The sequence below is a fragment of the Sphaerisporangium sp. NPDC005289 genome, from assembly GCF_040607455.1.
In the GTDB taxonomy this organism is placed as follows: Bacteria; Actinomycetota; Actinomycetes; order Streptosporangiales; family Streptosporangiaceae; genus Sphaerisporangium; species Sphaerisporangium rhizosphaerae.
The window spans coordinates 286,397-400,307 of record NZ_JBEXGS010000002.1; the positions used below are offsets into that span (position 1 = coordinate 286,397).

Here is a 113,911-nt window from a genome sequence, read left to right on the forward strand (position 1 = left end):
CTGCGTCAGGGTCTGCACGGCGTACTCCGGTCCGTCGACGTACTCCTCGACGAGGACTCCGGCCTGCGTTCCCGGGCCGGGATCGGCCAGGATGCCGGCCGCCGCCTCACGCACCTCATCGGTGGTGACACATCGGCGCACGCCGAACGCGCCGGCCCCGTCTCGCGGTTTCACGACCACGGGCAGGCCGATGGTCTCCGCGACCTGCACCGCGTCCTCAGCGCCGGCGGCCAGGCCGAAGCCCGGTACGGGAAGGCCCGCCTCACGCAGGCGTTCGCGCGTCCGCAGCTTGTCCCGGCAGTTCCACGCCGCCTCGGCGCTGAGCCCGCGCCGCTCGGCGAGCAGCTGCTCGGTGAGGTGCGCCATCAAAGGGATGCGCGGCTCCACATGGGTCAGGACCGCCGCGGGCGCGGCGCCGCCGAGCCGGGCCTTGATGGTGTCGCGGACCTGGTCCCAGTCATCGACGTCCACGTCGACCGGCACGTCGGCCCAGAAGACGCACTGCATCGGCACCTGCCGGTCCAGGTACAGGATGCGGTAGCCGAGGTCGTGCACGATGGTGAACTCTCGTTCCGCACGGCCGCCGATGAGCACGACGGTGCCCGCCGGCGGATCGCCGCCTTGCGTCATCGGCGCTCCATTCCCTTCAAGCGAGTGGCGTGTCGGGGGCGAACAGGACCATCAGCAGCAGGTGTTGGCCTTCTTGGCCGGCGCCGAGGCGGCGACCGGGGCGGGACGCTGCACCGAGTCCAGCTTCAGAACCTCCACGATGCCGGCGACCTGCGCGATCTCCTCGTTGCCCAGGCCGAGCTGCTTGGCCGTCGCCAGGAAGGAGCGCACCGTCTCCTCCCGGCCCAGCAGCAGGGCGGCGGCCAGCGCCACGGCCGCTCGGGCCTTCGGCTCCAGAGCACCCCCGTCGAAGACGGTGTTGAAGAAGCTCTGGTATCCGGCGGAGAAGCTCTCGTGGCCGTCCTTGATGTGCGGGGCCAGCTGCATGAGCTGGACCGAGATGCTCGGTGCTGCGGCTGCCATGGTGACTCCTCAGGTTTCGATAGAAGTGATCAATGCTTCGGTGCGTTGGTCGGCTCCCCGGCGTCCCCCGCTTCGTCGAGCGCCAAGAGGGCGACCGTGACGAGCAGCAGCCGGCCCGCCATGCGCAGGGCGGCGGGGTCGACATGATCAGGAGAGTCCATCGGCGAGTGGTAGTGCGCCGCGCCGAGCCCGATGCCCGCGGCCGGCAGCCCGGCCGACGCGTATTGGCGGTTGTCGGAGGCGACGGGTCCGGCGGCGAGCGGGATGCCCAGCATGCGTCCCGCCTGGTCAAGGGCTTGACGTATCTCTCTGGAGCGCGGGCCCAGTTCGACCGCCACGGCGCCGTTGAACTTCGCCGCCATGTCGAGGTTGAGCACGTCGGGGCGGCTGCCGGTGGCCACCAGGCGCCGTGCGTGATGCTGAGAACCGAGGGCGCCGACCTCTTCGGCGTCGAGCGCGGCGAACACGACGGGCCGAGCTCCTTGGAAGCCCTCCGCGACGAGGGCGTGGGCGACGCCGAGCAACACCGCCGTTCCGCTCGCGTTGTCACCGGCGCAGGGGAAGTGCCGCCCGGGATCGGCGCCCACTCCGTCATAGTGCGCGGTGACGAGCACCGGCCGGTCGCGGCCGGCCGGGTCAGCGCCCGGCAGGGCGGCGGTCACGTTGGTGCCGGTGACGGCGTCCCGACGCAGGGGAAGGAGGGCACGCACCGTACCGCCCTCAAGCGCGGGCAGATGCTCCTCGCGGACGGCGATCACGGGCAGGTCCACGGGCGCGCCCCCGACGACCCGCTTTGTGAGGAAGCCGGAGGACGCGGGCCGCTGTGAGGTCAGCAGGCCGAGCCCGCCCGCCGCGCGCACGGCGGCGGCCAGGTCGGTGAAGGCCCGGCCCTGCGGCACCCGGTCGAGCAGGCACCAGGCGCCGGGACGAGGAGTGCCGTCCCACCGGGCGACCGGACCTTCGACGGCCGTCCCCATGGAGGCCGATCGGGGGTGTTCAGCATAGTCGCGCCGGTGTTCGAACGTCCGGGACGGCCGCGGTCCCCGCACGGTGAGCATGGGTGGCGAGGTCAGCCTGAAGACCTCCGGCACTGGAAAGGCATGGGTTTCCGGTCGCAGTCCTGAGGCGTGCAGGCGGTCGGTGACCAATGCCATGGCACGGTCACGGCCAGGGGTGCCGACGGCTCGTCCAGAAAGGGGCTCGGCGCAGAGCGCCTGCACGATCTCCATGGCCCGCGTCTCGTCGAAGGCGCCGGCCAGCGCCCTGAGCCGTTCCTCCACCCCAGGGTGGGCGGTCCTGGACATCCGATGACGAGCCTTTCTCGTTGTCTCGGGCCTTCGCCGATCATGGGGCGTCCGGCCTTCGCCTTACTCCCCGCAGCAGCCGCTGCTCGTCTCGCTCGGCTCACCACAGCAGCCACTGGCACTGTCCTCCGGGCCGAGGTCGACGAGCTCGATCTCGACCGGGCCCGAGGCGGGCTCGCCGCAGCATCCGGAGGCGCCGGCGTCCACGTCCAGCTCGGGATCGGTGATGAACCCGCCGACTACGCGGTCTTCGGTGTCCTGCTGACGGTTCATGGCTCACATCCCCTTCTGAGGTCCGACCTTGATTCGATAGTTATAAGATCATCGAATCATGGACGTGTCAATGGCCGTCCTGAGAAACTCGGTGCGGGGTCGCCGGAGACGCGGCTCCGGCGACCCACGACATCAGGCGATGAGCAGGTAGACGCCCGCCGCGACCGCGGCGCCCACCGGCGGGGTCAGAAGCCATGCGATCAGCAGGTCGCGCACGGTCTTCTTGTTGAGCCGGGACAGGTCATTGGCCGCGATGCCGGAGATGGCGCCGGCCGAGACCTGCGTGGTGGACATCGGCAGTCCGAGCGTCGCGCCGAGCCCGACGAGCGCGGCGGTGGTGAGGTTCGCGGTGAACCCCTCCACGTGCGGGATTTTGATAACGGAGTAGGCGAGACGGTCGGCGATGCGCGAGCCGCCCACCAGGCCACCGACCGCCATGGCCACCGTGACCAGCAGGAGCAGCGTCGTCGGGGTCATGCCTCCCACCAGTGCGAAGGAGCCGATCGCCACGATCTTCGGGGCGTCGTTCATCCCTCGCGCGAAGCTGGCCAGGCCGCTGGTCATCCAGTGGCCGACGCCGATCGCCTTCTGCGCCCTGGTCACCTCCTCCTGCACGTTGACCGTCGTGGCGAGCGCGCCGCCGTCCGGCGCCTGCTCGGCCGCCCGCGCCTTCCTGGCAGCCGAGGTGGCCACGACCTTGCGGGTGATCACGCCGAGCACGGCCGAGATCGCGTACGCCACCAGGATGCTGAGCAGCAGCGGCTGGACGACCTTGCCCAGCAGCCCGTTCCACTGCACGGCGTCGGCGGCGAACAGGCTGCCCGCTCCCAGAAGCGCTCCCACCAGGGCGTGGGTGGTGGAGACCGGCAGTTTGAGTATCGTGGCGAGGATGACCCAGAAGACCGTGCCGACCAGCACCGCCACGGCGAAGGCCGGCGTCGGGGCGGCGGACACGATGCCCTTGGAGAACAGGGCGGTCATCTTCGACGCCAGGGTCAGCGAGACCAGGCATCCGACGGCGGTCGCCACGGTGCCCCACAAGATCGCGGTGCGGATCCGGGTCACGCCCGCGCCGGCGAGCGTGGCGACGCCTTTCGGCACGTCGTTCGCGCCGTTGGCGGCGGCGAGAGCGAGGACGAGTATCAGGACGAGTACTTCCATTCGGCAACGGCCTCCTACGGTGTTGTGGCCTTGGCGGATGTCTCGGCGTGCCGCGTCGCGGCGGCGACGAAGGCTTCGATGAGCGGGTGGATCGAGCCGGGCGACGAGGAGAGCTCCGGCTGGAAGAGAGTGCCGATGAAGAAGGGATGGTCGGCGATCTCGATGGCCCGTGGCGCCTTCTCGGCGTCCCACCCGCTGATCACCAGAGAGCTCTGCTCGATGAGATCGACGTAGTCGGGGTTGAGACCGTACTTGCAGTGGAACGTCTCGACGGTCTCCTCGGCATGCGCGAACACCGACGCGAGCCTGCTGCCGTCGGAGAGGTAGAGGGGGGCCGTCTCCCCCACCAGCGAGCAGCACAGGGCGGTGATCAGCGGAGTCTCGGCCTGCGGATCGTATTGGACGTCGTCGGCCTGCGAGAGCCCCAGCACGTTGCGCGCGTACTCGATCAGAGCGTGCTGGAAGCCGCCGCAGGTCCCCAGATAGGGAATGCCCGTCTCCCGTGCGAGGCGGATGGCGAGCAGGACCCCGTCCTTCGAGGCGTACGGCGACCCGGGGATCACCCACAGCCCGGAGTAGCCGCCGAGGCTGTCCGGCCCCGTGACGGTCTCGCTGGGCACCCAGTCGACGTCGGCGTCGAGGGACGGGACGAACGCGTCCAGGCACGCGTGGGCAGGGGTCGTGGAACTGCGGTTGCCGATCAGAGCGATACGCGGGCGCTCGGTCATCAGAAGATCTCCTCATCATCCCCGGTGAATCGGCCGATCCACGTTCGTGCAGGTCGTTCGGTCACAGCAGCGGCCTGCCGGTCATCGCCGCCCCTGGCGGGTGTCCCAGAAGGGCCAGGATGGTCGGCGCGACGTCCGCGAGGGTGCCGCCGTCCCTCAGGCGGCCCGGGACCGGCGCCTCCGGCGCCGGCGCCAGGATCAACGGGACAGGGTTGGTGGTGTGGCCGCCGTACGGGCGCTCGCGACCCTCGGCATCGGGCCGTGTCATCTGCTCGGCGTTGCCGTGGTCCCCGACCAGGAGAACCCACCGCCCGGCCGCGCGTGCCGCCGAGATCAGCCGGCCCACGGCCGCGTCGGTGTGCTCGGCGGCCAGCACGGTGGCGTCGGCGTCTCCGGTATGGCCGACGACGTCGATGTTGGCGAGGTTCGCCACGACCAGCGCCACGTCGGTGCGGACGGCGGCCTCGCCCAGTGCGTAGACCACCGCGGAGAGGTTCATCTCCGGGCGGGACCGGTAGTCGGCCAGACCGTCACCGCTGATCCGGACGTGCTCCTCGATGGAACGGGCCCGGTCGTCGCGGCCGTTCAGGTAGTAGGTGACGTGCTCGAACTTCTCGCGCTCCGCGATGCGGACCGAGCGCAGCCCGTGCCGTTCCAGTTCGTCGGCCAGGCCGCCCGAAGCATCCGCGCGGTCCACCAGCGGCGGGATGGACGCCTGGGTGTCGTACCTGGCGAGGCTGAGCAGGGTGACATCCCATGCGGCCAGGTGGGCCGCCAGGTGGTCGGCGAGCTGCTGGATGCGGTCGCTGCGGAAGTTGGTGAACAGCACCGCGTCGCCGTCGGCGACGGCGCCGACGGGTGCGTCCTGCTCGTCGACCACGACGCTCGGGGCGACCCATTCGTCGCTCTTCTGGCCGGCGAGCGCGTCGTGGGGACGGGCGACCCGCACTCCGGTCCCGTCCATCACCGCCTGCGCGGCCGCGGTCGTCAGGGTCAGGTCGCCGCTCTTGTCGAGGGCGTAGCCTCGGCCGACCACGCTGGCGACGCGGCCGGTCCCCGCCTCGGCCGTGAACTTGCCGATCTCGTCCAGATAGGCCGCCGCCGTCCCGTCCCCCACGTCCCGGCCGTCCGTGATCGCGTGGATCCACACCTCGGGCACACCGTGGGCGGCCGCCACCCTCAGGAACTCCCGGAGATGGCCGATGTGCGCGTGGATCTGGCCGTCCGAGCACAGCCCCACGAGGTGGAGGGCACGCCCGGTGCGGGCGAGCCGCTCGCAGGCCGTGACGAGCAGCGGATTGGCCGCGAGGGCGCCGCTCTCGATCTGCTGCTGCACGAGAAGGCTGTCGTAGGGCAACGGCCGACCGGCACCGATCACCATGTGACCGATCTCGGAGTTGCCGACGGTGCCCGGCAGCAGGCCGACCGCCTCACCGGACGCCTCGACGAGAGTCGAGGGGTACTCCGCCATCAGCGCGTCGAGGTGGGGCGTCGCCGCGCGGCTGAGAGCGTTGGCCGGGCTTGGGGCGGCATGCCCCCATCCGTCCAGTACCAGGAGCATGCCCCGGGTCGTCGAGCTCACAGGGTCGACGCTCCGTCCGGGTGCAGGGTGTCCAGCGTCTCCCAGAACGTCGGATACGACTTGGCCACGCAGCCGGGATCCTTGATCACCACGCCTTCGGCGCGCAGGCCCGCGATGGCGAAGCACATGGCGATCCGGTGATCGTCATAGGTGTCGATGACGGCGCCGGCAGGGGTCCCGCCGGTGATGGTCATCGCGTCGGGGAACTCCTCCACCGTGACGCCCATCTTGCGGAGTTCGGTGGTCACCGCCGCGATACGGTCGCACTCCTTCACCCGCAGGCTGGCGATGTTGCTGATGTGGGTCCTGCCCTCGGCGAAGGCCGCGACCACCGCGAGCGTCGGCACCACGTCCGGCATGCTCTCCATGTCGATCTCGATGCCGTGCAGCTCTCCGCCTCGAAGGGTGATGCCACCGCCGTCGAAGGACGCCTCGCACCCCATGCGGGCCAGCGCGTCCACCAGGCCGACATCGCCCTGGTGGGAGTCCCGGCCGATGCCCGGAATGGTGACCCGTCCGCCCAGGATCGCGGCGGCGGCCAGGAAGTAGGACATGCCGGAGGCGTCCGGTTCGACGGTCACGGACCCGCCGCGGAACGCCTGTCCGGCGGGGACGGTGAACCGGGTGTGGCCGTCGCGCTTGATCTGCACGCCCATCTCGGCGAGCGCGGCGATCGTCATCTCGACGTAGGGCTTGGAGATGAGGTCGTCGACGATCGTGATCTCCACGTCGTTCTGGGCGAGAACCGAATTGATGAGCAGGCTCGAGGTGAACTGACTGCTCACGGCTCCGCTGATTCGCGTGGCGCCGCCCCGGAAATCACCTCCGGTCACCCTGATCGGAGGCGACCCATTCCCGCGCACGCTGACCGCCTCGACGCCCAGCGCCGGCAGGGCGGCGAGCAGGTCCCCCATGGGTCGTTCCTGCATTCGCTTGTTGCCGGTGATCGTCGTCACGCCCGAGGCGTGGCCCGCCATGGAAATCAGGAAGCGCAACGGGGTGCCGGCGCCGCCCATGAAGATTTCCTCCTCGGGAGCACGCATCGCCTGGCCGGTCGGCGTGACGTGAATCGTCTCCTTCTGCTCGTCGATGTCCACGCGGACATGACCGAACGCTTCGACGCCGCGCGAGAGGTACACCGTGTCGTCGGAGATCAGCGCGTTCTCCAGCGTGGTCTCCCGGCCGGACAACGAGGCGATGGCGAGGTACCGGTTGGTGTAACTCTTGGAGCCGAGGACCTTGACGTCGGCGTCCATCGTGCGCAACGGACGGACGGTGACTTCGGCTGCCTTGCGTCGCGGATCAGGGTTGGCTGAGGCCATTTCGTTTCTCCTTGAACCATCGGCGTCGGTCATGCGGGGTCGTGCGAAAAATCTGTTCCCTGACACTGATTCACGTGTCAGAAATCTGTCATTCACCGAGCATCCAGCCGCGCAATGACGGCGAGCTTCTCAAAGCTCTCTGACATATGCGTATAGCGGCCGCGTGCGCTTGCATCGCATTCGCGCTGCCATGAAAGAAGGTCAGCTCGACACGGTCGGGGGTCACGAAGGAATGCAGGTGCTCCAGATCATCCGCCGGGGTGGCTGCAGTCCACAGGATGTCGGTGACGAGCTGCGGTGCCAGCCCTCGGCGAACGGCGGCACCGGTGGCGGTCAGCGTCACCGTCGCCATGTACATGCCGTTTACGGGATGCCGTCACGCCGGCGCCGACCCTGCGACGACGGCCGCGCGCGCTCTTCGTCCAGGGATCATCGCTCTCTCGCTTCCGCCGCTCGACGTGACGTCACAAGCGGTCATCCGGCATTCCCGCAGCTCAACTCGGCACCCTCGCACGCCCCTACTTTCATGTTCGCCACCGATGCACGAAAGTGGTCAGACCAGGCAGCTAGCTGCCGGGCAACTTGGTGCCACCGCGCAGAGCGAGAACGGAAGGGGCTCCGCGCGACCCGCCACGACAGCCGCTCTCCGTAGCGGGCATACCTTTGACGGCTATACCTACCGGCCGCAAAGAGCTGATCTTAAAAACTGCCCACGCGAGCCGGAAAAGAGGAACGTCACACTCCGTCACGCACCGAGTTCGGGTCGCGCACGTGCGAGGGACGAGTTTTCTGGGAGGTCACCCTGCGGCAGCCCTGGTGAGTTACGCGTGCCGATGCCCGGCTCGACACGACTTGACATGGACAGCGTCATTCTCATGTTATTTAATGACCTCGCCGCGCACCGGTGTTATGGGGGCTGCCGTGCTTCAGCAATGGGGCTTAGACGTCCACGCCGATACCATCTACCGCCTCGTGTTGACTCGTAAAGAGTGGGGCATCGCACAGATCGCCGCCCACGTCGGCATCTCCGAGACCGAAGTCCGCGCCACCATCGACCGGCTGGTGGAGCTCTCGCTCCTGCGCCGCTCGTCCGGAGCGCTACGTGCGGGAAGCCCGAGCGTCGCCTTTCACGACCTGCTCCAGAGGCAGCGGGCCGACCTGTTGCGCCGTCAGGAGGAGTTCGTCGCCACGGAGCACGCGGTCGACCGGCTGATCCAGGAGTACAGCGAGTTGTGCGCGGCCGGCGCGCGCCATGAATGCGACTGTCTCGAGAGCGTCGAGGCGGTGCGCGCCCGCATCGAGACCCTCGCGCACGGAGCGACCTCCGAGTGCCTGTCGTTCATGCCGGGCGGCGCCCAGTCTCCCGAGAGTCTGGAAGCCAGCAGGCCGCTGGACCACGAGATGCTCGAGCGTGGCGTATCCGTCCGCACGGTGTACCAGGACAGCGCCTGCAACGACACGGCGACGCTCGGTTACGCGCGCTGGATGACCGACCTGGGAGGCGAGGTCCGCACCACGCCGACCTTGCCGATCCGCATAGTGATGTTCGACCGCGAGGTGGCGTTGCTGCCTCTCGACCCGACGGCGAGCAGAAAGGGAGCCGTCGAAGTCTGCGGCGAGGGGATCATCACCGCGCTTCTCGCCCTCTTCGAGGAGGTCTGGAACCACGCCGCGCCCTTCGGCTCCGGGCGGCAACGCTGCGACCAGAGCATCACCATGCAGGAGCGTGAGCTGCTCAGACTGCTGGCCCAAGGGCTCACCGACGAGGCGACCAGCAAGAAGCTGGGCATCGGGCTCCGCACGCACCGCCGGATGGTGGCCGACCTCATGGACCGGCTGGGGGCGCGCAGTCGCTTCGAAGCCGGCGTCAAGGCGGTGGAGAAGGGTTGGCTGGCACCCGCCAGCTGAGAGCGATATGCCAGGAACATCCACAAACATCAATTGCCCCTGGTCTAGAGAGCTGTCAAAATAGGCATATGTCGAAACAAGGGGGCGTTCCAGCGGAGATCTGCTGTCCGCCACTTGCCGCGGCGCCGGTGGACGCGGAGCAGGCGGCGGAGGTCGCGGCCGCGTTCAAGGCGCTGTCGGACCCCGTCCGCGTGCGGCTGCTGTCGCTGATCGCCTCACATCCGGGCGGTGAGGCCTACGTGAACACCCTGACCGCGGCTTTCGACCTGACCGGCCCCACGATCTCCCATCACCTCAGAGTCCTGCGCCAGGCGGGACTCCTCGGCTGCGAACGGCGGGGCACCTGGGTGTTCTACTGGGTGATCCCCGCCGCACTGGAGCGGCTGAGCGAGGTGCTGACCGTGCCCGCCGACGTCACGCCCCGACCGGCCGGCGCACCACTAACCGGGGACGCCTGCGAGGTCGGCCGCGGCTAGCAGGGCCGAGAGCTGGTGCAGCCGCTCGCGTATCGGCCGGTAGTACACCCACGTGCCGCGACGCTCGTGGTCGACGAGGCCGGCCTCGCGAAGGAGCTTCAGGTGATACGAGATGGTCGGTGCGGCGACGTCGAACAGGTCGGTCATGTCGCAGACACAGACCTCGCCATCAGGGTGCGCGGCGATCAACGAGAGCAGGCGCAGCCGGATCGGGTCGCCCAAAGCCTTGAACATCTTCGCCATGCCGACGGCGTGCGCGGCATCCAGCGGCACCGACTCCAGCGGAGCACAGCACCCCTTGGCAGGGGAGTCGGCTGCAGGCATGGGCACTCCCGTGTTCGACATACCTCTATTTTGACACCCGTCTAAGTTCGCTGCAACAGTCGGCGTCCAGGGCATGCCGCACACAGGGGTGTCGCCGCCCTCGCGGGGGTGCCCATCGAGGACCACGAGGGGGCGATGACTACAGCGCCTAATGGGCGGGACCGACCAGTTCGTAACCCGCCTCGTCCACCGCCGCTTCCAGGACCGGGCTCTCCACCGGCCGATCGCTCGTCACGGTGACGGTCGCGGCCTGCAGATCGACCTGGACGTCGGTGACTCCGGGGATCTTCGTGACCTCCGTCGTGACGGCGGAGACGCAGTGCCCACACGTCATGCCGTTCACGCGATAAGTAGCAGTCTTCATTGCCGGCTTCCCTTCAATGGTGGAGATCAGGTGCGATGACCGGACTCCGGCGGACGCCTGCCGGACAGTGACGTCGAGCTCCGACCAGCGGCTACGTGGAGCGCACGCCGACTTGACAGACGCTCTTCACTCCGATCATTGACATCCTGAGTACTTTGATGATCATATAATTAGCGAAACCTCTAATCAAGCTGCGGCGGGTGGCCCGACCACCTGGCGGCTGGCGCTACCGGACATCCGGCCACCTCCGACGGGGCGACGAAGGGATCACCGATGACGGCAGAGGCGTACGTCGACCTGCACGCGAAGATCTACGACGAGTTCTGGAGCTTCTACCCCAGCCGCATCGGCCGGGCGCTGCTGCGCCTGCATCAGACGACGATGCCCGACGCCCCGCGCCGCGTTCTCGACGTCGGCTGCGGCACCGGCATCGTCGCCGCGCGCTTCTACAAAGAGGGATACCAGGTCACCGGCCTGGACATCTCCAAGGCCATGCTGGAACGGGCCCGGCGACGCTTCCACGCGGCCGGTGACCGGGCCACGTTCATCCACGGGGACGCGACCGACTTCACCATCCCCGAACCCGTGCCGTTCGCCTTCTCGACCTACGACATCCCCAACCATTTGCGGACGCTGGATCAGGTCGCCTCGTATCTGCGTAGCGTCCACCGCGCCGTCGAGCCCGGAGGGATGTTCGCGTTCGACCTCACGACGGCCAGAGGGCTCGAAGCGATGAACCGGATCTGGATCAAGGATGAGAAGTCGGCGATGTTCCTGTTCAGAGGGGCGATGAACCAGGAGGAGGGCTTCGGCTTCTTCCGGATCTCGGGGGTGGTGCGCGCCGAGGACGGCCGCTACGACCGCTTTGAGTCCACCATCGTCAACACCGCGCACGCGGTGGCAGACGTGCGAGAACTGATGGACGAAGCCGGGTGGACCGACTGCCGCATCGGCACTCCCGACCATCCGCTCCTCCCTACGGAGCGGCCGGAGGACGAGGACCGGGTCCTGTTCGTCGCGCGCAAGCCCGGGTGACACGGGTCGGCCTCACTGATCCCCGCGCCGGGCAGGCTCTTCGCGGAGGTCGGCGAGCTGTGTCACCACCTCCGCGACGGTGTCGCGTGCGGTCCGGCCCGCCCCGATCAGCGTGGCCGACGCCGGGCCGGTCCAGTTTCCATATCCGAGGAGATGAAGCCGAGGCTCGTCTTCGGCCCGGGTGCCGACGGTCGCGATCACCCCGTCGTGGGTGCGCAGCCGCAGCGGCGTCAGATGCCGCAGCTCGGGCCGGAAGCCGGTGCACCACAGGATGGCGTCGCATGCCGACTCGGCGCCGTCCGCCCAGGCGATGCCGCCCGCGGTGATCCGGCTGAACATGGGCTGGGCCTTGAGCACTCCGCGCTCGCGCGCGTCGCGGACGGGCGGCACGGCCACGATGTCCCCCAAGCCACCCCCTCCCCCGGCGCCGGCCTCGCCCCGCACTCGGCGCGTCGCCATGTCGAACAGCGCCTTGCCGTCCACCTCGTCCGGCAGAAGACGAGGTGTCCGCCGGGCGACCCAGGTCGTCTCCGCGACGGTGGACACCTCGGCGAGGATCTGGGCCGCCGAGTTCCCTCCGCCGACGACGACCACTCGCCGCCCCGCGAACTCGTCGGGCCCGGTGTAGTCGGCGGCATGCAGCTGCCGCCCGGCGAAGTCGGCCGCCCCGGGGTAGAACGGCACGTACGGCCGCCACCAGGTGCCGGTGGCACTGATGACCACCTGCGCGCCCCACCGCCCGGCGTCGGTGTCGACGAGTAACCCGCGGTCGCCTCGCCGCACGGCCTCCACCGTCACGGGCCGCCGGACGGGAAGCCGGTAACGCTCCTCGTAATCGGCGAGATAACCGACCACATGCGCCGCGGTCGGGTAGCCGCCGTCGGAGGTCGACGGCATCATCCGGCCTGGCAGGGAGCTGTACTGCGCGGGCGAGAAGAGGCGCAACGACGGCCACGCGTGCCGCCAGGCGCCTCCCGGCCGCTCTTGAGCGTCAAGGATGACGAAGTCGGCTCCCGCCCGCCGCAGGTAGTACCCGGCCGCCAGCCCTGCCTGCCCTCCGCCCACCACGAGAACCTCGACCTCGGCAGGACTGTCGGATCGACGCTCACTGGCAGGCGGGGGCATGCATGACTCCTGATTAGAGGGATCTCTAACCTACAGCTCCTGCCAGAGCACCGGCCGCGAGCAGGCTCGCCGGAGGGCATCAGCCGCATGAGGTCCCCGTCAGCTGTACCAGCCGGGTTCGGGGATGCGCCCGTTGAGCGTGTGGTCGCCGACCTCACGGATCTTGTAGGCCACCGGATCGTGCAACGTGTGCGTGCGGACGTCCCGCCAGAAGCGGTCCAGGTTCCAGACCGCCGCGGTGGCGCGAGCACCCATGGCCTCGAAGATCCTGCTGCTCACCTCAAGAGAGACCCGGGTCGCCTGGACCTTCGCCGCGGCGATGAGGACGGCCAGCTCCCCTCTCCGCTGGTCGGTGAGACCGCCTGGGTCATCGTGGACCGTCTGCAGTTCCGCGACGGCGCGATCGACGAGCGCCTCGGTCGCCAACAGCCCCGTGCCCAGCTCACCATAGGCCGCGAGGATGTAGGGATCCTCGGTCGCACTGCTCACGCCGGCGGCGTTCAGCCATGGACGCGTATGGCTCCGGGTGTACGCCGCCGCGGCGGCCAGCGCGCCCTGAGCGATGCCGAGGTAGAGGTTGACGAAGACGAGCTGGTGGATGAGCGTCGTGATCCCCGCGTACGGCCGGACCTCCTGCACCTTGGCGGTGTAGCCCAGGGCGTCGGTCCACGGGACGCGGACGGCGTCTATGTCGACGCTGCCGCTTTCGGTGAGACGCATGCCCATGTTGTCCCAGTTGGCGTGGCACTTGAGTCCCGGCGCGTCGGTGGGAGTGACTCCGAACACCCGCCGGTCGGTCGGCTGCCCGGAGTCGTCCAGCAGGACCCCTTCGAGGATGAGGCGGTCGCTGACCCGCGCCCCGGTGGAGAAGGACTTGTGCCCTCGGAACACCAGGCCGTCGCCCGCGTCCTCGACGACCACGTCGTTGTCCCGCGGGTTGACCGCGGCACCCCACAGCCATCCGTTGCGGGCCGACTCGGTTTCCAGCCGCTTGTACTGCTCCTCGGTCCCCCACAGCCGGGGAAGCCAGACCCACAGATAGTGGTAGCCGAGGAGCTGGGCGACGGAGCCGTCCGCCTGAGCGACGCGCCGCACCACCTGGTAGGCGGTCGTCCAGCTCGCCGCGCCCCCGCCGGCGTCGCGCGGGCCCAGCAGCGTGACGAGTCCCGACTCCTTCAGCAGCAGGATCTCGTCGTCAGGGGAACCTCCCGCGCGTTCACGCTCGGCGGCGTTCGCGCCCAGGATCTCCGCCACCTCCGCGGCGCGTGAGAGCCATTGCGCCGGGGACGCGGGAGCGGGACTGTCCTTCCAGGAATGACGGGAGTCGCTCGTCATCGGCGATCACCTTTCGGAGAGTCTGCGGCGACCGGGCGGGAGGGCGCCCGCGTCTCACTGTTCGGCGGGGACGCCCGCGCGGGCGGTGGTGCGACTGCTGAGGGAGCTCACGGCGGCGAGGGGTTTCCTCGCCCCGTCGACGCCGCCGGTCATCGTCCAGACGACGATGGCGGCGACTCCAAGAGCCCAGAAGGCCACGATGAGGAGATAACTCGGCGTGGGGCCGATATCGGCCGCGAGGCTCGGCAGGTACAGGGTCCCGTAGGCCGCGCCCAACCGTCCGACCGCGACGCTGATACCGATGCCGGCGGCGCGCAGGTGGGTCGGGAAGAGTTCCGTGAAGGTCGGATAGGCGGCGGTCCAGGCGCCGGTGGCGAAGGCGTTCGCGACCATGAACGCGACGAGCACCCACACCTTGCTGCCTGTCGTCGTGGCCGCCGCGAGGCCGCCGACGCTCGCGCCGGCGAGCGTGTAGTAGATGCCCACGGTCCAGCGGCGGCCGATGCGGTCGAAGGCGAGGGTCATGGCGACGCCGCCGACCACCGCTCCCACGTTACCGAGGATGAAGAAGAACGGGATCTCCGCGTCGGTGTAGTTCACCTCGGGCAGCACGACGATCGACAGCAGGGCGAAGATGCCGTAGTAGCCGAACGCCTCGGAAAGATCCAGGATGCACCCGAGGGCGAGCCGCGCCCGATAGTGCCGCACGAGTTCCACCAGCGCCAGCCGGAAGGCGGGAGGGCGGGGCTCGTCGGCGTCGGCGCGCGCCGGTGCCTCGGAGTCGATGCCCGCCTTCTCTTCGAGCCTGCGCAGGACGGCGTCGGCTTCGTTCAGCCGGCCCTGGGAGGCGAGCCACCGCGGCGATTCCGGCAGGGTCCGGCGGAACACCAGCACGATCAGGGCGAGCAACCCGCCGAGGGCGAAGCCGTACCGCCACGAGATCGTGCTCGCCAGGGCGAAGGTGTTGAGCAGAAGGTAGGCGATGAGCCCGCTCGCGATGGCGCCGATCGGCCAGAAGTTCATCACCGCGGCGGTGGCCTCGCCCCGCACCCGGGCCGGCATGAACTCCATGATGGCGGCATTGATGATCGCGTACTCCGCTCCGACACCCAGAGCCGTGAGGAACCGCAGGATATAGAGCATGTCCAGCGAGATGCTCAGCGCGGTGATCATCGTGAATCCGGCGTACCAGAGCAGGGTCGCGACGAACAGGCGGCGCCTGCCGAACCGATCGGCGAGATGACCGCCCGCGATGGCTCCGAACAGGATGCCCAGCAGCCACACCCAGTAGATCCGGGAGGACTGCTCGGTCGTGGCGTTGAAATGCTCGCTCATCGGGCCGATGACGCTGCCCACCAAGTTGACTTCGAGCGAGTCGAACAGCCAGCCCGCACCGAGCGCGAGCAGGATGCCGAGGTGGGAACCGCTCCAGCGCAGCCGGTCCAGGCGGGCGCCGATCGCGCCGGGGGTCAGGGTTTCGGGGGTACTGGTCATGTGCTCCCCTTGCGCGGGCCGGCCGCCCGGCCGTTTCCGGCCGGGCGGCTGTGTACATGGAGTCCGTCCCGCTCAGACCGCGCAGTAGCGCGGCGGCGTGAGCAGGCCCTGCTTCTGCAACTCGTTCAGCAGACGCCGCACCGTGGCGATCCGCGCCTCTCGCATGAAGGCCCCGGTGTGCGGCAGCTCCGGCGGGTGCCGCAGCATCGGCTCCTCGTCCATCAGGCGCGGATGCCAGAACCAGCCGGCACGGGTCAGGGTCAGCTCGGGGACCACGCTTCCCGAGCCTCCGATCCGCCGCAGGGGCGGCGGTTCGACCACGGCCCGCACCTGCGCCAACTCGGCCTGCGCCGCCGCTTCCGCCAGTTCCGCGGTCTCGATCGGGGACGTCTGGTACCAGATGTGGTCCGGCAGCAGCGGCGACCCCCAAAGAGAGCGCACCGGAATCGACGGATCAGGATCCGGCCACGCGCCATCCGGGAGACCGAGCGCCTGGAGCAGCACCTGGACGCTCGAATCGTAGATGTGGAACCGTCCGCGTGCCCGTTCATGGTTGGGGAGCACCTCCAGGCAGGTGGTCCACCAGCCGGTCCGGCTCGTGCGGGCGAACGCCTCCGGCAACCCGGCCTTGTCCAGCTCGTCGGCATGCGTGCGCCAGTCGTAGTGCAGGCGGACGATCTGCGCGCTGACCTGCCCGTCCTCGAAGTCGAGCAACGCGTAGCGGACCCGCCGGTCACCGTCGTTCGCCGGCCTGCCGATCACGCCGACGTTGACGACCAGGCTGTCGCCGACCCTGCGCTGCCACGGCAGACCGGAGTGCGTGCACAGGATGACATCGGCGCCGCTCCCGTCCACCCGCCGGCGATGTTCCCCCTCCGGGAGCGACTCCCACCAGAAGTCGTTCAGCCCGACGGTGGACCCGTGGACGAAGTGGACGTCGCAGCCGCCGATCTGCTCCCGCCGTTCGGTGGGCAACGTCCCCATCCAGTCCGCGAACGGCCGGCTGGTGTTGCGCAAGGTGTAGTCGTACATCACCTGGGCGTATTCCTGGTCACGCGGGTCGGGGTAGCCGCAACCGCAGTCGTCGGCGCCGGAGGCGATGGCGACGTCGTAGTTGCCCGCGACGCAGATGACGTCGTTTTCGGTCAGCAACGGCCAGACGGGTTCGGGCGCCGCCCCGTACCCGCCCAGGTCACCCAGGCAGTACACACGGTCGGCATTGTTGCGGTGGGCGTCCTCGATGAACGCGCGCAGCGCCCAGGGATTGGAGTAGACGCCCCCGCAAACGGCGATCCTCATCCGTGGCGTCGTTCAGCCGGCGCAGCCGCTGGCCTGATCCGTGGCGGGGGCACCACAGCACGACTCACTCTGGGCGAGCGGATGGGCGGGATCCATCGGCCGCAGGTCGCATCCCATCTGCTTGTCGAACACGACGAGCGTCCCGAACGCGAACTCGATCGGCCGCCGCCAGCCCTTCCAGTCCTCCGGCGGGTACACCCAGTGCTTCGACTTCACCTGGGTGTGGCAGCAGTGCACCGGCGCGGTGGCCCCGCCCTGCGGAACCTCACGCCAGCCGAGCTCCGCCGCGCGGTCGGGCACCTTCTCGAACGCCTCGTAGGTGGCCGTGGCCTCGTCCCGCATGTCGATGCCGACGTGGTCCATGAACGGCTTGGGCAGCGTCACCGCGCCGGACACCTGGTCGTCCTTCGCGATCGGAATCGACGAGAAGATGAGGTTGATCGCCGCGTCGGTAGAGTATTTGATATAGCCCGGCTCCGCATTCTCGGCGCGATATCCGAGTTCTTTCAGCTGGGCATGAGGAAGCTGGTCGACGTCCTCGACCTTGATGTGCGCGTGCACCGAGTCGGTGTATTTCAGGGCGTCCGCGTAGGGGAACTCCGGAGTGAGAACGGAGAGTATCTCGCTCCGCTCGACCTCGCTGATCAAACCGAGCGAACCCGCCTCCACCAGCACCTCGTCGACAGACGCGCGATCGAACTGCATGACGATCTCCCTCCATGACCTGCGGTGACACTTCTTTTCCGCGAGCCGGCGACTAATCACGCCGTGCCGCCGGCCGCCGCTCTCAGAGAAGCGCATCAACGATCAGCGCTCTGCGGCAACACTCTTTACTCTCATCTTTTCCATGCCCACAGAAAAGAGGTCGTCTCAGGCAGCATCGTGCCGTGGCAACATGCTGCCAGCACACAAACTCAAAACACCGAATAGAGCACCCGATCCCGGCCGATCTCCACCGCCCTCACGCAGCACCGCGACCGCTCCCCCCAACTGGTCCGCCCGCCCCGACACCGAGGGAGACCGTCCCAAAACAGGGAGGCACAGCACCGATCCGACGACGGGATGCCCAGGCTCGGGCCCTCGCCGGGATCGCCCACCACGGTCCGCCGGCCGCCGCGGGCGATCGTGCGGGAGACGTGTCGAGGACGACTGTGAGGCGTACCCGGCGCGCGCTCGTAGTCCTCGAGGTGGATCCTCACGCGGTCCTGGCAGCATCACCGCGCCGCTGGTCACGCGGATCCGAGGGGTTAAGGCAACCCCGATGTCACACCGGCCGCGGGTTATCCGGCGGAAACTCTCGTCCCCTACGCGTCTTTCTCTTGTGGACGCGGGGCGTTCGAGTGCGGGGAAATCGCGTGGATGCCCGACCAGGAGATGGTCATCAGCGTGTTCCGGCTCGGGAACGAGGCGTGCTTCGAATGGGCCCTGCTGCCGACTTCGGATCTGCATTACGACTATTTCCGGTTCGACGTGCTGTACCGGCGAGACACGGGCGCGCGGTTCGCGGGGCACGGGCACGCGAACATGAAGGTCCACGATTCGAAGAAGGGGCGGCAGTGGTCGTTCCTGCCGGCGTGGGGGGAATACGCGTTCCAGGCCAAGGGGTGTGACAATCCCACAGTCGGCTCCGAGGAAAGCCGGCAGGGCTGGACCGGTCCCGTCCATCTGACCGTGGGCGCGGCGAGCATCCCTGATCCCGGCGATCCGGCGGTCCTGGGGATGATCGCCGACCGGTGGCAGCTTTTCGGTGGCGTCGAAGGGCCGCTAGGACGTCCGATCGATACGGAGTCGGACGGCGGGGACGGCGCTCGCATGCAGACCTTCGAGCACGGCGTCATCACGACCTTTCCCCTGATCGACTCGGAGATGGCGGTCGTCGCACACCAGACCGGCGGGGCCCTCGAAGTGCACTGGGGGCACATCCCGGGCGCCATTTCGATGGAGACGCGTTTCGAGGCGACGCCCGCGGACAGCGAGCACCCCGATCCAGAGTTCGGCTTCTGGGTCAGGCCGACGGATCTGGACGCCTTCCGCTGGGCCTTCGACGGCTACAGCTCGGGCTACTTCCGGTTCTCTCCCGGCCGGGACGGGGTCGACCCGCGCACCCCCGGGACACCGCGGCCCTATCGGATCCGGATCACCGATTTCGTCGGCCGGGTCTTCCAGGCGCAGGTCCCCTTCGTCTTTCACGCCTATGACGTGTGGCTCGATCCGCCCGCGGTCGACGAGACACCTCAGCACGCGTTCGCCGCGCACAGCGACCGTCTGGACGCGGTGGCCGACCACTTCCTCCGGACGCGTCCGGTCGACTGGAGGGCGGTGCCGGACGGCGAGGACGTCACCTTTCACCTGTTCGCACTGCTGCACTCAATGACGCGTGACCCGGCGCATCGGAGCCCCGGACGGCCGCGCAGCAGCATCCTGGTGGCGTTGTGCCTGCGCGCGATCGTCGTCAAGAAGATGGGCACCGACGGCGACTACGACATGACCCTGAAAGGCCTGATGACCGTCGTCGGGCGTTACTCGGCGCTCCTGTCGCCCGGCCAGCTCGCCTCCATCATCGACGACCTGGTCCCGGAGGGGCATTACGGCGGCCACAACATCACGACCGAGACCCACCTGGTGACAGGTTTCGGGTTCAGTTTCCTGGGCGCGGAGACCGAGAACCACCAACTGATGATCGAGTCGTGCCGGTTCCTGGTGAACCAGGCGCTGTTCGAGCGCACAGGGGAGCCGATCTACAACAGCCTCGAGAACGGGCTGAGGGACTGGCTGCTCATCTTCATGCACAATATCGCCAAGCATGACTTCATGGAGTTCAACTCGCGCAGCTACCAGCGGCTGTCGGTGCATGCGCTGCTGAACCTGTGCGAGTTCTCGAAGGACTCCGCCGTCAAGACGGGCGCGGGGAACCTGCTCGACTTCGCCGCGGTGAAGTTCGCCGTCTCCAGCAGCCGGCTGCGTCACGTGGGCCCTTTCCGCCGGCAGAAGGAGAAACTCAACCGGCCCGACGACCGGGAGTTCAACGACCTCTACTGGAAGACGGGGCACCCGCAGACCGGCTTCTTCCTCATGTATCTGGGCCGGCCCGAGGCCTCCGGGAAGCCGTCTCGGTGGTTTCCCGACGGCTGGGTGGCCGAGGCGCTCATCGCGGGGACGTCCTCCTACCGGCCGCCGGCCGCGGCGTACCTGCTGGCGCTGACGCCCTACCCGGCGAGCCAGCATGTCTTCTTCCAGGGCCGCCGTCCGACATTCACGCTGGGCGAAGAGGCGGACCCGGGCGTCGAGATCTATTACAAGTCGCCGTCGTTCGTGGTCAGTGCGGGCGGGATGTTCCTCAACAGCGGTTACGGCAGCGACGAGCATGTCCAGGTCGCGACGGGCAGCAATGGCGTCGCCATCGCCCAGTCGACGGCATTGCTCCCCACCCGCGCTGACGTGACGTTCGCCGACCTCATCCGGTTCGACCGCTACCCGGATATCCAGGACAAGCGCCGTCCGGTCAATACCGGGGTGCATGAGGGGTTCGCCTGCGGGGCCAACCTGCGGATCCCCGAAAAGTGGCTGAACGCGACAGGCATCTCGCCCGCGGGGCCTTGGTGCGTGCTCGATCTGAACGTCGACCTGCCGGGCATGGGGCCGCTCGGCTTCTATGTGGCCGCTTTCCGGGCGCCGGTCTCCAACGAGAGCGACCTGCAGTCCCTGTACGGCGTGGCCCCGGAGAACGTCGGCTTCTTCTACGCCGTCGAAGCGGACACCGTCGGCATCGACTTCGAGACCTTCGAACAACGGACCCTCGGTCAGAATTCCTACCCGGGCGAGCTGGAGTACGGCGAGAAGTACACCTTCCACGCCCCCGACGGGCCGACATTCACGTTTCTCCTGAGAACCGAAGGCGACAAGTACCAGGCGCGAGTCCTGTCGAAGGACGACGACCTCCTGCCGGACTTCTCCAGCCGGCCCAGACTCGTCGATGGGCCGCATCTTCTCTCGCCGGACGGATTCGACGGGTACATCGAGATCCGCAACCCCGGCGACTGCCGGACGGCGCTCGTCCTCGACTACCGCGATCCCATGCACCCGGTCCGCTTGGATAATTCAGCCGCATGCCCGCAGTGGGATCTGGACACGATCGCCGCGTTCGGGGAACGCGCCCGTTACCTGTTCGAAAAGGGCCGGTACGATGACGCCCTGCGGACGACGAAGAACGGCGTCGCCCATTTCCAGAACGTCATCGCCGTCAATCCGGGCACCACCATCGAGCCGTTGCGGAAGATAGCCGAGATGTGGTTGGGGATCGCCACGGCCGTGCATCCCGGGAACATCCCCGTCCAGCGCGCGGCGGCGGACAACGCCTGGAGATCCTGCGTTACCTGGCGACGCGCCCGGGAGCGGACGACGCGCAACGCGCGCTTCTGGCGCCGCGGATCGCCGTTCTCACCGGGCTCCTGGCATTCGGATCGCCCACGACGCGCCTGGCCGGCGAAGCCGCCGCGCTGGTCCGCCACCTCCACGGGGGCCTGACCGACCGTGACCACCGGCTCGACATCGCCGCCTCCTGGACCGGCGAATCCCTCTTCCATCACGAGGTCTCCTTCAACCCGGGCAATCCCGACCCGGTGGCCGAACAGCTCCTCCAGCGGACGACCGCGGCCGAGGCCGCCGCCGTCGTCTTCTCCATGGCCCGCTCGCTGCCCGACCCGTCGCTGACCGTCTCGGACCTGCAGCGCATGGCCGACATACTGACCCGCCTTATGAGCCTGCTCACTTACGGTGGTCCGGACTCGGCCCCAAGCGTCGAGGCGGCCGAACTGGCCCGGTTCGTCTACGCCCACCTGACCGACCGCGACCATCGCATCGACACCGCCGCGATCTGGGCCGCCCTTTCCCTGCGTCACCACGAGACGTCCGTCCACCCTCAGAACCCCGACCCGAAGGCCGAGCAGCTCCTGCAACGCCGAGCCGCGGCCGAAGCCGCCGCTGTCATCTTCCCCCTGGCCGAAGCCCTCCCCGACCCGTCGCTCACCGTCTCGGACCTACGGAGCATGGCCGACATGCTCGACAAACTCACAACGCTGCTCACCTTCGGCGCTCCTACCCCACCCGACCCCGAGACGGTCGCCCTCCAAGCCCTCTCCACCCGAGCGGCCACCCTCCGCGACCACATCCGCGCCCTTCTCGGCACGCCGTAAGCCACCAGGTAAGACTCCCCGCTGCGGACCACTCCTTCATGAGGTGCCCTTTTTTCATCGCCTGGATAAAGACACCGAAGACCCGAGTGACCGGGCGCTATCCGGGCTGTTGACAGGTGCCCGGACAGCGATCAAAGTATGCGTCTGTACCCCTCAATGCAGCACTCGTAAAGCGGCTCGGCAGCGCGCCGGGTGGAAGACCCGGCCGCGCATGTGGACCGGGCCGAAATCAAGTCGCATGGAGGTGGAGATTGGCCGGCATTCAGCGGGGCACCACCAACGCTCCGACCGTCACCGAAGGCTGGCGCTTCATCGCGGGCTGACCGAAGCCGGCACAGACGCAGCGGAGACACCGAGACCGTCTACCGCCACCAGATCAGGCCAACGCCGGCGCATCCGGCCGGCTCGCGGGGCACCGCACCGATCTGGCGGGTCAAGCGAGATGTACGCCGCTGGTCACGCTCCAGCACATCGGGGAGTCGCTCGCGGAAGGTCTGGCGGCAGCCACGGGTCGGGCAGACAAGCATCCTGCCGCGATCGGCCCCCTTCCAGAGCCCGGAGCGGACACAACCCGAGAGGAGTCGAACAAGCTCGATGACCTGCGCGGATGACATCATCGGCAGATACAGAGTCCCGTCATCCGCGTGCGGGTGAAGCCGGCTTGACGGTTTGTCACTCGGCTGTCGATCGCTCGGGACGCGGCACTCACAAGAAATCAAGTGGTCCGTCGTTCGAGGCGCTGGACCGCGATGGATACCGCGGCAGAGACCACGAGAGAGGTACCGGCGATGCCTACCATCACCACTCCGGACGGCGTGGAGATCTTCTACAAGGACTGGGGGTCCGGTCAGCCGATCATCTTCAGCCATGGCTGGCCCTTGTCGGCCGACGACTGGGACGCCCAGATGACGTTCTTCCTCCACCGCGGCTACAGGGTGATCGCCCATGACCGGCGCGGGCACGGGCGGTCCGACCAGGTCGGCACCGGCAACGACATGCACCACTGGGTCGCCGACCTCGCCGCACTGACCGAACACCTCGGCGTGCGCGACGCGATTCACATCGGGCACTCCACCGGCGGCGGCGAGGTGGCCCGCTATGTCGCTCGCTACGAGAAGCGGGTCGCCAAGGCAGTGCTGGTGGCCTCGTTGACCCCGAACATGGTGAAGACCGACGCGAACCCTGGCGGTCAGCCGCAGGAGTGGTTCGATGCGGTCAAGTCCGGCTTGTTGGGAACCGGTCGGAGTTCTACCGGGCAGTGCCGGAGGGTCCGTTCTACGGATTCAACCGTCCGGGCGCCGAGCCGTCCAAGGCGGTGATCGCGAACTGGTGGCGGCAGGGCATGGCCGGCAGCGCCCAGGCCCACTACGAGACGGTCTTCTCGTGGCTGGAGGACTACACCGCGGATCTGAAGAAGATCACCGTGCCGGTCCTAGTCATGCACGGCGACGACGACCAGATCGTCCCGTTCGCCAGTTCCGTGCCGCGCGCGGTCGACCTGCTCGCGAACGGTGTGCTGAAGGCATACCCAGGCTTCCCGCACGGCATGCTGACCACCCACGCGGACGTCCTCAACCCCGACCTTCTCGCGTTCATCGAATCCTGACCGGACGAAGGCGGCCTGCAGACGGCGACCGTTCGCAGCCGAGGGACACCGACGTCAATTGCCTGCCGAGAAGCTGATGGAGACCATCAGCTCCTCGGCGCGACGGGCGAACGTCAGGGCTGATCCAACGGTGGCAGGCGGTCGTCGCCGTGACACGCCTCCCGCCGATGACACCAGCCGTCGACTCAGAGCAGGGAATCCCAGAAGTCGCAGTTGTGTCGGGTGTTCAGGTCGGCGGTGCGTACGCCGCCCGGTTCCAGCGACCGCACCAGCGGCACCCGCGGCCAGACGGCGTCCGGCTTACCCGCGGCGGCGAAGCGGCTCCAGTAGCCGATCATCGTGTCCGCCAGCCGTCGCTGGTCCGGCCTCAGGGTGACGTCCAGGCCCACGATATCGTGCAGGTAGGGCAGCTCCGAGGCGTGGTAGGCCCCGAGCGGGAAGTCCGGCGACTGCGGGAACTCGAACGACTGCGGTGCGTCTCGGTCGGCGAACTCGTACCCGTAGACCGGCACCCAGCGGGCGAGCACCTGGTCGTTGCGCCGGTTCGGGCAGGCGTAGCCGCGGTCGGTCATCACCGAGCCCAAGGCCTGACGTGGCGAGGTTCCCGCCGGGTAGAGCTCGGCCACCCGTTCGGCGTCGCCGCCGAAGGAGACCGCGAGCAGGCCCCGGTAGGCGGTCTCGTCCAGAGGTGGGTACGTGGCGGCGAAGAACGCGCCCTCGTCGCGGGTCGTCCCCGCGAGCACCGGTACGCGGTTGAACGCGCCGTCGCGCAGTGCCCGCGCGGGATGGACGGGAAGCGTGGGCGTGCCGTACGCCGGGCTCCAGAACACCGGCGGCTGTTGCGGCGCCAGCAGGTCGGCCACCGGGACCCGGCGCAGGCATTCCAGTGCCGTGGCCGGATCGGCGCAGCCGAGCCGGGGCGCCACCCGGGAGCCGATGCTCTCGACGAGCGCGCGCGGCTTCCAGGTGTCGTACTCGGCGCCCACGCCGGGGAAGATCACGTCGGGCACGTTCAGCTCGGTGCAGGACCCGCTCTGGATCACCATGCGGTGGAAGAGCCCGCGCGCCGCCGGCGAGGTGAGCTGGGCGCACATGCTGTCACCTCCCGCGGACTCGCCGAACAGCGTCACCCGGCCGGGATCCCCGCCGAACGCCACCGCGTTGCGGCGTACCCAGCGCAGCGCCGCCTGCTGGTCCATGAGCCCGAAGGTGCCCGAGCCGGCCAGTCCCGGATACCCGAAGAACCCGAAGGCGCCCAGCCGGTAGTTGATCGTGACGACCACGACGTCACCCTGGACGGCCAGGCGCCGCTCGTCGTAGTCGCTGCCGGAGCCGCCGGTGAAACCGCCCCCGTGCACCCAGACCATGACCGGCCGGAGGCCGCGGGAGCTTCGCGGCGTGGTGACATTGAGGTAGAGGCAGTCTTCGGAGGCGCTGCCCGGTAGCCCGGAGATGGCGTCGGCGTTCTGCGCGCAGCGGTTCCCCGGCCGGGCGGCGTCGCGTACCCCCCGCCACGGCTGCGCCGGACGCGGCGGCGCCCACCGTAACGCGCCGACCGGCGGCGCGGCGAAGGGGATGCCCTGGAAGAGGCGGTGATCGGCGGCGACGGTGCCGCGCACCGCGCCCGCCTCGGTCTTGACGACGGCGCCTTCGGTGGATCTCGCGGTATCCGCCTGGGCGGGCACACCCATCGTCGAACAGGCCATCGCCGCCGAGATCACGGCCAGAACTCTGCGGCTCGTCTTCGAGATGTTCATGGTCATGATGATGAGCCTGTGGCTGTGCCGGAAGAACCCGCTTGGGTACCCGGCCGAGGTGCACCTATCTCCACCCCCAGGGTGTGGCCGCCAACGAGGATGCGTGGTAGGCCCCCGACGGATACCGCGCCCGGCGGGCCGTCGGCGACCGGCTGTTCCGTCCTCGCGCCGTGTCCGGCGGAACAGCGACGGCACAGGGGGCGATGCGGGGTGCTCGCCGGAAGGCCGTGATCACTGAACCTGCAGGCCGGTGACGGCGCGGCCTATCAGGAGGCGCTGGATCTCGTGCCGACAAGCTCCAGCCACTCCAGGACCTCCTCTACGATCACGGTAAGCGGCAGAACGGTGCTAACCCGCGAGAAGGTCGTCCTCGAACCCTGACGACCACCCGCATCCGACCCGCGGCGAGCGTGTTGGCCGGATGCGGGTCTGTCCGGCGGCGCTGGTCTGCGGTGCCCGTCCGGCAGTGCGGACGAGCCCTGCCCCGGGGCGGGAACTATGCCTCCTTCTCGTCCCGCCAGCCGCCGGGTTCGGGATAGTAGCCGTAAGCGGCGGCCCGCACCGTTTCCTCGTCCTCCAGCCCGGAGCCGATCGTGCCGCCGACGGTGGCCAGCGAGCTGATGATCCAGGCCAGTATCAGGTAGTCGGTGAAATCGACCGACCGCCGCAGGGTCTGTTCCAGCACGGATGTGTCGATCAGCAGCGCTGCGGCGAGTATCGTTCCGGCGAACAGCACCAGATAGGACACCGCGGTGGCCAGGGTGAGGGTGAGGATCGTGCCCAGGTTGAACAGCCGGGCCAGTTCAGCCGGTGTCTCCTGGTCCGGTTTCTTCCATAGGTCGTGCGCGACGATCAGCCAGGCCACCAGCGCGGTCAGCCCGAGGATCATGATCAGGGCGAGGCGGAGTCCGCCGAGCGCATCGCCCATCTGCCAGATGGTGTCGGTGGTGAGCGCGAACGCGGCCGTGCCGAAGGCGCCGACCAGCAGTTTGGACAGGCCCAGCAGGGCGCGCCCCGGGCGGTTGGCCCGGACCATTCCGGTCACCAGCCGCACCCGGCCGATCAGCCGCGAGGCGACGTAGCCCAGTTCCCCGGCATCAGCCTCGCCGACCACCCGGTGAATGGCGGCGACCTGGCCGGTCAGCTCGGCCGGCGCCCAACCGGCCAGCAGCACCCGCTCCTCGGTGGCGTCGGTGAGTAGCCGGCCCACGAGACCCGGAACGGCTGCGCGGACCGCTCGCAGCTGGCGCAGCCCCAGCGCGGGCAAGGACACCATCGCGACTCGGCGCCGGGCGGACGTCTGCGCGACCAGCGGCACCCGCTCGGCGTGCAGCGGCAGGTCGGTCAGGCAGATCGCGACGTCCCACCGGGCGTCGGCGCGCCGACTGGCAAGATCGTCGAGTAGCCCCTCAACGCCGCCGTCGCGCCGCGGAGCCACTTCACCCCAGCCTTCACGGACGATCCACCGCACGTCCGCGTCCACCTGCTCGGCGAGCCGGTCGGCCAGCTCGGCGGTGAGCCGCGCAACCACCAGGGCCGGGTAGTCCGGCGGGGTCGCCACGAGTCCGACGACGATCTCCGGCCGACGCTGATCACTGGTGGCCATTGGCGCTCCTCGCCGGTACGGGCTCCGTCGGCGGCCATCGACTGCCGACGCGCGGTGATGTCCGGGTGGAAGAACCCGTCCAGCCGGGCGTCGCCGGAGGCGGCGCTGAAGCGGCCGCGTTGCCGTCGGTGAGTAAGTTCACCGGCATGGCGCACCCTTTCGGTGAGCGCCTCGTACCGAGGAAGGCGCGGCACTCGGTACCCATCGGCGGACGAGCTGGTCGCCCTTCCGCGGTGCCGACGGGCGGCCCGGAACCGGCGGCGGACCACCGTCAGCAGAGTGGGACGGGCGCCCCCGGAGCCGCCCGACAGCCACGCCGAACGGCTGGCGACATCGAATCCTCAGTCGCCGGGCGACGGCCGTCCCTCACCCGCGGACGATGAGCGATCATTGAAGACGAGTTCGCCACCAAGCTGGCTGAACAGCTCAAGTTGGTCGTAGTAGATCCGATGAGTAATGATCTTGTTGTTGCCGACGGAGCAGGTGCTGGTGCCGCGAACGGCGACGGGACGGCCGGTTCCGTCCAGCACCCCCCCGCCGGGCAGCGCCAAAGGCCCGTCATGCGTGCCGGTGAGCATCCATTCGGTCACCGCGGGATCGGCGCAGAGCACTATGTGCCAGACCGTCATGCGCAGGTCCGAAAACCCTTTGAAGATCTCCTCGTAGAACGAGGCGATCTGGTCGTGTCCTTCCGCGACGCCCTCTGGTGTCACCAGGACCCCATCTTTGCTGTGGCACTGCAGAATACGATCCAGATCGTGGGCGTTGAAGGCCTCGAACAGCTTGCTCTTGAGCGTGCGAGCGTCGCTCATGATCATCACCTCCCTTGATGGGGCCTTCGGAAGCGCCATTACGGCGGCCGGCCTTCGCCCTGGGCTGGTCGGCACGATGCCGTGCAGTCGTGACGGTGGTCCGGGCGCCGCTTGTCAGCTGAGCTCGCCGGGATGGATGAGGACCTTGGTCCAGCCGAGATCCCGCCGGTCGAAGTGCTCGTAGCCGTCCGGTGCCTCGTCCAGGTCCAGTTCGTGCGAGACGACCCAGGACGGCCGGGCCTTCCCTTCGTGGATGAGTGTCATGAGCGCCCGGTTGTAGCGCTTCACACTGCACTGGCCATTGCCGATCGTCTGACCCTTGAACCAGAACATCCCGTAGTCGAACGCGATCTCGCCCTGCTTGTAGAGATCGTCCGGGCTGCCGGGGTCGGTGGGGATGAAAACGCCGACGACGCCGATGCTCCCGGTGAACTTGACCGATCGGACGAGGTTGTTGAGCGTCATGTTGGGGTGCTCGTGCCCCTGCGGGTCGTGCGCCTGGTAGCCCACGCACTCGCAGCCCCGGTCGGCGCCCAGGCCCTTGGTGAGCTCCATGACCTGATCGACCGGTGACGACCGGGAGTCGTCGATCGCGATCGCGCCGATCTCCTCGGCTTTGGCGAGCCGGTCGGGGTGACGGTCGACGACCATCACCTTGCTCGCGCTCTTGAGCGTCGCGGAGTAGGCGGCCATCAGCCCGACGGGCCCCGCCCCGTAGATCACGACCGAGTCGCCCGCCTCCACTTGGGCGAGTTGGGTCGCGTGCCAGCCGGTCGGCCAGATGTCGGCGAGCATCACGTAGTCGTTCTGCTTCTCCTTCGCGTCGTCCGGAAGGACGAGGCAGTTGAAGTCGCCGTACGGCACGCGCAACAGCTCGGCCTGGCCGCCGTTGTAGGGCCCCATGTCCGCGAAGCCGTACGCCGCCCCGGCCATGCCCGGCTCAGGATTGGTGGTGAGGCAGTAGGCCGTCACGCCCTTTTCACAGTTCGCGCAGAAGCCGCACGCGATGTTGAACGGCATGCAGACCACGTCGCCGACGCGGACGTGGTCGACGGCCGATCCGACCTCGGCCACTTCGCCGAGATTCTCGTGACCGAGGACGCGGCCCGTCTCGAAGTCGGTCCGGCCTTCGTACATGTGCAGGTCCGACCCGCAGATGTTGGTCGTGGTGATGCGAACCAGGACATCGGTGGGCCGCTCTATGCGCGCGTCTGGGACCTGCTCCACGTTGACCTGCCGAGGTCCGTTGTACACGACTGCTCTCATGATTCCTCCCATGCGTTTGACTGCGAAGGATCGCCTTACCCGTCAGCGACGGGATGGAAGGTTCTTCGCCGTACAGCGGGTCAACGGTTCGTTCCTCCTTCCCTGCTCGCCATGACCGCGCCCCTGGCAGGACGCGGCTCCGAACTCGCCGGGCGTTCGGAGCTGATCGCCGAGGTGGTCCCGATCGCCTCAGAGCAGCAGATCGAAGACTCCTGTCGTGCGCTCCCACTGCTCGGTCGCGGGGTTCTTCACATCCGGATCCACGATCGTGAAAGTCTGAGCCAGTGCCACTGACAGGCCGCCGACAATCTCGGGCAAGCGGCCGACGGTCTCCTCGGCGACCGACAGGTCGAGCGGAGGCAACGCGGCGAGCTGCTCCAGGATGGGTTTCAGCTCGATGTCCTCATCGAGAAGACGGAACCGGTGGATGCTCTCCTGGAGGCCCTTGGTGATGGGCAGATCCCAGGGTTCGATGATGTCGCGACCGTTCGCCTTGGCGTGGGCCTGACCGATCACCAGGAGGTCGTATACCTTGTCGTTCACGAAGTCGCCGTAGCGCCGCAGATCGTCCTTGTCGACATCGACACCTGCGGCGCTGCGGAAGAAGCGCTCGAATTTCGACACCGCCATGACAACCATGGAGGTCTCCTTCCTTCCGGCCCGGAGTCACTCTCCGGCCTGGAGGTAGTCGTGGATCAGCCGTACGGCCATGGCGCCTTCACCGACCGCCGCGGCCACCCGCTTGACCGACCCGCTCCGCACGTCCCCGGCCGCGAACACGCCCGCGCTGCTCGTCTCCAGCGGGAACGGCCGGCCGACGGAGTCGGGCACGCCTTCCTTGCCCGACCGGCCGGCGTCCGCGCCCGTCAGTATGTAGCCCCGCAGGTCGAGCGCGATCTCGTCGGCCAGCCAGGCGGTGTACGGCTCCGCGCCGATGAAGATGAACATCGCGCGGGCCTCGATCGTGGAACGCTCGCCGGTGCGGTTGTTCTCGGCGATGACCGCGGCGAGCCTGTCTTCCCCGATCAGCTCCCGGACCTCGGTGTTCAGCATGGTCTGGATCCGGGGGTGCCGTTCGATCTCGACGGCCAGGTAGCGGGACATGTTCCTGGACAGCGCTTCGTCCCGCACGAGCAGCCGCACGCACGCGGCGTGCCGGGCCAGGAACAGGGCGGCCTGACCGGCCGAGTTGCCGCCGCCCACGACGACGATCGAGTCCCGCTCGCACATCTGGGCTTCGAACATGGTCGCCGCGTAGTAGACGCTCGTGGACTCCAACCTTTCCAGGTTCCCCACGTCGAGCCTGCGGTAGCGGACGCCGGTGGCGATGATCAGAGTGCGCGCGTGGATCGTTCCTCCCTCCCCTACGGTGACGATGTGATCGCCCGCGTTCAGGTGCAGTCCGCATGCCTGTGCGGGAACGTAGAAGCGCGCGCCGAACTTGCCGGCCTGGATCGCCGCCCGCTCCGCCAGCTCACCGCCGGAGATCCCGGACGGGAAGCCGAGGTAGTTCTCGATCCGTGAGGAGGTGCCCGCCTGGCCGCCCGTCGCGACATTGTCCAGGACCATCGTCGCGAGGCCCTCCGACGCCCCGTAGACCGCCGCCGCCAGTCCCGCCGGCCCGGCCCCGATGACGAGCAGGTCGCAGTGGGTCTCCTCCTGTACCCGTGGTGCGGACAGCCCGATCGCCCGGGCGAGCTCCGCGTTGCTCGGGTTGCGGAGCACCGTCTCACCACGCCAGATCACGACCGGGGTCTCCTCCGGGGTGACGCCCATGCTCCGCAGGAACCGCTCTGCCTCTTGGTCCTGCTCCAGGTCGATCCACCGGTGCGGCAGCCGGTTGCGTGCCGCGAACTCCCGCAGCCGCCGGGAGTCGGCCGAGAAGCGGGAGCCGATGATGCGGAAGCCGGCCCCCAGTCCGATGAGCATCGTGCGGCGGATGAGGTAGGCCCGCAGGATGAGGTCGCCGAGTGCCGGTTCCCCGGCGACCAGGCGGCGCAGCGCGTCCGCCGGCACGGCGAGGACCTCGCCGTCCTCGGCCACCACGCCGGTGACGAAGCCCACCTGGCCGGTGAGCACGTTGAGCTCTCCCAGGAACCGGCCTGCCCCGTGGACGCCGATCACCTGATCGTCGACTCCGAATCCCTCGACCGTCGCCACCTTGCCGGCCAGGACCGTGAAGAACTCGGCGCACGGAAGGCCCTCCGCGTACAGGACCTCATCCTGGTGGACCCGGCGCCGCTCGCCGTGCGGGGCCAGCGCCTGGAGCTGCGCGTCACTCAGCCGCGGGTAAGCCCCTTGCGGGTCCGGCGTCTCGCAGAGCTCAGGCGGCCAGCGCATGGTCCACCCATTCGCGCAGGGCGGGAGCCGGCGCCGCGCCCGATCGCCGGCTGAGGACCCGGCCCTGATGGATCACGACAAGCGTCGGGATGGCCTGTACGTCGAAGCGTTCCGAGAGCCTGGGCGCTTCGTCCACGTTCACCTTCACCAGCTTCAGGCGACCGGCCAGATCGGCCGCGACCTGCTCCAGCGCCGGGCTGACCATGCGGCACGGCCCGCACCAGGGTGCCCAGAAGTCGACGACCACCGGAATCCGGGCCGCCTCGACGACCTCGCTGAAGTCACCGTCCCCGGCCTCGGTGACCCAGGGAAGCGGCTGGTGGCAGTAGCCGCACTGCGGGATTCCCGACGCAGCACTGGGCAACCGGTTCTTCCGCCCGCATTTCGGGCATCGGACGACGCTCGCGTCCTTGGTCTGTGACCGCATGGTCAGACCTCCGGATTCTCATACGTCACCGACAGTGCGCCGCCGGTCATTCCGACGCGGATGACCGCGCCGTCGAGAGCGTCGCCGGCGACCAGGGCGCGGGCGACACGGGTCTCGACCTCGCGGGCGATGAAGCGGCGCAGCGGCCGTGCGCCGTAGACGGGGTCGTAGCCCTGCTCGGCGATGAAGCGCACGGCCTCGGGTGTGACCTCCAGCGTCATCCTGCGTTCGGCGAGCCGCATCCTGATCTCGGTGAACATCAGTGACACGATCTGCTCGATCTCCGGTTCGGTGAGCGGTTTGAACAGCACGATGTCGTCGATCCGGTTGAGGAACTCGGGCCGGAACCGCGCGCGCAGCTCGGCCATCACCATCTCGCGGACCTCGGGGTCGATCTCGCCCGCCGGACCGGCCTTCTCGCTCAGGAAGTGCGAGCCGATATTGGACGTCATGATGATCACGGTGTTACGGAAGTCGACCGTACGGCCCTGGGCATCGGTGAGCCGCCCGTCGTCGAGCACCTGCAGCAGGGTGTTGAAGACGTCCGTGTGCGCCTTCTCGATCTCGTCGAACAGCACGACCGAGTACGGCTTGCGCCGTACGGCCTCGGTGAGCTGGCCGCCCTCCTCGTACCCGATGTACCCGGGCGGGGCGCCGACCAGCCGGCTGACGGTGTGGCGCTCCTGGTACTCGCTCATGTCGACGCGGACCATGTTGTCCTGGGTGTCGAACAACGCCTCGGCGAGAGTCTTGGCCAGTTCGGTCTTTCCGACGCCGGTCGGACCGAGGAAGATGAACGAGCCGATGGGCCGGCGCGGATCCTTGATCCCGGAGCGCGCCCGGATGATCGCGTCGGCGACGGCCCGCACGGCCTCGTCCTGACCGATGACGCGCTCGTGCAGGATCTGGTCGAGGTGCAGCAGCTTCTCCCGCTCGCCTTCCTGGAGCCTGCTGACCGGGATGCCGGTCCAGCGGGACACGATGCCGGCGATCTCCTCTTCCGTCACGACCTCACGGAGCAACCGCCCCGCACCGTGCTTGGATTCCAGCTGCGTCTCTGCGGCCTCCAGCTTGCGTTCCAGCTCGGGCAACCTGCCATGCGTCAGCTCGGCGGCACGGTTCAGGTCGTACATGCGTTCGGCCTGTTCGGCCTCGCGCCGGACCACCTCGATCTCCTGGCGCAGTTGCTGCACCTTGTGCAATGCGCGCCGCTCGGCCTCCCACTGGGCACGCATGGCGTCGGCCTGGGCGCGCAGATCGGCGAGCTCGGCGCGCAACGCCTCCAGGCGGGTCCGGCTCGCCGGGTCGTCCTCATTGGCGAGGGCCGCCTCCTCGATCTCCAGGCGCATCACCCGGCGCGTGAGCTCGTCCAGCTCGGCCGGCATGGAGTCGATCTCCGTACGGAGCATCGCGCACGCCTCGTCGACCAGGTCGATCGCTTTGTCGGGCAGGAAGCGGTCGCTGATGTAGCGATGACTCAGGACGACCGACGCGACGATGGCGCTGTCGGTGACCTTCACCCCGTGGAACACCTCGAGACGCTCGCGCAGGCCGCGCAGGATGGAGACGGAGTCCTCCACCGACGGCTCGTCCACGAAGACGGGCTGGAAGCGGCGCTCCAGCGCGGCGTCCTTCTCGATGTGCTTGCGGTATTCGGTGACCGTCGTGGCGCCGATCATGTGGAGTTCGCCGCGGGCCAGCATCGGCTTCAGCATGTTCCCTGCGTCCATGGAACCCTCGGCCGCACCCGCGCCGACGACGTTGTGGACCTCGTCGACGAACAGCAGGATCCGCCCTTCCGCCGAGGTGACCTCGGTCAGCACGGCCTTGAGGCGTTCCTCGAACTCGCCGCGATATTTCGCCCCCGCGACGAGGGCGCCCACGTCGAGACTGAAAATCGTCTTGTCCTTCAGGCCCTCCGGGACGTCACCGCGGGCGATGCGCTGGGCGAGGCCCTCGACGATCGCGGTCTTGCCGACTCCCGGATCGCCGATGAGAACGGGATTGTTCTTGGTCTTGCGCGACAGGATCTGCACGACCCTGCGGATCTCGCCGTCGCGGCCGATAACGGGGTCCAGTTTGTCCGCCCTGGCGGCGGTCACCAGGTTGCGGCCGTACTTCTCCAGAGCCTCGTAGGCGACTTCCGGGTTGGCAGAGGTCACTCGCTGGTTGCCGCGCACCTGCGTGAGGACCTCCAGGAAGCGCTCGCGGTTCACCCCGTGCGCTTTGAGCAGCCGCCCGGCGGCGGTGTCCGGCCCCTCGTTGAGCAACGCCAGTAGCAGGTGCTCGACCGAGACGTACTCGTCCTTCAGCCTCTTGGCCTCTCGATCGGCCGCCTCCAGCAGACGGGACAGCCGCTGGGTCAGGTACACCTGGCCGGGTGCGGCGCCGGGACCGGTCACGCGGGGCCGGCGTTCCAACTCGGCCTCCAACTCCAGGGTCAGCTTGTCCACGCCGGCGCCGACGGCTGAGAGCAGGCGGGGAACCAGCCCTTCGGACTGTTCCAGCAACGCGAGCAGGAGATGCTCGCCGTCGACTTCGGTGTGCCCGAGGCGGGTCGCCTTTGTCTGCGCGCTATGCAGGGCCTCCTGTGACTTCTGAGTGAGGCGGTTCACGTCCATGGCACACCTCCGGGAGTTCTCGCGCGGGTCCGCAGAGCCGCTTCGAGCTCCGCGATGCGGTCGAGCAGGTCCGCCACCAGGCCCAGCGAGGCGTAGTTGACGGCCAGTTGCGTGTGCAGCCGCTGGAAGCGCCCGGCGGCCGCGAGCTGGGAGGGCGGGAAGCAGAGGTCCCCCGTCGCGTCGCGAAAGGCATCGAACAGGCCGAGCGCGACCAGGCGGCGCACCAACTCCGGATGCAGACCGGTCGCCCGTGCGAAAGACTCCAGGTCCAGGAGCGGGAGCCGTACGAGGAGATGGCTCATGGCCGGGTCCTCCCGTCCGATGCGGAGCGCGGGTTGAAGCCGGAGACGTCGGCCAGTTGCTCATAGAGGCGGCGCTCCTCGGCGCTCAGCGTGCGAGGGACCATGATCTGGACCTCGGCGAACAGATCCCCGGGATCGCCGCGGGGGTTGGGCATGCCCTGCCCCCGCAGGCGCAGGCGGCGTCCGGAGGAGGAACCAGGCGGAACCTTGACCTTCGCCTCCCCGCCCGGGGTCTCGACCGCCACGGTCGCGCCCAGCGCGGCCTCCGACGGGGTGAGGGGAAGCCGGACATGGACGTCCCGTCCCTCGACGCGGTAGCGGGGATGATCAGTGATTCGCGCGATCAAGTAGAGGTCGCCGCTCTTCGCGCCGCCGGAGCCCTCGCCGCCCTGACCCGCGAGCCGGATCCGCTGCCCGTTACGGACGCCCGGGGGGATCGTGATCTCCAGCGGACGGGAACCGCCGCGGTGGGGAAGGGTGATCGTGCGGTGGCCGCCGCGGTAGGCCTCCTCGACCGTCAGCGGCAACTCGGCCTCCTGGTCGGCGCCGGGCATCGGACCCCAACGGCGGCCCGCACGTCCCCCGCGCCCTCCGAACATGCCGCCGAACAGCTCCTCGAAGTCGATGCCCTCTCCAGTGTCGAACCGGACCTCCTGCCCGGCCGGACCGCGTGCCCATCCGGCCCGGCCTCCTGTGCCCGCCCCGGCCCCGGTCCGGGCGTACGCCGCCGGGTCCACTCCCTCGGGCACCTGCCGGAAGTCCCGGCCGAAGGCGTCGTAGCGCCGCCGAGTGTCGGGATCGGACAGCACGTCGTATGCCTCCGACACCTCCTTGAAACGGTCCTCGGCCTCGGGGTCCTTGTTGACGTCGGGATGATAGGAGCGCGCTAGCTTGCGGTAGGCCCGCTGTATCTCCTCGGGGCCGGCCGTTCGCGGTACCCCGAGGATGTCGTAGAAGTCGCGATCGGCCATCAGTCCTCCGCCTTGGTGGACACGACGACCGACGCGGGACGCAGCTGGTCGGGGCCGTCGCCGTAGCCGGGCCGTATGACGGCGACGACCGTACCCGCCTCGGCCTCCGGGTCCTCCACCGTGCTCACGGCCTCGTGCCTGGCGGGGTCGAACCGCGTCCCGAGATCCTCAACGCGCGGGAAGCCCAGCCGGGCGATCACGGCCACCGCCTGGTCGCGGACGGCGCGGACGGGCACACCCGGCTCCTGCGGCCTCCCGGGCACGACCTGCCGCTCACAGGCCGGTTCAGCCTCCACGGCCTCGGCCGCTGGAGTGCCCCCCTGATTCCGGATCCTGACCTGGTCGGTCATGTCATTCCGAACTGGTGAACTCGGCGTCGATCACGTCCTCGTCCGGCCCGCCCGCGCTGGGCTGCCCCGGCCGGCGCGGCTGGGCGCCGGCGCCCAGCGCGTGAAAGACCTGCTGCAGCTCTCCTGCCAGGTCACGCAGCCGGTCAACGGGCGCCTCCTCCTTGACGGCCTGGCGGGCGTCGGCGATCAGTTGTTCCGCCCGGGCCTTCTCATGCACCGGGACGGCGTCCCCGAGCTCGGACAAGCGCTGCTCCACGTGGTAGGCGATCGAGTCGAGCTCGTTGCGGGCATCGATCGCCTCGCGGAGAGCGGCGTCGTCGGCGCGGTGTCGCTCGCCCTGCAGGACGACCACGTCGACGCCCGGCTGGTCGTCCTCGGCGGGGGTGCGGTCCACGTTCGAGCAGATCACCGCCGACCTGCTCGATCGGGTCAAGGGTCCGGTCGAGCCGACGATCCGGCGGTCGAAGCCGTCGCCGCCCAGGTGGGTGTCCCCCGCTGTGGCGCGGACCTCGACCATGCCCTCGCCGATGTCGAGGATGCTGACGTCGAAGGTCCCACCGCCCAGATCGAAGACCAGGACGGTTTCGCTGTCCTTCTTGTCCAGGCCGTAGGCAAGGGAGGCCGCGGTCGGCTCGTTGATGATGCGCAGGACCTCCAAGCCGGCGATCTTCCGCGACCCCTCGGCATTCGGGATGACCATCGGATGACCGTCCTCCGTCGTCGCGATCACCGAGTTCGTCGTGCCCAGATCGATGCCTACTGCCTTCGCCATCGCCCTATCCCCTGCCATTCCCGCGCGTTCTTCTCGGCCCCTCCCTTGCCCGGTTCCGCTGATCCCGCAATGCGCCGTCGGACGCTCCCGGCCAGGAGGTCCGTATGCGCGAACCCGACCCCGCGACCGTCTGCCTCGGCCTATTCGAAGGTCTTCGCGGCCACCCATGCGAGTTGAACACGAACTCCGGGGCCACCAAGATCTCGTAGCTGCCGGCCACGACCTCAGGCAGTGACACGAACGCCCTGCGCTGCATGGCGTAGCCGATCGCGCCCCAAATCAGGCCGAACACCATCGCGGAACCCAGGGTCCACGATCAGGGCCGGCGATGAGGGACACCGGGCCGACCAGCAGCCCGATCCATACACCGGAGCTCGCGCGCCCGTGAACAGCGCCCGGCCGAGCGTCCAGCGGCCTAGCACCTTCTTCTCACCACCGCAGACCGTCCCCACGATGGACGCATGGTCCATTCTCATGGACCAACCTCTGCGGTTGACTGTTCCGCTGCCGTGGAGCCTCGGTCACGCGCCGTCGGCCACAGCCCAAAGAGCGACCCCACGACCTCTGACCTCTACATCCAGTGAAATGGCCCGGATCGCTCCCACGAAACCCCCGAATACCCATTTTCGGATCAAACAACGCAGGCGGCAGGCGAGGGCCGGGCTCATTGGGCCTGACCCGCCCGTGGTCGCGGAGAGGATCTTCCACCCTCCCTCCCCGAGCCCGTCGATGTGATCTCGCTTCACCAGCCAGGAGCGACCGTCAACACCTGTGGATCAAGATCTGCACGCAGCGATGGGTCACTGCTCATCGTCCCGGTAGTGCCAGGATCCGGCACGGTCAAGAAACGGTCCGGCGCGTGCGCGAGAGCCGGCGGCGGGAACGATGAAGGGAGGTTCACGAAGCGCCGGGGGGTGACGGCGATGACGATGCTGGTCGAAGTCGCCGTGGAACGCTACAGATTCGTCTGCGGGCGCTGCGGGCACACCTGGACGGCGGACTACGACGTGCAGTACGTGAGCGACGACGTCGGCGCGACGTTCGCCTTCTACCGGCTCGACGGTGTTCCGGTTTTGCCCCCCACCGGCGACGAGATCATCTGTCCCAACTGCGGCACCATGGGCGTCAGGGCCATCATCGAAGGGCGCCGCGACAGCCTGCCCGCACTCTTGGACGGCGACCAGCCGCGCCGACGGGTCACGACCAGCCCGGAACAGCGCCGTGCATCGGTTCCGCACCTCCCGGCGGTCGGCGGGCCGTGACGACGGCCGGCGCGGTCGGCGCCCTGGCCTTCAAGCGTGTGAGGTCCACGTTCACCCCGCGACGTTCATACGGGGATCTCCAGGGACAACGAGGACCCGGACTCCATTCCACCCCGTTTGCCGATGAGCCCGCGTAGGAATGAGTCGCTTTAGGGACAGATGGGGGCCAGATGGAGTTCGGGGTCGCAACGTTCGTGACGGATGAGGGCATCGCACCGGCGCGGCTCGGGGAGGCGCTGGAGGAGCGCGGCTTCGCGTCGCTGTTCGTCGCCGAACACACCCACATCCCGGTCAGCCGCGAGTCGCGATGGCCTGAGAGCGACGGGCTGCCGCGGAAGTACTACCGGACCTTCGACCCGTTCGTGACCCTCACGGCGGCGGCCGTGGTGACCGAGCGACTCCGGCTCGGCACCGGCATCCTCCTGCTCGTCGAACGGGATCCCATCACCACCGCCAAAGAGATCGCGAGCCTCGACCACGTCTCCGCGGGCCGGGTCGCCGTCGGCATCGGGGCTGGCTGGAACCTGGAGGAAATGCGAAATCACGGCACCGACCCGAAGACCCGGATGACGCTGCTGCGCGAGCGGGTCCAGGCGATGAAAACAGGTGTGTGATGGTCTCACGATGCGTAAGTATCTGCTGGTAGGGGTGCCGGGGAGCGGTAAGAGCACCCACACCGCCATGCTGACCCGGGACTTCGATCTCGTGCGGATCAGCGCCGGGGACATCCTCCGGTGGCATGTCGGCCATCACACCAAGATCGGCGCACGCGTACGAGAGACCATGGCGGCCGGCCGGCTGGTCGATGACTCCCTCGTGGAAGGGATCATGCGTGAGCGCCTGGAGCAGCACGATTGGAACCACGGGTTCGTCCTTGACGGATTCCCGCGGAACCGGCGGCAGGCGGAGTTCTTTCTCGAGCGGTACGACGTCGACGCCGTCATCTGCCTCGACGTGCCCGATGCGCTGGCTCGCGACCGTGCGCTGTCCAGACGGATGTGCGGCGACTGCGGCCTCGACTACAACCTCATCGGGGGCCGGCCCCGGCGCGAGGGCGTCTGCGCCTCCTGCGGCGGCCGCCTCGAGGCGCGGGAGGACGACACTCCGGAAGCGCTCACTGCCCGGATCAACGACCATTGGGAGAGCATCGCCGCCCTGCTGGACCGGCTCCGGCACAAGGCTCCGGTCTTCATCGTCGACGCGAACCGCGATCCGGACATCGTCCAGGAGGAGATCCGTATGCTCCTTGGGCTCCCCTCTTAACGTTTCGGCCGTCGGCAAGGCGGGCATAAAGCCCGATTAGGCATATTCGGGGGGGAATCATGCCTTATCAATCGGTCAATCCTTACAGTGGTGAGGTCGTCGCCACGTTCCCGGAGATCACCGACGCGGAACTCGAGGACGCCCTGTCACGCGCTCGGTCGGCGTACGGAGAGTGGCGTCGGCGAAGCTTCGACGAGCGAGCGGCCGTCACCAGACACGCGGCCCGGATCCTGCGTGAGCGGCGGGACGAGTTCGCCCGCCTGCTGACCCTGGAGATGGGAAAGCGGATCGGCGAGAGCGTCGAAGAGGTGCTCCTGAGCGCCGACATCTTCGACTACTACGCCGACAACGCCGAGGACTTCCTCAAGCCGGTCCCGATCGACACGCGTAGGGGCGAGGCGGTCGTCGTCAGCAGCCCGCTAGGTGTCCTGTTCGGCGTGCAGCCGTGGAACTTCCCGTACTACCAGCTGGCACGATTCGCGGTCCCCAACGTGATGGCGGGCAACGTCGTCATGGTCAAGCACGCGTCGGGCGTACCCCGGTCCGCGCTTGCCTTCGAGGATCTCTACCGCGAGGCCGGTGCGCCGGATGGCGTCTACACCAACCTTTTCGTCACCAAGGAGCAGGTCGGGAAGGTGATCGACGATCCGCGCGTGATGGGGGTGGCCCTGACCGGCAGCGAGCAGGCGGGCAGTGTCATCGCGACGCGCGCCGGCAAGGCGATCAAGAGGACCACCCTCGAACTGGGCGGCAGCGACCCGCTGATCGCCATGCCCGACGCCGATCTGGGTCCGACGGTCCACTGGGCCGCGTGGGGCCGCCTCAACAACTGCGGGCAGTCCTGCGTGGCCACCAAGCGGCTCCTCATCCACGAGCAGATCGCCGACAAGTTCCTCGAGGAGTTCACGGCGGCCATAAGCGGGTTGGTCGCCGGGGACCCGATGGACGAGCGGACCACCCTGCCGCCGATGTCGTCCCAGTCGGCCGCCGACAAGCTGAAGGCGCAGGTGGCCGAGGCGGTCGAGCACGGTGCCCGGGCGACCGAGGTCGGCCCCCCGGTGCCGGAGACCGGAGCGTTCGTCCAGCCGACGATCCTCACCGACGTGAGCCGCGACAACCCGGTCTACGGCCAGGAGCTCTTCGGCCCAGTGGCGATGTTCTTCAGAGTCCGGGACGAGGACGAGGCGATCGCCATCGCCAACGACACCGGCTTCGGACTCGGTGGCGCGGTCTTCACCTCCGACATCGAGCACGGCAAGAAGATCGCTAACCGCATCGAGAGCGGCATGGTCTTCATCAACCATCCCACCTGGACCGCGCCCGAGTTGCCGTTCGGTGGCATCAAACAGTCCGGTTACGGGCGCGAGCTGTCCTGGCTCGGCATCCAGGAGTTCGTCAACAAGAAGCTGATCGACGTCGTTCCGCTCGACGCCGCGCCGTGAGCATGCCCGGCCACGAGCGCTACCGAGGTTGAAGATGCGCCGGGGCCGACGGAGTGTCGTTGTAGTAGCACGACCGAAGCCGCCCGTCACGGCGGGACAGCGCGCGGATGCCGTCCTCCCTATGCCGCCGTGGCCAGCCGTTCACCGTCCGTCCACCGCTCATGCTCTGCGTGTCCTTCGACGCCCGCGAGGATGCTCCGCCCTCAGCAGCGGATCGCTGCGCTTCTCTGTGCCAATCACTGAACCTGCAGGCCGGTGACGGCGCGGCCTATCAGGAGGCGCTGGATTTCGGACGTGCCCTCGAAGATGGTGTAGATCTTGGCGTCGCGGTGGAAGCGTTCGACGGGGTGGTCGCGGGTGTAGCCGGCGCCGCCGAGGATCTGGATCGCCTGTTCGGTGACCCACACCGCGCTCTCGCCGGCGACGAGTTTGGACATCGAGCCCTCCGCCTTGTCGAAGGGGCGGCCGTTGCGGGCCATCCAGGCGGCGCGCCAGGTCATCAGGCGGGCGATGTCCACGCGCGTCGCCATCTCGGCGAGCAGGAAGGCGACGGCCTGGTTCTGGCCGATCTTGCGGCCGAACTGCTCGCGCTCGCGGGCGTAGTCGCGGGCGTATTCGTAGGCGGCGCGCGCGATGCCGACGGCCATGGCGGCGACGGTAGGCCTGGTGGTCTCGAAGGTGCGCATGGCGGCCTGCTCGCCGCTGCGGCCGCCCTCGCGGACGCGGGCCAGGCGCGCGTCGAGCTTCTCCTTGCCGCCCAGCAGGCAGCGGCCCGGCACGCGCACGTCGGAAAGGACGACCTCGGCGGTGTGGGAGGCGCGGATGCCGTGCTTCCTGAACTTCTGCCCCTGCGACAGCCCCGGGGTGCCGGGCGGGACGACGAAGGACGCCTGGCCGCGGGTGCGCAGGTCAGGGTCGACGGAGGCCACGATGACGTGGACGTCGGCGATGCCGCCGTTGGTGGCCCAGGTCTTGACGCCGTTGAGCACCCACTCGTCCTTGGCCTGGTCGTACACGGCGCGGGTGCGGATGGCGCCGATGTCGGAGCCGGCGTCGGGCTCGGAGGCGCAGAAGGCGCCGAGCTTGACCTCGTCGGCGGTGCCGAACATCTGGGGCAGCCACTCCCCCATCTGCTCGGAGGTGCCGTTGGAGGCGAGCGCCGCGGCGGCCAGGCCGGTGCCGACGATGGACAGCCCGATGCCGGCGTCACCCCAGAAGATCTCCTCGAAGGCGACCGGGATGCCGAGGCCGCTCGGCTCGAACCACTGCTGGGCGAAGAAGTCGAGCGAGTACAGCCCGATCTTCGCGGCCTCCTGGATGACCGGCCAGGGGGTCTCCTCGCGCTCGTCCCACTCGGCGCCGGCGGGACGGATCACGGTGGCGGCGAAGTCGTGGACCCAGTCGCGTACCTCGCGGAGGTCCGCGCTCGGTTCCGGGCAGAAATCGCTCGCGCTCTCAGCCATCGTGACAACTCCTCAGGGCAACGGACCAGACGATCGGTGTCGCGGACGTATATTCCCACGACAGCGGGCGTTACCAACGGTAACATCCGAGCGCTGTCACCCTACCCGCATCCCGCCGCCCGGCCGGTGCGTACGGCGGCCAGGTCGGGCATGCCGAAGGACGGCCAGGGCTGGTCCGCCCGGGCCGTCCTTCGGTGGATGCGTCTTCGCGCCGCGGCGCGCGGGGCGACCCCCGTGCGCCGGGACGCCGGCGGGCGGCGGGCCCGCGCGCACGGCGCGACGCCCGCGCAGGGCGCGGGACGCCCGGAGGCGTCCCGCGCGTCATGCCGGCCGGTCAGTCCTCGTCGGCGCTCCAGATCCAGTTGCCGTGGCCGCGGTCGCGGTACGAACCCTGGGTCTGCACGTTGAGGCGGTCGACGTGGACGCCCTTGGCGGGGTTGGTCCGCGGGTCGTCGATCTTGATGACGTCGAAGCCCCTGTTGAAGTCGCTGGCGTAGATGTAGCCGTTGTAGTAGTAGGCCGACCAGAAGCCGCCCGAGCCCTCGGCGGCGGGCCCGCGCTCGAAGTAGCCGATCTCAGCGGGGTGGGCCGAGTCGGTGAAGTCCCAGATCGAGGCGCCGCCCTGGTACCACGCCTGCACCATGATGTCGCGGCCCTTGACCGGGATCAGCGAGCCGTTGTGCGCGACGCAGTTCTCGGTGTCGGCCTGGTAGCGCGGGATCTTGTAGTAGTTCTTGAAGACCAGCCGGCCCCCGACGATGTCGTAGATCGCATCCGCGCCGCGGTTCGGGCCGACGACCGCGTTGCAGGTGGCCGCGCCGCCGCCGCCGAGCTCGTCGGTGAACACGACCTTCGTGCCGGCGTTGTTGAAGGTGGCCGAGTGCCAGAAGGCGAAGTTCGGGTCGGTCACCCGCGCGGTCACCTTGGGGTTCTCCGGGTCCCTGATGTCGAACAGCACGCCGTCGCCCATGCACGCGCCGGCCGCGATGCCCTTCTCGGCGTAGACGGTGATGTCGTGGCAGCCGCTGGTGGGGACCAGCAGGCCCGGCTGGGTCTCGTTGCCGCCGTCGGGGAACACGACGGGCGTGGCCACCACCGAGGCGGACACCGGGTCACGCAGCGGGACCTTGACGATCGAGATCTTGTCGTGCGGCGGCTGGCAGTCGGGGTAGGTCGCCGACGGGCTGTAGGAGGAGATGTACAGGTAGACGTTGCCGCGCCGCTTGTCGGGCACCAGCGTGTGGGTGTGCGACCCGCAGTTGGTCTCGACCGACTTGATGTACCTGGGGTTGGCCTTGTCGCTCACGTCGAAGATACGGATGCCCTCCCAGGACTCCTTCACCGACGCCGGCTGCGCCGCGCTGTTGCAGGAGTCGTCCGAGCGGGAGGAGTCGACCGAGGCGAACAACAGGTTCCCGTAGACCGACAGGTCCATCTGGGATCCCGGGCACACCACCGAGCTGACCACGGAGGCCTTCTTGGGGTTCTTGATGTCGTAGATGGAGAAACCACCGTAGTTGCCGACGAAGGCGTAGTCGCCCTGGAAGGCGATGTCGGTGTTGATGGTGGCGGCGATGGCCGCGGGTTTCGGGACGTTCGCCACATGCTGGACGTTCGGGCTCATGACGATCTGGTCGGTGCCCGGGATGTCCGCTGCCTGGGCCGGGACCGTCGCCAGCAGCATCGCCGCGACCGAGCCCGCCAGGACGAGGAACCGGCCGGTCAGGCCGCCTCTGCGGGGGGTGGACAACACCTCAGGACCCTCCTTGGTGCTTTTTGCCAGAGATGAACACAGTTGAGGAGATCATGTCCCAAACTCCGCGGTGTTGCCATAGTCCACTTTGTCAGCAAAATGTGCCAACATTCCGTCTTTACCCCAAACTCCGCGCTGGGTTAGGGTGCAGCCGCACAGCAGAGATCTTGAAGGAGGCCGGGTGCGCTTCGCGCTCCTCATCGCCGCCGGTGTGGCCGCGCTCACCGTGACCGGCTGCTCGGGAGGCTCCGCGACGCCGGTCGCGACCTCCACCGTCCCCGTCATCGTCCCCGGCAAGCCGGGCGAGGCGGCCAAGACCCTTCCCCCGGGAGCGACCGTCACCGCCGTCCCCTCCCCCACGGCCAACGCGGCGGACGTGGTCTTCATGCAGGACATGGTCGTCCACCACCGCCAGGCGCTCGACATGAGCGCCCTGGCCGCCACCCGCGCGGCGTCCGGGGACGTGAAGCGCATCGCGGCCCGGATATCGGACACGCAGGGGCCGGAGATCAACGCGATGATCCGATGGCTCCAGCAGCAGGGCCAGCGTGTCCCCGACCACCACGCGGCCCACCACGACGCCATGCCCGGCATGGCCACCGAGCGGCAGCTCTCCGACCTGCGGGCCGCCTCCGGCGCCGGCTTCGACCGCCTCTACCTGCAGCTGATGACCGCCCACCACATGGGCGCCGTCACCATGGCCGCCGGCGAGATGGAGAAGGGCTCGCACATCACCGTGCAGGAGCTGGCCGAGGACATCTCGGTCACCCAGACGGCCGAGATCCAGCGCATGCGCCGCATCCGCCCCGGCGGGTGAGCCTCGGCGTATCCGCCGGATGTGACCCATCTCTCCGGGGCGGCCGGGGAGGCCCGGACGGCCCGCGGTTAGAGTGATCAGGTGGACCTCGCGGCTCTCGCCCTGCCCATCGTGCAGGCTCCTCTCGCCGGCGGCCCCTCGACTCCGGAGCTGGCCGCGGCGGTCTCGTCGGCCGGCGGCCTCGGGTTCCTGGCCGCCGGTTACCGCTCCTCGGACGATCTGCGTTCCGACATCGCCTCCGTGCGCGCCCGCACGGACGCGCCGTTCGGCGTCAACCTTTTCGTCCCGTCCAAGGGCGAGGTCGACCGGGCGGCCGTCGACGCCTACGCCGGGCGCCTGCGCGGCGAGTCCGAGCGGTACGGCGTGGCGCTCGGCGTGCCGGCGGACGACGATGACGGCTGGCAGGCCAAGCTCGCGGTCGTCACCGCCGAGCGGGTGCCGGTGGTGTCGTTCACCTTCGGGCTGCCCGCGCGCGAGGTCATCGACGAGGTGCGCGCCGCCGGTGCGCGGGTCATCGTGACGATCACCACTCCCGAGGAGGCGTCGGCCGCGCACGACGCCGGAGCGGACGCGCTGGCGGCCCAGGGCATCGAGGCCGGCGGCCACCGCGGCGGCTTCACCGACGACGGCGGGGACTACGGCCTGCTCGTGCTCCTGAGGCTGACCCTGCGCGCAACGCCGCTGCCCGTGATCGCCGCCGGGGGCATCGCCGACGGCGCCGGCATCGCGGCCGTCCTGACGGCGGGCGCTGTCGCCGCCCAGCTCGGCACCGCCTTCCTGCGCACCCCGGAGGCCGGCACCAGTCCCGCGCACCGCCAGGCGCTGAGCTCCTACGACCGCACGGCCGTCACCCGGGCGTTCACCGGCAGGCGGGCCCGAGGGCTGGTCAACCGCTTCCTCCAGGAGCACTCGGGCGAGGCGCCCTCGGCGTATCCGCAGGTCCATCACCTGACCGCGCCGCTGCGGGCGGCGGCGCGCAAGGCCGGCGACGCCGACACCATCAACCTGTGGGCGGGGCAGGGCTTCCCGTTCGCCGAGGAGATCCCCGCCGCGGAGCTCGTGCGCCGGCTCGCCTCGGAGGCCGAGGAGGCCCTCAAGCGCGCCGCCCGCCGCTCCTTCGGCTGACGGTTCGCCGGTCGCGGTTCGCCGGTCGCGGTTCGCCGGTCGCGGTCCGCCGGAGGCGTCCAGGCCGACTCGGAGGCCTCGGTCACCGGAGGCGTCCAGGCCGACTCGGAGCCCTCGGTCACCGGAGGCGTCCAGGCCGACTCGGAGCCCTCGGTCACCGGAGGCGTCCAGGCCGATTCGGAGCCCTCGGTCAGCGGTAGGCGTCCAGGCCGAGTTTGACGGCGACGAGCAGGCCGCAGACGGCGGCGGCGTAGCGCAGGCTCGCCCCGGGCAGCCGGCGGGCCAGCACGGGGCCGAGCCGCCCTCCGACCAGGAATCCCGCCGCGAGCGGCAGCACGGCGGCCCACTGAACCGGTCCGAACACGGCGAACCCGATGGCGGCCACGGCGTTCGCCAGCCCGGACAGCACATTCTTGAAGGCGTTGAGCCGGACCGGCGCCTCGCGCACCATCGAGGCGAGCACGGCGAACATCAGGATTCCGCCGGCCGCCCCGAAATATCCGACGTACATGGCGACGGCGAACACCCCCGCGCGCAGCAGCCGGTTCCCTCCTGCGCCCGGCGCGTCCGCTGACCCGTCCGGCCTCGGCGGACGGAACAGCAGCAGTGACGCGGCGGCGATCAGGCAGGGAGCGATCATCTCGAACATCCGGGACGGCGTCACCAGCAGCAGCGCCGCGCCGACGACCCCGCCCGCCATCGACATGGTCCCGAGCGGGAGCAGCCGCCCGCTCTGACCGGCGAGTTCGGGTCGCGACCCGGCCGCCGCGCCGAGAGCGGTGAACACCAGCGAGACGGTGTTGGTGACGTTGGCGCTCAGCGGCGACAGCCCGAACGCCAGCAGGGCCGGGTAGGAGACGATCGACGCCAGGCTCACCACCGTGCTCACCAGACCGGCCGCCACTCCGACCGTCACCAGCCCCAGCGCGTCCGTGATCGTCACGGCCACCACCCAACCACGGCCGGCGTGACCCTCGACCGCCACCCCCACCTCCTCGGCCTTCCCGCCTCCTCGGCCTTCCCGCCTCCTCGGCCTCCGGTTCGCCGGGTCCTCGGCTCCTCGGTGGCCCGGGCCGGTGACCGGCGAGGCCGGACGGCGCGGGCCAGGTGCGCCGGCGCGAGGCCCGGCGCGGCGCCGGGCACGGTGTCCAGTGCGGATTGTGGCAGGAAACGGTCAGCCGACGGCAGCTTACTGCCTTTCATTTCTCTGTTCCGCGGCCCGGAGAAAGCGCAGAGTTGGTGGTGCGAGAACAAATCCCCAGACCACGGAAAAGGAACCGGAAATGCAGAGCCAGACTCCCTTCCCCGCGAGCGGCGCACCCGCCGCGGCCGCCCCGCACGGGCGCGTCCGTCGCCTCGCCGCACCCGTCCGAACGCTCGCCGCGGCGGGCACCACCTGGGACTGAAGGGAGGAACGGCCATGCTCGTCGTGCTGACGATGCGCCCGGCCCGAGGGCGCAAGATGGACGCGAACGTCGACGGGAAACGACTGCTGGCGCTGCTGCCGAAACAATGGGAAAAGGAGTTCAAACAGGCCGCCGGTTTCGTCGCCATTCGCATCGAGACCGATGAGAACATCAGGTCCGCGCAGATCCACGCGCAGGTGGTGTCGGTGCTCACCAATCCCGAACTCGGCCCCTGGCGGCTGGTCTCCTACGAGACGCTGCTCCGCGACCACCGCCCGCCCCGGGCGACCGTACCGGTGGCGCCGGCCCGAAGGGCGGACCAGCGTGCCCAGTGGAACTGACCGCGGCCCGCCGGGCCCCACGACCTCACCGGCCATCGGACACGGTACGCGGCGACCCGGCCGAAAGGAGGCGGCCACGCGGCGACAAGCCCCGTTGAAGCCCACGACCAGGAACAGGAGAAGCACCGGCGACTGACGGATCCGACGGAAAGTGAGGGATGAACCGGACGGGCGGCGCACGACCAGGAACGGAGGCACGACCGGACGACAAGGGACGAGACAGATCATCCGCGGGCATCGACCGATCCCCGCACATACGACTAGAGCAGTTGGAGGTGGTTCGCGGAACCGGCGACACGGCCATGAGATGAAGGCCGGAGGCCCAAGGCCGGTCCGCCGGGAGGACATCACATCGCGCGTACGAGGTTCACCCCGCACAGCGAACGTCAGGTCGCGACCACAGGCGGCGTCACAGGCGCAAGATCGGATTGCCCGGGCGCATGAACTCACATGGTCGGCACGAGAACGTCGCGAGCGGAAGCCGAGTCGCGAACACACGAGAACATCCGGCGGATCACGAACGACAGGAGGCGGGCACAAGCGAGGTCATCACCTATGCGAGATGAACCTGGGAGGCACAACGTCAGACTTTCCCCCGAGCAGGTCGCCGGCATGAAGCGCATCGACACACGAGATCAGAACGGGAGACACAACGCGGACTTTCTTCATCCGAGCAGGCCGCCGACATGAGAACGGATCACACACGCGGAATCAGATCGGGAGATGGAACGTCAGGATTCGATCATCTGAGCAGGTCGCCGACATGAGATCAGGAACGCACACGTGAGATCACCCTGAGAGGTACGAGGTCAGGTTTCGATCACCCCGGCGGTTGGCCGGCATGAGGTCGGATTGCGAGCAGGAGTGACGGCGAAAGGAGCATTCGCAAGGTGGGTCCCGGCGCCGCCCTGGCAGGTCCAGCGGCGATCGCCGGGGCCCGGGCAGACCGACCCGCGCGCTCGGACCAGAAGCGCTTCCCCCTTACGACGAATGTGATGGATGACAATGATCTTCGCGGTTATCGATGAGAACCACCGTCGAGCGGGGAGCCTCCTCGCTTCTCGCGACCGGCGCGCCGGACGGGCGTGGAGCACTCGTCCGTGGGCGCCTCATGACGCGCGGCGACGTCACGGCCGGCACCCTCGGCTGTGCGGGAGGCGTCCCCGCCTCTGGACGGGCCACGCGCGAGGCCGCGGCCACAGCGGACGGCTCTTCGCCCGCCCCGGGCGCGTCCGCGGCCGCGTCCTGCGACTGCTGGGGCGGCGCACGAGAGTCCGTATCCCGCGACCCCGCGGCCGGCGCTCACGACCACGAGGAGGGTTCTGACGGCCGACGCGGACGGCGCGAACACGACGGGGACGGCAAGCCGGCATGCACAATAAGCCGGGCGAGCAAGATGAGCGGAGTGAGCGGATGAGGCCGAGAAAGGGGTGCGGCGGAGCATATGAACGTTAGCGCCGCGGCGGTCGCAAGTGCCGTCACCTTCCTGTGGCTGGGAATGGTCCTGGCCATCTCCTTCCTTGAGGCGCCGCTGAAGTTCCGCGCTCCGGGGGTGACGCTGCCACTCGGCCTGGGCATCGGCCGCCTGGTGTTCCGGGCCCTGAACCGGGTCGAGGCGGCGCTGGCGGCGGCGCTGGTCGTGGCGGGCGTGACAGGCCGTCCCCCGGTGACGCCGGCCGCCGCCGGGCTGGTCGCGGTGGCGGCGCTGGCCGTCCAGCTCGCCGCGGTGCGACCGGGTCTGAACCGCCGTTCCGACCGAGTGCTGGCGGGCGAGGACGCTCCCCGCTCCCGGGCGCACCACGCGTACATCGCGCTGGAGCTGGTCAAGGTCGTGGCCCTGCTGGTCCTGGGGGTGTCACTGCTCGCGGCCCTGTCCTGATCACCGGCGTCATCGGCCGAGGATGCACCGCCGACTCGGCGTGCCACCGGCGCGGGCCCGTTGCGAGACACCGGACGGGAGCTCACGGCGACAACGTCCGCCTCACCTCGGGTGGCCGACATCTGGCACGTCTTCTGTGAACGTACACAGGTGGAAATGCCCGCCATAAGCCCGCCAGGCCGCTGACGTCGTGGTTAGCGCGGGCGCTGACCTGACTGTTTCCGGACGTCTTCCCAAGCCCGTCGGGGCACATTACCGTGCACGTTCACAGAACCGTCCTTTCCCTGACGGAGGACCTATGAGAAGGACGTTGGCGGCGGTGTCGTGCGGCGCCGCGCTGCTGTTCCCGATGGTGGCGGTGACGCCGGCGCGGGCCGCGACGACGGTGACGAACGGGGGGTTCGAGTCCTCCGGCACCGGGGTGGCGAGCCCTCCGGGATGGACGACGTCCGGCACGGCGTCCGCCGACTACACCGAGACCGGCGGGCGTTCCGGCTCCTACCGGCTCACCCACTGGTCGTCGTCGGCGTACACGGTGAAGACGTCGCAGACGCTCACCGGCCTGGCCGCCGGCCCCTACACGCTCAGTCTGTACGTCAAGAACGGCGGCGGGCAGGGGTCGGTGTACGCGGGCCTGGAGAACTGCGGCGGTCCGGCCGCGCAGACGGCGCTGCCGGTGACCGCCGACTGGCTGAAGGTCGTCGTGTCGGCGAACGTCTCCGGCGGTTCCTGCACGATCAGCCTGTACTCCAGCGCCTCGGCCGGGAACTGGGCCAGTTTCGACGACGTCTCGTTCGCGGCGGGCGCGAGCAACCTGTCCATCAAGGGGGCGGACGTCTCGACGCTGGCCAAGTCCGAGGCGTACGGCGGCGTCTACTACGGGTCCGACGGGGCGAGGCGGGACGCACTGTCGGTGCTGAGGTCCTCTGGCGCGAACTACGCGCGGCTGAAGGTCTGGGTGCGCCCGGCCGACGGCTACAACGACAAGGCGCACGTGCTGGCCATGGCGCGGCGGGTGAAGGCCCTGGGCATGGGCCTGCTCGTGGACTTCCACTACTCCGACCGCTGGGCCGACCCCGGCACGCAGACCAAGCCCGCGTCCTGGGCCTCTCTGCCGTTCGACCAGCTCAGGCAGGCCGTGTACGACCACACCTACGACGTGCTGAACGCGCTGAAGGCACAGGGCACGACGGCCGACATGGCGCAGATCGGCAACGAGATCAACGACGGCATGCTGTGGGAGGACGGCCGGGCCTCGGCGAACTTCGGCAGGCTCGCCCAACTGCTCAACGCCGGGTCGGACGCGGTCAGGGCCGTGTCGTCGTCGACGAAGGTGGTCGTCCACCTGGCCGAGGGCGGCAACAACTCGCTCTTCCGCTGGTTCTTCGACAACGCCAGGAACAACGGCGTGCGCTACGACGTCATCGGCGCCTCCTACTACTCGTACTGGCACGGCACGCTCGCCGCCATGCAGGCCAACCTCCTCGACATCAGGTCCAGGTACGGCAAGCCGGTGTTCCTCGCCGAGACGGCCTATCCCTTCACGACGGGCAACGACGACGGCGAGCCCAACATCATCACGGCCGCCACCCCCTACACCGGCTACCCGGCGACGCAGGCGGGCCAGGCGGCCATGTTCCGCGACGTGCTGAGCACGGCGCAGGCGGCGGGCGCGCTCGGCGCCTTCTACTGGGAGCCGACCTGGACGGCCGTCACCGGGAACGGCTGGGACCCCGAGAACCCCGGCTCGGGCGACGGCTGGGACAACCAGGCCCTGTTCGACTTCAACAACCGGCCGACCGCCGCCATGGCCCAGTTCACCCATCCCTGACCCGGCCGCGCCGCCAGAACCCCGACACGTCGAGCCGCCGCCGGCGGGAGCCCATGAGGCCCGCCGGCGGCGGCTCGCGCCGTTTCCGGATGCTACAGTCATGAACATGCGTTCATGAACGATCGTTCATGACAGGATGGCCGGAAGCACAGGAGCTCCCGGGCCGACGGAAGGGACGTACGCCGATGACCTCGATCGTCAACACCGCGCAGGCCGAGGCGTGGAACGGGTACGAGGGCTCACACTGGGCCGACAACCACGACCGCTACGACGCGGTCAACAACGGCTTCAACGACCATCTGCTCCGTGCGGCCGCCATCGGTGAGCACGACCAGGTGCTGGACGTCGGCTGCGGCAACGGCCAGGTGACCCGGCTGGCCGCGCGGCGCGCCCCGCTGGGCGCGGCCACGGGGCTCGACCTGTCGGCGCCGATGCTCAGGCGGGCACGAGCGCTCGCCGACGCCGAAGGCGTGCGGAACCTCGCCTTCGAGCAGGGGGACGCCCAGGTGCACCCCTTCCCCGAAGGCGCCTACGACGTGGCCATCAGCCGGTTCGGCGTCATGTTCTTCGCCGACCCGGTGGCGGCGTTCGCCAACATCGGCCGCGCACTGCGCCCGGGCGGGCGCGTCGCCTTCCTCGCCCTGCAGACGATGGACCGGAACGACCTCGGCCGGGTCTTCGCCGGGCTGCGGGCTCTGCTCCCCCCGACCGCCGCCGTCGAGGAGGCCCACGGCCCGGGGCCCGACTCACTCGCCGACCCGGCGCGGGTGCGGCAGATCTTCACCGCCGCGGGCTTCTCCGACGTCGCCTGCACGCCCGTCGAGGCTCCCCAGGTCTGGGGACGCGACACCGAAGACGCGGCCGCGTTCCTCGGCGACTGGGGCCCTGTGCACCATTGGCTCGGCCAGGTGGACGCCGCGGCGGCGGCCAAGGTACGCCGGGCGCTCGCCGAGGCGCTGGCCCCCTTCGAGCAGGACGGCGCCGTCCGCCTCAACGGCGCCGCCCTGCTCATCACCGCCCTCCGCCCCTGACCCGTCCCCGATCCGACACCCCGCGCCGCCCCCGATCACCGGCGGGGGCGGCGGTCAATACGATGTGGCGTGATGTCTCCGAGAAAAGCGGCCGTGCTGCGTGACGGCGGCGGGCAGAGCCTGCGCGACCACCTGATCGCCACCGCCGAACGCCTGATCGCCGAGGGCGGCACCGCGGGCCTCACCGTGCGCGCCATCGCCCGGGAGGCGCGGGTCGCCGACGGCGTGCTGTACAACCACTTCGCCGACAAGGAAGAGCTGCTCGCGCTCGGCCTGCACGCGCACGTCCGCAGCGTCGAGACGGCGCTGGGCGAACCGCCGCGCACGGCCGGTGAGGGCACGGTGGCCGCGAACCTGCGCGCCTACATCGCCTACAGCCTGGCGCTGCACGTCGCGATCATGCCCGCCTTCGCCGGTCTGCTGGGCCGGCCTCAGGTGCTGGCGAATTTCGAGCGGCTGTCCAACCCGATGGCCGGCGGGCGCGGCCTGCGCTCCGACCTGGCCGGCTACCTGCGCGCCGAACAGCGCCTCGGCCGCCTGTCCCCCGGCGCCGACGTGGACGCCGCCGCCACGATGATCATCGGCGCGTGCCACGACCTGGTCCTCCCGCGCCTGTTCACCGGCGCGCCGGCGACGCCCGTCCCCGACGACCTCATCGACGCCCTCGTCACGACCATCATGCACGGCATCACCCCCACCCCCGGCCGCCCCTCACCCGACGCCACGACCAAGGACGGCGAGCGCGCCAACGAAGCGACGTGACTCCTGGGCCCCCCGCGTAGAGGGTGGTGGGTCAGGCCACGAATACGGCCGGCTTCGGAAATCGTGGTCCGCGACTTCTACTCGGCACGGCCGCACCGGTCACCTTCCACCCCGTCGATGAAGGCGTCCCACTCAGCGTGAGCGAAGACCAGCTTGGGACCTTTCGGATCCTTGGAATCACGAACGGCGACCCCTCCGGAATGATCGGCCTCGTGGCCGGTACCAGCGGCGGCACCCTTCAGTTCCGCGATCTCAACGCAGTCACCGCCATTGTCGCCAGAGAAACCGGACGGTTATCCCTCTGTCGACGACGCCTTACGGCTCGCACAATGATTGCGACGACGATCGCGCCGTCCACGTGCCGGGGACGAATCGGAGGCGTTTCATGGCCGCCAGTGATGACCACCACGCCGCGCTCGATCGACAGACGGGGCCCTTCGACACACTGACCGCGGCGCTCGGCGGCCTGTTCGTCGGGCACTGTCTGGGCGCCGTGGCCAGGTTCAGCGTCGCCGACGCGCTCGACGACACGCCGCGGACGGCCCAGGAGCTGGCCGAAGTCACCGGGGCGAATCCCGAGGCCCTCAGTCGTGTGCTTCGCCTCCTCGCTGCCCATGGCGTCTTCGCGGCCGGCGACGACCGCTTCACCCACACCGGCGCGTCGCGAATGCTCCGTTCCGACCATCCCCAGTCTTGGCGTGACTTCGTGGCAACATTCGGAACCGAACGTACTGCGAAGCAACTGGGTTACTTCGACTACTCACTCCAGACTGGACTCCCGGCCACGAACAAGCTGCATCCGGACGGGTTCTTCGCCATCCTTCAGAGTGATCCCGAGGCGGGCCGGGTCTTCGACGCCGCGATGGTCTCAAAGGCGCGTATCCAGGTCGCGAGCGTCCTGGCCGCCTACGACTTCTCGGACTGCGGAACGATCGCCGACATCGGCGGCGGCCAAGGACACCTAATGCGGGCGGTGGTGGACGCGGCCGAGCGAACCACGGGCATCCTTTTCGACCTGCCCCCGGTGATCGAGCGTGCCGCGGAGATCGCCTCCGATCGGCTCACGCTGCAAGCCGGCGACTTCTTCAAGGACCCGCTGCCGGTCTGCGACACCTACATGCTCATGGACGTGATCCACGACTGGGACGTCGAGCGGGCCACGGCGATCCTGACCGCCGTACGGAAGGCCGCTCCGCCGCATGCGCGGCTGTTGTTGGTGGAGAGCGTCATCCCCGACGACCCTGGGCCCGACTGGTCCAAAGCCATGGACATCATGATGCTCATCCACACCGGGGGCAGGCAACGCACCCGCAGCGAACACGAGTCGCTGTTGCAGACCTGCGGTTTCCGGCTCGAGCGGGTCGTTGCGACGACATCAGATATGTCGATCCTCGAGGCGGTGTGTGCCTGACCGGGCACTGATTTTCGGTCCGCGTCGAGCGGGATCCTGGCCGATCCCTTGGGAGGGTCGAAAACAGCCAGATCGGAGTGTTCCTCGGCTACGCCTGCGCGGCCGGTCGGGCGCTGCCGGATGTCCGGCTCTACCTGCCGCGGTCCTGGGTCGCCGACCGGGCCGGTGTGCGGCCGCCGATATCCCCGCCGATATCGAGTTCGCGACGTTGTCGGGGCCGCGGTTATGGGGGTGTTGGGCGGCAGGTGAGGAGGTCGGGGAGGTGGGAGGCGGCGTATTCGGGGATCTCGGCCATCGGAGGGCGTTCGGGGGCGGCGACGTCGCGGTCGATCGGCAGGTGGCCGGCCTCGCCGCGGCGGAACTGGGTCAGCCCGGAGGCGGGGACGTGCATGGGCACGATCTTGCGCTGGCGTTCCAGGCGCGCCCACGCCGTGTGCATGATCTGCCCGGCCATGACGCCCAGGGCCTCGGTGGACTGGTGGGAGTGCACCCGCCTTCCGAGGTCCACCTGGGCGAGCGCGTCCAGGCCGGCGTACTCCAGCAGGTCGACGAGCAGGCCGAGTTCCACGCCGTACCCGGTCGCGAACGGCACGCGTTCCAGCACCTCGCGGCGACCTGCGTACTCCCCCGCGAGCGGCTGGACGAAGCCGGCGAGCAGCGGCCAGTGCAGGTTCAGCATCGGGCGGGCGACCAGCTCGGTGACGCGCCCGCCCCCGCTCTGCGCCTCGCGCAGCGGCCGGTCGTAGCACCCCTTGACGTACACCACGGACGGGTCGGCGAGCAGGGGGCCGAGCAGGCCGGTGACGAAGCCGGTGCCGAACTCGCGCAGGTCGGCGTCGATGAACACCAGCAGGTCGCCGGAGGTGACGGCCAACGACTTCCACAGCACGTCGCCCTTGCCGTCCATCGGCGCCACGGCGGGCAGGATCTCGTCCTGGGCGAAGACCTTGGCCCCCGCCTGCACGGCGCGGGCGGCGGTGTCGTCGGTGGAGCGCGAGTCGATGACGACGAGCTCGTCGACGAGCGGGACGTCCTCCACCAGGTCGCGGCGGATCGCCGAGACGATCTCGCCGACGGTTGCGGCCTCGTTCCTGGCTGGGAGGACGACGCTGATCCTGGTGTCGCCCTTCGCGGCGATCAGGTCGCCGACCGGCCAGTCGGCCGATGCCGTCGTGCGGTCGCGCAGCCACGTCTTCACCTCAGGCAGCACGCGATCCCCCCGTCGCCTCCCATCACCTGACGTATCACTTTAAGCGGCGCGATCGCCTCCTTTGGCGGCGCGGCCGTACCGGCGCCGCCGGGTCAGGGGCCGGCGTGGCGTTCGAGGAAGGAGTAGACGTCGGCCTCGTCCACGCCGGGGAACGAGCCCGGGGGCAGGGCCGCCAGCACGTGGGAGTTGCCCCGCGCCGAGGGCCAGGCGTAGCCCTCCCAGCGCTGGGTCAGCTCGGCCGGCGGGCGGCGGCAGCAGTCTCCGGACGGGCAGTTCGACTTGGTCCTGTTGGTGGTCTCCCGGCCCCGGAACCAGCGGGACTCGCGGTAGGGCACGCCGAGCGTGATGGCGAAGTCGCGCTCGCGCGAGGGGTCGACGTGGGCGATGCAGAAGTAGGTGCCGGTGGGCGAGTCGGAGTACTGGTGGTACACCGAGAAGCGGTCGGGTGACAGGAAGACCTGGCGCCCTGACCAGCGCAGGCACATCCGCTGCCCCTCTATGGCGCCCTGCTCGTCGGCGGGGAAGACGATGCCGTCGTTCTCGTAGGCCTTGTAGATGATGCCGCCCGCGTCGTTGCGGACGAAGTGGCACGCCAGGTCAAGGTGGTGGGTCGCCAGGTTGGTGAAGCGGTGCGCGGCCATCTCGTAGGAGACGGCGAACACGTCCCGCAGGTCCTCCACCGACAGCGCGCGGTCGCGCTTGGCCTCCTGCAGGTAGGGGACGGCGGCCGTCTCGGGCACCAGGACGGCGGCGGCGAAGTAGTTGGCCTCGGTGCGCTGACGCAGGAAGTCGGCGAAGTCGCGGGGCTTGTGGTGGCCGAGCGCGAGGTGGCCGAGGGTCTGCAGCAGGATCGTGCGCGGAGTGTGCATGCCGAGCTGCTCGTGCTGGACGTAGATGCGCCGGTTGCGCAGGTCGGTGATCGACCGCACCGAGCGGGGAAGGTCCTGCGCGGTCCGCACGGTGAAACCGAAGTGGGTCACCAGCGCCTGCACGGTGCCCTGCGACAGCGCGCCGGTGCGGTAGCCCACGGCGGCCAGCGCCTCGGCCGCGGCGGTCTCGATCTCGGCGAAGTAGTTGCCCTGCTCGCGCTGCTTGCGCCGCAGCTCGGCGTTGGCCGCCCTGGCCTCCTCGGGGGTGGCGGTGCCCTTGGCCTCGCGCGAGCGCAGCTCCTCGTACAGCCCGACGATGTGCTCCAGGACGTCGCTCGGCACCCGGGCGGAGACCTTCAGCCGGGGCAGGCCGATCGAGGCGTAGACGGGGTCGCGCTGCGCCTGCTCCAGGGCGATCTCGAGCTGCGCGCGGCGGCTCGGAGCCTGGCGGCGCAGCAGTTCCTCGACCGGGACGCCGAGCGCGACGGCGAGCGCCTTCAGCAGCGACAGCTTGGGCTCGCGCTTTCCGTTCTCCAGCAGGGAGAGCTGGCTCGGGGCGCGCCCGACGCGTTCGCCGAGCTCCGACAGGGTGAGCCCGCGCTGCTTGCGCAGGTGCTTCAGCCGCTGGCCGAACGCGAGGAGGTCGAGCTCCTGCGTCAAAGACAGCGGTTCTTCTCCCACCAAAGACGCCATAGCACGATCCTAAACGCAAATTCCACCGTTCTTCCAGCCTTACCCGGGTACCTGGGCCGCTCGCGCCGCGGCCGTGCGCTCCTGTCCCGTCCGCGCCGCCACCCCGACCGCTTCCGCGCGGGCCGGTGGCGGACCCGGCGACCGCGACAGTGATTCAGAGCGGATGGATTGGTCTAGTCCATAGTGAAAACTTTGCGCTTCTTGCCACATGAATACTGCCGAGTATTCATCAGACCCGAAAATTCTGACAGCTTTCACGCGATCACTCTTGTTCTGGCGGCTCGAACCATCGCAGACTCGAACCAAGCCCCCAGAGGACGCAGAAGGAGTCAAAATGGAAGATCGCCTCAAGGGAGCTGCAGATGAGCTGCGGCGCGACTGGGAGAGCGACCCGCGCTGGAAGGACGTCGAGCGGACCTACACGGCCGAGGACGTCGTCCGCCTGCGCGGCACCGTGCAGGAGGAGCACACTCTCGCCCGTCTCGGCGCCGAGCGGCTGTGGTCACTCCTGCGGACCGACGAGTACGTGCACGCACTCGGAGCCCTCACCGGCAACCAGGCCGTGCAGCAGGTCAAGGCGGGCCTGAAGGCCATCTACCTGTCCGGCTGGCAGGTCGCGGCGGACGCCAACCTCGGCGGGCAGACCTACCCCGACCAGAGCCTGTACCCGGCCAACTCGGTGCCCGCCGTGGTGCGCCGGATCAACAACGCGCTGATGCGCGCCGACCAGATCACCTGGTCGGAGGGCGAGGCGGACGCTCCGCACTGGATGGCCCCCATCGTCGCCGACGCCGAGGCCGGCTTCGGCGGCGTCCTCAACGCCTTCGAGCTGATGAAGGGCATGATCGCCGCGGGCGCGGCGGGCGTGCACTGGGAGGACCAGCTCGCCTCGGAGAAGAAGTGCGGTCACCTCGGCGGCAAAGTGCTGATCCCGACCGGCCAGCACATCAAGACCCTCAACGCGGCCCGCCTCGCGGCGGACGTGTGCGACGTGCCGACCCTGATCATCGCGCGGACCGACGCCCAGGCCGCGACGCTCCTGACCAGCGACGTCGACGCCCGCGACCAGGCGTTCACCACCGGCGAGCGCACTCCCGAGGGCTTCTACCGCGTGCGCAACGGCGTGGACGCCTGCATCGCCCGCGGCCTGGCCTACGCCCCGTACTCCGACCTGCTGTGGATGGAGACCTCCACACCCGACCTGGACGTGGCGCGGCGCTTCGCGGAGGCGATCAAGGACCGCTTCCCCGACCAGATGCTCGCCTACAACTGCTCGCCGTCGTTCAACTGGAAGCAGCACCTGGACGACTCGACCATCGCCAAGTTCCAGCGCGAGCTCGGCCACATGGGCTACCGCTTCCAGTTCATCACCCTGGCGGGCTTCCACTCGCTGAACTACTCGATGTACCACCTCGCGCGCGGCTACGCCGAGGAGGGCATGCCCGCCTACGTCGAGCTGCAGGAGGCGGAGTTCGCCGCCGAGCGGCAGGGCTACACCGCGACGCGCCACCAGCGCGAGGTGGGCACCGGCTACTTCGACCTGGTCAGCACCGCCGTCGCACCGGACTCCTCGACGGTGGCGCTCAAGGGCTCGACCGAGGCCGAGCAGTTCGCCCGCCCGCACTAGGTTCGGGCGGCACGGGGCGGTCAGACCGGCAGGGCGGTAGGACGGCGCGGGCGGTCAGGCCGAGGGGGAGGAGTCGCTGAGGGTGGGAGTGGGCTGCGGCGGCGTCGGCTCCGGCGACTCGCCGTCCCCCCACTCCGGGACCTGGCTGATGCTGATCGTCGGCTTGGGGCTCTTGGTGGGCTTCGGATCGCCGGTGCCGCCGGGCGGGCGCGGGCTGGGCGGGCACGGCTTCTCCTTGCCGCGCTTGTTCCGGCACGGCTGAGGCTCGTCGGGCACCTGGGGCCGGGGCGTCGTGCGCTTGGGGGACGGCGACGGCGGCGGCGAGGGGACGGGGGTCTGCCAGGTGGCCGTCGGCGCCCCCTCCGGTCCCTCGGTGCGGCGCGCCGACGGCGACCCCGGCGGGTTCGGCGTGGTGGTGAACGCCGGCGGGCGCCCGGGGGCGGTGGCGGTGCCGGACGGGGACCCGTAGTCGGTGCCGCGCACGACGGGCCCCGAGGTGTCCAGCACCTCGACCGGGACGCGCGACCCCTGGATCGGCACGGCGACCGGCACCCTGCCGGGGCGGTTCGCGCTCTCGTCGATGCGGGTCGCGCCGGTGCTCGCCGCCACGACGGTCACCGCGGCGATCGACACCGTGGCGAGCGCCGCGAAGCCGGCGTGCGAGGCGTGCCCGCGCCGGGCCGCCGCCCGGCGCGCCGCCCGCGCGCCCGTGGTGGGCGCGCCGTCCTGCCGCTCGTCCTCACCGGCGCCGGCGAGCTTGAGGTGCCGCGCGCCCATCGGGTACGGGACGGGCGCCCAGATCTCCTCCAGCACGGCGGTCACGGCCTCACGGCGGTCCCAGGAACGGTCGACTCCCCCGGCGTCCAGCAGCCATCCGAGCAGCGCCGCGGCCCCGGGCCGGTCGCCGGGCTCCTTGGCCAGCGCGGCCGAGACCGGGTCCCACAGCAGCTTGGGCACCGAGGACAGCCGGGGCTGCTCGACCAGGATGCGCCGCGTGAGCACGTCGGCCTCGCCGGCGCCGAACGGGTGGTGGCCGGTCGCGGCGTAGGCGACCAGGCAGCCCCAGGCGAACACGTCGGAGGCCGGGATCGCCGGGCCGCCGGTGAGGCGCTCGGGCGCCACCCAGCCGGGGCTGCCCATGACCTGCCCGGCCTGCGTGTGCGCGACGGCGGCGTCGAGGTCCCTGGCGATGCCGAAGTCGATGATCCGCGGCCCCCTTGGCGAGAGCAGCACGTTGCCGGGCTTGAGGTCGCGGTGGACGAAGCCGGCCTCGTGGATGGCCACCAGCGCGGCCGCGGCCCCGAGGGCGACGCCGTAGGCGAGGTCGGGCGTGAGCGGCCCCCGCACGGCGACCACCTGAGACAGGGACGGGCCGGGGATGTACTCGGTCACCAGGTAGGGCCGGTCGCGGTCGGTGCCGTCCTCCTCGACGGCGGCGGTGCAGAACGGCACCACGCGGCGGGAGAACTCGACCTCCTCGGCGAAGCGCGCGCGCAGCGTCGGGTCGCCGAGATGGACCGAATGCGGGGTCTTGAGCGCGACCAGGCCGCCCTCGGGCCGCTCGGCGAGGTAGACCACGCCCATGCCACCGGCGCCGAGCCTGCCGAGCAGGAGGTAGCGCCCGATGATCACCGGGTCGCCCACCGTCAGCGGCCGAACGCCTGGAGGCGTCCCGCTCGGGACGCCTGCTCCGCCACGTGCCATCCGGAGATGACCTCCCTTCGGGGTACGGCACAGGCCACTGTGTCTCCCCGTGAGGACATCTGGCGTGAACTAGTTGAAAGCGGCATGAGAGGTAAGGTGACTGATCCCTGCAGGTAAGGAAGCGGTGTGCCGCCTGTGACGGCAGGGACCGCTGTGAGCTGCCGACTTCCCAGCACGTCCCCTCTCACAGGGCTCCCTGACGGCCGGTCGGACCCGGTCGTGCGGGGTCGGCCGGCGGCGCTGGAAACCGGGCTCCTCGGCCGTGCGAGACTCCGGCGCCGCCGTTTCAGGCGGCGCGGGACCCCGGTGCCCCTGCGGCGCGGGAAGCGGCGACCTCGCGGCGCGGGAAGCGGTGACCCTGCGGCACCGGAACCGGGGCCTGCGTTCAGGCGGCGGCGGTGGACCCGGGACCCTCAGGCACGCTGGCCCCGGCCACCGCCGACCCGGCCACCGCGGGCCCCGCCACCGCGGACCCGACGGCCGTGGCGCCGGACGGCTCGCTCGCGACGGAGGCGGCGACGGCGTCGAGGAACCGCCCGATGTGGCGGAAGACCATCTGCGCCTCCGGGACGACGTCCGCCAGCATCGCGAACACGTGCGGCATGCGGCGCCACTCCTCGTAGGTCACCTTCACCCCGGCCCGGCGCGCCTGGAGGGCGACGCGGCGGTCCTCGTCGCGCAGCACCTCGGTGGACCCGGTCACGACCATCATGGGCGGCAGGCCGGTGTAGTCCCCGTACACGGGCGAGACCAGCGGGTCATGGCAGTCCAGGCCCGCGGTCCAGCGGCGCGCGAGCCAGTCGACCCGGCCGGCGGACAGCATCGGGTCGGCCCAGCGGTTGGCCCTGCGTCGCACGTCCGACAGGTCGGCCCACGGCGACAGGCAGATCGCGGCGCCGGGCAGCGGCATGCCGCGGTCGCGCAGTGCGAGCAGCGTGGCCAGGGTGAGGTGCCCGCCGGCGGAGTCGCCGGCGACGATGACGTCCTGCGGGGCGAAGCCGCGGTCGAGCAGGCCCTGGTAGGCGTCCAGGGCGTCGGCCAGCGACTCCGGCAGCGAGTGGATCGGCCCCTGGCGGTAGTCGAGGGCGAAGACCGGACGGCGCGCGACCGCCGACAGGCGCCAGGTGATCGGGCGGTGCGTCGCCGGGGAGCAGAAGAAATAGGCGCCGCCGTGGAAGTAGAGCACCACCTTGCTCTCGTCCAGGTCGTCGCCGGCCCGCACCCACTCGGAGCCGCAGGGCTCCCCGTCCACCTTGTCGATCGTCACATGGCCCGGCACCGGGAGCGGCAGCCGCTGGCTCAGCTCGACGACCCGCGAGACGCAGCTGATGCCCAGGCCGTGCCTGACCAGAAGCGCCGACAGGGGTTTGGTGGTCCCGCGCATCAGCGTGTTGAACAGTGCGGCCCGCCAGCTGACGGGGTACGCGGGCTGGATGTCTACGTCGATCTCCCGAGACATCACGAACCTCCACCGGGCGATACCAATCCGAACGCCGTTCTATGCCGACGCGTATACCCCGGTTTACATGACGTTTACACGGTACGTCGAGAGGCAAACGGAAGATTTGACCTGGTAGGGGGCTATAAGGGCTTCAGGTGAGGTTCTGCCGGATCTCTCCGAGGAAGCGCAGGAACTGCTCGCGCTCCGCCGCGTCGAGGGTGCGCAGGGCCCGCTCGCTCAGCCGCGCCATCTCCTCGTCGATCACGCTCTCGAGCTCGCGGCCGCGGTCGGTCAGCAGCAGCCGCACGAGGCGCGCGTCGGTCGGATGCGGCTCGCGGCGCAGCAGGCCGGCGGCCTCCATACGGGTGGCCGCGCGGGTGACGGTGGGCGTGGACAGCTCCAGCAGCCGGGCGATCTCGCCGGGGGCCATGCCGTCGTTCTCCCACAGGCACCGCAGGATGAACTGCTGGCCCGAGCGCACGCCATGGCGGTTGTAGGCGGCCTCGGACGCCAGCGCCATCGCCCGCTTGGCCGTCCAGAACGCGGTCTGGAAGTCGGTGGCCACCTCTCCCCTCCTGCCGATCGTGCCGGGATCTCCCGCAACGTACCAGGAAGACTTGACGGTCTTTCGTTAGCTGACTAACGTAATCCGCTGCCCGGCTAACGTTAGTCGGCTCACGTTCATCGCGGGCGCCCGTCGCCCACGTGCGAAAGGCGCCCCATGACCGACCGACCGCGGGTGAGCTTCGGCCTCAAGACCGTCCCCTCGCACACCACCTACGACGACATCCTGCGGGTCTGGCAGGAGGCCGACGCCATCCCCCTCATCGAGCACGCCTGGCTGTGGGACCACATGCTGCCGCTGTTCGGCGACCCCGGCGGGCCGATCTACGAGGGGTGGACGCTGCTCGCCGCCCTGGCCGCCCTCACCGAGCGGCTGCGCCTCGGGCTGATGGTCACCAGCAACCTCACCCGCCCGCCGGCCGTGCTCGCCAAGATCGCCGCGACCGTCGACGTGATCTCCGGCGGCCGCCTGGTCCTCGGCATCGGCGTCGGCGGCACCCACCAGCCCGGCGACATCTCCGTGCCCCGCGAGTACGACGCCTACGGCCTGACCGCCGTCTCCCCCGCGGAGGGCGTCGCCCGGCTGGCGGAGTCCTGCACGATCATCCGGCGCATGTGGACCGAGGACGTCTTCGACTTCGAGGGGCGCCACTACCGGCTCAAGGGCACCCGCTGCGCGCCCAAGCCGGTGCAGCGGCCCGGCCCGCCCGTATTGATCGGCGGCTGGGGGACCCGGACGCTGCGCGTCGTGGCCGAGCACGCCGACATCTGGAACATCCCCGCCCATCCGCACAACACCGTCGCCTACGTCAAGGAGCGCGGCGCCGTCCTGGACGAGCACTGCGCCGCCATCGGGCGCGACCCGGCGGAGATCATCCGGTCGGCCCAGATGGTGGCCGACTACGACGACCCGGCCGCCACGCGGGGCACGGCCCTGGAGCTCATCGACGCCGGCGTCACCCACATCGCCCTCGGCCTGCGCACCCCCTACCCCGAGGGCGTCGCCCACTGGGCCACCGACCACGTCATCGCCCCCGTACTCTCCCAGACCGCCCACTCTTGAGCCCCGGGGCGACCGGGCCGGGAGGGCCTGTCATCGGCGGACGAGGGACGGCTGCACCTCTGCCTGGGACCGGTGACGACCGGCCTGCCCGGCCCTCGCGGCCGGGTGGCCCTTCGTAGACGCCGTCGCGCGGTCCGGTGCGGCGGCACGGAAGGCGCGGAAAATGCCGATGATCTGTACGGCGCGGCTGGTTACAATGCGAGTCCAGCCGTCACCGGAGGTGCCGCCTTCGCGCTCTATCTCACCATCTTCCGATACGGTTTCCGCCGTCACGCCACCTACTGGGGCGCGGCGCTCGCCGGGGCCTTCACCAACACGGTGTTCGGCTTCCTGCGCGCGTACGTGCTCATCGCCCTGTGGCACGCCCGGCCCGGCCTGGCCGGGTACGACGTCACCGACGCGATCACCTTCTGCTTCCTCACCCAGGGGTTCATCGGCCCCATGGAACTGTTCGGCGGCGGTCTCGATCTCGCCCAGCGGGTGCGCACCGGCGACGTCGCCCTCGACCTGTCGCGCCCCGCGTCGCTCCAGATGTGGGCCCTCGCCGACGACCTCGGCCGGGCGGTGTTCCTGTTCGTCGCCCGCAGCGTCCCGCCCACTCTGGTCGGCGCGGTGGTCTTCGGCATCCACCTCCCCGGCGGCGCGGCCACCTGGGCGGCGTTCCTGGCCTCGATGACGCTGGGCGTCGTCGTCAGCTTCGGCCTGCGCTACCTGGTCGCGATGTCGACGTTCTGGATCGTGGACGACCGTGGCGTCCAGTCGCTGTCGCTGGTCATGACGATGTTCTTCAGCGGCATGACCCTGCCGCTGGTGCTGTTCCCCGGCTGGCTCGGCACGCTGGCCGACGCGCTGCCGTGGGCCGCGATGGTGCAGGTGCCGGCCGACGTCTTCCTCGGCAAGCGTGACGTCCTCGGCGCGCTCGCCTTCCAGGCCGCCTGGGTCACGGCGCTCCTCGCGGCGGGCGCCGCGGTCACCCGCACCGCCCGCCGCAAAGTCGTCATCCAGGGCGGGTGAGGCGGCGTGCTCGAACCGGCCAGGACGTACGTGCTGCTCGCGGTCACCTGGATCCGCGCCGCGGCCCAGTATCCGGTGTCGATGGCGATGCTCATCATCGGCTCGTTCCTCGTCACCGGCCTGGAGCTCGCGGCGATCGCGCTGATCTTCACCCACACCGCCTCGCTCGGCGGCTTCACCCTGCCCGAGGTGATGTTCCTGTACGGCACCTCGGGCATGTCCTTCGCACTCGCCGACCTGCTGTTCGGCAACGTGGACAAGCTGAGCCAGCACGTCAAGGCGGGCACGTTCGACGCGATGCTGATCCGGCCGGCCAGCCCGTTCGTGCAGATGGCCGTGGACCGGTTCAGCTTCCAGCGCTTCGGACGCACCGCCCAGGCGGTCACCGTGCTCGCCATCGCGCTCCCCCAGTTGCACGTGCCCTGGCAGCGGGCATGGATGGTCCCGCTCATGGTGCTGTGCGGCATCGTGCTGTTCGCCGCCATCTGGACCCTCGGCGGCGCGCTCCAGTTCCTGCTCACCGACGCGCCGGAGATCGCCAACGCCTTCACCTACGGCGGCGGCCAGCTCACGCAGTTCCCGCTCACCGTCTTCGGCACCGACCTGGTGCGCGCGGTGACCTTCATCGTGCCGCTGGCCTTCGTCAACTGGCAGCCCGGCCTCTACGTCCTGGACCGCGCCGACCCGCTCGGCCTGCCGTACTGGCTGCGCTTCATGGGCCCGGCCGCCGCTCTCACACTGGCCTGCCTGGCCGGGCTCGCCTGGCGGGCCGGGCTGCGCCGCTACCGTTCCACCGGGAGTTGACCACAGTGATCACAGTCGACGGCGTCGGCCGTTCCTTCACCGTCCGGAGCGGACGCGGACTGCTGCGCGGCGGGACGCGCGTGGTGCACGCCGTCCGCGACCTGTCGTTCGAGGTGGCCGCCGGGGAGTTCGTCGGCTACCTCGGCCCGAACGGCGCCGGCAAGTCCACCACGATCAAGATGCTGACCGGCATCCTCGCCCCGACCGGCGGAAAGATCGAGGTCGCCGGCCTCGATCCGTCCCGCCGCCGCACGGCGCTCGCCCGTCGCATCGGCGTGGTCTTCGGGCAGCGGACGACGTTGTGGTGGGATCTGCCGTTGCGGGACAGCTTCACCCTGATCCGGCACCTTTACAAAGTAGATCGCGAGGAGCACCGCAGGCGACTGGCCGAACTGTCGGAGGTGCTCGAACTGGGCTCGTTCCTCGACAAGCCGGTCCGCCAGCTCAGCCTCGGCCAGCGCATGCGGGGCGACATCGCGGCGGCGCTGCTGCACGATCCGGCCGTCCTGGTGCTGGACGAGCCGACCATCGGGCTCGACGTGGTGAGCAAGGCGGCGGTCCGCGGCTTCCTGCGCGACCTCAACGCCGAACGCGGGACGACCGTGCTGCTGACCACCCACGACCTCGGGGACATCGAGCGGCTCTGCCGCCGGGTCATGCTCATCGACCACGGGAGCCTCGCCTTCGACGGCACCGTGGACGATCTCATGGCCACCGCCCCGGACGAGACCTCCATAGAGGACGTCGTCACCCGCCTCTACACCCGCCGCCTCCCCCTGTGACCCGCCCGCCACCGGCGGCCGCGCTCGCCCCGCGCCCTGCGAGCCCGCCTGCACCCGTAGCCCGGCAGGTCAGGGGTCGCTCATGACCGAGTTGCTCGTCCCCGGAAGCGCGCCACGACCGCCGGTCAGTAGTAACCTCCGGCGGCCTGCGGGGTCTCCTCCTCGTAGCCGTCGTCCAGGTCGCGCCGGCGCCCCGCCCAGCGGGAAGGCATCAGCACCGGGATGAACAACGCGATGCCCAGCATCGCGAACACCCCCTTGCCCAGCAGGTCCTGCATGCCCTTGCCCGCCTGGACGACCATCGGGTGCATCGACGGAGCGGTGGGGGCGAGCCCGAGCGCGCGGTGCACGTCGAGGGTGTAGATCACCGTCCAGGCCAGCAGCACCATGGACGGGACGAACGTCGCCAGCGGCGAGACCCGGCTCGCCACGACCAGACCCAGCACGAGCCCGGCCACCAGCATCGCGCCGAGGCCGACCAGCGCCGGGGTGTCGCGCACCGGGTCGACCGCGCCCGCCGCCATGCTCCTGGCCGCGTCCTGGGACGCCCAGCCGGTGCCTGCAAGCAGGACCGCGGTCACGACGACGCCGAGCAGAAGTCCCAGGAAGTGCCGCACGGCCACCACCACGCCCTTCACAGAACCAATGAACGCGGGCAACAGTAGCGACAAATACCGCCAAACGGCAGACATCAGACGCACACCGAAAGACCACCCACCAGCGCCGCACCCTCACCCGCCCACCAGGGGCTCACCCATCCGGACAGGCGAGCGTGATTCTGGAAGCGACCGGCGTATGCACAGGAACCTCAGCCCTCCACCGCCCCACCGAGGCGAAAGACGGGTCCGACCGCTCCATCCGGACAAGCAGGCACAGCCCGTGCCAGCGAGACCAGCGGGGCGCCCGGTCAGGGGAAACCAGCCGGGTCAGCGGAAGCAGCCCGGGCGGGCCAGCCGGGGCAGCCGGGGCAGCCGGGGCCGCGGGGGCGGGGGGGCGGCGGGGGCACCCCAGTCCTGGGGTGGGGTGGGGACAACCGGACTCACGGCATGGCACGATGTGGGGCGTCATGCGTGCCCGCCTTCCCCTGCGCCTGGCGCGGTCGGCCGTCTTCACGGTCGTCTGCGTGGGCCTCGCCGTGCTCGGCCACCGGGTCGCCGGCGGGACGGGGCCCGCCACGTGGGCGGTGGCGGGCGGATCGGCCGGCGTGACGCTCGCCGCGACGCTGATCGCCGGGCGCGAGCGCTCGCCACGGACGATCATCGGTTTCCTGATCGCCGCCCAGGTCGTCCTGCACGAACTGTTCGGCGCCTCGGGTGGCGCGGGTTCCCCTCTCAGCCTCCACGTCTCCCACGGCCAAGGGCTCGGCGCGGGTCTCGGCATGGTCATCGCCCACCTCACGGCCACGCTGATGACCGGCTGGTGGCTGGCCCAGGGCGAGTCGGCCCTGTGGTCGGTACTGCGCCGGATGGGCACCCGCGCCCTGCTCGGGCTGTCCCGGCTGCTGACACTGCTGGGCGGCGACCCCACCGCCCTCCTCCCCCGACCGACCGGACGCGGTCCCCGCCGCCTCGCGCCGCCCCCGGCTCGCGAGGCTCTCCGCCACACGGTCACCAGGCGCGGTCCACCACTTCCCGCCACCCGCTGACCCTTCGCGGCTCGGGCACCGCCCGGAAAACCCTCACCGGCGCCCCGTCCGCCCCCTTGACGGCCACATCACCTCGTCAGACCACATGACCTCGCCAGACCACGGATGAACCAACCGGCCACCGGCATCGGCCCCCGATCCGGCCGGCCCACCGGTGGCTCGTCCAACGGTCACCCGGCGCGATCGGCATAGGCCGCCCCTGGGCCCGGTCCTGTGGCCCGCGGCTGACTGGCCCTCCGTCACGTGGCTTTGCGGGTGGACGGGTCCTCCCTCACGTGGCCTTGCGGATGGACGAGCCTCCGTCACGTGGCCTTGCGGGCGGTAGTTGGATCGTCCGTCCCGTGACCTCGCGAATGGACGGTCCTCCGTCGCGTGGCCCTCAAGGGTGAGCGGCTCTTTGTGGAGCGCCCTGGCCGGCACTTCCATCGTGCCGCCCCGAGAGTGGTCCGTATGGCGCGCCTGTCCACCGGGCGTTGTCGAGGGCCGGCGTCTTCCTCGGCCACCGTGGCCGCGCGCGCCGTCCGGTGCCGCCGGCGGCCTGCATCGCCTTGTCTTTCCTCGATGAAGTGGAGTCCTCACATGTCGTTCACCGCAGTCGCGCGTCGCGGCGTCGTCGTCGCAGCCGGCGCACTCGCCCTCGTCACGGGTCTCGCCCTGCCCGCCCTCGCCCATGTCACCATCAACCCCGGCACGGCCGAGAAGGGCGGATTCACCAAGGTCGCCTTCCGGGTTCCCAACGAGCGGGACGACGCCTCCACCACCAAGCTCGTGATCGACCTCCCGGTCGACCATCCGCTGCCGTTCGTGTCGGTCCGTCCGGTGCCCGGCTGGAAGGCCGAGGTCACCGAGACCAAGCTCCCCAAGGCCGTGCCGTCCAAGTACGGCGACATCACCGAGGCCGTCACCAGGATCACCTGGAGCGGCGGGAAGATCGGCCCGAAGCAGTTCCAGGAGTTCGAGGTGTCCATGGGCTTCCTTCCCGAGGACACCGACCAGTTGCTGTTCCCGGCGACCCAGACCTACTCCAACGGTGAGGTCGTGAAGTGGGCCGACGAGCCGAAGGCGGACGGATCGGAGGCCGAGCACCCCGTCCCGACGCTCAAGCTGGTCGCCGCGGGCACACAGGAGGATGACCACCACGGGGCGGCCTCCGCGAGCCCCGCGGCCTCCACCGCCCCGGCCGTGGCGGTGAAGGCGTCCGGTCCCGGCGCACACGACGAAGCCGACTCCGACGGGACCGCGCGACTGCTCGGCGGCATCGGCATCGCCGTCGGCCTGGCCGGCGTGGCCACCGGCGTCATCGGCCTGCGCCGCGGACACCGCCCCTCCGAACACTGACGACGCCTCCGGACGCTCACGACCGTGACGTGACCGCGGCCAGGTCGGCCATGGAACCGCGGGCGGAGCCGTGGGCAGGCGAACCGCAGTTGGGAAGCGGAGCCCTGGATGGGCGCGCCAGGGGGATGAGCCTCTGGCGCGCCTGGTCAGCTGGTGATGTCGCGGCCGGTGAAGTGGGCCCAGGCGATCGAGAGGGCGATCAGGATGTAGGCGCCGTACACCAGCAGGCCCTGGGTCATTCCCTCGGTCGCTATCGGGTCGCGCAGAGCGCCGTCGAAGGAGCTCCACCAGTAGGTCAGAAGATACGGCCGCGCCGGCTCGAGCTGCGGGATGGCGCTGAGCACGTGCGAGAACACCACGCCCACGATGGTCGCCGCCACCGCGCCGATCGGAACCTCGGTCAGCGTCGAGACGGCCAGGCCGACCGCTCCGAGCGCCGCCATGCCGGCGGCGGTGTACCCGGTGACGATGAGGACGCGCACCAGCCCCTCGCCGACGGAGATCGTCGACCCGGACAGCAACGTGATCGGGCCGACCGGGAAGAGCACCAGCCCGGTGACCAGCGCGCCCGCGGCGACGACCGAGGTGGCCACCAGCGCGTAGACGGTCACGTTGGCGAACTTGACGGCCAGCAGGCGGGTGCGCCCGGCGGGAGCGGTGAGCAGGTAGCGAAGGGTGCCCCCTCCGGCCTCCCCCGCGATCGCGTCACCGGCGACCACCGAGACCGACAGCGGGAGCAGCATCACCAGCAGCAGCGACAAGGCCACGAAGGTCAGCATGAGCCCGTTCCCGGCGACCTGCGTGATCAGCGAGGGGATCTCCTCGTCGACGTCCCCGCCGAAGGCCCGCAGCACGACGCCGATGAGCGCCGGGACGCAGGCCAGGACGATGAGCATCGCGATGTTGCGGGGCTTGCGGAAGGTCAGCCCGAGCTCTGAGCCGAGCAACCGCAACATCGCCCGCCCTGGAGACGGCCGCCCACGCCCCTGAGGCGGACGACCGGCGGAGCCCTCGGTCACGCCGACCGCACCCGCGGCAGCCGGGACCTCATGGGCGGCGGACGGCGTGATCGCCGCATCGGAGAGACCGCCGTGCGCGGCGGGCAGGTCGGCGACGGGTGGGGGCTGGCGGGGAAGAGGTGAGGTGGCCCCGCCCCCGGGGGCATCGCCGGGCGGGGCGGAGGTGCCGGCGGCGGGTGCGGCCTGGCGGGGCAGGGTCGTGGCGTTGGTCCCGTGGAGGGTGTCGGCGTGTGGCGAAGACAGGGTGGCGGGGGTGCGGGGGGTGGCGTCAGGCGTCGACATCGAAACCTTCTCCTGTGAGGCTGACGAAGACCTCTTCGAGGCTCGGCCGTTCGACGGTGAAGCCGCGCACGGCGACGCCGTCGGTGACGAGCAGGGCGCAGACCCGTTCAGGGGCGTGCTCGCCGAGCAGCGCCGTGACCCGCTCGGCCTCCCCGGGCTCGGCCGTGGCGCGCACCTCGGCCAGGCCGAGACGGCGCAGGACGGCGGCGGCCTGGGCGACGTGCGGGGTGTCCACGCGCACGCGCGGCGCGTGGCCGGCCCGTAGCCCGGCGATGGGCCCCTGGGTGACCAGCCGGCCGGAGCGCATGACGCCGACGTGGGTGCACATGTGCTCGACCTCGGTCAGCAGGTGGGAGGAGACGAAGACGGTGGTGCCGTCGGCGGCGACGTCCTTGATGAGCGAACGGACCTCGCGGGTGCCCTGAGGATCCAGGCCGTTGGTCGGCTCGTCCAGGACGAGCAGCTCGCGCGGCCCGAGGAGGGCGCCGGCGATGGCCAGGCGCTGGCGCATGCCCAGGGAGTAGGCGCGGTACCTCTTGCGGGCCGCCGCCCCGAGCCCGACCCGTTCGAGCGCGGCGCCGACGCGGGCGGACACCGTGCGCGGGTCGGCGGCCGGGTCGGCGGCGTCGTACCGGCGGAGGTTCGCCTCGCCGGACAGGTAGGGGTAGAAGGCGGGCCCCTCCACCAGGGCGCCGATCTTGGGGAGCGTGGCGGCGAGACCGGCCGGCATCGGCCGGCCGAGCACGTCGCAGCCGCCGCTCGTGGGCTGGACCAGGCCGAGCAGCATGCGGATCGTGGTGGTCTTGCCCGACCCGTTCGGGCCGAGGAAGCCGAACACCGAGCCGCGGGGCACGGCGAGGCGGAGGTCGTCGACGGCGACCTGGCCGCCGCGGAAGCGCTTGGTCAGCCCGCGGGCGACGATCGCGCAGTCGCCCGCGAAGGCCGTCTGGTGGGCCGCCCGAGGGGGCGCCGCCTCGTGCGCCCCCTCGCCCGTCGTCACCATGGTCACCTGCGTCCGGCCGCCTCGGTCAGCGCCTCGGGCGTGACCGCGCCGATCAGCAGCCGGCCGTCGTCGGTCAGCAGCGCCGAGACCAGCTTGCTCTCGATCACCCTGCCGCTCCCCCACGGCCCGGAGACCCGCTTGGCGGACTTCAGCAGCGAGTCGGCGAGTTTGCTCGGATCGGTGTCGCCGAACTTGCCGGCGCCGAGCCGCTTGGACGGGGTGGACGGGGTGGACGGGGTGGACGGGGTGGACGGGGTGGACGGGGTGGACGGGGTGGACGGGGTGGACGGGGTGGACGGGGCCAGGTTCTCAGGAGAGAACGGCAGCTCGGCGATGGTGCCCCAGCCGGTGCCGTGGGTGCGCGCCCCCGCCTTCGCCTGCTGACCGGCCTTGGCGCCGGCCACGACCTCGTCACCGGGACCCCCGTCCCCGGCGCCGAGCGTCTTGTCCTCGACCTTGGCCCCGGCGGGCGGCGTGAAGGCGAAGTTCTCCGGCGCGGGAGTGGTGAAGGCGACCTGGGTGAAGCCCACCTCGAACGCCGGCTCGGCGGTGCCCTTGGCGTAGACCTGGACGCGCAGCGGGATGTAGGTCTCGCCGTCGAGCGCGACGGTGACCTTGCCGACCAGGGACGTGGCGACCTTGGGCGTGAGCACGAGCTGGTAGGCGGCGCGCCCGGCGACGTGCTGGCCGTTCTCGACGCCGACCGCCGTGTCCTGGCCGGCCGCCTTGAGCAGCTCTCCGGCCAGATCTTCCGGCGTGCGCGCGGTGGGCAGCACCGACGGGGTGGGGATGGCGTGCGCCCCGGCCGGGCCGTCGAGCTTGTAGCGGGTGGCGGTGTTGGTGCCGCTCTGCCACAGCCACGCCTCGCCGTGGCCGGTGGAGATCAGGTCGGTCTCGCTCATCTGGCCGGGCAGGGCGAGCCGCACGCGGTCGTCGCCGCCGTACCAGACCTTCAAGGTGTGGGAGCCGGACAGCAGGGCGAACGGGGAGCTGCTCACGCCCGCGGTCGCCGGCAGGGCCGGCAGGCCGAGGGATGCGGTCTCCACGACGGTGCCCGACATGGCGGGGGGCTCGGCGCGGCTCGCGTTCTTGGCGACCTCGGCGAGCAACTGCTGGGCGGTGCGCTCGGGCAGCGCCGGGTCGCCCTGGACGGCGGCGATCACCGGCCCGGTGCCCACGGCTGCGCCCACCACCACGACGGCGGCGATGGGGACGCCCCACCTCACGGCGCGTGATCTTCTCGACTGGGACGGCATGTCACTCCTCAACGGTAGTCGGCGGCGGGGGGCCCGCCGCTCGCGATCCGATACCGGAAGACTGCCGCGCGGGTCCTGTGCCCAGGCTGAGACGGCCTGAGAGGCTTCTCAGGAGCCGCCCGGGGCGGCCCGCGCCGCAGCTCGCGGGCGCGGCCGCCGGTTCCGGCCTCTCAGCGGGATCTCAGCCGGGACGGGCCAAGATGGGGGGACACATCGGCTGGGAGGGTGAGCAATGCGCGTGCTCGTCGTGGAGGACGAGAGGCGGATGGCCGCCGCGCTGCGGCGCGGGCTGCGCGCCGAGGGCTTCGCGGTCGATCTGGCCTACGACGGCGAGGAGGGCCTGCACCTGGCCCGTGAAGGCGACTACGACGTGGTCGTGCTCGACATCATGCTGCCCCGGCTGTCGGGCTACAACGTGTGCAAGCGGCTGCGCGCGGAGGAGAACTGGGTGCCGATCCTGATGCTGTCGGCCAAGGACGGCGAGTACGACATGGCCGACGGCCTCGATCTCGGAGCCGACGACTACCTGACCAAGCCGTTCTCGTACGTGGTGCTGGTGGCGCGGCTGCGCGCCCTGCTGCGGCGCGGCGCCCGCCGCCGGCCGCCGGTGCTGCGCTCGGGCGACCTCACCCTCGACCCGGCCCGGCGGTCGGTGTCGCGCGACGGCACGCCCATCGAACTGACGCCCCGCGAGTTCGGCCTGCTGGAGTACCTGCTGCGCCGCCCCGGCGAGGTGGTGTCCAAGGCCGAGATCCTCGAGCACGTCTGGGACACCTACGACACCGATCCGAACGTGGTCGAGGTCTACGTCGGCTACCTGCGCAGGAAGATCGACGTCCCGTTCGGGCGCAACGCCCTGCAGACGGTGCGCGGCGCGGGCTACCGTCTGGTCGGCGATGGCGGCTGACCCCCTGGCGTGGTGGCGGCGCAGGAGCCTGCGGTTCCGGCTGACCGCGGCGGCCTCGGCGGTGCTCGCGGTGGCCCTGGCGGCGGCGGCGTCGCTGCTGGTGGGCGTGCTCGGCCGGGCGCTGATCGGCTCCACCGACGGCATCGCCTACCAGCGGGCCCGCGAGGTGGCCGCGCTCGCCGACGACGGCCGGCTGTCCGACCCGGTCGCCGTCGCGGACGGCACGATCATCCAGGTGCTCGACGCGCATGGGCGCATCACCCACGTGACCGCCGGCGCCGACCGGCTGGTGCCGCTGGTGAGCGCCCGCGACCGCGCCACCTCGCCCGGTGAGGGGCGGGGCCGGTTCGTGGACGGCGACCTGTACGGCATCCCCGGGCCGCTGCGCGTGGTGGTGGTGCACGCCGACGAGGGCCGCACGGTGATCGCCGCCCGCTCGTTCAAGGACGTCGCCGACAGCCTCACCACGACCGTGCACATGCTGGTCATCGGCACTCCGATGCTCCTGGTGCTGCTCGGCGCGGCCGGCTGGCTGATCATCGGCCGCACGCTGCGCCCGATCACCGCGCTGCGCCGGGGCGCCGCCGAGATCAGCGGCACCGCCCGCGCGCACCGCCTGCCGGTGCCCGTGGCGCGCGACGAGGTGCAGGAGCTGGCGATCACGCTGAACGGCATGCTGGCCCGGCTGGAGGGCGCGGAGGCCTCGCAGCGGGCCCTCATCTCCGACGCGGCCCACGAGCTGCGCAGTCCCCTGGCCAGCATCCGCCTGCAACTGGAGGTCGCTCTCGGCCACCCTCCCGACGAGCAGGAGTGGCGCGAGACGGCCGAGGGGGTGCTGGAGGACACCTTGCGCCTGAGCCGCCTGGCCGAGGGGCTGCTCACGCTGGCCCGGCTGGACGAGCACCGCCGCCCGGCCCGCAGGCAGCCGGTGGACCTTGCCGAGCTGGTCGGCGCGACGGCCGGGCGCTACGACCCGGCCATGGTGAAGATCACGGGGGTCGAGCCCGCGGTCGTCGAGGGCGACGCCCTGGACCTCGGACGGGTGCTGGTCAACCTGCTGGACAACGCCGTGCGCCACGCCTGCGCCCGTGTCACCGTCGAGCTGCGCGCCCGCGGCGGCGAGGCCGAGGTCACGGTGACCGACGACGGACCGGGCATCCCCGAGGCCGACCGCGAGCGGGTGTTCAACCGGTTCACCCGCCTCGACAGCGCCCGCAGCAGCGACGACGGCGGGGCCGGCCTGGGCCTGGCGATCGTGCGCGAGACCGTGCGCGCGCACGGCGGAGCGGTGCGCCTGGAGGACGCCGGGCCGGGGGTGCGTGCGGTCGTACGGCTGCCGCTGAGCCGGCCCGTTCCAGGGCGCGCAAAACCATGACATGGTTCCATCAAGCGATCGCCCCGGCACGGATGGTGAGCATAGCGTCGGTTCTATGACCTCCGAGCGGGAAAGCGACCGCGAGCTGCTGATGCGCGCCGCCATCAAGCTGTTCGCGGCCTTCGGCTACGACGGGACGTCCTTGCAGCAGATCGCCGACACCGCCGGGTTCGACCTCGCCACCGTGGAAGAGATCGTGGGTCACAAGCGCGATCTCTACCTGGCGGTCGTGCGGCGGCTGTTCGAGCAGGAGCGGGCCGCGCGCGAGGCGGTCATGACGCAGTTCTCGACCGAGACGCCCGAGAAGACGGTGGAGTCGCTGCACCGGCTGCTGGACGACTATACGGAGTACACGCTCAGCAACCCGGAGCGGACGCAGTTGTGGGTGCACCGCTCCCTGCTGGACGCCGCCGACCTGGCCGAGCTTGAGGAACAGTTCATCCAGCCGATTTTGCAGATGGTGCTCGAGGGGGTCCAGCCGGCGCTGGAGAAGGGGTACATGGACCCTGAGGTCGACCTTGAGCTCGGGCTGTGGACGGTGATCTGGATGGTGCAGGGCATCACGACCCAGGCAACGGTGATGGGGCACATCCCCGGGCCGCCCGACGCCTGGCTGCTGGAGCGGTTCAAGCGGCATCTGCACCTGTTGATCGACCGCCTGTTCCGCCTGCCCGGAACCTCGTGATAACCTCCCACGCCGATCACGTGCGGCGACGCCGCACCATCTGGCGAGGGAGAACCGCGTGCTTCCCGAGAACGGCCGGACCTCCGAAGACCTGCTGGCGGAGATCTCCCTGCTGAGACGGCACGACCTGCAGGTGCGCGGCGGCAAGGTCACCGCCTACGTCTACGACACCGGGCGCCCGGAGGTGCACGACGCCGCGGCCCGCGCCTACTTCGAGATGCTCGAGGTCAACACCCTCGACCCCACCGCCTTCCCGAGCGCCGTCGCGATGGAGCGGCAGGTCGTGGGCGCGGTGGCCGGCCTGCTCGGCGGGGGGCCCGGCACGCCGGGCATCTTCACCAGCGGAGGCACCGAGTCGATCATGCTCGCGATGAAGGCCGCCCGGGACGCCCGTCCCGTCGCCGGACGTCCCCGCGTCGTCGTGCCGGTCACGGCGCACCCCGCCTTCCACAAGGCGGCGCACTACCTCGGCCTGGAAGTGGCGCCGGTGCCCGTGGACCCCGCCACCTTCCGCGCGGTCCCCGAGGCCGTGGCCGAGGCGATCACCCCGGACACGGTGCTGGTGGTGGCCTCGGCCCCGTCCTATCCGCAGGGGGTCGTCGACCCGGTCGCCGACATCGCGGCGATCGCGGCCGGACGCGGGGTGCTGTGCCACGTGGACGCCTGCGTGGGCGGCTGGTTGCTGCCCTGGCTGGCGGAGGCGGGGGCGAGCGTCCCGCCGTTCGACCTGTCGGTGCCCGGGGTGACGTCCATATCGTGCGACCTGCACAAGTTCGGCTACGCCCCGAAGGGCGCCTCGGTCGTGCTGTTCTCCGACCCCGCCCTGCGCCGCGCCGCCTACTTCGCCTCGGCCGCCTGGCCCGGCTACACGGTGATCAACGCGACCGTGCAGAGCTCGAAGTCGGCCGGGCCGCTCGGCGGCGCGTGGGCGACGCTGAACGCCCTGGGCCGCGAGGGCTACCTGGCCCTGGCCCGCGACACCCTGACCGCGACCCGGCGGCTGGCCGAGGGCATCGGCGCCATCCCAGGCCTGCGGGTGCTCGGTGAGCCGGAGGCCTCGCTGGTGGCCTTCGCGGGGGACGACGTGGACGTGTTCGTGCTGTCGGACGAGGCGCGCAAGCTCGGCTGGTTCCTGCAGCCGCAGCTTTCCTACGCCGGCATCCCGGCCAACCTGCACGTGACGGTGACCGGGGTGACCCTGGCGGGCGTGGAGGCGATGCTGGAGGTGATCGCCGCGTCCGCGGAGGCGGCGCGGGCGGCGGGCCCGCCGCGGGTGCCGGAGGGCCTGGCCGAGATCCTGGCCACTCTCGACCTGGACGCGATCGACGACGCCACCTTCACCGAGCTTGCCGCCTCGGTCGGCATCGACCTCGGCGGGGAGGGCCAGCCGGAGATGGCGGTGGTCAACGCGGTGCTGGACGCGCTGCCGGCCCCGGCTCGCGAGGCCATCCTGACCCGGTTCCTGTCGGTGATCTACAGCTGACCGCCCGGCGGGGGGCGCAGCGCGCCGACGGTGGCGAGCGCGGCGCGGGCCGAGGCGGCGTCGTGGACGCGGAAGACCCGCGCTCCCTGCCAGGCGGAGACGGCGAGCGTGGCGATCGTCCCGGCGTGGCGCTCGTCCACGGGGAGTCCGCCGAGCGTCTCGCCCACGAAGTCCTTGTTGGAGACCGCGACCAGCACCGGCCAGCCGGTGTCCACCAGTTCTCCGAGCCGGCGGCCGACCTCCAGGGAGTGCCAGGTGTTCTTGCCGAAGTCGTGCGCGGGGTCGATCAGGATGGCGTCCTCGCGCACCCCGGCGCGCACGGCCCGCTCGGCCAGGGCGACGGTGTGGGAGACGACGTCGGCGACCACGTCGCGGTAGCCGATGCGGTGCGGGCGGGTCCTCGGGATCACCCCGCCGGCGTGGGCGCACACCAGCCCTATGCCGTGCTTGGCCGCGACCTCGGCCAGGCCGGGGTCCGGTCCGCCCCAGGTGTCGTTGAGCAGGTCGGCGCCGGCGCCGGCCACCACCTCGCCGACCTCGGCCCGCCAGGTGTCCACGCTGATCACCAGGTCGGGGTGCGCCTCGCGCACGGCCGCCACCAGGTCGGCGACCCTGCGGATCTCCTCGGCGGGGTCCACGGTGTCGCCCGGGCCGGCCTTCACCCCGCCGATGTCCACGATGTCGGCACCGGCGGCGACCGCCTCGCCGACGGCGGCCAGGGCGGCGTCGAAGCCGAACGTCCTGCCCCGGTCGTAGAAGGAGTCGGGGGTGCGGTTCACGACGGCCATGACGGCGTGTTCGCCCGGCCGGAACTCGCGGTCGCGCAGGCGCAGAGTATGCATCGCCGCAAGCGTACGCCAGCTCCCCGCCGGCCGCGTCCGCACCGGCGGAGGCCGGCGCGAGCCGTTCGGGAACGCTCCAAAACGGCTCAGACGGCTGATCCGCTCTCGGCCACGGTGAGGAAGTCCTGCGCCATCGCGGGGATGCGCCTGCGCGTGTGCACCAGGGCGATGATGCGGCGCAGCGGCGGGTCCAGGGAGCGGACGACCAGCCCGGCCCTGAGGGCTTGGTCGGCCATCGTGCGGTAGCCGAGCAGGGACGCCGAGGCGGTGCGGACCGTGACGGGCCAGCCGCCGCGCTCGTCGGTCTCGGCGACCACGACCGGCCGCACGCCGTGGGTGGCGAACAGCTGCTCGAACTCCCGGCGCCGGGCGCTGCCGGGCTGGGGCAGGACGATGCGCATGCCGTTCAGGCGGCTCATCGCGACCGACCCGGGGAGGTCAAGGCCGGGCGGGGAGATGAGCACGATCTCCTGGCGTTCCAGGGGGTGGCTCACCAGGTCGGCCGGCACGGGCAGGTCGGTCAGGCCCAGGTCGGCGCGCTGCTCCCTGACCGCGTTCACCACGCCGTCGCGCCCGTCGCACCGGACGACCTGCACCCGCACCCCCGGGTGCTCGGAGACGTAGGCGGGCAGGAGCCGCCCGGCCAGCGCCGGCTCCAGGCTCGGCGGTGAGGCGACGCGCAGCTCGCCGGCGCCCGAATGGGTGTGCGTGGCCAGCGCCTCGATCTCGTGCACGGCGTCCAGCGCTTCCTTGGCGAGTTTGACGACGCGGCGTCCCTGCGCCGTCACGACCACTCCCCGGCCGGAACGCGCGAAAAGCGTCATGCCGAGTTCCCGTTCGAGGTCGCGAATCGCGCGGGAAAGCGCGGGCTGCGCGATGTAAAGCGATCGTGCCGCGTCGGTCATGGTGCGGTGCTCCGCAGTGGCGACCACATAACGCAGCTGCTGCAGATTCATGCATCGAAGCTAGGGCAGACCGGTCCGGCGATTCCGGACTATCGCAGAGATCACCTTGGATGATTTCAGAATGTAACCAGATACCGCGACATCCGTGACTACTGGGAATTGAGTACAGTTCTGCCCAAAATGATGCAGAATGTGGATCTTGTGACGGGGGAGAACGCTCGGTCTGGTGGGGCCGAGAAGGGGGCAGCCGGAAATGGCGAGTAACGGTCAGTATCCGAATCAATCGTCACCCGGCGGACGCCATCCGTATCCGCCTCCGCAAGAACCGGCATGGAACGGACCGCCCGGCGGCTCCCCCGCCGCGCCGCCGCCCCCTCACCCGGACGCCCCGGACGGCGGGTGGCAGCCCCGTGACTCCCGGCAGCCGCCTCCCGGCTACCCGCCCCAGGGGTACCCGCCGCAGGCGCCGCCGGGCTCGCGTCCGGCGCCCGGCGGCCCTCCCGCGCCGGGCCAGGGGCAGCCGCCGGGGCCGCAACAGCCGTACCGTCAGCCGTATCCGCCGCCGGGACCGGGGGCGCCGCCTCCGCAGGGCCCGCCACATCCCGCCGCGCCGCCCCCGGGGGGCGGCCCGCATCCCGGCGGAGGACCGTATCCGGGAGGGGGCCCCTATCCCGGAGGAGGGCCGTACCCGGGAGGAGGTCAGTACCCCGGAGGGGGCCCGCATCCCGGAGGAGGGCAGTACCCGCCGGGTGGCGGCCAGGCGCCGTACGCGCCGGGCGGGCAGCCGCAGCCGACCGGCCGGCCGCCGTTCCAGGGGACGCCTCCATACCCGGGCGGCCAGGCGCCATACCCGGGAGGGCAGGGCCCCCACCCGGGAGGACAGGGGCCGCTGCCGTCGCCCTCGCCCGGGTGGACGCCGCCCGGGCCGCCCCGGGGACCGCACGGGCCCTACGGGCCGAACTGGCGCCCGCCCAAGCGCAAGTCCAGCGGCGCGGCGGTCGCCGGCGGCCTTCTCGGCGTGATCGCCGCGGTGTTCGTGCTGCTGGTCATCGGCTCGGCGGCGTTGAAGAGCGCCCGGCACGCCGAGCCGCCCTCGCCGGTGGCGATCCCGACGTTCGCGGTTCCCACGTTCTCCCCGTACACCCCCAAGCCGTTCCCGACCTCGACCTCCGCCCCGACCTCGAACCCCCGGCCGACCAGGTCGTCCAGCGACTCCTCGACGTCCTCCGACACCGGCACGACGACCTCCCGGCCGCGGCTGAACACGACCCTGACCGGCAACACCCTCTACCGGGCCGGCAGCCTGCCGCGGACCGCCTGCCGCGCCACGGCTACCAACGTCTTCAACGACGCTCAGCTGAAGTCGCTGATCCTGAAGACGGGGCAGTGCATGAGCCGCACGTGGTCGGCCGCGCTCGGGCGGGTCGGCATCGACTTCGCGCCGCCGCACTACGCGATCACGGCGCGCGGCGGACGGGGCGCGTGCGGCGACTTCCCGCAGCGGGGCAGCATCGTCCCCTACTACTGCCCGCGCAACACGACGATCTACGCCTCGACGTCGGCGATGTCGCGCGGACGGGGCAACCAGCGCGGATACGGCTCGCTGTCGAGCTGGCACGGGGCGATCATCGGCATGATGGCCCACGAGTACGGCCACCACGTGCAGCAGTTGTCGGGGCTGGCGAACTCCTGGTGGAGCAAGACGCTGTCCTCGCGCACGCTGAGCGGCAGGCTGGCCCTGAGCCGCCGGTACGAGCTTCAGGCCAACTGCTTCAGCGGCATGTGGATGCGGTCGGTGGCCACCAGCTACCCGATCCCGCCGGTCCGCCGCAACAACCTGTTCTACTTCTTCTCCAACGTCGGCGACTGGCCGGGGTATCCACGCGACCACGGCAGCCCGCCCAACAGCGGCCGGTGGTTCCGGCAGGGGTACGAGCGGACCAAGGCCTACCAGTGCAACACCTGGCTGGCCTCCTCCTCCTCGACCTCCTAGCCCGACGTCACGGTGGTCGGAGCCTCGAAGGCGGCCCTCCCGGCGCGGAAGCGGACCGACCGCGCCGGGAGGCCATGGGCCCGCCGTCACGGGCGACCGTGCCGAGGGCCCGCGGATGGCCGCCGAACGGCTGTGGCTTCAGCTGCTTGTTACCGTCCGATTCCCCAATATTGGCTTTGCGTCAGTGATGTCCAGGTATGGGGGTTAGAATCCTGGGCATCCGTGAACCCGCGGGGGGCCAATGATGGGTTTCTCCTGGTTGACGGGAGAATCCAACCGTCATGAGGGAGCACGTGTGACCACGCCTCTTGGCCGTACCGCGGGAGAGGCGGACGGGGACGGCTCCGGCCAACCCGCGCCGGCGAACGGCTCCGCGCCACCCGTCTCCCGAGAGGGCCACGCGCCACCGGTTTCCTCCGAAGAGCACAGGCGATCCGCGTCCGCCGAGGGCCGCGCCCGGACGAGGTCCGGCCGTGAGGGCGACCCGCAGGATCCGCCCGCCGGGGACTCCGGCGATCGGGCCTCCGCCACGGACGCCCCGGCCCGGCAGCCCGCCACGAACGCCACAGGCCGGCCGTCCGCCACGGGCGCCCCGACCCGGCCGTCCGCCACGGGTGCGCCGGCCCGGCCGTCCGCGGTGGACGGCTCCGCGGGAAGCACAGGCGGCTCCGCGCGGGACTCCGAGGAGCGCAAGGCGGCCCTCCCCCGCTTCGCCAAGCCCCCGACGACCGGCTCGGTCATCGGCTGGACACTGCTGTCCACCGTCGTCCCGGGCGCGGCGCACCTGCGGGCCGGTCAGCGGCGCACCGGGTTCATCCTGCTCGGCGTCTTCGGCGCCCTCCTGGCGGCCGCCGTGATCTTCGCGGTGGTCATCGACGCCAATCTGGGCCTGGCCGTCAAGGACGGCGTCTGGGTGACCATCGTGGTCGCCGCCACGATCGGCGCGCTCGCCTGGTTCGCCCTGGTCATCACCTCCTACATCGCCCTCGGCCCCGACCGGCTCCCGCAGTCGGGGCAGGTGATCTCGGGCATCGTGGTCGGCATCCTGTGCGTGGGCGTGATGGGGCCCTTCGCCCTCACGGCCGGAGGCATGCTGACCGTGCGGCAGACCACCAACGACATCTTCCAGCCCGAACCGGGCACGAGCGTGGCCCCCGTCAAGCAGGAGGACCCGTGGAACGGCCGCCGCAGGGTCAACTTCCTGCTCATCGGCGGTGACGCCGCGGGCGACCGCACGGGCGTGCGCACCGACAGCATGACGGTGGCCAGCGTCGACGTCCGCACCGGCAACTCGGTCATGTTCAGCCTGCCGCGCAACCTGCAGTTCGTGCACTTCCCCAAGGGCGACCCGCTCGCCGCGCGGTTCCCGAACGGGTTCACCGGCGACTCTGGCCAGGGCCTGCTCAACGAGGTCTGGCAGTACGCCGAGGACCACCTCGGCAAGGGCAGGGGCCCGCGCGAGCTCAAGAGCGCCATCGGCTACACCCTCGGGATCAAGGTCGACTACTACGCGATCGTCGACATGTACGGATTCGCCGCGCTCATCGACGCGATCGGCGGGCTGAAGATCCGCGTCGAGCAGGACATCAGGTGGGGCGGCCACTTCGGCACCGCGGGCACGATCAAGGCCGGATACCAGCGGCTCGACGGCGAGCACGTGCTCTGGTACGGCCGCTCGCGGGTCGACAGCGACGACTTCTCGCGCATGTCCCGGCAGCGCTGCGTGATGGGCGCCCTGCTCAACCAGGCGACGCCCAGCGTGGTGCTCGCCAACTTCGGCAAGATCGCCACCGCGACGCGGCACCTGTTCCGCACCGACATCCCGCGCGACCTGCTGGAGCACCTCGTGCCGCTGGCGGTGAAGGTCAAGGACGCCAAGACCACCAGCCTGCAGTTCGTGCCGCCCACCATCTGGCCGGGCGCCGCCGACTGGGTGAAGATCCGGCGGCTCACCGTGCAGGCGGTCAAGGAGTCCGAGCGCACCGGGTCCGGCACCGTGGCCGCGGGCGCGACCGCCGCCGCGGCCGCGTCGGGGACCACCGGCGCGAGCGCGACGCCCTCCGGCGGCGGTTCCTCGGCGACGCCGTCCACCTCGCGCTCGGCGACGGCCCCCACTCCGGTCAGGACGCCGACGCCCAACCGGCAGAGCAAGGCGGCCGCCAAGAGCCTCAAGGAAGCCTGCGGTTTCTGACCCCCGCCGCTTCCGACGCCCGCCGTCGGCCACGCCCGGCAGGCGCGGGCGTCCGCCGATGCGACGACGGCCGTCCGCCTTCCGAGCGGACGGCCGTCATGGCGGAGCAGGGGACCCGGGCGCCTACAGGGCCCGTGCGGTGCGGGGCAGCAGGGCGAAGGCGCCCAGATAGAGCAGGCCGGCGACCACCAGCAGCCCCTCGTAGCCGATGACGAGCGAGAGGTACTCCAGGCACCCGCCGAGGATGGCGCCCAGCAGGTTGGCGCCGAAGGCGACCGTGGCGTCGGAGGTGTCGGCGAACCGCTTGGCGAACACGACGTTGGCCGCGAAGATGGGCAGGAAGGCCACCACCACCGCGCAGACCACCCGCAGCGGCACCGGCAGCCCGAGCAGCCAGGAGTTCGGCACCAGCGCGGCCAGCACCAGGCCGCCGAGCAGGATGGCGTACATCACCGGCAGCGGCGGCGTGCGGAAGCGCCGCGTCACCTCCACCGCGGCCAGCACCGCCACGAGCACCCCGGCGAAGACGATGGCGTTGACCACCCAGGTGGTGCCGAAAAGCAGCGCGAACCCGGTGACGTTCTTGGTCTCCAGCAGCAGGAACGACACCCCGAGCAGGAACAGGTCGGCGTAGGGGCGCATCCTGCGGAACGGCCCGGCGACCGCGCGCACCGCGACGATGCTGACCAGCAGGATCAGGCCGAGCGCGATCAGGTAGATGGACGGGATGTCGCGCCCGTGCAGGTAGAGGAAGGGACGGTCGTCCACGGCCGGGGGCGGGGTGTCGGCCTTGGCGCCGGCCCATTCGGAGGCGCAGCGCTGGGCGTCCGCGGTGACGCCCGCGGTGATGACCGCCTGCTGCCCCGAGCCGACCTCGTCGACGCACGGCTTGTGACCGAAGGCGGCCTGGGCGGTGGAGGCGAGCCGGTCGACCAGCCACTGTTCGCGGTAGTAGTTGTACATCGAGAACGCGCCGCCCGGCTTGAGGTGGTCGTGCGCGGCGCGCATGGCCTGCTGGGTGAACAGGTAGCTCTCCAGGCGCAGCGAACTCGCGCCGGACACCAGGGTGAGCGAGTCGGGCAGGGCGAACAGGATGAGGTCGTACTTCTTGTCGGTGCGTTCGAGGTAGGCGCGGCCGTCGGTGATGTGGGTGGTGACGCGCGGGTCCTGGTAGGGCCGGTCGGGGTGGTAGACGCCGCCCAGCTCTCTCAGCTTGGGGTCGATCTCGACCGCGTCGACGTGCTTGGCGCCCTTGGACAGCGCGATGGCCACGTCGGTCCCGCTGCCCGCGCCGACGATGAGCACGTCGTCGAGGTTCGCCGCCGACGCCGCGCGCTCGTAGGGCAGGGCGTACTGGCGCTCCCACTGCAGCCGGGCGGCGGCGGGGATGGCCTGCTGGTGCGGGATGCCGTTGACCGCGATGTCCATGATCGGCACATCGCCGAGGAAGTGCTGCTGGTAGGTGACCTTGTAGTACGGCGACCACAGCGCGCCCGCGGTGAAGGTCTCCACCGCCAGGGCCGCGATGACGACCAGGGAGGGGAAGGTGACCAACCCCAGGTAGCGGCCGATGGAGCGCGGCCGCAGCAGGACGCCGTAGGCGCAGGCGGCGATGATGCCCCAGGCGACCGGCGGCGCGCTTGCCAGCGACAACAGCGAGAACATGGCGATGCCGGTGAGGCTGCCGATCAGGTCGTAGCGGTAGGCCTCCAGCCGGGGCAGCTCGGGGAAGCATCGGCCGACCAGCTCGGCCGGCCCCATGAGCACCAGCGCCGCGGCGGCGAACACCACCGGCAGGATGGCCCAGGCGGGAGGGCCGCTGGTGGACAGGCTGGTGAAGTACAGCACGCCTTCGGTCTGGCGGTCCACGGTGACCGGGAAGTAGTAGACGATCAGCACCAGCGCGGCCAAGACGACCGGCGAGTAGTACGGCTGCCTCGTGGAGCGGCCGACGCGCAGGAAGCCCAGCCCGATGCCGAGGAACGAGCCGAGCAGCACGAAGTTGGTGAAGTAGCTGAGGTGGACGATGTTGGACCCCGTCCAGCGGATCAGCGCCAGTTCGAGGAACAGCATGAAGGCGCTGGCCACGATCAGTCGGGCCCGGACGGGGATCCAATGCTCTCCCGTCGCTCCGGAACCGGGACGGGATGGGGTATCTACCTCGGCGATCACGGGTCTCAAGGTAGTCAACCCCCGCCCTCCGCGAAAGCCTTACGCGCCACCGGACCGCCACCGGCCGCCGGCCCGTGCACCCGCGTGACGGCGGCGCAGCTCGCCGGCCCCGGCACGGCCCTCGGCCCGCACACCCGCTGAACGTTTCCCGTCCACCCGCATCCGCGCGCCGCCGCGCGCTCGAAGCCCCGGCTCTCACGACTCCCGGATGGACGCGGTCGCGGCCGGGCGGGTCCGGCGGCGAGCCGGCCGGCGGGCGGGCGGGCGGGGCGACGGCGACCGGACGGCGGCGAGGCAGGGGCGAGGCGGCGGGGAGGCGGCGACCCGGGTGGCGGGCAGGGGACGGCGCGGTGGGCGTGCCGAGAGGTGCCGCCGGGCGGTGGGCGGCGGCGAGGGCCGGGCGGCGGAAATTGGTTCGGCGAATCGCGGGGAATGCGGGGAGACACGGTATTTCTGCTGGTGGACGGGGGTGTCGTGGATACAGGAATGTGGTGGTGTCACGACTTGGCGATCTCAGGGTGGTGTCCTCATGCGGGTCCTGATCCAGCTCCGTCCCTCGCCCGACGTGGTCGCCGCCGTCGCGGCGCCCGACCTCACCGCCACCACCGCGGACGTCACCGACGGCCTCCCCGGGGTCGCGCTGGACCACTCCTTCACCCCCGTCGCCCTCCCCCGCGCCCACCCCGCCTCCGCCGGCGGCGACCCGCTGTCGCTGCACCAGCCGCTGGTGTTCTCCCTGGCGCCGGAGGAGGCGTCGGTCCTGGTCCGGGGCGAGATCGCCGACGACGAGAGCTCGGCGCGCATGGCGCTGCTGCCCGGCCGCGGCCGCGACGTCGTGGGCGTCTACGCCGACCCGCTCATCGAGACCAGCCTCACCTGCGGCGGCAGCCCGCCCGTCGGCACCTGGCAGGACGTGGCCCGCCTGCTGCGGGTGCCCGAGCTGCACGCCGAGGGCTACGACGGCGCCGGCGTGGCGCTGGCCGTCTGCGACACCGGCGTCAACGCCGCCCACGTGCGCGACCACCTCGGCAAGGACGTCACGGTCGACCGCGGGCGCAGCTGGAACCCCTCCGGCGTCACCGGCGAGCCGGGCGGGTTCGCGGTGGACCACGGCACGATGTGCGCCTTCGACACGCTGATCGCCGCGCCGCGCGCCACGCTGGTCGACGTGCCGATCCTGCTGTCGCGGCGGCAGGGCGGCACGGTCATGGACGGCCTGCTGTCGGACGCGGTGGCGGCCTTCGCCCACCTGCGCACGGTCCTGGACGCCCAGCCCGCCGACTCCCGCGCGCTGGTCGTCAGCAACAGCTGGGGCTCGTTCTCCCCGCTGTGGGACCTGCCGCCCGGGCAGCCGGGCAACTACTCCGACAACGCGGCCCACCCGTTCAACATCATCGTCGGCAGCCTGGAGCAGGCCGGGGCGGACATCCTGTTCGCGGCGGGCAACTGCGGCACCGAATGCAAGGACCGGCGGTGCGCCTATCCGGGCCGTCCCATCGTGGGCGCCAACTCCCATCCGCAGGTGCTGTCGGTCGGCGGGGTCGACACCAACGGCGAAAGGGTGGGGTACTCCTCCCAGGGCCCGGGGCGGCTCAGCGACCGCAAGCCCGACGTCTGCGCGTACACGCACTTCGCCGGGTCCAAGGCGTTCGGCGACGACGTCCCCGACTCGGGCACCTCGGCGGCCTGCCCGGTCGCCGCGGGCCTGGTGGCCGCGATCCGCACGCGCTGGCCGGCCTCGCGCATCTCCCCGAGCCAGTTGCGCACCCTGCTGCACCGCACCGCCGAGGACCGCAGCACCGTGGGCTTCGACTATGACTACGGGTACGGCGTCGCCGACGCCGCGGCGCTGGTCGCGGCGCTGCGCCGCCGAGCGGAGCGTCACCGGCTGTGACGAGGCGGGGGCGACGTGTACGGGCGGGGCGGGGACGCGTAGCGTGGGCCGCATGGTCCTGGTCACCGTGGAGCTGCCGCCGGCGGAGGCGACCCTCGAGGAAGCCATGCGCAGGCTCGGCCTGAGCGAGGAGGAGGTGGACACCGCCTACGGGCTGGTGCCGCTCGACCCGGGCCAGGGGCTGTACGCCGTGCGCGTCACCGAGCAGGCCGGCCAGCGCGTCACCCCGCCCGGCGAGGGCCCCTTCGCCGACCCCCCGATCGAGCCCTACGGCCCACCACAGTGATCCCCCCTGCCCGCGTGCCGCCGGAGGCGTGAAGGCCCGCCGGCTTCAGCGCGCGAGGGGCAGGACCAGTGTGAACGCGGCGCCGTGACCGGGGGTGGTGCGCAGGGTGACCCGGCCGCCGTGCGCCGCCGCCATCGACTGCGCGATGGCGAGGCCGAGGCCCGCCCCACCGCCGCCCGATCTGCTCCGCGAAGCGTCCGCGCGGTAGAACCGGTCGAACGCCCGGGCGGCCTGTTCCGGGGTCAGGCCGGGCCCGTCGTCCTCGACCACCAGGACGGCCTCGGAGTCCACCGTCCCCACGCCGACGCGCACGCGGGTGCCGGCGGGCGTGTGCGCCACGACGTTGCCCACCAGATTGCTCACCACCTGGCGCAGGCGCGCCTCGTCGCCGAGCACCGGCGCCGAAGCGGGCGGGCCGCCGCCGGGGCCGGTCAGCTCGACCGGCCGGTCGCGGGCGAGCGCCCTCAGATCCAGGCGCGCGTCGGCGGCAAGGGTCCGCAGGTCCATCGGCGCCAGGTCGAGGGGGAGCGCATCCCCGCCATCGTCCAGCCGCGCGAGCAACAGCAGGTCGTCGACGAGGCGGGCCAGGCGGCCCGACTCGCTCTCGATGCGGGCCATGGCGAGCCCGACATCGCTCAGACCGCCCATGCGATACAGCTCGGAGAACCCTTTGATGCCGAACAGCGGGGTGCGCAACTCGTGGCCGACGTCGGCGACGAACCTCCGCAGCCGCGCCTCGGAGTCGGCCCGCGCGGCGAACGCCCGCTCGATCTGGGCGAGCATGCCGTTGAGCGAGGCGGAGAGGCGGCCGATCTCGGTCGCGGGCCCGGCCACGCGGGGAACCCGCCGGGCCAGGTCTCCCGAGGCGATGGCCGCCGCGGTGTCCTCGATGCGGCGCAGCGGGCGCAACCCCGCCGTGATCGCGAACCAGCCGCACAGCGTGAGCAGAACAAGCAGGACCGACCCGGCCCCCAGAAACGCAGCCCGCAGCCGCCCGACCGTGGTGGAGACGGCTTCGAGCGACGCCGCCACGACGACGCTGCCCCCGTCCCCCAGCGGCGCGGCGCCCCCGGGCGGCCGCACCGGCCGAGGCACGGCGACCACGCGCCATCGTCTCGTGCCTCCCAGGCCGCCCACCTCGAACGGACGCCGTCCGTGCCGGGCGACCGCCGCGGTGTCCAGAACCGGCAGAGCGGGCCCGCCGGCGACCGAGCCGCCCGGAACGCGGGTCTGGCTGCGGACCGTGCCGTCGGCGGCGAGGTCGGCGAGGTGGATCTCGGTGATCAGATCGAAGTTCGCGGCGAGCGCCCGCCCGCCCAGGGGACCGGACCCGTCCTGGTCACGGCCGGCGCCCGGGAGTCCCGCGGGCATCAGCGCGGCCAGGCCGCCGAGCGCGCGCAACTGCCGGTCGACGCGGTCCACGAGGTTCGCGCGCAGGAGGCCGATCACGATGGACCCGCCGAGCACGAGCCCCACCGCCAGCAGAACGCTGGTGATGAACAGCAGCCGTGCGCGCAACGACACCCGCCCGAGCCGGCCCGGCGCGCTCACAGGACCCCCGCCACCGCGCGCCGGACGCGTGGGACGCGTGCCCGGCTCACCGGGACTCACGGAGCACGTAGCCCACCCCGTGGATGGTGTGGATCAGCTTGGGCCCGGCGGAGTCGAGCTTGCGGCGCAGATAGCTGACGTAGGTGTCGACGATGCTCGCGTCTCCGGCGAAATCGTATTGCCACACGTGGTCGAGGATGCGTGCCTTGGACACGACCCTCCCCGCGTTGACCGCCAGGTAGCACAGCAGCCGGAACTCGGTGGGCGACAGCCGCACGGGCCGCCCCGCCCGCGTGACATGGTGCCCCTCCGGGTCGACTTCCAGGTCCCCGATGACCAGGGTGCCTGCGCCGGGCGAGCCGGTGCGTCTCAGGATCGCCCCGATACGCGCGATCAGCTCCTCCAGGTCGAACGGCTTGGTGACGTAGTCGTCCCCGCCGAGCGTCAGGCCGGTCACCTTGTCGGCCGGCGAGTCCCGGGCGGAGAGGAACAGGACGGGAACCGGCGGCCTGACCAGGTCGCGCAGCCGCCGCACGACCTCGAACCCATCCAGATCGGGCAACATCACATCGAGGAGCACCAGGTCGGGCGGCTGGTCACGCGCCGCGGCGAGGGCCTCGGCTCCGGTGGCGGCCGAGGTGACGGTGAAACCCGCGAAGCGCAGGGTCGCCGACAGCAACTCGCGCACCGTCGGCTCGTCGTCCACGACCAGCAGCCGCTCTCCCCGCCGCCGGCGGACGCCCGGCCCCTGCCCATCCCGCTCCATCTCCGCCTCCTGTCTCGCGGACCGGCCACCGCACGGCCACCGCACGGTCGCCCCACGCCGTCCGCCCGTGGCGACGGGCGTCAGGCGTCGCGCCTCCGGAAGACGGCGGCGGCCACGAGCAGGGCGACGGCGACGTATCCGCAGAACACCGCGTACCCCGTCCAGGGTGACAGCAGGTCGAACCGGTCATGCACGCTCACCAGCCGCCCTCCCGCCGGCGTCGGCCAGTACTTCGTCACGAAGGACGCCAGCCATGCGGGGAAGACGGGGGCCATCGACGGCACCAGGGCGGCGATGACGACCAGGACGGCGAGCCCGCCGGAGGTGACCCGTACGAGGAACCCGATCGCCAGCCCGAACAGGCTCATCGTCGCCATGAGAAGGCCCGCGCCCACCATCGCCCGCGCTACGCCCGGCTGCCCGAGGTCGTAGACGGGCACCGCCCGCGCGGCCAGCACGGCCCTGCCGGTGAAGTAGACGGCCCACACTGCCACCTCGCCGACCACGAAGGCCATGGCCGCGCAGACCACCGCCTTGGCCGCCAGCAGGCGCCCCCGCCGCGGCGCCGCGACCAGAACGCCGGGCAGCGTCCTTGTGACGTACTCCACCGTGACGGTGCGCATGCCCAGGTATCCGACCAGCAACTGCATGAAGAAGAGCGCGCGGAAGGTCATGCCGAAAGGATCGAAGTCCCCACGCTCGGCCACCGTGGCCGTCGTGTACTCCCGGGCCCCCGCGCTCGCGAACAGGACGCCGAACAGCGCGCCGATCGCCACGACGGCGATCATGACACACCAGGTGGACCGGATGGTGCGCGCCTTGGCCCACTCCGAGCTGAGCACGTCGCCGAACCTCTGCCGCTCGTGCACCGCACCGCCTGCGCGGGCCATGCCGTGCCCCCGCCGTTCCCGCCGTTCGCTCACAACGCCCCTCCGTTCACCATGCGTCCCTGTACCGTCCCTGCGCCGTCCGCTCACCGCGCCGCCCCGTCCGCCACGCCGTACTCCACGCTGTCGCGCGTCAGCTCCATGAACGCCTCCTCGAGCGAGGTCCGCAGCGGCGTGAGCTCGTACAGGACCACACCCGCGGCCGCCGCGACCCGTCCGATCTCCTCGGCCGCCATACCGCTCACGACCAGGCCGTCTGAGGCTTCCCTCCGCACGTCCGCCCCGGAGGCGCTCAACGTGCGGGCGAACTCCTCCGCGCCAGGAGTGCGGACGCGGACCTCGCCGGACTTCACGAACGTGTCGGCGGCGATGTCGGCGATCAGCCGGCCGCGCCCGACGACGACCAGGTGGTCGGCGGTGAGCGCCATCTCGGCCATCAGATGGCTGGAGACCAGGACCGTGCGCCCTTCGGCGGCCAGGTCGCGCATCAGCGTGCGGATCCACACGATGCCTTCGGGGTCGAGCCCGTTCACCGGCTCGTCGAAGACGAGCACCGCCGGGTCACCCAGCAGGGCGGCGGCGATCCCCAGCCGCTGGCTCATACCGAGAGAGAAGCCACCGGCCGCGCGTCGCGCCACCGACGCCAGCCCGGTCAGCTGGAGCACCTCCTCGACACGTGTGCGGGATATCCGGTTGCTGAGTGCGAGGCACGTCAGATGGTCCCGGGCGGTCCTGCGTGGGTGCACGGCTCCGGCGTCGAGCAGAGCGCCGACCGCGCGCATCGGCGCCGGCAGGTCGGCGTACCGGGCGCCCAGCACCCGAGTGTGGCCGCCGCTCGGCGCGTCGAGTCCCAAGATCATGCGCATCGTGGTCGTCTTGCCCGCCCCGTTCGGGCCGAGGAAGCCGGTCACCGCGCCCGGCCTGACGTCGAACGTCAGGTCGTCCACCGCCGTCACCCGGCCGAAGCGCTTGCTGAGTCCCCTTACCTCGATCATCGATCTCCCTTCGCGTGGCGGAACTCCTGGCGGGAAAGCCTGGGCCACCCGCCTGAGCGGCGCCGGGGAGGTCCTGGGAGATCTCTGTGAGCCGACGGGCCCGAACGGGCCGACCGTCGGTCCGCCATGTGCCGTTTCCCGCGCCGTCCACGACATGGTTCCCAGATCATTCCAAGAACCGGCGGCGTGCCGGCCTTGCCTGAGTGACGCGGACGGCGCCCCGGACGTGGGGCATCCGCGCAGACTCTAAGATCTTGCGCGACCGGTCCACCGACCCCTGGAGTGCTCGCCCCCATGCGTGAACGTGTCCGCCGTGTCATCGAGTCGGCGTGGTTCCAGCGCGCGATCATCGTCGTGATCGTGGTCAACGCGGCGACCCTGGGGGTGGAGACCTCGCCGGAGGCGACGGCGGCGTACGGCTCGGTGCTGCACGTGGTGGACCACGCCGCGCTGTACGTGTTCGTCGCCGAGCTGCTGGCGAAGATGTACGTCTACCGGGCGCGGTTCGTGCTGGACCCGTGGAACCTGTTCGACACGGTGATCGTGGCAGTGTCGTTCCTGCCGACGGCGGGCGGGCTGTCGGTGCTGCGCGCGCTGCGCATCCTGCGCGCGCTGCGGCTGATCTCGGTGGTGCCGAGCCTGCGCCGCGTGGTGGCGGCCCTGCTCACGGCGATCCCGGGGATGACCTCGATCGCCATGCTGCTCGGGCTTGTGCTCTACGTGGCCTCGGTGATGGGCACCAAGCTGTACGGCGCGACGGCGCCCGAGTACTTCGGCGACCTGCCGACGTCGCTGTTCACGCTGTTCCAGGTGATGACCGGGGACGGCTGGTCGGACATCAACCGGCGCGTCATGGAGCAGCACCCGTCGGCATGGGCGTTCTTCGTGGTGTTCGTGCTGATCTGCACCTTCGTCGTGCTGAACCTGTTCATCGCCGTGGTGGTGAGCGCGATGGAGGAGGAGCACCAGCGCGAGCGCGACGAGAGCCCCGCCCAGGCCCCGGACGAGGCGGTCCAGGGCATCGCCGGCCCCATGGCGCGATCCCCGGCCACGGGGGATGACCCCGTCGCGGGGGTCGCCGCCGAGCTGGCCGCGCTGCGCGCCGAGATCGCGGCGCTCCGCGCGGCCCTCCCCTCTCGCGAGGACGCCCCCACCCTGCGCTGACAGCGCACTCCTGACGCCGAGCGCCATACCGGCCACTCCTGACGCCGAGCGCCATACCGGCCACTCCTGACGCCGAGCGCCACGCCGGCCGGACCTGCGGTGAGCGCCACGTGGGCGCGCCGGCCCCGCGCCGAGCGGTGTGTCCGGCCGTGCCCTGCCGGGCGGCTCAGCGGGAGTAGTGCTCGACGACGAGTTGCTCGTCGACCGGGACGCGCACCTGCGCGCGTTCCGGCGTGGCGAGCAGCGTGAAGCGCAGTTGCCTCAGGTCGGTCTCCAGGTACGGCGCGGTGATCTCGTCGGCGTACACGCCCTCGGCGGCGGCCACGAACGGCTGCATGCCGCGCGACCTCTCGCGCACGGCGACGGTCTGGCCGGGCCGCACCAGATAGCTGGGAATGTCGACCTTGCGGCCGTCGACGGCGATGTGGCCGTGGGTGACGTACTGGCGGGCCGCGTAGATGGACGGGGCGAGGCCGGCCCGCAACACCAGGGAGGCCAGGCGGGACTCCAGCAGCGTCACCAACTCGGCGCCCGAACGCCCGGGCCGGCGCAGCGCGAGGGCCCAGTACCTGCGCATCTGCCGCTCGGACACGTCGTAGTACCAGCGGAGCTTCTGCTTCTCCATCTGACGCAGCCCGTAGTCGCCGGCGGTGCGGCGGCTGGTCTTGCGGCCGTGCTCGCCGGGCGGGTAGGGCCGCTGTTCGAAATGGCGCACCGCCTTGCGGGTCAGGGGGACGCCCGCGCGGCGGGACAGGCGGACCTTGGGTCCGGTGTAGCGCATGTCGACCTCGCTGTGGTTAGGTAAGCCTTAGTTAGGCAAGCCTAACCATAGCCGAAGGGGTGGCGCCACCGCCGCCTCCCGCCCCGGCGCGTGACGCACCGCCAAGCGTCGTGCGCCGCCCCTGCGAACCGAGGAGCCGACGCCCATGCATGTGAAGGTGCCCCCGATTCCCGAGCGCGTCCGCGGTCTCGCCGGCGCCGCCGCGCCCACCCATGTGTCGCTGGACGGCTCGGCCGGGCCCGCCCGGGGATGCGTCGACGGCACGGGCCGGCCGCTGCTGCTGGTCAAGCCCGGCGAGGCCCTGCACGGCCTGCGCGCCGGGGACGACGCCGTGGTGACCGTGGACCTGTCCGCGACCCGGACCCTGGCCGGGGTCGAGTATCCGCGCGGCCTGCTGAAGGTGCAGGGATGGGCGCAGGCGGTGCCGCCCGAGGGCCTGCGGGAGGCCGCCGTGAGGGTGTCCGCCCGATGCCCGGACGAGGCGCTGTTCGCCGCCGTGGAAGGCGATCCGGCCGGCCCGCGCCTGATCCGCGTCGACGTCGGCTACGTGATCTACCTGACCGGCCGGGAGTCGGGGATGCTGGACGCCGAGGAGTACCTGGCCGCCGGCCCCGGCCCGGTGCACGACGCGGCCGAGCGCATGCTCCGCCACGTGAACGAGGCGCACCGCGAGCAGCTCGCGCGGGCGGTCCGGACGCTGACGGGCGAGCCGGTGCGCGAGCCGTGGCTGTGGGAGCTCGACCGCTACGGCGCGACGGTGCGCTCGGACTCCGTGGACACGACGTTCATCCGGATCCCCTGGCCGGCGCCGGTCGAAGGGGCGCATGAGCTGGAGCGAGCACTGAGCCTGCTGCTGTGCCCGCGCTGACCCCCTCGATGGCGGCGTCCACCGCCTCGGGCGCCAGTATGTGGTCGATGACCATGAGGGCGCAGCCGGTGATGCCCGCGCTCTGGCCGAGGCGGCTGCGCTCGATGCGCAGGCTGCGGGTGGACAGCGCCGTCGAGCGCCGGTAGACGACCTCGCGCACCCCCGACACCAGCGGCTGGAAGCGCTCGGCGACGTCGCCGCCGAGCACCACCACGGCCGGGTTGAGCAGGTTGACCGCGCTCGCGATCACCTCGCCGAGCAGCCGTCCCGCCCTGCGCACCACGGTCATCGTCTCGGCGTCCCCCGCGCGCACCAGCGCGACGACGTCCGACAGCGAGTCGACGTCGCGCCCGCTCGCCCGCAGGTCGCGCAGAATGGCCGTGCCGCTCGCCACCGAGTCGACGCAGTCGACGTTGCCGCACCGGCACAGCACTCCCCCGCCGTCGCGGACGGGGATGTGGCCGATCTCCCCCGCCGCGCCGAGCGCGCCGCGCAGGATCTCGCCGCCGGCGACCACCCCCGCGCCGATGCGGGTGGACACCTTGACGAACAGCAGGTCGGAGACCTCCGGCGCGTACGCCTCGCGGTACTCGCCCATCGCGATGACGTTGACGTCGTTGTCCACGAAGACCGGCACGGGGTAGCGGGCGGAGATGACCGGCGGGATCACCACGCCGGTCCAGCTCGCCATGACGCGGGCGCTCTCGGTGCGGCCGGCCGCGAACTCGACGGTGGCCGGGACGCCGAGGCCGACGCCCTTGACCGACGACATCGGACGGCCTTCCAGCAGGTCGGCCCACACGTCCATCAGCAGGGGCAGCACCACGTCGGGGCCGCGCTCGACGTCGATCTCCAGATCGGTGCGGGCCAGCTCGCGGCCGGCCAGGTCGCACAGGGCGATCTGGGTGCGGCTGGCGCCGAGGGATGCGACCAGGACGACGCCCCCGGTGGCGTTGAAGGCGAGCCGGGCCGGCGGGCGGCCTCCGGTGGACGGCCCGTCGGTGTGCTCCACCACCAGGCCGTGGTCGAGCAGCCCCGCGACCCGCAGTGCCACGGCGGGACGGGAGAGCCCGGTGATCCGCCCGATGTCGGCCCGGGTCACGGCCTCGCCGCTGCGGATGAGGTGGAGCACCTCACCGCCGCTGGCGAGCGTGGAAGCTGATCGTCGACCCACCGGGCAAGTCAATCACACCTCTTTTGTAATCCAAAATTCCTAAGTTCCTCATCTCAAATTGCAGAACTGTGGTTGTGGGAGACCAAAGATCGGGCTAGTGTCCGTTCTGTCCCGCCTTGGTCGATCTATGGAGCCGCTCCCGTGTCTGCTGATCCAGCACCCACGTCACCTGCCGTGCACCGCACCGTCCAAGAGGTCACCGAGCGGCTCGTCGAGCGCAGCGCCCGTACCCGAGCGGCCTATCTGCGCCGCGTCGCGGCCGCGGCCGAGGAGGCCTACGAGCGAGGCCCCGCGCGCGCCGGGCTCGGCTGCGCCAATCTCGCCCACGGCTTCGCCGCCTGCTCCCCCGGCGACAAGCTGGTCCTGCGCGGCGCCGAACGCCCCGGCGTCGCGATCGTCACCTCCTACAACGACATGCTCTCGGCGCACCAGCCGTTCGAGACCTACCCGCCGGTCCTCAAGGACGCCGTGCGCGAGGCGGGCGGGGTCGCCCAGGTCGCCGGCGGAGTCCCCGCCATGTGCGACGGCGTCACCCAGGGCCGCGCCGGCATGGAGTTGTCGCTCTACAGCCGCGAGGTCATCGCCATGTCCACGGCGATCGCCCTGTCCCACGACATGTTCGACGCGTCGCTGCTGCTCGGCGTCTGCGACAAGATCGTCCCGGGCCTGCTGATCGGCGCCCTGCACTTCGGGCACCTGCCCGCCATCTTCGTCCCCGCCGGGCCCATGCCGTCCGGCCTGCCGAACAAGGTCAAGGCGCGCGCCCGGCAGTCGTTCGCCGAAGGCAAGATCGGGCGCGGCGAGATGCTCGACGCCGAGGCCAAGTCCTACCACTCCCCCGGCACCTGCACCTTCTACGGCACCGCCAACTCCAACCAGGTGCTCATGGAGGTCATGGGCCTGCACCTGCCCGGCGCGACCTTCGTCAACCCCGGCACCGAACTGCGCGACGGCCTCACCCGCGCCGCGGCCCGGCGCGCCGTCGAGATCACCGCGCACGGCGAGGAGTACACCCCGGTCGCGCACGTGGTCGACGAGAAGGCGCTGGTCAACGCCGCCGTCGCGCTGTTGGCCACCGGCGGCTCCACCAACCACACCATGCACCTGGTCGCCATCGCCGCCGCGGCCGGCGTCGAACTGCTGTGGGACGACCTCGCCGCCCTGTCCCGCGTGGTCCCCCTGCTGACCCGCATGTACCCCAACGGGCAGGCCGACGTGAACCACTTCCACGCGGCGGGCGGCATGCAGGCCCTCATCGGCGACCTGCTGGACAACGGGCTGCTCCACCAGGACGTGCTCACCGTCGCCGGCCGCGGCCTCGGCCTGTACCGCAGCGGCGCGGAGCTCAAGGAGGGCCAGGTCGTCTGGGAGGAGCGCCCGTCGGTCAGCGCCGACCTCGACGTGCTGCGCCCGGCGGCCGAGCCGTTCTCCGCCGACGGCGGCATCCACATGGTCAGCGGGAACCTCGGCCGCGCCGTCAGCAAGGTCTCGGCGGTCAAGCCCGAGCACCTGGTGATCGAGGCGCCGGCGAAGGTGTTCGACGACCAGGCCGAACTGATGGCCGCCTTCCAGGAGGGCGCGCTGGACGGGCAGGACTTCGTCGCCGTCATCCGCTACCAGGGGCCGAGCGCCAACGGGATGCCCGAGCTGCACAAACTGACGCCACCGCTCGCGGTCCTGCTGGACCGGGGACAACGCGTCGCGCTGGTCACCGATGGCCGGATGTCCGGAGCGTCGGGCAAGGTGCCGGCCGCCATCCACCTGTCGCCCGAGGCGGCCGACGGCGGCCCGATCGCCCTGGTCCGCGACGGCGACCTGGTCCGGCTCGACTCGGCCGCCGGGACGCTCGACGTGCTGGTCCCCGCCGAGGAGCTGGCCGCCCGCACGCCGCAGGGCCGGCCTCTGCGGGACGACGAGTGGGTGGGCACCGGGCGCGAGCTGTTCGCCGCGTTCCGCCGCGCCGCCGCCCCCGCGGACCGCGGCGCCGGCATCTTCGCCATCAGCGGCGCCGAAGGCGCCGGCACCCCGCTCCCGGCCGGCGGCGCTCTCCGGACGGGTGCAGGGCACCCGGCGGGCGACGTGCTCGCGGCCGGTGACGCGACCGCGACGGGCGACGTGCTCGTGGCCGGCGGCGCGCTTCCGGCGGCCGGGAACGCCGCGGCTTCGGGGGCCGGCGGCGTTCCCGGCGGCCGGGAGGCGCGGGCATGAGCGCCGCGCCCACCCCCGGGCACCCGTGGCTGGTCGCCGACATCGGCGGCACCAACGCCCGCTTCGGGCTCCTCACGCGGCCGGGCGGACGTCCCGGACGGATCGCGGTGCTCCCGGTGGCCGAGTTCGACGGCCTCGCGGCGGCGGTGGAGCACTACCTGACCCACCACGGCGGCGGCGTGCGGGCGGCCGCCGCGTCCCTCGCCATCGCCGGGCCGGTCCACGCCGACCGCTACCGGCTGACCAACGCCTCCTGGTCCGGCTCGGTCTCGGCCCTCGGCATCGCGCACGTGGAACTGCTCAACGACTTCGAGGCCCTCGCGCTGGCCCTGCCCCATCTGGGCGCCGGCGAGCTGGCCTCACTCGGCGGCCCCGAGCCCACCCCGTACATGGTCAAGGCGGTGCTCGGCCCCGGCACCGGGCTGGGCGTCGCCGGACTGGTGCCCGCGCGCAGCGGCTGGGTGCCGGTTCCGGGCGAGGGGGGGCACGTCTCGGCGCCGGTCGTCACCGGCCTGGAGTTCGAGATCGTCCGGGCGCTGCGCGCCGACGGCATGAGCTTCGTGGACGCCGAGCACCTGCTGTCCGGGCCCGGCCTCGTACGCCTCCACCACGGGCTCGCGCTCGTCGAGGGCACCCCCGTCGCCCCGCTTCCCGCCTCCGAGATCGTGGCCCGGCTGGACGACTCGCTGTGCGCGCGTACCGTTGAGGTGTTCTGCGGGCTCCTGGGAAGCTTCGCGGCCAACGTCGCCCTGACGCTGGGAGCGCACGGCGGGGTGTACCTCGGGGGTGGGATCGTGCCGCGGATGGTGAACCGCATCAACGGCAGCGACTTCCGCCGCAGGTTCGAGGCCAACCTCGTCCTGTCGGGCTATCTCACCGGCATCGCGACCACCGCGATCGTGGCGGAGCAACCCGCCCTGACCGGCGCCGCCGCCTGGCTCGCCCAGCGGATGTCCGGCCTCGACACCCCGGCCGCCCCCTCTTCTCCCCGGCCATCCCCGGCCGGCCCCGTGAACTCCCCCGCCCCGTCCCGGCCATCCGGCGCCGGCACCGCGGACGCCTCCGCACCGTCCCCGCCATCCTCGTCCGGCATCGCGGACGCCGCCTCGCAGGCGTCCCACGAAGCAAGGAGCACCGCCTCGTGAGCATCCTCGACCTCGCCCCCGTCGTCCCGGTCGTCGTGATCGACCGGGTGGAGACCGCGGTCCCTCTCGCGCGGGCGCTGGTGGCGGGCGGCCTCCCCGCCATCGAGGTCACTCTGCGCACCCCGTGCGCTCTGGAGGCGATCGCCCGGATCGCGGCGGAGGTCCCGGACGCCGTCATCGGCGCCGGCACCGTGCGGACGCCCGCCGACGTGACGGCGTCGGCCGAGGCGGGCGCGCGTTTCCTGGTGAGCCCCGGCGGCACGCCCGCCCTGCTGGAGGCGATGCTCGGCAGCGGCGTGCCGTTCCTGCCGGGCGCCTCCACCGCCTCGGAGGTCATGGCCCTGGCCGAGCGCGGCCTGACCGAGCTGAAGTTCTTCCCGGCGGTGCCCGCCGGCGGCATTCCCTACCTCAAGGCGCTCGCCGGGCCGCTCCCCGAGGTGCGCTTCTGCCCGACGGGCGGCATCCGGCCCGAGACCGCGGCCGAGTTCCTGGCGTTGCCGAACGTCGGCTGCGTCGGCGGCACCTGGCTGACCCCCGCCGACGCGCTGGCCACCGGCGACTACGCCCGCGTGGAGAAACTCGCCGCCGAGGCCGCCGCCCTCCGCCCCTGACCACGCGCGGCCGGCGTGTACCGGCGTCCCGCCGAGAGGCCGGTGCGGCAGGCGCCGCGACGCCCACCGGCGGCCTGCCGGCGGCCGCGGCGCGGGTCGCGTGTCGCGCCGCGGGGTGCGCCCGTCGGGGCGGGAGCGTGCGAAGCTGATGAACGTCTCGTCCGCGTCCAGCCTCCCTCGGGCGGCGGGCGAGCGCCATGGAGGTCGTCGCGACCCGATGCGACGTTCATGGGAACTCCGCTCGCGGGCGCCTCACCCGGCGCCCGCGAGCACGCTCGGGGTGGTGCGTGACAAGTGCGCGGTCACGATCGTACATTTACGGACGTTCCGCTCGCTCTAGGAGGAATCTCCGTGACCACCCCCCGACGCCGCACAGCCGTCGCCTGCCTGGCCCTGGCCTCCGCCACCGCGCTACTCGCCCCTGGAACCGCCCACGCCGCCGCCGGCCCCTCGGCCACCGTCTTCGCCCGAGGCGTGCGTGGCGGAAGGCCGACGCCACCCGCGCCGCGTTCGCCGGCCGCGGCCTGCTCTGACCGGCCCGGCCATCGGCCCTGTTCCTCGTCCCGCCCGCCGCTCCGGTACGCCCGGGGCCGGCGGCGGGGCTCGGACCCGCCTCGGCGGGAGGACGACGGCGAGGGCGGACCGGCTCCGGGAGGGACGGGCAGGAGCGGGCCGGGTCAGGTCGACGACAGGGGACGGGTGACCTCCTCCAGGGACCTGCGCTCGGCGTTCACCGCGAGGAACCAGGCCACCGCTCCGGCCGCCACCATCAGCGCCGCGGCGAAGGAGTAGCCGTAGAACAGCCGGGCCGGGTCGAGGTGGGCGCGATCGCCGATGAGGGCGCCGAACACGGTCGGGCCGAGGGCACCGAAGCCCTGGGCCACCGAGAAGAACAGCGCGATCGCCAGCGCCCTGATCTCCAGCGGGAACAGCTCGCTCACCGTCAGGTACCCCGAACTCGCCGCCGCCGACGCCACGAAGAAGATCACCGACCACAGGATCGTCTGCGTCGTCGCCGTCAGCGCCCCCTGCTTGAACAGCCACCCGGTGACCGCCAGCAGCAACCCCGAGAAGACGTAGGTGGAGGAGATCATCACCCGGCGGCCGAGGGTGTCGAAGAACCGTCCCAGCAGCAGCGGCCCCGCCAGGTTCCCCACCGCGAACGCGAACAGGTACTTGGAGGCGTCGTGCGGTGAGACGCCGTAGAAGGTGCTCAGCACCAGCACATAGGTGAAGAAGATGGCGTTGTAGAGGAACGACTGGCTGATCATCAGCGTCGCGCCGAGGATCGTCCGCCGGGGGTACTGCCGCAGCACGACCCGCAGGATCTCGCGGTAGGCCGGCGCGCCGTGCGGGCGGAAGTCCATCGCGCCGGCGGGGTCCACCGGGGGCACCGCGCCGCCGCTGCGACGCACGGCCTCCTCGATCTCCCCGGTCGCGCGCTCGGCCTCCTCCCCCCTGCCGTGCATGAGCAGCCACCGAGGGCTCTCGGGCAGGCGGCGGCGCAGCACCCAGATGGCGGCGCCGAGCGCCGGGCCGATGAGCAGCCCGATGCGCCAGCCGAGGTCGACGGGCAGCAGCGCGGGGTTCAGCAGCACGTACGTGCTCGCCGTTCCGAGCATCGCCCCGAGCCAGTACGTGCCGCTGACGGCCAGGTCGACCCGGCCCCGGTAGTAGGAGGGGATCAGTTCGTCGACGGCCGAGTGGATCGCCGAGTACTCCCCGCCGATGCCGGCGCCCGCCAGGAAGCGGAAGAACAGCAGGAACAGCAGGTTCGGCGAGAAGGCGGTGATGCCGTTCGCGACCAGGTACAGGCCCAGGGTCAAGATGAACAGCCTGCGCCTGCCGAAGCGGTCCGACAGCCGGCCGAACACCAGCGCGCCGATGACCTCGCCGATCAGGTAGACGGTGGCGGTGAAGCCGACCTGGACCGCCGACAGCCCGAGCGTGCGCCGGTCCTGCAGCACCGACCCGATCGCTCCCGCGATGGTGATCTCCATGCCGTCCAGGACCCAGGCGACGCCGAGGGCCGCGACCAGCCGCGTGTGGTACCCCGACCACGGCAGCCGGTCGAGCCGCGCCGGCACCAGACTGCGGACCACCCTCACCATGGTCACTCAGCGTAGCGACACCTCATCCATGGCGAGCCCTGTCAGGAGATGAACGTCGTCCAGTTCTCCGCGATGTGGAAGCCCATGCTCTCGTACAGCGGGACGCCCATCGTGCTGGAGTGCAGGAACGCGGTGCGCGCCCCGGTCGCGTACCCGTCGCGCAGCACCGCCGCGGTGGCGGCCCTGCCGTGGCCGCGCCGCCGGTGCGCCGGGAGGACGGCGATGTTGAACACCGCCACGTGGTCGCCGAGGAAGACGCCGAACGAGGTGGCCACCGGCTCGCCCGCCTCCTCGGCGACGTAGGCGCGCATGGCGGGGTGGTCCAGGACGGACGGCAGGCACATCGGGGTGAACAGGGACGGCGGCCCCTCGTACCCGGCGGCCAGCATCGCCTGGTATAGCGCGCTTTCGTCCCCGCCGACCGGGCGCACCTTGGACGCGCCGTCCTCGGCGTCCGCCGCGTCGGCCTGCGACAGCGACTTGAGCATGAACGGCAGTGCGGACCGCCGCGCCAGCCCGTGAGCGGCGGCCGTGTCGGCGATGCGCGGGTCGAACCGCTCGCCGCGCACCTGGACGCTCCACGGCATCGACCGCAGTTCCGGAGACCCGGCGAAGGCCGCGATCTCGGCGGCGTCGGGCTCCCGGGCGCTGCTGAACACCCCGTTCAGCAGCGGCATCGCGGCGCCCGAGATCACCTGCGAGGTGCCGTGCGCACCGTCGCGGGAGAAGCCGCTCGGCTGCGCCCGCGCGAACATCTTCATCGCGTCCATCCACACGGCGGCCGCGGTGTCCTCGTTCTGCCTTGTTTGCACGTGAGAACCCTACGATGCCCTCTCACCTGGACAGGAGCCGGGCTCGGCCCGCCGCCGCGGACGGCGGGCGGGCCGGCTCCGGCTCCAGAGGGGGCGGTGGGTCAGCCGGCCGCGGCCGCACTGGTTTTGGCGTCCCTCATCGACAGCGACGGGGCGAGGTCCTCCAGCGACCGGCGCTCGGCCTTGACCGCGAAGAACCACGCCACCAGCCCGGCGCCGATCATGAGGGCCGAGGCGAACAGGTAGCCGTAGAACAGGCGGGTCGGGTCGGGGTGGGCCTGGTCGCCGATGAGCGCGCCGAACACCGTGGGGCCGAGGGCGCCGAAGCTCTGGGCCACCGAGAAGAACAGCGCGATCGCCAGCGCCCTGATCTCCAGCGGGAACAGCTCGCTCACCGTCAGGTACCCCGAACTCGCCGCCGCCGACGCCACGAAGAAGATCACCGACCACAGGATCGTCTGCGTCGTCGCCGTCAGCGCCCCCTGCTTGAACAGCCACCCGGTGATCGCCAGCAGCACTCCCGAGACGATGTACGTACTGGAGATCATCGGCCGGCGCCCGACGGTGTCGAACAGCGGGCCGAGGATGAACGGCCCGGCCAGGTTGCCCACCGCGAAGACCAGCAGGTACTTCGAGGCGTCGTTCGGGGACACGCCGTAGAAGGTGTTCAGCACGAGCACGTAGGTGAAGAAGATGGCGTTGTAGAGGAAGGACTGGCTGACCATCATGGTCACGCCCAGGAAGGTGCGGCTCGGGTACTCCCGCAGGACGACGCGCATGATCTCCCGGTAGGACGGGGACCCGTGCGGGCGCAGTTCCAGCGCCTTGCTCTCGTCGACCGGCGGCAGACGGTGCCCGCCGGCGGCGACCGCCTTCTCGACCGACTCGGCGGCCTGCTCGGCCTCCTCGTGCCTGCCGTGCATGAGCAGCCACCGCGGGCTCTCGGGCAGGTGCCGCCGCAGCACCCAGATGGCCGCGCCGAGCACCGGGCCGATCAGCAGGCCGAGCCGCCAGCCGAGGTTGAGCGGGAGGAGGTCGGGGTTGAGCAGGATGTAGGTGCTGGCGGTGCCGATGATGGCTCCCAGCCAGTACGTGCCGCTCACCGCGAGGTCGACCCGGCCGCGGTAGCGAGAGGGGATCAACTCGTCGATGGCCGAGTGGATGGCCGCGTACTCGCCGCCGATGCCGGCGCCGGCGAAGAACCGGAAGACCAGCAGGAAGGCCAGGTTCGGCGAGAAGGCGGTGATGCCGTTCGCGGCGAGGTACAGCGCGAGCGTCAGGATGAACAGCTTGCGGCGTCCGAAGCGGTCCGACAGCCGGCCGAAGACCAGCGCGCCCGCCACCTGGCCGATGAGATAGACCGTGGCGGTGAACCCGACCTGGACCGCCGACAACCCGAGCGTGTGCTTGTCCTGCAGGACCGACCCGATCGCGCTGGCGATCGTGATCTCCATCCCGTCCAGCACCCACGCGACTCCGAGCGCGACGACCAGCCGCGTGTGGAACCGTGACCACGGCAACCGGTCCAGGCGCGCCGGGACCAGCGTTCGCACGACATCAGACATGTTGACCCGCCCTAGCGTCCGCACTGCCCGGACCGGCCGCCAACCTCGGCCGCCCCCGGCAGCGACTACGGCAACGGCCTCTGCCCAGGGAGAGCACGTCCTAACGGGCCCCGCCCCGGCCCGGTGAGCGCACGGTGAGCGCATGGGGAGCGCCCGGGGACGGCGCCGCCGGTCAGCCGCTGGTGAGCGGGCCCGGCCAGGCCGTCTCGGACGAACGCGCCAGGGTGCCCGCGTCGATGGGGTTCTCGTGGGTGCCCAAGCTGGTGCAGGCGTGGGCGCCGGCGACGGTGCCGAGGCGGACGCAGTCGGCGGCGGGCAGGCCGCGCAGCCGGCCGTAGAGGAAGCCGGACACGAAGGCGTCTCCGGCGCCGTTGGCGTCCACGACGGGCCCGGTCAGGGGCACGGCCGGGAAGTGCCGCACGTCGACGGAGGCGGCGCGCTCCCACTCCCCCGCGCCCTGCGGCCCCGCCGCCGCAGGTCCGTCAAGCTCGCCTGGGGGGACCTCCAGGAGGTAGGCGCCGGCGGCTCCGGCGGTGCAGACGACGGTGGTGGCCCGGCCGCGCTGGATGATGTCGCGCATGACGGCCGGCGGGTCGGTGAGCTTGGCGGCGGACAGGAAGACCAGGTCGGAGCCGTAGGCGAAGTCCCGGTGGTGGTCGTTCTCGCCGTCCCAGTCGTGCAGGTCGGTCGACACGGGCACGCCCAGTTCGCGCAGCTCGGGGTACAGGTGGCGGGAGAAGTCGGTGATCGACACGTGGACGTGCCGGGCACGGCGGATCGCGGGCCGGTACAGGCCGCCGGGCAGCCGCTGCCCGGCGGCCGCGCGGGCGTCGTACAGCGAGGTGCGCCGCCCGTCGGGGCCGACGAGGAGCACGCTGCGCCGGGTGCCCTCGGGGACGATCGCCCATGCGAAGCCGGCGCCGCGCGCGGCGAGGTGGTCGCGGATCAGCGCTCCCTGCGGGTCGTCGCCGATCAGGTCGATCAGCAGCGACCGCAGTCCGAGGGCGTGGCAGCCGAGCACGACGCCGCTGCCGGTGTTGCCGATGCGGTCGACCACGGGCGGCACGCCGTAGGTGTCGGCGTACGGCAGCGGCAGCTCGGGCACGTAGACGGTCGTGTCCACGCCCGCCCCGCCGATCACCACGACGTCCTCCCGCTCCACGCGCCCCCGCTCCACGCGCCCCTGCTCCACGCGCCCCTGCTCCACCTCGCCCTGCCCGGCCTCCGCCTGCCCCGTGGCCCGCCGCGCGGCCCCCTCCTGTCGCGCGCCGTCCTCCGGACGCTCACCTCGGTGCACGTACGCCCACCCCTTCCGATCCGGCTCCATGCCCTGATCCCCGTCCGGACCGGCACTGTCTCAAAATCGTCTCAATAACTGTCTCATTAATGTCCCGGTCCGGGGAGGTGCCGGTAGACGGTGGCGCGGGAGACGCCGAGCGCGGAGGCGATCTCGGCGGCGGTGCTCCCTGCGGCGTGCATGCGGCGGGCCGTCTCGGCCATGGCCGGGCTCATCACTCCCGGCCGTCCCCGCCGCACGCGGGCCGCCCCAGAGGTCGCGGCGGCTCCGGCGCCGTTCCCGGCCTGCCCCGCCGCGCTTTCCGCCGGTAGCGCGAGACCGTCGGACGCGCCGCCCGCCGGCGGGGCGGAGCCGCCGGACGCGCCGTGCCCCACCAGGGCGGGGCCGCCCGCCGCGCCGCCGTCCTCCGGCCGGCCGGGACCGTCCGGCAGGCGGACCTCCGCCGCCGCACGGGCGAGGCCGTCCGGCGCGGAGCCCTCCGTCCGCCCGGCGGACAGGTGCGGCGGGGCGTCCAGCAGCAGGCGCACCCCGCGCAGCACCGCGGCGCGCAGGGCCCCGGCCGGGGCGTCGGCGAACAAGACGATCGGGTCGGAGAGCATCGCGATCGCCTGCGCGGCGCGCACCTGCCGCTCGAAGTCCGGGTCGGGCCCCGCGACCAGGGCGTTCGCCCGCATCATGGCGTCGCGGAAGCGGTGGAAGATCGTGTTCTCGACGGCCAGCGCCAGGTCGTAGAGGTTCATGCGCAGCAGGTAGCGGTGGGCCAGCCACACCTCGACGAGCCCTTCGATGACGGCCCACTTCGCCGCGACCGGCTCAGCCGACCGCGCGGCGGCGGCCACGGCCGCGTCGAGATCCTCCAGCATCGGCGCGGCCAGTGCGCCGACGATCTCGGCCTTCCCCGGGAAGTGGTAGAGCACCGCCGTCTTGGTCACGCCCACGCGTTCGGCGATCTCGCGGATCGACGTGGCGTGGTAGCCGCGCGCGGCGAACTCCTCCAGCGCGGCCTTGAGGATGCGGGTGCGGGTGTCCGGCGGTGTCGCTGCCATGGGGATCAGCATAGCGGTTGACTGACCGCCGGACAGGAAGGTAGCGTCTCGTCCTGACCGATGGTCAGTGGATGGCCGCCGGGGCTTCGCGCGCCGCAGGGCGCCGAAGAGGAGGACCCGGGCCGTCACAGGGCGGATCGGCGGGGACCGGCCGTCGGATGGCGGCGCGGAGACGGGAGAGCATGATGGCGGGGCGCACAGTGCTGATCTCAGGGGCGGGCATCGCCGGGCCGACGCTGGCGTACTGGCTGGCGCGGCACGGCATGCGGCCCACGGTGGTCGAGCGCGCGACGACGGTCAGGTCCAGCGGGAGCCCGGTGGACGTGCGAGGCCCCGCGGTGGAGGTCGCCGAGCGGATGGGCATCATGCCCCGCCTGCGCGAGGCGGCCACGGACGTCAGGGGGTTGAGCTTCGTCGACGCCGCGGGCAGGCGCGTCGGGCGGGTGAACATGCGCGCCGTGCAACGCGCCGCCGGCAGCAGTGAGGTCGAGGTGCCGCGCGGCGACCTCGCCTCGATCCTGTCCGAGGCGAGCCGGGACCACGTCGAGCTGCTGTTCGGCGACTCCATCACCACCCTGAGCCAGGACCCGGGCGGAGTGGAGGTGACCTTCGAGCGCGCCGCACCCCGGCGCTTCGACCTGGTGATCGGGGCCGACGGCCTGCACTCGACCGTGCGACGGCTGGCGTTCGGGCCGGAGCCCGGCTACGTGCGCCACGCCGGGGTCTGGGTGGCGACGCTGCGCCTGGACCGCCCGGCCGAGGACCCTCACCACGTCGTCATGCACAACACCCCTGGCAGGGCGGTCGCCGTGCATCCCTCGATGGGCGGCCCGGCCCTGGCGGCGTTCATGTTCCGCGGGCCCATGGTGCCGGACTTCGACCACCGCGACGCCGGCCAGCACAAGCGGATGATCGCCGACGCCTACGCGGGCGGCTCGTGGCGGGTGCCCGAGCTGCTGGAGCAGGTCGCGGCCACCGACGACCTCTACTTCGACTCGGTCAGCGTGGTGGACCTCCCCCGCTGGTCACACGACCGGGTCGCGGTGCTCGGCGACGCGGCGTCGTGCGTGTCGCTGTTCGGGGACGGCTCCACCCTGGCCATCGCCGGGGCCCACACCCTGGCCGAGGAGCTCGCCGCCTCCCCCGCCGACCACGCGGCGGCCTTCGGCCGGTACGAGATGCGGCACCGGACGCTGGTAGAGCCCAAGCAGCGGAGCGTCGACCAGGCCGCCGCGATGATGATCCCGGCGACCTCGGCCGGCATCCTGACCCGCAATCTCGCCACCCGCCTGTGGCCGCTGGGAGCAGCCGCCGTCTGGACCAGACGCCGCCTCGCCGCACACCCTCAAGGCGCGTGACCGGCGGCCCGCGGAGCCCACGACCGGTGGCCGCCGTCTTGTCCAGGGCGGGCCGTCAGCGGTCTCAGCGGTTGACGAGGGGGCCCGAGCCGGTGGAGCCGCGGACCACCAGTTCGGGCTGGAAGACCAGTTCGATGTTCTTGGGCGGGGCGCCGCCGATCTCCTCCAGCAGGGTCTGGACGGCGGCCGAGGCCATCGGGCCGATCGGCTTGCGGACGGTGGTGAGCGGCGGGTCGGTGAAGGCGATGAGCGGCGAGTCGTCGAACCCGACGACCGAGACCTCGCCCGGCACCGACAGACCGCGCTCGCGGGCGGCGCGGATGGCGCCCAGGGCCATGAGGTCGCTCGCGCAGACGATGCCGGTGCAGCCGCGGCCGATGAGAGCCGACGCGGCGGCCTGACCGCCTTCGACCGAGAACAGCGAGTGCTGGATCAGGTCCTCGCAGTCGGACACGCCGAGCAGTTGCGACATGGCCTGCGCGAAGCCCTCGATCTTGCGGATGACCGGGACGAAGCGCCGCTGGCCGAGCGCCAGGCCGATGCGCTCGTGGCCGAGGTCGACCAGGTGCTGAACGGCCAGGCGGGCGGCCATGCGGTCGTCGGGCGAGATGAACGGCGCGGCGATGTGCTCGCTGTAGCCGTCGACCAGGACGATGGGCAGCCCGCGGTCGGTGAGCCGGGTGTAGCGGTCCATGCGCGAGGTGGTGTCGGCGTGCAGGCCCGAGACGAAGATGATGCCGCTGACGTCGCGTTCGAGCAGCAGCTCGGTGAACTCGTCCTCGGGGGCGCCGCCCGGGCTCTGGGTGCACAGCACGGGGGTGTACCCGTGCTGGGTGAGCGACTTCTCGATGGCCTGGGCGAACGCCGGGAAGATCGGGTTGTCGAGCTCGGGGGTGACCAGCCCGATGAGGCCGTTGCTGCGCTGGCGCAGCCGCTGCGGGCGTTCGTACCCCATGAGGTCCAGCGCCGTGAGCACGAGCTGGCGGGTGCTCGCCGACACCCCCGACTTGCCGTTGAGGACGCGGCTGACCGTGGCCTCGCTGACCCCCGCCTGGGCCGCGATGTCGGCGAGCCGCGCAGTGCCGTTCATGGACGTTACTTTACGCATCGCCGAGGGCCCACCACGCCGCGCAGTCCGGCGCCATCAGCGCGACGCCGCCCTCCACGGTCACCGGGCCGCTCGCCAGCAGCAGGGCGCCGGGCCTGGGCAGCTCCACGGGCTCGCCGGTGGCGTTGACCGTGCAGGCGAAGGCGCCGTCCCGGGTGAAGGTCAGCGTCCCCGCGGGTGACTCGTGCCAGGTGAGGCCGCCGTCGCCGAGCTCGGGGCGATCGCGCCGCAGCCGCAGCGCCTCCCGGTACAGCCGCAGCGTCGAGGCGGGGTCGCCGAGCTGGGCCTCCACGCTGAGCGGGCCCCAGGACGCCGGGACGGGCAGCCAGGTGTCCTGGATGCCGGGCGGGCTGAACCCGAACGGCGGCTCGGAGTGGGCCCAGGGAAGGGGGACGCGGCAGCCGTCGCGGCCGTCGTCGGGGTGGCGCAGCCGCTGCGGGTCCTGGCAGACCTCGTCCGGCAGGTCGAGCACCTCGGGCAGTCCGAGCTCCTCGCCCTGGTAGACATAGGCGGATCCGGGCAGGGCGAGCATCAGCAGGGCGGCCGCGCGGGCGCGGCGCAGGCCGGCCTCGCCGCCGCCGTACCGGGTGACGTGCCGCTTGACGTCGTGGTTGGACAGCACCCAGGTGGGCGGGGCCCCGACGGGGCCGACGGTGGCCAGCGACTCGTCGATGACCGCGCGCAGCCGGCCGGCGTCCCAGGGAGCCTTCAGGAAGTGGAAGTTGAACGCCTGATGCAGCTCGTCGGGACGCACGTAGCGGGCCAGGCGCTCCTGCGAGGGCGCCCACGCCTCGGCGACGCCGATGCGCTCGCCGTCGTAGGAGTCCAGCACCCGGCGCCAGGTGCGGTGGATCTCGTGGACGCCGTCCTGGTCGAAGTACGGCAGGACGGCGGTGCCGAGCAGCTCGATCTGCCCGGCCGACCCGATGTCGGGCAGCCCGGCGGCCTTGACCATGCCGTGGGCGACGTCGATGCGGAAGCCGTCGACGCCGAGGTCCAGCCAGAAGCGCAGGATGGCCTCGAACTCGGCGTGGACCTCCGGGGCGTCCCAGTTGAGGTCGGGCTGCTCGGGGGCGAACAGGTGCAGGTACCACTCGCCGTCGGGCAGCCGCGTCCACGCCGGGCCGCCGAACACCGACTCCCAGTCGTTGGGGGGCAGCTCGCCGGCCTCGCCCCTGCCGGGACGGAAGATGTAGCGGTCGCGGGCGGGGGCACCGGGGCCCGCCTGGACGGCCTCGAGGAACCAGGCGTGGCGGTCGGAGGTGTGGTTCGGCACCACGTCGATGATGACCCGCATCCCGTGCCGGTGGGCGTCCCGGATGAGGGCCTCGGCGTCGGCGAGCGTGCCGAAGATCGGGTCGACGTCGCGGTAGTCGGCGACGTCGTAGCCGAAGTCGGCCATGGGAGAGGTGTAGAAGGGGGTGAGCCACAGGGCGTCCACGCCGAGCTCGGCCAGGTAGTCCAGCCGGCTGCGCACGCCGAGCAGGTCGCCGACGCCGTCGCCGTTCCCGTCGGCGAAGCTGCGAACGTAGACCTGGTAGATCACCGCGTCCCGCCACCACCGGGTGGCCGCCTTGACGGGGCGGGCTTCACGGACGACGTCGGTCATTGGGATCCCCGATTCTCCGAAATTTCAGGACCGATACCACCATGAGGGTCAGGACTTCGTCGCCCCGGCGGTGAGGCCGGTGACCAGGTGGCGCTGGACGAGCAGGAAGACCACCGCGGCCGGCACGGCGATCAGCACCGAGGACGCGGTGAGCAGGCCCCACTCGGCCTTGTGCTGGCCGACGAACTGCCCGAGCCCGACCGCCAGCGTGTACTTGTCGTCGCCGGTCATGAACGCGGTCGCGTAGGCGACCTCCGCCCAGGCGGTGATGAAGGAGTAGAAGGCCGCGACGGCCAGGCCCGGCCTGGACAGCGGGAGGATCAGCCGCCAGAACGTGCCGAAGGGCGTCAGCCCGTCCACCCGTCCCGCCTCGTCGATCTCGGCCGGGACGGTGTCGAAGTAGCCCTTCATCATCCAGGCGCAGAACGGCACGGTCGAGGTCAGGTAGGCGATGACCAGGCCGGGGAACTGGTTGATCAGACCCAGGCCGGCGAGCAGGTTGTAGATGGGCACGATCAGGATCGCCACGGGGAACATCTGCGTGACCAGCAGCATCCACATGATCGACCGGTAGCCGGGAAAGCGGAAGCGGCTGACCGCGTAGCCGGTGGTGGCCGCGAGCACCACCCCGAGAACGGTGGTCATCGCCGCGACCAGCAGCGAGTTGAACAGCCAGCGCGGGAAGGCGGTCTGGCCGAGCACCTGGGCGTAGTTGGACAGGCTCGGGCTGTTGAACAGCTCCACCGTGGAGGACTGCCAGGCGTCCCTGGGCTTGATCGAGGTCAGCACCAGCCACAGGACCGGGAAGACCGCGATGACGCTCGCGGCGATCAGCGTGGCGTGCAGGGCCAGTGACCTGCCGGGGCCGCGGCTCTCGCGGCCGCGCGGGCGCGTGCCGCCCGCCGGGGTGAGCGCGCTCACCATGCCTCCCCCTGCCGGCGCAGCGCCCGGCGGTACACGACGGCCAGGACGATGAGCAGGACCAGGATGAGCACGCCCCACGCCGCCGAGCCCGAGTAGTTGCGGATGCCCTCGAACGCCTGCCGGTAGGCGTAGGTGACGAGGATCTCGCTGGACCCGCCGGGGCCGCCCCTGGTGACCAGGAAGATGACGGGGAACTGGTTGAAGGTCCAGATGGTGCCGAGCAGCACGACCGTGCTGGACACCGGCCGAAGGCCCGGCAGGGTGATGTGCCGGAAGCGCTGCCAGGGCGTCGCGCCGTCCACCTCGGCCGCCTCGTACAGCTCGCGAGGGATGGCCTGGAGCCCGCCGAGCAGGGCCAGCATCATGAACGGCACGCCGAGCCAGACGTTGACGGCGATGACCGAGGCCTTGGCCCACAGCGGGTCGTCCAGCCAGTCGACCCCGGCCAGGCCGGCCGCCCGGAGCATCGCGTTGACGACGCCGAACTCGCCGTTGAGCAGGTAGCGCCAGATGAAGGCCGACACGAACGCCGGCACGGCCCACGGCAGCACCAGCAGCATGCGGTAGAGCGAGCGCAGCCGCATCGGCCGGTTGAGCAGCAGGGCGAGGCCGAGGCCGATGCCGTAGTGCAGGGCGACGCAGACGACGGTCCAGGTGACCGTCCAGCCGAGCCGGGACAGGAACTCGCTGGAGGTGACGATGTCGGCGTAGTTGGACAGGCCGACGAACTCGTAGGTCGAGGGGATGACGTTCATGCCGATGGTGCGGCCCATGTTGGCCTCGGTCGCGTCGGTGAGCGACAGGTAGAGGCCGCGCACCAGCGGGTAGCCGATCAGCACGAGGGTGACGATGACCACCGGGGCGCACATCGCCCACGCATACCAGTGGCGCGCGAGGAACCGCCCCGCGCCGCCCTCGCGCCGGGGACGGCGGGCGCGGCCGCGGGACGGTGCGCCCGCGGCCGTGCCGTCAACGACCTGCGTCGTCATGGGTCACAGGCTCCAGCCCTTGAGGATGCCCTGGTAGGCCTTGGCGACGTCCTGCAGCGCCGCGTCGGTGCCCTTCTGGCCGGCGGCGATCTTCTGGTAGCCCTCCAGCAGCGGCTGGAACAGCTGGCCGCCCTCGGGGATCCAGGGACGCTCGACCGCGGAGGCCATGGGCTCCTTCCACTTGGCGATCATGTCGTTGGCCTGGGCGTCGGGCATGGCGTAGGCGGACTGGCGGGCGGGCAGCAGGCCGAGCTTGCCCGCGACCTTGGCCTGGCTCTCGGCGGAGTCCATGAACTGGACGAACAGGTAGGAGGCGTCCAGGTTCTTGGAGCCGGCGTACACCGCGTAGTCGTGGCCGCCGGTCGGGGAGCCGGCCTTGGCCGAGCCGGACGGCACCGGGGCGATGCCGAAGTTGTCGGGCTTGTCCTTGAAGACCTTGCCGCCGAGGTTGTCGGTGTTCGACCACGGCCCGTTGAAGATCATCGCGACCTTGCCTTCCTTGAAGGCGGTCTCGGCGTTGGTGTAGCTGTCCTGGATGGCCGGCTTGGCCGCGGCGCCGGACGTGATCAGGTCTTCGACGATCTTCACGCCCGCGGTGGACTGCGGCGAGGCGACGGTGATCTTCTTGCTCACGACGTCGAGCAGGTCGCCGCCCTCGCCGTAGATGAACGGCAGCAGGAAGTAGGCGTCCACGTTGAGGGCCAGGCCGTCGGCGCCGGCCTTGGACTTGACGTCCAGCGCGACCTGCTTGAGCTCCTGGAAGGTCTTCGGCGGCGCGTCGTGGCCGGCCTTCTTCAGCAGCTCCTTGTTGTAGAGCAGGCCGAGGGTGTCGGTGACCTGCGGCACGGCGTAGGTCTTGCCGTTGTACTTGCCGCTGCTCGCGGGGCTGGCGAGGAAGTCCTCCGGCTTGTCGAGGGCGGGGGTGCCCTCCAGCGGGGCCAGGTAGCCCAGGGAGGCGAACTCGGCGACCCAGCCGACCTCGGCGCGCAGCACGTCGGGCGCGCCCGAGCCGCTCTGCGCCGCGGTCTTGAACTTGTTCTGCGCGTCGGCGAACGGCACGTTGACGTAGTTGGCCTTGATCTTGGGGTACTTGGCCTGGAAGTCCTTGATCAGGTCCTGGAAGACGGGCCCCTCGTTGGTGGCGTCAGAGGTGTCCCACCACGTCACCTCTCCGGAGACGGCCGAGGCGTCGGCGCTCTTGGCCGGGGCGGCCGACGGGGTGGGGGAGTCCTGGCCGCCGCAGGCGGAAACCGCCAGCGCGAGCGCCGCGGCTGCCGCCGCTGCCGAGATGCCTCGCCGCATTGTGTGCACTCCTTGCTCAGCTC

Annotated in this window: 100 protein-coding genes and 4 pseudogenes (1 of these 104 only partly in view); 42 read left to right on the plus strand and 62 right to left on the minus strand. The window is 71.1% G+C overall.

Translation table 11 applies throughout. The features are described from left to right. From ABZT47_RS04035 to ABZT47_RS04075, 9 genes are all read right to left on the minus strand, one after another. Window positions 1-630, minus strand: the beginning of a protein-coding gene (locus tag ABZT47_RS04035) for an ATP-grasp domain-containing protein (RefSeq protein WP_354835931.1). It extends 657 nt beyond the left edge of the window; only the first 630 of its 1,287 coding nucleotides appear in the window; its start codon is at window positions 628-630; the stop codon falls past the left edge of the window. A gap of 51 nt (window positions 631-681) precedes the next feature. Next, window positions 682-1,032, minus strand: coding sequence for a carboxymuconolactone decarboxylase family protein (locus ABZT47_RS04040; RefSeq protein WP_354835933.1), 351 nt, complete (start codon window positions 1,030-1,032; stop codon window positions 682-684). A gap of 29 nt (window positions 1,033-1,061) precedes the next feature. After that, the gene (locus ABZT47_RS04045) at window positions 1,062-2,336 is read right to left on the minus strand and encodes a M28 family metallopeptidase (RefSeq protein WP_354835935.1); all 1,275 of its coding nucleotides are present in this window, start codon (window positions 2,334-2,336) and stop codon (window positions 1,062-1,064) included. Window positions 2,337-2,399: 63 nt separating this feature from the next. Next, on the minus strand, window positions 2,400-2,609 hold the full coding sequence (locus ABZT47_RS04050; RefSeq protein WP_354835937.1) for a hypothetical protein: 210 nt from the start codon (window positions 2,607-2,609) through the stop codon (window positions 2,400-2,402). Between the two features lie 132 nt (window positions 2,610-2,741). Continuing rightward, window positions 2,742-3,770 carry an inorganic phosphate transporter gene (locus ABZT47_RS04055; RefSeq protein WP_354835939.1) on the minus strand — a complete coding sequence of 343 codons (1,029 nt, stop codon included), beginning with the start codon at window positions 3,768-3,770 and terminating at the stop codon, window positions 2,742-2,744. A 14-nt stretch (window positions 3,771-3,784) separates the two neighbouring features. Next, window positions 3,785-4,498, minus strand: a complete 714-nt coding sequence (locus ABZT47_RS04060; RefSeq protein WP_354835941.1) for a hypothetical protein — start codon at window positions 4,496-4,498, stop codon at window positions 3,785-3,787. 61 nt (window positions 4,499-4,559) lie between these two features. Further along, the gene (gpmI, locus tag ABZT47_RS04065) at window positions 4,560-6,080 is read right to left on the minus strand and encodes a 2,3-bisphosphoglycerate-independent phosphoglycerate mutase (RefSeq protein WP_354835943.1); all 1,521 of its coding nucleotides are present in this window, start codon (window positions 6,078-6,080) and stop codon (window positions 4,560-4,562) included. Beyond that, complete coding sequence (aroA, locus tag ABZT47_RS04070; protein ID WP_354835945.1) at window positions 6,077-7,402, minus strand: 3-phosphoshikimate 1-carboxyvinyltransferase; 1,326 nt, start codon at window positions 7,400-7,402, stop codon at window positions 6,077-6,079. The genes gpmI and aroA overlap by 4 nt, the downstream gene beginning before the upstream one ends. Before the next feature lie 88 nt (window positions 7,403-7,490). Then, the gene (locus ABZT47_RS04075) at window positions 7,491-7,760 is read right to left on the minus strand and encodes a hypothetical protein (RefSeq protein WP_354835947.1); all 270 of its coding nucleotides are present in this window, start codon (window positions 7,758-7,760) and stop codon (window positions 7,491-7,493) included. 527 nt (window positions 7,761-8,287) lie between these two features. Here ABZT47_RS04075 and ABZT47_RS04080 point away from each other — a divergent pair. Together ABZT47_RS04080 and ABZT47_RS04085 are read left to right on the plus strand one after the other, a co-directional pair. After that, window positions 8,288-9,310: a helix-turn-helix transcriptional regulator gene (locus tag ABZT47_RS04080; protein WP_354835949.1), complete on the plus strand. Its 1,023-nt coding sequence runs from the start codon at window positions 8,288-8,290 to the stop codon at window positions 9,308-9,310. Between the two features lie 68 nt (window positions 9,311-9,378). Continuing rightward, complete coding sequence (locus ABZT47_RS04085) at window positions 9,379-9,786, plus strand: metalloregulator ArsR/SmtB family transcription factor (RefSeq protein WP_354835951.1); 408 nt, start codon at window positions 9,379-9,381, stop codon at window positions 9,784-9,786. On the opposite strand, the gene ABZT47_RS04090 is transcribed toward ABZT47_RS04085, so the two are convergent. Continuing rightward, on the minus strand, window positions 9,751-10,110 hold the full coding sequence (locus tag ABZT47_RS04090; protein ID WP_354835953.1) for a metalloregulator ArsR/SmtB family transcription factor: 360 nt from the start codon (window positions 10,108-10,110) through the stop codon (window positions 9,751-9,753). The genes ABZT47_RS04085 and ABZT47_RS04090 overlap by 36 nt on opposite strands. Window positions 10,111-10,258: 148 nt before the next feature. After that, window positions 10,259-10,474 carry a heavy-metal-associated domain-containing protein gene (locus tag ABZT47_RS04095; RefSeq protein ID WP_354835955.1) on the minus strand — a complete coding sequence of 72 codons (216 nt, stop codon included), beginning with the start codon at window positions 10,472-10,474 and terminating at the stop codon, window positions 10,259-10,261. A 273-nt stretch (window positions 10,475-10,747) separates the two neighbouring features. Here ABZT47_RS04095 and ABZT47_RS04100 point away from each other — a divergent pair, with 273 nt between their 5' ends. Further along, on the plus strand, window positions 10,748-11,509 hold the full coding sequence (locus ABZT47_RS04100) for a class I SAM-dependent methyltransferase (protein ID WP_354835957.1): 762 nt from the start codon (window positions 10,748-10,750) through the stop codon (window positions 11,507-11,509). A gap of 12 nt (window positions 11,510-11,521) precedes the next feature. On the opposite strand, the gene ABZT47_RS04105 is transcribed toward ABZT47_RS04100, so the two are convergent. The 5 genes from ABZT47_RS04105 to ABZT47_RS04125 form a co-directional block, all read right to left on the minus strand. Then, entirely contained in the window at window positions 11,522-12,634 is a 1,113-nt protein-coding gene (locus tag ABZT47_RS04105; protein WP_354835959.1) for an ArsO family NAD(P)H-dependent flavin-containing monooxygenase, read from the minus strand. Window positions 12,635-12,733: 99 nt separating this feature from the next. Continuing rightward, window positions 12,734-13,969 carry an acyl-CoA dehydrogenase family protein gene (locus tag ABZT47_RS04110; protein ID WP_354835961.1) on the minus strand — a complete coding sequence of 412 codons (1,236 nt, stop codon included), beginning with the start codon at window positions 13,967-13,969 and terminating at the stop codon, window positions 12,734-12,736. 54 nt (window positions 13,970-14,023) lie between these two features. Beyond that, on the minus strand, window positions 14,024-15,463 hold the full coding sequence (locus ABZT47_RS04115) for an MFS transporter (protein ID WP_354835963.1): 1,440 nt from the start codon (window positions 15,461-15,463) through the stop codon (window positions 14,024-14,026). 72 nt (window positions 15,464-15,535) lie between these two features. Then, window positions 15,536-16,762, minus strand: coding sequence for a metallophosphoesterase family protein (locus ABZT47_RS04120; RefSeq protein ID WP_354835965.1), 1,227 nt, complete (start codon window positions 16,760-16,762; stop codon window positions 15,536-15,538). Window positions 16,763-16,774: 12 nt separating this feature from the next. Then, a complete protein-coding gene (locus ABZT47_RS04125) occupies window positions 16,775-17,467 on the minus strand; it encodes a hypothetical protein (RefSeq protein ID WP_354835967.1) in 693 nt (230 codons plus the stop codon). Window positions 17,468-18,121: 654 nt separating this feature from the next. On the opposite strand from ABZT47_RS04125, the gene ABZT47_RS04130 reads away from it, so the two are divergent. After that, a complete protein-coding gene (locus tag ABZT47_RS04130) occupies window positions 18,122-21,286 on the plus strand; it encodes a hypothetical protein (protein WP_354835969.1) in 3,165 nt (1,054 codons plus the stop codon). Window positions 21,287-21,381: 95 nt separating this feature from the next. Beyond that, on the plus strand, window positions 21,382-21,954 hold the full coding sequence (locus ABZT47_RS04135) for a hypothetical protein (RefSeq protein ID WP_354835971.1): 573 nt from the start codon (window positions 21,382-21,384) through the stop codon (window positions 21,952-21,954). Between the two features lie 374 nt (window positions 21,955-22,328). Here the strand turns inward: ABZT47_RS04135 and ABZT47_RS04140 are convergent. Beyond that, window positions 22,329-22,490, minus strand: a pseudogene (locus ABZT47_RS04140) (ISL3 family transposase); the annotation flags it as partial. A gap of 252 nt (window positions 22,491-22,742) precedes the next feature. Here ABZT47_RS04140 and ABZT47_RS04145 point away from each other — a divergent pair. Together ABZT47_RS04145 and ABZT47_RS04150 are read left to right on the plus strand one after the other, a co-directional pair. Then, complete coding sequence (locus ABZT47_RS04145) at window positions 22,743-23,273, plus strand: alpha/beta hydrolase (RefSeq protein WP_354835973.1); 531 nt, start codon at window positions 22,743-22,745, stop codon at window positions 23,271-23,273. Beyond that, complete coding sequence (locus ABZT47_RS04150; RefSeq protein WP_354835975.1) at window positions 23,270-23,560, plus strand: alpha/beta hydrolase; 291 nt, start codon at window positions 23,270-23,272, stop codon at window positions 23,558-23,560. Before ABZT47_RS04145 ends, ABZT47_RS04150 begins: the two co-directional genes overlap by 4 nt. Window positions 23,561-23,745: 185 nt before the next feature. On the opposite strand, the gene ABZT47_RS04155 is transcribed toward ABZT47_RS04150, so the two are convergent. From ABZT47_RS04155 to ABZT47_RS04215, 13 genes and pseudogenes are all read right to left on the minus strand, one after another. Beyond that, on the minus strand, window positions 23,746-25,317 hold the full coding sequence (locus tag ABZT47_RS04155; protein ID WP_354835977.1) for a carboxylesterase family protein: 1,572 nt from the start codon (window positions 25,315-25,317) through the stop codon (window positions 23,746-23,748). Between the two features lie 496 nt (window positions 25,318-25,813). Further along, entirely contained in the window at window positions 25,814-26,923 is a 1,110-nt protein-coding gene (locus ABZT47_RS04160; RefSeq protein ID WP_354835979.1) for a hypothetical protein, read from the minus strand. 341 nt (window positions 26,924-27,264) lie between these two features. Next, the gene (locus tag ABZT47_RS04165; protein ID WP_354835981.1) at window positions 27,265-27,735 is read right to left on the minus strand and encodes an ester cyclase; all 471 of its coding nucleotides are present in this window, start codon (window positions 27,733-27,735) and stop codon (window positions 27,265-27,267) included. A 114-nt stretch (window positions 27,736-27,849) separates the two neighbouring features. Then, the gene (locus ABZT47_RS04170) at window positions 27,850-29,001 is read right to left on the minus strand and encodes a glutathione-independent formaldehyde dehydrogenase (protein ID WP_354835983.1); all 1,152 of its coding nucleotides are present in this window, start codon (window positions 28,999-29,001) and stop codon (window positions 27,850-27,852) included. Window positions 29,002-29,190: 189 nt separating this feature from the next. Beyond that, window positions 29,191-29,640, minus strand: coding sequence for a DUF1931 family protein (locus ABZT47_RS04175; RefSeq protein ID WP_354835985.1), 450 nt, complete (start codon window positions 29,638-29,640; stop codon window positions 29,191-29,193). A gap of 27 nt (window positions 29,641-29,667) precedes the next feature. Next, complete coding sequence (locus ABZT47_RS04180) at window positions 29,668-31,341, minus strand: FAD-dependent oxidoreductase (protein WP_354835987.1); 1,674 nt, start codon at window positions 31,339-31,341, stop codon at window positions 29,668-29,670. Beyond that, a complete protein-coding gene (gene trxA, locus ABZT47_RS04185; RefSeq protein ID WP_354835989.1) occupies window positions 31,325-31,768 on the minus strand; it encodes a thioredoxin in 444 nt (147 codons plus the stop codon). The genes ABZT47_RS04180 and trxA overlap by 17 nt, the downstream gene beginning before the upstream one ends. Window positions 31,769-31,770: 2 nt before the next feature. Continuing rightward, entirely contained in the window at window positions 31,771-34,389 is a 2,619-nt protein-coding gene (clpB, locus tag ABZT47_RS04190) for an ATP-dependent chaperone ClpB (RefSeq protein ID WP_354835991.1), read from the minus strand. Then, entirely contained in the window at window positions 34,380-34,691 is a 312-nt protein-coding gene (locus tag ABZT47_RS04195; RefSeq protein WP_354835993.1) for a chaperone modulator CbpM, read from the minus strand. Before ABZT47_RS04195 ends, clpB begins: the two co-directional genes overlap by 10 nt. After that, entirely contained in the window at window positions 34,688-35,662 is a 975-nt protein-coding gene (locus tag ABZT47_RS04200) for a J domain-containing protein (RefSeq protein ID WP_354835995.1), read from the minus strand. The genes ABZT47_RS04195 and ABZT47_RS04200 overlap by 4 nt, the downstream gene beginning before the upstream one ends. Further along, window positions 35,662-35,898: a nucleotide exchange factor GrpE gene (gene grpE, locus ABZT47_RS04205; protein ID WP_354835997.1), complete on the minus strand. Its 237-nt coding sequence runs from the start codon at window positions 35,896-35,898 to the stop codon at window positions 35,662-35,664. The genes ABZT47_RS04200 and grpE overlap by 1 nt, the downstream gene beginning before the upstream one ends. A 115-nt stretch (window positions 35,899-36,013) precedes the next feature. Beyond that, a complete protein-coding gene (locus ABZT47_RS04210) occupies window positions 36,014-36,421 on the minus strand; it encodes an Hsp70 family protein (RefSeq protein ID WP_354836562.1) in 408 nt (135 codons plus the stop codon). A gap of 39 nt (window positions 36,422-36,460) precedes the next feature. Continuing rightward, window positions 36,461-36,784: pseudogene (locus ABZT47_RS04215) on the minus strand (Hsp70 family protein); the annotation flags it as partial. A gap of 923 nt (window positions 36,785-37,707) precedes the next feature. Between ABZT47_RS04215 and ABZT47_RS04220 the strand changes: the two are divergent. The 4 genes from ABZT47_RS04220 to ABZT47_RS04235 all read left to right on the plus strand — a co-directional run bounded on the left by ABZT47_RS04220 (window position 37,708) and on the right by ABZT47_RS04235 (window position 40,751). Beyond that, window positions 37,708-38,046: a hypothetical protein gene (locus ABZT47_RS04220; RefSeq protein WP_354835999.1), complete on the plus strand. Its 339-nt coding sequence runs from the start codon at window positions 37,708-37,710 to the stop codon at window positions 38,044-38,046. 170 nt (window positions 38,047-38,216) lie between these two features. Beyond that, window positions 38,217-38,660: an LLM class flavin-dependent oxidoreductase gene (locus tag ABZT47_RS04225; protein ID WP_354836001.1), complete on the plus strand. Its 444-nt coding sequence runs from the start codon at window positions 38,217-38,219 to the stop codon at window positions 38,658-38,660. A gap of 10 nt (window positions 38,661-38,670) precedes the next feature. Next, window positions 38,671-39,309, plus strand: coding sequence for a nucleoside monophosphate kinase (locus tag ABZT47_RS04230; RefSeq protein ID WP_354836003.1), 639 nt, complete (start codon window positions 38,671-38,673; stop codon window positions 39,307-39,309). Between the two features lie 59 nt (window positions 39,310-39,368). Then, on the plus strand, window positions 39,369-40,751 hold the full coding sequence (locus ABZT47_RS04235) for an NAD-dependent succinate-semialdehyde dehydrogenase (RefSeq protein ID WP_354836005.1): 1,383 nt from the start codon (window positions 39,369-39,371) through the stop codon (window positions 40,749-40,751). A gap of 236 nt (window positions 40,752-40,987) precedes the next feature. Here the strand turns inward: ABZT47_RS04235 and ABZT47_RS04240 are convergent, their stop codons facing one another. Continuing rightward, window positions 40,988-42,214: an acyl-CoA dehydrogenase family protein gene (locus ABZT47_RS04240; protein WP_354836007.1), complete on the minus strand. Its 1,227-nt coding sequence runs from the start codon at window positions 42,212-42,214 to the stop codon at window positions 40,988-40,990. 334 nt (window positions 42,215-42,548) lie between these two features. Next, entirely contained in the window at window positions 42,549-43,964 is a 1,416-nt protein-coding gene (locus tag ABZT47_RS04245) for a hypothetical protein (protein ID WP_354836564.1), read from the minus strand. A 184-nt stretch (window positions 43,965-44,148) separates the two neighbouring features. On the opposite strand from ABZT47_RS04245, the gene ABZT47_RS04250 reads away from it, so the two are divergent. Together ABZT47_RS04250 and ABZT47_RS04255 are read left to right on the plus strand one after the other, a co-directional pair. Further along, window positions 44,149-44,784 (plus strand): DUF305 domain-containing protein, encoded by a 636-nt coding sequence (locus ABZT47_RS04250; protein ID WP_354836009.1) that lies wholly within the window; start codon window positions 44,149-44,151, stop codon window positions 44,782-44,784. Between the two features lie 81 nt (window positions 44,785-44,865). Next, the gene (locus ABZT47_RS04255) at window positions 44,866-45,909 is read left to right on the plus strand and encodes a nitronate monooxygenase (protein ID WP_354836011.1); all 1,044 of its coding nucleotides are present in this window, start codon (window positions 44,866-44,868) and stop codon (window positions 45,907-45,909) included. A gap of 190 nt (window positions 45,910-46,099) precedes the next feature. On the opposite strand, the gene ABZT47_RS04260 is transcribed toward ABZT47_RS04255, so the two are convergent. Then, complete coding sequence (locus ABZT47_RS04260) at window positions 46,100-46,852, minus strand: sulfite exporter TauE/SafE family protein (RefSeq protein WP_354836013.1); 753 nt, start codon at window positions 46,850-46,852, stop codon at window positions 46,100-46,102. 340 nt (window positions 46,853-47,192) lie between these two features. Here ABZT47_RS04260 and ABZT47_RS04265 point away from each other — a divergent pair, with 340 nt between their 5' ends. The 6 genes from ABZT47_RS04265 (at window position 47,193) to ABZT47_RS04290 (ending at window position 53,159) form a co-directional block, all read left to right on the plus strand. Then, on the plus strand, window positions 47,193-47,315 hold the full coding sequence (locus ABZT47_RS04265) for a hypothetical protein (protein ID WP_354836015.1): 123 nt from the start codon (window positions 47,193-47,195) through the stop codon (window positions 47,313-47,315). A 14-nt stretch (window positions 47,316-47,329) separates the two neighbouring features. Next, window positions 47,330-47,656: a hypothetical protein gene (locus tag ABZT47_RS04270; protein WP_354836017.1), complete on the plus strand. Its 327-nt coding sequence runs from the start codon at window positions 47,330-47,332 to the stop codon at window positions 47,654-47,656. Window positions 47,657-49,100: 1,444 nt separating this feature from the next. Next, entirely contained in the window at window positions 49,101-49,535 is a 435-nt protein-coding gene (locus tag ABZT47_RS04275; RefSeq protein ID WP_354836018.1) for a hypothetical protein, read from the plus strand. 298 nt (window positions 49,536-49,833) lie between these two features. Beyond that, window positions 49,834-51,366, plus strand: coding sequence for a glycosyl hydrolase 53 family protein (locus ABZT47_RS04280; RefSeq protein ID WP_354836019.1), 1,533 nt, complete (start codon window positions 49,834-49,836; stop codon window positions 51,364-51,366). 185 nt (window positions 51,367-51,551) lie between these two features. Further along, complete coding sequence (locus ABZT47_RS04285; protein WP_354836021.1) at window positions 51,552-52,397, plus strand: class I SAM-dependent methyltransferase; 846 nt, start codon at window positions 51,552-51,554, stop codon at window positions 52,395-52,397. A 72-nt stretch (window positions 52,398-52,469) separates the two neighbouring features. Further along, window positions 52,470-53,159 carry a helix-turn-helix domain-containing protein gene (locus ABZT47_RS04290; RefSeq protein WP_354836023.1) on the plus strand — a complete coding sequence of 230 codons (690 nt, stop codon included), beginning with the start codon at window positions 52,470-52,472 and terminating at the stop codon, window positions 53,157-53,159. Between the two features lie 77 nt (window positions 53,160-53,236). On the opposite strand, the pseudogene ABZT47_RS04295 reads toward ABZT47_RS04290, so the two are convergent. Then, window positions 53,237-53,437, minus strand: a pseudogene (locus ABZT47_RS04295) (DUF397 domain-containing protein); the annotation flags it as partial. A 107-nt stretch (window positions 53,438-53,544) separates the two neighbouring features. On the opposite strand from ABZT47_RS04295, the gene ABZT47_RS04300 reads away from it, so the two are divergent. Together ABZT47_RS04300 and ABZT47_RS04305 are read left to right on the plus strand one after the other, a co-directional pair. Then, complete coding sequence (locus ABZT47_RS04300) at window positions 53,545-54,570, plus strand: methyltransferase (protein ID WP_354836025.1); 1,026 nt, start codon at window positions 53,545-53,547, stop codon at window positions 54,568-54,570. 44 nt (window positions 54,571-54,614) lie between these two features. Then, window positions 54,615-54,778, plus strand: a pseudogene (locus tag ABZT47_RS04305) (transposase); the annotation flags it as partial. Window positions 54,779-54,793: 15 nt separating this feature from the next. Here ABZT47_RS04305 and ABZT47_RS04310 read toward each other — a convergent pair. Both ABZT47_RS04310 and ABZT47_RS04315 read right to left on the minus strand, forming a co-directional pair. Continuing rightward, entirely contained in the window at window positions 54,794-55,780 is a 987-nt protein-coding gene (locus ABZT47_RS04310) for a glucosyl-3-phosphoglycerate synthase (RefSeq protein ID WP_354836027.1), read from the minus strand. A 92-nt stretch (window positions 55,781-55,872) separates the two neighbouring features. Beyond that, a complete protein-coding gene (locus ABZT47_RS04315; protein WP_354836029.1) occupies window positions 55,873-57,342 on the minus strand; it encodes a helix-turn-helix domain-containing protein in 1,470 nt (489 codons plus the stop codon). A gap of 334 nt (window positions 57,343-57,676) precedes the next feature. Between ABZT47_RS04315 and aceA the strand changes: the two genes are divergently transcribed. Next, the gene (aceA, locus tag ABZT47_RS04320; protein ID WP_354836031.1) at window positions 57,677-58,969 is read left to right on the plus strand and encodes an isocitrate lyase; all 1,293 of its coding nucleotides are present in this window, start codon (window positions 57,677-57,679) and stop codon (window positions 58,967-58,969) included. 54 nt (window positions 58,970-59,023) lie between these two features. On the opposite strand, the gene ABZT47_RS04325 is transcribed toward aceA, so the two are convergent. The 3 genes from ABZT47_RS04325 to ABZT47_RS04335 all read right to left on the minus strand — a co-directional run bounded on the left by ABZT47_RS04325 (window position 59,024) and on the right by ABZT47_RS04335 (window position 62,679). After that, the gene (locus ABZT47_RS04325; protein ID WP_354836033.1) at window positions 59,024-60,673 is read right to left on the minus strand and encodes a serine/threonine-protein kinase; all 1,650 of its coding nucleotides are present in this window, start codon (window positions 60,671-60,673) and stop codon (window positions 59,024-59,026) included. A gap of 385 nt (window positions 60,674-61,058) precedes the next feature. Then, complete coding sequence (locus ABZT47_RS04330) at window positions 61,059-62,132, minus strand: alpha/beta hydrolase (protein WP_354836035.1); 1,074 nt, start codon at window positions 62,130-62,132, stop codon at window positions 61,059-61,061. A 133-nt stretch (window positions 62,133-62,265) separates the two neighbouring features. Then, window positions 62,266-62,679, minus strand: coding sequence for a MarR family transcriptional regulator (locus ABZT47_RS04335; RefSeq protein WP_354836037.1), 414 nt, complete (start codon window positions 62,677-62,679; stop codon window positions 62,266-62,268). A gap of 156 nt (window positions 62,680-62,835) precedes the next feature. Here ABZT47_RS04335 and ABZT47_RS04340 point away from each other — a divergent pair, with 156 nt between their 5' ends. The 4 genes from ABZT47_RS04340 to ABZT47_RS04355 all read left to right on the plus strand — a co-directional run bounded on the left by ABZT47_RS04340 (window position 62,836) and on the right by ABZT47_RS04355 (window position 66,341). Then, on the plus strand, window positions 62,836-63,741 hold the full coding sequence (locus tag ABZT47_RS04340) for an LLM class flavin-dependent oxidoreductase (protein ID WP_354836039.1): 906 nt from the start codon (window positions 62,836-62,838) through the stop codon (window positions 63,739-63,741). Window positions 63,742-63,846: 105 nt separating this feature from the next. Next, a complete protein-coding gene (locus tag ABZT47_RS04345; protein ID WP_354836041.1) occupies window positions 63,847-64,755 on the plus strand; it encodes an ABC-2 family transporter protein in 909 nt (302 codons plus the stop codon). A gap of 6 nt (window positions 64,756-64,761) precedes the next feature. Next, entirely contained in the window at window positions 64,762-65,559 is a 798-nt protein-coding gene (locus ABZT47_RS04350) for an ABC-2 family transporter protein (protein WP_354836043.1), read from the plus strand. A 5-nt stretch (window positions 65,560-65,564) separates the two neighbouring features. Beyond that, a complete protein-coding gene (locus tag ABZT47_RS04355) occupies window positions 65,565-66,341 on the plus strand; it encodes an ATP-binding cassette domain-containing protein (protein ID WP_354836045.1) in 777 nt (258 codons plus the stop codon). A 125-nt stretch (window positions 66,342-66,466) separates the two neighbouring features. Here the strand turns inward: ABZT47_RS04355 and ABZT47_RS04360 are convergent, their stop codons facing one another. Further along, window positions 66,467-66,979 (minus strand): hypothetical protein, encoded by a 513-nt coding sequence (locus ABZT47_RS04360; protein WP_354836047.1) that lies wholly within the window; start codon window positions 66,977-66,979, stop codon window positions 66,467-66,469. Between the two features lie 428 nt (window positions 66,980-67,407). On the opposite strand from ABZT47_RS04360, the gene ABZT47_RS04365 reads away from it, so the two are divergent. Together ABZT47_RS04365 and ABZT47_RS04370 are read left to right on the plus strand one after the other, a co-directional pair. Continuing rightward, on the plus strand, window positions 67,408-67,986 hold the full coding sequence (locus ABZT47_RS04365; RefSeq protein ID WP_354836049.1) for an MFS transporter: 579 nt from the start codon (window positions 67,408-67,410) through the stop codon (window positions 67,984-67,986). A 579-nt stretch (window positions 67,987-68,565) separates the two neighbouring features. Next, window positions 68,566-69,324 carry a YcnI family protein gene (locus ABZT47_RS04370; protein ID WP_354836051.1) on the plus strand — a complete coding sequence of 253 codons (759 nt, stop codon included), beginning with the start codon at window positions 68,566-68,568 and terminating at the stop codon, window positions 69,322-69,324. A 146-nt stretch (window positions 69,325-69,470) separates the two neighbouring features. On the opposite strand, the gene ABZT47_RS04375 is transcribed toward ABZT47_RS04370, so the two are convergent. Genes ABZT47_RS04375 through ABZT47_RS04385 form a run of 3 tightly spaced genes read right to left on the minus strand, consistent with a single transcriptional unit; the run spans window position 69,471 to window position 72,854 of the window. Then, entirely contained in the window at window positions 69,471-70,625 is a 1,155-nt protein-coding gene (locus tag ABZT47_RS04375) for an ABC transporter permease (protein ID WP_354836053.1), read from the minus strand. After that, window positions 70,612-71,628, minus strand: coding sequence for an ABC transporter ATP-binding protein (locus tag ABZT47_RS04380; RefSeq protein ID WP_354836566.1), 1,017 nt, complete (start codon window positions 71,626-71,628; stop codon window positions 70,612-70,614). The genes ABZT47_RS04375 and ABZT47_RS04380 overlap by 14 nt, the downstream gene beginning before the upstream one ends. A gap of 2 nt (window positions 71,629-71,630) precedes the next feature. Next, window positions 71,631-72,854 (minus strand): DUF2092 domain-containing protein, encoded by a 1,224-nt coding sequence (locus ABZT47_RS04385; RefSeq protein WP_354836055.1) that lies wholly within the window; start codon window positions 72,852-72,854, stop codon window positions 71,631-71,633. A 262-nt stretch (window positions 72,855-73,116) separates the two neighbouring features. On the opposite strand from ABZT47_RS04385, the gene ABZT47_RS04390 reads away from it, so the two are divergent. From ABZT47_RS04390 to ABZT47_RS04405, 4 genes are read left to right on the plus strand one after another with little or no spacing between them, the layout of a single operon-like run. Further along, a complete protein-coding gene (locus tag ABZT47_RS04390) occupies window positions 73,117-73,791 on the plus strand; it encodes a response regulator transcription factor (protein ID WP_354836057.1) in 675 nt (224 codons plus the stop codon). Then, the gene (locus tag ABZT47_RS04395; protein WP_354836059.1) at window positions 73,781-75,166 is read left to right on the plus strand and encodes an ATP-binding protein; all 1,386 of its coding nucleotides are present in this window, start codon (window positions 73,781-73,783) and stop codon (window positions 75,164-75,166) included. The genes ABZT47_RS04390 and ABZT47_RS04395 overlap by 11 nt, the downstream gene beginning before the upstream one ends. Before the next feature lie 55 nt (window positions 75,167-75,221). Then, window positions 75,222-75,851: a TetR family transcriptional regulator gene (locus ABZT47_RS04400; RefSeq protein WP_354836061.1), complete on the plus strand. Its 630-nt coding sequence runs from the start codon at window positions 75,222-75,224 to the stop codon at window positions 75,849-75,851. A gap of 58 nt (window positions 75,852-75,909) precedes the next feature. After that, entirely contained in the window at window positions 75,910-77,334 is a 1,425-nt protein-coding gene (locus tag ABZT47_RS04405) for an aspartate aminotransferase family protein (protein WP_354836063.1), read from the plus strand. On the opposite strand, the gene folP is transcribed toward ABZT47_RS04405, so the two are convergent. Continuing rightward, on the minus strand, window positions 77,325-78,176 hold the full coding sequence (gene folP, locus ABZT47_RS04410; protein WP_354836065.1) for a dihydropteroate synthase: 852 nt from the start codon (window positions 78,174-78,176) through the stop codon (window positions 77,325-77,327). The genes ABZT47_RS04405 and folP overlap by 10 nt on opposite strands. Window positions 78,177-78,262: 86 nt before the next feature. Beyond that, complete coding sequence (locus tag ABZT47_RS04415) at window positions 78,263-79,132, minus strand: LysR family transcriptional regulator (RefSeq protein WP_354836067.1); 870 nt, start codon at window positions 79,130-79,132, stop codon at window positions 78,263-78,265. Between the two features lie 967 nt (window positions 79,133-80,099). Here ABZT47_RS04415 and ABZT47_RS04420 point away from each other — a divergent pair. Both ABZT47_RS04420 and ABZT47_RS04425 read left to right on the plus strand, forming a co-directional pair. Continuing rightward, on the plus strand, window positions 80,100-81,074 hold the full coding sequence (locus ABZT47_RS04420) for a neutral zinc metallopeptidase (RefSeq protein ID WP_354836069.1): 975 nt from the start codon (window positions 80,100-80,102) through the stop codon (window positions 81,072-81,074). A gap of 637 nt (window positions 81,075-81,711) precedes the next feature. Next, window positions 81,712-83,265, plus strand: coding sequence for an LCP family protein (locus tag ABZT47_RS04425; RefSeq protein ID WP_354836071.1), 1,554 nt, complete (start codon window positions 81,712-81,714; stop codon window positions 83,263-83,265). Window positions 83,266-83,388: 123 nt separating this feature from the next. Here ABZT47_RS04425 and ABZT47_RS04430 read toward each other — a convergent pair whose 3' ends face one another. Next, window positions 83,389-85,437 (minus strand): spermidine synthase, encoded by a 2,049-nt coding sequence (locus ABZT47_RS04430; protein ID WP_354836073.1) that lies wholly within the window; start codon window positions 85,435-85,437, stop codon window positions 83,389-83,391. Between the two features lie 529 nt (window positions 85,438-85,966). Here ABZT47_RS04430 and ABZT47_RS04435 point away from each other — a divergent pair. Next, the gene (locus ABZT47_RS04435) at window positions 85,967-87,331 is read left to right on the plus strand and encodes a S8 family serine peptidase (protein WP_354836075.1); all 1,365 of its coding nucleotides are present in this window, start codon (window positions 85,967-85,969) and stop codon (window positions 87,329-87,331) included. A gap of 52 nt (window positions 87,332-87,383) precedes the next feature. Beyond that, window positions 87,384-87,617, plus strand: a complete 234-nt coding sequence (locus tag ABZT47_RS04440) for a hypothetical protein (RefSeq protein ID WP_354836077.1) — start codon at window positions 87,384-87,386, stop codon at window positions 87,615-87,617. Between the two features lie 45 nt (window positions 87,618-87,662). Here the strand turns inward: ABZT47_RS04440 and ABZT47_RS04445 are convergent, their stop codons facing one another. The 4 genes from ABZT47_RS04445 to ABZT47_RS04460 form a co-directional block, all read right to left on the minus strand. Beyond that, entirely contained in the window at window positions 87,663-89,168 is a 1,506-nt protein-coding gene (locus ABZT47_RS04445; protein ID WP_354836079.1) for a HAMP domain-containing sensor histidine kinase, read from the minus strand. Window positions 89,169-89,214: 46 nt separating this feature from the next. Beyond that, the gene (locus tag ABZT47_RS04450) at window positions 89,215-89,934 is read right to left on the minus strand and encodes a response regulator transcription factor (protein WP_354836081.1); all 720 of its coding nucleotides are present in this window, start codon (window positions 89,932-89,934) and stop codon (window positions 89,215-89,217) included. 80 nt (window positions 89,935-90,014) lie between these two features. After that, a complete protein-coding gene (locus ABZT47_RS04455; RefSeq protein ID WP_354836083.1) occupies window positions 90,015-90,857 on the minus strand; it encodes a hypothetical protein in 843 nt (280 codons plus the stop codon). Between the two features lie 50 nt (window positions 90,858-90,907). Continuing rightward, the gene (locus tag ABZT47_RS04460; RefSeq protein ID WP_354836085.1) at window positions 90,908-91,816 is read right to left on the minus strand and encodes an ATP-binding cassette domain-containing protein; all 909 of its coding nucleotides are present in this window, start codon (window positions 91,814-91,816) and stop codon (window positions 90,908-90,910) included. Window positions 91,817-92,110: 294 nt separating this feature from the next. Here ABZT47_RS04460 and ABZT47_RS04465 point away from each other — a divergent pair, with 294 nt between their 5' ends. Then, window positions 92,111-92,980: an ion transporter gene (locus ABZT47_RS04465; protein WP_354836087.1), complete on the plus strand. Its 870-nt coding sequence runs from the start codon at window positions 92,111-92,113 to the stop codon at window positions 92,978-92,980. A 166-nt stretch (window positions 92,981-93,146) separates the two neighbouring features. On the opposite strand, the gene rpsD is transcribed toward ABZT47_RS04465, so the two are convergent. Then, entirely contained in the window at window positions 93,147-93,761 is a 615-nt protein-coding gene (gene rpsD, locus ABZT47_RS04470; protein WP_354836089.1) for a 30S ribosomal protein S4, read from the minus strand. Window positions 93,762-93,906: 145 nt separating this feature from the next. Between rpsD and ABZT47_RS04475 the strand changes: the two genes are divergently transcribed. Beyond that, entirely contained in the window at window positions 93,907-94,629 is a 723-nt protein-coding gene (locus ABZT47_RS04475) for a DUF2470 domain-containing protein (RefSeq protein WP_354836091.1), read from the plus strand. Here ABZT47_RS04475 and ABZT47_RS04480 read toward each other — a convergent pair. After that, window positions 94,547-95,803 (minus strand): ROK family transcriptional regulator, encoded by a 1,257-nt coding sequence (locus ABZT47_RS04480; protein WP_354836093.1) that lies wholly within the window; start codon window positions 95,801-95,803, stop codon window positions 94,547-94,549. The genes ABZT47_RS04475 and ABZT47_RS04480 overlap by 83 nt on opposite strands. Window positions 95,804-95,944: 141 nt before the next feature. Between ABZT47_RS04480 and edd the strand changes: the two genes are divergently transcribed. Genes edd through eda form a run of 3 tightly spaced genes read left to right on the plus strand, consistent with a single transcriptional unit; the run spans window position 95,945 to window position 99,767 of the window. Further along, window positions 95,945-98,011, plus strand: a complete 2,067-nt coding sequence (gene edd / locus ABZT47_RS04485; protein WP_354836095.1) for a phosphogluconate dehydratase — start codon at window positions 95,945-95,947, stop codon at window positions 98,009-98,011. Beyond that, the gene (locus ABZT47_RS04490) at window positions 98,008-99,156 is read left to right on the plus strand and encodes a glucokinase (protein ID WP_354836097.1); all 1,149 of its coding nucleotides are present in this window, start codon (window positions 98,008-98,010) and stop codon (window positions 99,154-99,156) included. Before edd ends, ABZT47_RS04490 begins: the two co-directional genes overlap by 4 nt. Beyond that, the gene (gene eda, locus ABZT47_RS04495) at window positions 99,153-99,767 is read left to right on the plus strand and encodes a bifunctional 4-hydroxy-2-oxoglutarate aldolase/2-dehydro-3-deoxy-phosphogluconate aldolase (RefSeq protein WP_354836099.1); all 615 of its coding nucleotides are present in this window, start codon (window positions 99,153-99,155) and stop codon (window positions 99,765-99,767) included. Before ABZT47_RS04490 ends, eda begins: the two co-directional genes overlap by 4 nt. Window positions 99,768-100,444: 677 nt before the next feature. Here eda and ABZT47_RS04500 read toward each other — a convergent pair. From ABZT47_RS04500 to ABZT47_RS04520, 5 genes are all read right to left on the minus strand, one after another. After that, the gene (locus tag ABZT47_RS04500; protein ID WP_354836101.1) at window positions 100,445-101,878 is read right to left on the minus strand and encodes an MFS transporter; all 1,434 of its coding nucleotides are present in this window, start codon (window positions 101,876-101,878) and stop codon (window positions 100,445-100,447) included. A 41-nt stretch (window positions 101,879-101,919) separates the two neighbouring features. After that, complete coding sequence (locus ABZT47_RS04505; RefSeq protein WP_354836103.1) at window positions 101,920-102,690, minus strand: GNAT family N-acetyltransferase; 771 nt, start codon at window positions 102,688-102,690, stop codon at window positions 101,920-101,922. 101 nt (window positions 102,691-102,791) lie between these two features. After that, the gene (locus ABZT47_RS04510; protein WP_354836105.1) at window positions 102,792-104,255 is read right to left on the minus strand and encodes an MFS transporter; all 1,464 of its coding nucleotides are present in this window, start codon (window positions 104,253-104,255) and stop codon (window positions 102,792-102,794) included. A gap of 172 nt (window positions 104,256-104,427) precedes the next feature. Continuing rightward, window positions 104,428-105,582 (minus strand): PfkB family carbohydrate kinase, encoded by a 1,155-nt coding sequence (locus ABZT47_RS04515; RefSeq protein WP_354836107.1) that lies wholly within the window; start codon window positions 105,580-105,582, stop codon window positions 104,428-104,430. 56 nt (window positions 105,583-105,638) lie between these two features. Beyond that, a complete protein-coding gene (locus tag ABZT47_RS04520) occupies window positions 105,639-106,598 on the minus strand; it encodes a TetR family transcriptional regulator (RefSeq protein WP_354836109.1) in 960 nt (319 codons plus the stop codon). A 185-nt stretch (window positions 106,599-106,783) separates the two neighbouring features. Between ABZT47_RS04520 and ABZT47_RS04525 the strand changes: the two genes are divergently transcribed. Next, window positions 106,784-107,956: an FAD-dependent monooxygenase gene (locus ABZT47_RS04525; RefSeq protein WP_354836111.1), complete on the plus strand. Its 1,173-nt coding sequence runs from the start codon at window positions 106,784-106,786 to the stop codon at window positions 107,954-107,956. 64 nt (window positions 107,957-108,020) lie between these two features. On the opposite strand, the gene ABZT47_RS04530 is transcribed toward ABZT47_RS04525, so the two are convergent. From ABZT47_RS04530 to ABZT47_RS04550, 5 genes are read right to left on the minus strand one after another with little or no spacing between them, the layout of a single operon-like run. Further along, the gene (locus ABZT47_RS04530) at window positions 108,021-109,046 is read right to left on the minus strand and encodes a LacI family DNA-binding transcriptional regulator (RefSeq protein WP_354836113.1); all 1,026 of its coding nucleotides are present in this window, start codon (window positions 109,044-109,046) and stop codon (window positions 108,021-108,023) included. 10 nt (window positions 109,047-109,056) lie between these two features. Then, window positions 109,057-110,673: a glycoside hydrolase family 13 protein gene (locus ABZT47_RS04535; protein WP_354836115.1), complete on the minus strand. Its 1,617-nt coding sequence runs from the start codon at window positions 110,671-110,673 to the stop codon at window positions 109,057-109,059. Between the two features lie 48 nt (window positions 110,674-110,721). Next, on the minus strand, window positions 110,722-111,594 hold the full coding sequence (locus tag ABZT47_RS04540; protein WP_354836117.1) for a carbohydrate ABC transporter permease: 873 nt from the start codon (window positions 111,592-111,594) through the stop codon (window positions 110,722-110,724). Then, entirely contained in the window at window positions 111,591-112,586 is a 996-nt protein-coding gene (locus tag ABZT47_RS04545; protein ID WP_354836119.1) for a sugar ABC transporter permease, read from the minus strand. Before ABZT47_RS04545 ends, ABZT47_RS04540 begins: the two co-directional genes overlap by 4 nt. A gap of 3 nt (window positions 112,587-112,589) precedes the next feature. Then, window positions 112,590-113,888 carry an extracellular solute-binding protein gene (locus ABZT47_RS04550; RefSeq protein WP_354836121.1) on the minus strand — a complete coding sequence of 433 codons (1,299 nt, stop codon included), beginning with the start codon at window positions 113,886-113,888 and terminating at the stop codon, window positions 112,590-112,592. Between the last annotated feature and the right edge of the window lie 23 nt (window positions 113,889-113,911).

What these genes read in the sequence shown, in the direction of transcription:
- ABZT47_RS04040 (WP_354835933.1), bottom strand. Translation starts at nt 1,032, where the DNA reads ATGGCAGCCGCAGCACCGAGCATCTCGGTCCAGCTCATGCAGCTGGCC.
- ABZT47_RS04045 (WP_354835935.1), bottom strand. Translation starts at nt 2,336, where the DNA reads ATGTCCAGGACCGCCCACCCTGGGGTGGAGGAACGGCTCAGGGCGCTG.
- ABZT47_RS04050 (WP_354835937.1), bottom strand. Translation starts at nt 2,609, where the DNA reads ATGAACCGTCAGCAGGACACCGAAGACCGCGTAGTCGGCGGGTTCATC.
- ABZT47_RS04055 (WP_354835939.1), bottom strand. Translation starts at nt 3,770, where the DNA reads ATGGAAGTACTCGTCCTGATACTCGTCCTCGCTCTCGCCGCCGCCAAC.
- ABZT47_RS04060 (WP_354835941.1), bottom strand. Translation starts at nt 4,498, where the DNA reads ATGACCGAGCGCCCGCGTATCGCTCTGATCGGCAACCGCAGTTCCACG.
- aroA (WP_354835945.1), bottom strand. Translation starts at nt 7,402, where the DNA reads ATGGCCTCAGCCAACCCTGATCCGCGACGCAAGGCAGCCGAAGTCACC.
- ABZT47_RS04075 (WP_354835947.1), bottom strand. Translation starts at nt 7,760, where the DNA reads ATGTACATGGCGACGGTGACGCTGACCGCCACCGGTGCCGCCGTTCGC.
- ABZT47_RS04080 (WP_354835949.1), top strand. Translation starts at nt 8,288, where the DNA reads ATGACCTCGCCGCGCACCGGTGTTATGGGGGCTGCCGTGCTTCAGCAA.
- ABZT47_RS04085 (WP_354835951.1), top strand. Translation starts at nt 9,379, where the DNA reads ATGTCGAAACAAGGGGGCGTTCCAGCGGAGATCTGCTGTCCGCCACTT.
- ABZT47_RS04090 (WP_354835953.1), bottom strand. Translation starts at nt 10,110, where the DNA reads ATGCCTGCAGCCGACTCCCCTGCCAAGGGGTGCTGTGCTCCGCTGGAG.
- ABZT47_RS04095 (WP_354835955.1), bottom strand. Translation starts at nt 10,474, where the DNA reads ATGAAGACTGCTACTTATCGCGTGAACGGCATGACGTGTGGGCACTGC.
- ABZT47_RS04100 (WP_354835957.1), top strand. Translation starts at nt 10,748, where the DNA reads ATGACGGCAGAGGCGTACGTCGACCTGCACGCGAAGATCTACGACGAG.
- ABZT47_RS04105 (WP_354835959.1), bottom strand. Translation starts at nt 12,634, where the DNA reads ATGCCCCCGCCTGCCAGTGAGCGTCGATCCGACAGTCCTGCCGAGGTC.
- ABZT47_RS04110 (WP_354835961.1), bottom strand. Translation starts at nt 13,969, where the DNA reads ATGACGAGCGACTCCCGTCATTCCTGGAAGGACAGTCCCGCTCCCGCG.
- ABZT47_RS04115 (WP_354835963.1), bottom strand. Translation starts at nt 15,463, where the DNA reads ATGACCAGTACCCCCGAAACCCTGACCCCCGGCGCGATCGGCGCCCGC.
- ABZT47_RS04120 (WP_354835965.1), bottom strand. Translation starts at nt 16,762, where the DNA reads ATGAGGATCGCCGTTTGCGGGGGCGTCTACTCCAATCCCTGGGCGCTG.
- ABZT47_RS04125 (WP_354835967.1), bottom strand. Translation starts at nt 17,467, where the DNA reads ATGCAGTTCGATCGCGCGTCTGTCGACGAGGTGCTGGTGGAGGCGGGT.
- ABZT47_RS04130 (WP_354835969.1), top strand. Translation starts at nt 18,122, where the DNA reads ATGCCCGACCAGGAGATGGTCATCAGCGTGTTCCGGCTCGGGAACGAG.
- ABZT47_RS04145 (WP_354835973.1), top strand. Translation starts at nt 22,743, where the DNA reads ATGCCTACCATCACCACTCCGGACGGCGTGGAGATCTTCTACAAGGAC.
- ABZT47_RS04155 (WP_354835977.1), bottom strand. Translation starts at nt 25,317, where the DNA reads ATGAACATCTCGAAGACGAGCCGCAGAGTTCTGGCCGTGATCTCGGCG.
- ABZT47_RS04160 (WP_354835979.1), bottom strand. Translation starts at nt 26,923, where the DNA reads ATGGCCACCAGTGATCAGCGTCGGCCGGAGATCGTCGTCGGACTCGTG.
- ABZT47_RS04165 (WP_354835981.1), bottom strand. Translation starts at nt 27,735, where the DNA reads ATGAGCGACGCTCGCACGCTCAAGAGCAAGCTGTTCGAGGCCTTCAAC.
- ABZT47_RS04170 (WP_354835983.1), bottom strand. Translation starts at nt 29,001, where the DNA reads ATGAGAGCAGTCGTGTACAACGGACCTCGGCAGGTCAACGTGGAGCAG.
- ABZT47_RS04175 (WP_354835985.1), bottom strand. Translation starts at nt 29,640, where the DNA reads ATGGTTGTCATGGCGGTGTCGAAATTCGAGCGCTTCTTCCGCAGCGCC.
- ABZT47_RS04180 (WP_354835987.1), bottom strand. Translation starts at nt 31,341, where the DNA reads ATGCGCTGGCCGCCTGAGCTCTGCGAGACGCCGGACCCGCAAGGGGCT.
- trxA (WP_354835989.1), bottom strand. Translation starts at nt 31,768, where the DNA reads ATGCGGTCACAGACCAAGGACGCGAGCGTCGTCCGATGCCCGAAATGC.
- clpB (WP_354835991.1), bottom strand. Translation starts at nt 34,389, where the DNA reads ATGGACGTGAACCGCCTCACTCAGAAGTCACAGGAGGCCCTGCATAGC.
- ABZT47_RS04195 (WP_354835993.1), bottom strand. Translation starts at nt 34,691, where the DNA reads ATGAGCCATCTCCTCGTACGGCTCCCGCTCCTGGACCTGGAGTCTTTC.
- ABZT47_RS04200 (WP_354835995.1), bottom strand. Translation starts at nt 35,662, where the DNA reads ATGGCCGATCGCGACTTCTACGACATCCTCGGGGTACCGCGAACGGCC.
- ABZT47_RS04220 (WP_354835999.1), top strand. Translation starts at nt 37,708, where the DNA reads ATGACGATGCTGGTCGAAGTCGCCGTGGAACGCTACAGATTCGTCTGC.
- ABZT47_RS04225 (WP_354836001.1), top strand. Translation starts at nt 38,217, where the DNA reads ATGGAGTTCGGGGTCGCAACGTTCGTGACGGATGAGGGCATCGCACCG.
- ABZT47_RS04230 (WP_354836003.1), top strand. Translation starts at nt 38,671, where the DNA reads ATGCGTAAGTATCTGCTGGTAGGGGTGCCGGGGAGCGGTAAGAGCACC.
- ABZT47_RS04235 (WP_354836005.1), top strand. Translation starts at nt 39,369, where the DNA reads ATGCCTTATCAATCGGTCAATCCTTACAGTGGTGAGGTCGTCGCCACG.
- ABZT47_RS04240 (WP_354836007.1), bottom strand. Translation starts at nt 42,214, where the DNA reads ATGGCTGAGAGCGCGAGCGATTTCTGCCCGGAACCGAGCGCGGACCTC.
- ABZT47_RS04265 (WP_354836015.1), top strand. Translation starts at nt 47,193, where the DNA reads ATGCAGAGCCAGACTCCCTTCCCCGCGAGCGGCGCACCCGCCGCGGCC.
- ABZT47_RS04270 (WP_354836017.1), top strand. Translation starts at nt 47,330, where the DNA reads ATGCTCGTCGTGCTGACGATGCGCCCGGCCCGAGGGCGCAAGATGGAC.
- ABZT47_RS04275 (WP_354836018.1), top strand. Translation starts at nt 49,101, where the DNA reads ATGAACGTTAGCGCCGCGGCGGTCGCAAGTGCCGTCACCTTCCTGTGG.
- ABZT47_RS04280 (WP_354836019.1), top strand. Translation starts at nt 49,834, where the DNA reads ATGAGAAGGACGTTGGCGGCGGTGTCGTGCGGCGCCGCGCTGCTGTTC.
- ABZT47_RS04285 (WP_354836021.1), top strand. Translation starts at nt 51,552, where the DNA reads ATGACCTCGATCGTCAACACCGCGCAGGCCGAGGCGTGGAACGGGTAC.
- ABZT47_RS04290 (WP_354836023.1), top strand. Translation starts at nt 52,470, where the DNA reads ATGTCTCCGAGAAAAGCGGCCGTGCTGCGTGACGGCGGCGGGCAGAGC.
- ABZT47_RS04300 (WP_354836025.1), top strand. Translation starts at nt 53,545, where the DNA reads ATGGCCGCCAGTGATGACCACCACGCCGCGCTCGATCGACAGACGGGG.
- ABZT47_RS04315 (WP_354836029.1), bottom strand. Translation starts at nt 57,342, where the DNA reads ATGGCGTCTTTGGTGGGAGAAGAACCGCTGTCTTTGACGCAGGAGCTC.
- aceA (WP_354836031.1), top strand. Translation starts at nt 57,677, where the DNA reads ATGGAAGATCGCCTCAAGGGAGCTGCAGATGAGCTGCGGCGCGACTGG.
- ABZT47_RS04325 (WP_354836033.1), bottom strand. Translation starts at nt 60,673, where the DNA reads ATGGCACGTGGCGGAGCAGGCGTCCCGAGCGGGACGCCTCCAGGCGTT.
- ABZT47_RS04330 (WP_354836035.1), bottom strand. Translation starts at nt 62,132, where the DNA reads ATGTCTCGGGAGATCGACGTAGACATCCAGCCCGCGTACCCCGTCAGC.
- ABZT47_RS04340 (WP_354836039.1), top strand. Translation starts at nt 62,836, where the DNA reads ATGACCGACCGACCGCGGGTGAGCTTCGGCCTCAAGACCGTCCCCTCG.
- ABZT47_RS04365 (WP_354836049.1), top strand. Translation starts at nt 67,408, where the DNA reads ATGCGTGCCCGCCTTCCCCTGCGCCTGGCGCGGTCGGCCGTCTTCACG.
- ABZT47_RS04370 (WP_354836051.1), top strand. Translation starts at nt 68,566, where the DNA reads ATGTCGTTCACCGCAGTCGCGCGTCGCGGCGTCGTCGTCGCAGCCGGC.
- ABZT47_RS04375 (WP_354836053.1), bottom strand. Translation starts at nt 70,625, where the DNA reads ATGTCGACGCCTGACGCCACCCCCCGCACCCCCGCCACCCTGTCTTCG.
- ABZT47_RS04380 (WP_354836566.1), bottom strand. Translation starts at nt 71,628, where the DNA reads ATGGTGACGACGGGCGAGGGGGCGCACGAGGCGGCGCCCCCTCGGGCG.
- ABZT47_RS04390 (WP_354836057.1), top strand. Translation starts at nt 73,117, where the DNA reads ATGCGCGTGCTCGTCGTGGAGGACGAGAGGCGGATGGCCGCCGCGCTG.
- ABZT47_RS04395 (WP_354836059.1), top strand. Translation starts at nt 73,781, where the DNA reads ATGGCGGCTGACCCCCTGGCGTGGTGGCGGCGCAGGAGCCTGCGGTTC.
- ABZT47_RS04400 (WP_354836061.1), top strand. Translation starts at nt 75,222, where the DNA reads ATGACCTCCGAGCGGGAAAGCGACCGCGAGCTGCTGATGCGCGCCGCC.
- folP (WP_354836065.1), bottom strand. Translation starts at nt 78,176, where the DNA reads ATGCATACTCTGCGCCTGCGCGACCGCGAGTTCCGGCCGGGCGAACAC.
- ABZT47_RS04415 (WP_354836067.1), bottom strand. Translation starts at nt 79,132, where the DNA reads ATGAATCTGCAGCAGCTGCGTTATGTGGTCGCCACTGCGGAGCACCGC.
- ABZT47_RS04435 (WP_354836075.1), top strand. Translation starts at nt 85,967, where the DNA reads ATGCGGGTCCTGATCCAGCTCCGTCCCTCGCCCGACGTGGTCGCCGCC.
- ABZT47_RS04440 (WP_354836077.1), top strand. Translation starts at nt 87,384, where the DNA reads ATGGTCCTGGTCACCGTGGAGCTGCCGCCGGCGGAGGCGACCCTCGAG.
- ABZT47_RS04450 (WP_354836081.1), bottom strand. Translation starts at nt 89,934, where the DNA reads ATGGAGCGGGATGGGCAGGGGCCGGGCGTCCGCCGGCGGCGGGGAGAG.
- ABZT47_RS04460 (WP_354836085.1), bottom strand. Translation starts at nt 91,816, where the DNA reads ATGATCGAGGTAAGGGGACTCAGCAAGCGCTTCGGCCGGGTGACGGCG.
- ABZT47_RS04465 (WP_354836087.1), top strand. Translation starts at nt 92,111, where the DNA reads ATGCGTGAACGTGTCCGCCGTGTCATCGAGTCGGCGTGGTTCCAGCGC.
- rpsD (WP_354836089.1), bottom strand. Translation starts at nt 93,761, where the DNA reads ATGCGCTACACCGGACCCAAGGTCCGCCTGTCCCGCCGCGCGGGCGTC.
- ABZT47_RS04475 (WP_354836091.1), top strand. Translation starts at nt 93,907, where the DNA reads ATGCATGTGAAGGTGCCCCCGATTCCCGAGCGCGTCCGCGGTCTCGCC.
- ABZT47_RS04490 (WP_354836097.1), top strand. Translation starts at nt 98,008, where the DNA reads ATGAGCGCCGCGCCCACCCCCGGGCACCCGTGGCTGGTCGCCGACATC.
- ABZT47_RS04500 (WP_354836101.1), bottom strand. Translation starts at nt 101,878, where the DNA reads ATGGTGAGGGTGGTCCGCAGTCTGGTGCCGGCGCGGCTCGACCGGCTG.
- ABZT47_RS04510 (WP_354836105.1), bottom strand. Translation starts at nt 104,255, where the DNA reads ATGTCTGATGTCGTGCGAACGCTGGTCCCGGCGCGCCTGGACCGGTTG.
- ABZT47_RS04515 (WP_354836107.1), bottom strand. Translation starts at nt 105,582, where the DNA reads ATGGAGCCGGATCGGAAGGGGTGGGCGTACGTGCACCGAGGTGAGCGT.
- ABZT47_RS04520 (WP_354836109.1), bottom strand. Translation starts at nt 106,598, where the DNA reads ATGGCAGCGACACCGCCGGACACCCGCACCCGCATCCTCAAGGCCGCG.
- ABZT47_RS04525 (WP_354836111.1), top strand. Translation starts at nt 106,784, where the DNA reads ATGGCGGGGCGCACAGTGCTGATCTCAGGGGCGGGCATCGCCGGGCCG.
- ABZT47_RS04530 (WP_354836113.1), bottom strand. Translation starts at nt 109,046, where the DNA reads ATGAACGGCACTGCGCGGCTCGCCGACATCGCGGCCCAGGCGGGGGTC.
- ABZT47_RS04535 (WP_354836115.1), bottom strand. Translation starts at nt 110,673, where the DNA reads ATGACCGACGTCGTCCGTGAAGCCCGCCCCGTCAAGGCGGCCACCCGG.
- ABZT47_RS04545 (WP_354836119.1), bottom strand. Translation starts at nt 112,586, where the DNA reads ATGACGACGCAGGTCGTTGACGGCACGGCCGCGGGCGCACCGTCCCGC.
- ABZT47_RS04550 (WP_354836121.1), bottom strand. Translation starts at nt 113,888, where the DNA reads ATGCGGCGAGGCATCTCGGCAGCGGCGGCAGCCGCGGCGCTCGCGCTG.